The 115343-nt window shown below is 31.5% G+C and carries 105 protein-coding genes, 2 pseudogenes and 1 riboswitch (1 of these 108 running past the window's edge); of the genes and pseudogenes, 69 read left to right on the top strand and 38 right to left on the bottom strand.

Annotated features, from left to right (window positions below; all coding sequences use genetic code 11):
- Window positions 1-658 carry the 3' portion of an osmoprotectant ABC transporter substrate-binding protein gene (locus tag AC1Q7N_RS04180; RefSeq protein WP_002470137.1) on the top strand. The gene continues 287 nt to the left of window position 1, outside the view, so the window shows 658 of its 945 coding nt (coding positions 288-945); its start codon lies beyond the left edge, outside the window; the stop codon is at window positions 656-658.
- Window positions 658-1353 carry an ABC transporter permease gene (locus tag AC1Q7N_RS04175; protein ID WP_002456656.1) on the top strand — a complete coding sequence of 232 codons (696 nt, stop codon included), beginning with the start codon at window positions 658-660 and terminating at the stop codon, window positions 1351-1353. The genes AC1Q7N_RS04180 and AC1Q7N_RS04175 overlap by 1 nt, the downstream gene beginning before the upstream one ends.
- A gap of 181 nt (window positions 1354-1534) precedes the next feature.
- Here the strand turns inward: AC1Q7N_RS04175 and lrgB are convergent, their stop codons facing one another.
- The 4 genes from lrgB to AC1Q7N_RS04155 all read right to left on the bottom strand — a co-directional run bounded on the left by lrgB (window position 1535) and on the right by AC1Q7N_RS04155 (window position 5347).
- Window positions 1535-2236 carry an antiholin-like protein LrgB gene (lrgB, locus tag AC1Q7N_RS04170; protein ID WP_002438249.1) on the bottom strand — a complete coding sequence of 234 codons (702 nt, stop codon included), beginning with the start codon at window positions 2234-2236 and terminating at the stop codon, window positions 1535-1537.
- Window positions 2237-2239: 3 nt separating this feature from the next.
- On the bottom strand, window positions 2240-2689 hold the full coding sequence (lrgA, locus tag AC1Q7N_RS04165) for an antiholin-like murein hydrolase modulator LrgA (protein WP_002469559.1): 450 nt from the start codon (window positions 2687-2689) through the stop codon (window positions 2240-2242).
- A 143-nt stretch (window positions 2690-2832) separates the two neighbouring features.
- The gene (locus AC1Q7N_RS04160; RefSeq protein ID WP_002438253.1) at window positions 2833-3591 is read right to left on the bottom strand and encodes a response regulator transcription factor LytR; all 759 of its coding nucleotides are present in this window, start codon (window positions 3589-3591) and stop codon (window positions 2833-2835) included.
- A complete protein-coding gene (locus AC1Q7N_RS04155; protein ID WP_001831559.1) occupies window positions 3572-5347 on the bottom strand; it encodes a sensor histidine kinase in 1776 nt (591 codons plus the stop codon). The genes AC1Q7N_RS04160 and AC1Q7N_RS04155 overlap by 20 nt, the downstream gene beginning before the upstream one ends.
- 424 nt (window positions 5348-5771) lie before the next feature.
- On the opposite strand from AC1Q7N_RS04155, the gene AC1Q7N_RS04150 reads away from it, so the two are divergent.
- On the top strand, window positions 5772-7172 hold the full coding sequence (locus AC1Q7N_RS04150) for an MFS transporter (protein ID WP_145376306.1): 1401 nt from the start codon (window positions 5772-5774) through the stop codon (window positions 7170-7172).
- A 423-nt stretch (window positions 7173-7595) separates the two neighbouring features.
- On the top strand, window positions 7596-8528 hold the full coding sequence (locus AC1Q7N_RS04145) for a 2-dehydropantoate 2-reductase (RefSeq protein WP_001831565.1): 933 nt from the start codon (window positions 7596-7598) through the stop codon (window positions 8526-8528).
- Between the two features lie 122 nt (window positions 8529-8650).
- On the opposite strand, the gene yidC is transcribed toward AC1Q7N_RS04145, so the two are convergent.
- Together yidC and AC1Q7N_RS04135 are read right to left on the bottom strand one after the other, a co-directional pair.
- Window positions 8651-9487, bottom strand: coding sequence for a membrane protein insertase YidC (gene yidC, locus AC1Q7N_RS04140; protein ID WP_001832893.1), 837 nt, complete (start codon window positions 9485-9487; stop codon window positions 8651-8653).
- A 160-nt stretch (window positions 9488-9647) separates the two neighbouring features.
- The gene (locus AC1Q7N_RS04135; protein WP_002494501.1) at window positions 9648-11165 is read right to left on the bottom strand and encodes a serine hydrolase FLP; all 1518 of its coding nucleotides are present in this window, start codon (window positions 11163-11165) and stop codon (window positions 9648-9650) included.
- Between the two features lie 286 nt (window positions 11166-11451).
- On the opposite strand from AC1Q7N_RS04135, the gene AC1Q7N_RS04130 reads away from it, so the two are divergent.
- Window positions 11452-13281, top strand: a complete 1830-nt coding sequence (locus AC1Q7N_RS04130; RefSeq protein WP_002447173.1) for an APC family permease — start codon at window positions 11452-11454, stop codon at window positions 13279-13281.
- A gap of 147 nt (window positions 13282-13428) precedes the next feature.
- Here AC1Q7N_RS04130 and AC1Q7N_RS04125 read toward each other — a convergent pair whose 3' ends face one another.
- A complete protein-coding gene (locus AC1Q7N_RS04125) occupies window positions 13429-14805 on the bottom strand; it encodes an amino acid permease (RefSeq protein ID WP_002468224.1) in 1377 nt (458 codons plus the stop codon).
- Window positions 14806-15122: 317 nt separating this feature from the next.
- Here AC1Q7N_RS04125 and AC1Q7N_RS04120 point away from each other — a divergent pair, with 317 nt between their 5' ends.
- Entirely contained in the window at window positions 15123-15932 is an 810-nt protein-coding gene (locus AC1Q7N_RS04120; protein WP_002494500.1) for a metallophosphoesterase, read from the top strand.
- A gap of 62 nt (window positions 15933-15994) precedes the next feature.
- On the opposite strand, the gene AC1Q7N_RS04115 is transcribed toward AC1Q7N_RS04120, so the two are convergent.
- The 4 genes from AC1Q7N_RS04115 to AC1Q7N_RS04100 form a co-directional block, all read right to left on the bottom strand.
- Window positions 15995-16603, bottom strand: coding sequence for a C39 family peptidase (locus AC1Q7N_RS04115; protein ID WP_079993579.1), 609 nt, complete (start codon window positions 16601-16603; stop codon window positions 15995-15997).
- 306 nt (window positions 16604-16909) lie between these two features.
- The gene (tcaB, locus tag AC1Q7N_RS04110) at window positions 16910-18109 is read right to left on the bottom strand and encodes a putative multidrug effflux MFS transporter TcaB (RefSeq protein WP_010959275.1); all 1200 of its coding nucleotides are present in this window, start codon (window positions 18107-18109) and stop codon (window positions 16910-16912) included.
- Between the two features lie 263 nt (window positions 18110-18372).
- Window positions 18373-19074, bottom strand: coding sequence for a membrane protein (locus AC1Q7N_RS04105; protein WP_001831448.1), 702 nt, complete (start codon window positions 19072-19074; stop codon window positions 18373-18375).
- Between the two features lie 30 nt (window positions 19075-19104).
- Window positions 19105-20256 carry a glycerate kinase gene (locus AC1Q7N_RS04100; protein WP_010959274.1) on the bottom strand — a complete coding sequence of 384 codons (1152 nt, stop codon included), beginning with the start codon at window positions 20254-20256 and terminating at the stop codon, window positions 19105-19107.
- A 283-nt stretch (window positions 20257-20539) separates the two neighbouring features.
- Between AC1Q7N_RS04100 and AC1Q7N_RS04095 the strand changes: the two genes are divergently transcribed.
- From AC1Q7N_RS04095 to AC1Q7N_RS04080, 4 genes are all read left to right on the top strand, one after another.
- Window positions 20540-22012 carry a hypothetical protein gene (locus AC1Q7N_RS04095; protein ID WP_002438276.1) on the top strand — a complete coding sequence of 491 codons (1473 nt, stop codon included), beginning with the start codon at window positions 20540-20542 and terminating at the stop codon, window positions 22010-22012.
- 20 nt (window positions 22013-22032) lie between these two features.
- On the top strand, window positions 22033-22419 hold the full coding sequence (locus tag AC1Q7N_RS04090) for a GtrA family protein (RefSeq protein ID WP_002456051.1): 387 nt from the start codon (window positions 22033-22035) through the stop codon (window positions 22417-22419).
- A 290-nt stretch (window positions 22420-22709) separates the two neighbouring features.
- Complete coding sequence (locus AC1Q7N_RS04085) at window positions 22710-23591, top strand: cation diffusion facilitator family transporter (protein ID WP_002456052.1); 882 nt, start codon at window positions 22710-22712, stop codon at window positions 23589-23591.
- A 241-nt stretch (window positions 23592-23832) separates the two neighbouring features.
- Window positions 23833-24519, top strand: a complete 687-nt coding sequence (locus tag AC1Q7N_RS04080) for a 2,3-diphosphoglycerate-dependent phosphoglycerate mutase (RefSeq protein ID WP_002438282.1) — start codon at window positions 23833-23835, stop codon at window positions 24517-24519.
- A 185-nt stretch (window positions 24520-24704) separates the two neighbouring features.
- Here the strand turns inward: AC1Q7N_RS04080 and AC1Q7N_RS04075 are convergent, their stop codons facing one another.
- The gene (locus AC1Q7N_RS04075) at window positions 24705-24809 is read right to left on the bottom strand and encodes a putative metal homeostasis protein (RefSeq protein WP_002438284.1); all 105 of its coding nucleotides are present in this window, start codon (window positions 24807-24809) and stop codon (window positions 24705-24707) included.
- A gap of 214 nt (window positions 24810-25023) precedes the next feature.
- Here AC1Q7N_RS04075 and AC1Q7N_RS04070 point away from each other — a divergent pair, with 214 nt between their 5' ends.
- Genes AC1Q7N_RS04070 through AC1Q7N_RS04060 form a run of 3 tightly spaced genes read left to right on the top strand, consistent with a single transcriptional unit; the run spans window position 25024 to window position 27240 of the window.
- On the top strand, window positions 25024-25812 hold the full coding sequence (locus AC1Q7N_RS04070; RefSeq protein ID WP_002438286.1) for a transporter substrate-binding domain-containing protein: 789 nt from the start codon (window positions 25024-25026) through the stop codon (window positions 25810-25812).
- Entirely contained in the window at window positions 25793-26512 is a 720-nt protein-coding gene (locus tag AC1Q7N_RS04065) for an amino acid ABC transporter permease (protein WP_001831576.1), read from the top strand. The genes AC1Q7N_RS04070 and AC1Q7N_RS04065 overlap by 20 nt, the downstream gene beginning before the upstream one ends.
- Window positions 26509-27240: an amino acid ABC transporter ATP-binding protein gene (locus AC1Q7N_RS04060; protein ID WP_001831593.1), complete on the top strand. Its 732-nt coding sequence runs from the start codon at window positions 26509-26511 to the stop codon at window positions 27238-27240. Before AC1Q7N_RS04065 ends, AC1Q7N_RS04060 begins: the two co-directional genes overlap by 4 nt.
- A 143-nt stretch (window positions 27241-27383) precedes the next feature.
- Here the strand turns inward: AC1Q7N_RS04060 and AC1Q7N_RS04055 are convergent, their stop codons facing one another.
- Together AC1Q7N_RS04055 and AC1Q7N_RS04050 are read right to left on the bottom strand one after the other, a co-directional pair.
- Complete coding sequence (locus AC1Q7N_RS04055) at window positions 27384-27530, bottom strand: hypothetical protein (protein WP_001831527.1); 147 nt, start codon at window positions 27528-27530, stop codon at window positions 27384-27386.
- 385 nt (window positions 27531-27915) lie between these two features.
- Window positions 27916-29163, bottom strand: coding sequence for an aminoacyltransferase (locus tag AC1Q7N_RS04050; RefSeq protein ID WP_002438293.1), 1248 nt, complete (start codon window positions 29161-29163; stop codon window positions 27916-27918).
- Window positions 29164-29523: 360 nt separating this feature from the next.
- On the opposite strand from AC1Q7N_RS04050, the gene AC1Q7N_RS04045 reads away from it, so the two are divergent.
- The 5 genes from AC1Q7N_RS04045 (at window position 29524) to AC1Q7N_RS04025 (ending at window position 33293) form a co-directional block, all read left to right on the top strand.
- Window positions 29524-29886: a DUF4467 domain-containing protein gene (locus AC1Q7N_RS04045; protein ID WP_001831622.1), complete on the top strand. Its 363-nt coding sequence runs from the start codon at window positions 29524-29526 to the stop codon at window positions 29884-29886.
- Between the two features lie 23 nt (window positions 29887-29909).
- On the top strand, window positions 29910-30506 hold the full coding sequence (locus tag AC1Q7N_RS04040; RefSeq protein ID WP_002438295.1) for a DsbA family protein: 597 nt from the start codon (window positions 29910-29912) through the stop codon (window positions 30504-30506).
- A 281-nt stretch (window positions 30507-30787) separates the two neighbouring features.
- A complete protein-coding gene (locus tag AC1Q7N_RS04035) occupies window positions 30788-31258 on the top strand; it encodes an SRPBCC family protein (protein WP_002438297.1) in 471 nt (156 codons plus the stop codon).
- Window positions 31259-31492: 234 nt separating this feature from the next.
- Window positions 31493-32314 carry a formate/nitrite transporter family protein gene (locus tag AC1Q7N_RS04030; RefSeq protein ID WP_002438299.1) on the top strand — a complete coding sequence of 274 codons (822 nt, stop codon included), beginning with the start codon at window positions 31493-31495 and terminating at the stop codon, window positions 32312-32314.
- Window positions 32315-32756: 442 nt separating this feature from the next.
- Entirely contained in the window at window positions 32757-33293 is a 537-nt protein-coding gene (locus AC1Q7N_RS04025; protein WP_002438301.1) for a GNAT family N-acetyltransferase, read from the top strand.
- 299 nt (window positions 33294-33592) lie between these two features.
- Here AC1Q7N_RS04025 and AC1Q7N_RS04020 read toward each other — a convergent pair whose 3' ends face one another.
- Both AC1Q7N_RS04020 and nikA read right to left on the bottom strand, forming a co-directional pair.
- Entirely contained in the window at window positions 33593-33748 is a 156-nt protein-coding gene (locus tag AC1Q7N_RS04020; RefSeq protein ID WP_001831613.1) for a hypothetical protein, read from the bottom strand.
- 280 nt (window positions 33749-34028) lie between these two features.
- Window positions 34029-35504 (bottom strand): nickel ABC transporter substrate-binding protein, encoded by a 1476-nt coding sequence (gene nikA / locus AC1Q7N_RS04015; RefSeq protein WP_145376300.1) that lies wholly within the window; start codon window positions 35502-35504, stop codon window positions 34029-34031.
- A 249-nt stretch (window positions 35505-35753) separates the two neighbouring features.
- Here nikA and AC1Q7N_RS04010 point away from each other — a divergent pair, with 249 nt between their 5' ends.
- The 12 genes from AC1Q7N_RS04010 to AC1Q7N_RS03955 all read left to right on the top strand — a co-directional run bounded on the left by AC1Q7N_RS04010 (window position 35754) and on the right by AC1Q7N_RS03955 (window position 50823).
- Complete coding sequence (locus tag AC1Q7N_RS04010) at window positions 35754-36473, top strand: sirohydrochlorin chelatase (protein WP_002456056.1); 720 nt, start codon at window positions 35754-35756, stop codon at window positions 36471-36473.
- A gap of 437 nt (window positions 36474-36910) precedes the next feature.
- The gene (nirB, locus tag AC1Q7N_RS04005; protein ID WP_145376298.1) at window positions 36911-39316 is read left to right on the top strand and encodes a nitrite reductase large subunit NirB; all 2406 of its coding nucleotides are present in this window, start codon (window positions 36911-36913) and stop codon (window positions 39314-39316) included.
- Between the two features lie 2 nt (window positions 39317-39318).
- Window positions 39319-39633: a nitrite reductase small subunit NirD gene (nirD, locus tag AC1Q7N_RS04000; RefSeq protein WP_002438311.1), complete on the top strand. Its 315-nt coding sequence runs from the start codon at window positions 39319-39321 to the stop codon at window positions 39631-39633.
- Window positions 39624-40559, top strand: a complete 936-nt coding sequence (gene cobA, locus AC1Q7N_RS03995; protein ID WP_002438313.1) for a uroporphyrinogen-III C-methyltransferase — start codon at window positions 39624-39626, stop codon at window positions 40557-40559. The genes nirD and cobA overlap by 10 nt, the downstream gene beginning before the upstream one ends.
- Window positions 40560-40737: 178 nt before the next feature.
- Window positions 40738-44421, top strand: coding sequence for a nitrate reductase subunit alpha (locus AC1Q7N_RS03990; protein ID WP_145376296.1), 3684 nt, complete (start codon window positions 40738-40740; stop codon window positions 44419-44421).
- Entirely contained in the window at window positions 44411-45964 is a 1554-nt protein-coding gene (narH, locus tag AC1Q7N_RS03985) for a nitrate reductase subunit beta (protein ID WP_002438317.1), read from the top strand. The genes AC1Q7N_RS03990 and narH overlap by 11 nt, the downstream gene beginning before the upstream one ends.
- On the top strand, window positions 45957-46532 hold the full coding sequence (gene narJ, locus AC1Q7N_RS03980) for a nitrate reductase molybdenum cofactor assembly chaperone (RefSeq protein WP_002456058.1): 576 nt from the start codon (window positions 45957-45959) through the stop codon (window positions 46530-46532). Before narH ends, narJ begins: the two co-directional genes overlap by 8 nt.
- On the top strand, window positions 46525-47202 hold the full coding sequence (gene narI, locus AC1Q7N_RS03975; RefSeq protein ID WP_002438321.1) for a respiratory nitrate reductase subunit gamma: 678 nt from the start codon (window positions 46525-46527) through the stop codon (window positions 47200-47202). The genes narJ and narI overlap by 8 nt, the downstream gene beginning before the upstream one ends.
- Window positions 47203-47221: 19 nt before the next feature.
- Entirely contained in the window at window positions 47222-47674 is a 453-nt protein-coding gene (gene nreA / locus AC1Q7N_RS03970; RefSeq protein ID WP_145376294.1) for a nitrate respiration regulation accessory nitrate sensor NreA, read from the top strand.
- 9 nt (window positions 47675-47683) lie between these two features.
- Window positions 47684-48718: a sensor histidine kinase gene (locus tag AC1Q7N_RS03965; RefSeq protein ID WP_002456059.1), complete on the top strand. Its 1035-nt coding sequence runs from the start codon at window positions 47684-47686 to the stop codon at window positions 48716-48718.
- Window positions 48719-48746: 28 nt separating this feature from the next.
- Window positions 48747-49403 (top strand): nitrate respiration regulation response regulator NreC, encoded by a 657-nt coding sequence (nreC, locus tag AC1Q7N_RS03960; RefSeq protein WP_002438326.1) that lies wholly within the window; start codon window positions 48747-48749, stop codon window positions 49401-49403.
- 256 nt (window positions 49404-49659) lie between these two features.
- The gene (locus tag AC1Q7N_RS03955) at window positions 49660-50823 is read left to right on the top strand and encodes a nitrate/nitrite transporter (RefSeq protein ID WP_002468283.1); all 1164 of its coding nucleotides are present in this window, start codon (window positions 49660-49662) and stop codon (window positions 50821-50823) included.
- 703 nt (window positions 50824-51526) lie between these two features.
- Here the strand turns inward: AC1Q7N_RS03955 and AC1Q7N_RS03950 are convergent.
- The gene (locus AC1Q7N_RS03950; protein ID WP_002438330.1) at window positions 51527-51973 is read right to left on the bottom strand and encodes a MarR family winged helix-turn-helix transcriptional regulator; all 447 of its coding nucleotides are present in this window, start codon (window positions 51971-51973) and stop codon (window positions 51527-51529) included.
- A 163-nt stretch (window positions 51974-52136) separates the two neighbouring features.
- Between AC1Q7N_RS03950 and AC1Q7N_RS03945 the strand changes: the two genes are divergently transcribed.
- The 3 genes from AC1Q7N_RS03945 (at window position 52137) to AC1Q7N_RS03935 (ending at window position 54700) form a co-directional block, all read left to right on the top strand.
- A complete protein-coding gene (locus AC1Q7N_RS03945) occupies window positions 52137-52766 on the top strand; it encodes a nitroreductase family protein (RefSeq protein ID WP_002468269.1) in 630 nt (209 codons plus the stop codon).
- Window positions 52767-52889: 123 nt separating this feature from the next.
- A complete protein-coding gene (locus AC1Q7N_RS03940; protein WP_001831482.1) occupies window positions 52890-53255 on the top strand; it encodes a DUF3139 domain-containing protein in 366 nt (121 codons plus the stop codon).
- Window positions 53256-53419: 164 nt separating this feature from the next.
- Entirely contained in the window at window positions 53420-54700 is a 1281-nt protein-coding gene (locus AC1Q7N_RS03935) for a cation:dicarboxylate symporter family transporter (protein ID WP_002468188.1), read from the top strand.
- Window positions 54701-54924: 224 nt separating this feature from the next.
- Here AC1Q7N_RS03935 and AC1Q7N_RS03930 read toward each other — a convergent pair whose 3' ends face one another.
- The 4 genes from AC1Q7N_RS03930 to AC1Q7N_RS03915 all read right to left on the bottom strand — a co-directional run bounded on the left by AC1Q7N_RS03930 (window position 54925) and on the right by AC1Q7N_RS03915 (window position 59606).
- The gene (locus tag AC1Q7N_RS03930) at window positions 54925-55275 is read right to left on the bottom strand and encodes a DUF4889 domain-containing protein (protein ID WP_002468199.1); all 351 of its coding nucleotides are present in this window, start codon (window positions 55273-55275) and stop codon (window positions 54925-54927) included.
- A 190-nt stretch (window positions 55276-55465) separates the two neighbouring features.
- Complete coding sequence (locus AC1Q7N_RS03925) at window positions 55466-55888, bottom strand: pyridoxamine 5'-phosphate oxidase family protein (protein WP_002495111.1); 423 nt, start codon at window positions 55886-55888, stop codon at window positions 55466-55468.
- Between the two features lie 72 nt (window positions 55889-55960).
- Window positions 55961-58066 carry an AraC family transcriptional regulator Rsp gene (gene rsp, locus AC1Q7N_RS03920; protein WP_002502981.1) on the bottom strand — a complete coding sequence of 702 codons (2106 nt, stop codon included), beginning with the start codon at window positions 58064-58066 and terminating at the stop codon, window positions 55961-55963.
- 1162 nt (window positions 58067-59228) lie between these two features.
- On the bottom strand, window positions 59229-59606 hold the full coding sequence (locus AC1Q7N_RS03915; protein WP_001831516.1) for a YbgA family protein: 378 nt from the start codon (window positions 59604-59606) through the stop codon (window positions 59229-59231).
- Window positions 59607-59759: 153 nt separating this feature from the next.
- Between AC1Q7N_RS03915 and AC1Q7N_RS03910 the strand changes: the two genes are divergently transcribed.
- A complete protein-coding gene (locus AC1Q7N_RS03910; protein WP_002456063.1) occupies window positions 59760-61205 on the top strand; it encodes a sucrose-specific PTS transporter subunit IIBC in 1446 nt (481 codons plus the stop codon).
- An 89-nt stretch (window positions 61206-61294) separates the two neighbouring features.
- Here AC1Q7N_RS03910 and AC1Q7N_RS03905 read toward each other — a convergent pair whose 3' ends face one another.
- Window positions 61295-62242: a magnesium transporter CorA family protein gene (locus tag AC1Q7N_RS03905; protein WP_002438349.1), complete on the bottom strand. Its 948-nt coding sequence runs from the start codon at window positions 62240-62242 to the stop codon at window positions 61295-61297.
- Between the two features lie 624 nt (window positions 62243-62866).
- Here AC1Q7N_RS03905 and AC1Q7N_RS03900 point away from each other — a divergent pair.
- From AC1Q7N_RS03900 to AC1Q7N_RS03875, 6 genes and pseudogenes are all read left to right on the top strand, one after another.
- A pseudogene (locus AC1Q7N_RS03900) lies at window positions 62867-63247 on the top strand (copper resistance CopC family protein); the annotation flags it as partial.
- 381 nt (window positions 63248-63628) lie between these two features.
- On the top strand, window positions 63629-64099 hold the full coding sequence (locus tag AC1Q7N_RS03895) for a hypothetical protein (protein ID WP_032603453.1): 471 nt from the start codon (window positions 63629-63631) through the stop codon (window positions 64097-64099).
- 11 nt (window positions 64100-64110) lie between these two features.
- Window positions 64111-64380 carry a DUF1775 domain-containing protein gene (locus AC1Q7N_RS03890; protein WP_002486071.1) on the top strand — a complete coding sequence of 90 codons (270 nt, stop codon included), beginning with the start codon at window positions 64111-64113 and terminating at the stop codon, window positions 64378-64380.
- A gap of 41 nt (window positions 64381-64421) precedes the next feature.
- Window positions 64422-64703: a DUF1775 domain-containing protein gene (locus tag AC1Q7N_RS03885; RefSeq protein ID WP_324294204.1), complete on the top strand. Its 282-nt coding sequence runs from the start codon at window positions 64422-64424 to the stop codon at window positions 64701-64703.
- 213 nt (window positions 64704-64916) lie between these two features.
- Window positions 64917-65333, top strand: a complete 417-nt coding sequence (locus tag AC1Q7N_RS03880) for a DUF2871 domain-containing protein (RefSeq protein ID WP_001831504.1) — start codon at window positions 64917-64919, stop codon at window positions 65331-65333.
- A 68-nt stretch (window positions 65334-65401) separates the two neighbouring features.
- A complete protein-coding gene (locus tag AC1Q7N_RS03875; protein WP_002474432.1) occupies window positions 65402-65803 on the top strand; it encodes a GNAT family N-acetyltransferase in 402 nt (133 codons plus the stop codon).
- A gap of 63 nt (window positions 65804-65866) precedes the next feature.
- Here the strand turns inward: AC1Q7N_RS03875 and AC1Q7N_RS03870 are convergent, their stop codons facing one another.
- The gene (locus AC1Q7N_RS03870) at window positions 65867-66859 is read right to left on the bottom strand and encodes an NADPH:quinone oxidoreductase family protein (RefSeq protein ID WP_002438357.1); all 993 of its coding nucleotides are present in this window, start codon (window positions 66857-66859) and stop codon (window positions 65867-65869) included.
- A gap of 240 nt (window positions 66860-67099) precedes the next feature.
- Here AC1Q7N_RS03870 and AC1Q7N_RS03865 point away from each other — a divergent pair, with 240 nt between their 5' ends.
- The 3 genes from AC1Q7N_RS03865 to AC1Q7N_RS03855 all read left to right on the top strand — a co-directional run bounded on the left by AC1Q7N_RS03865 (window position 67100) and on the right by AC1Q7N_RS03855 (window position 70852).
- Window positions 67100-67639 carry a GNAT family N-acetyltransferase gene (locus AC1Q7N_RS03865; RefSeq protein WP_002495114.1) on the top strand — a complete coding sequence of 180 codons (540 nt, stop codon included), beginning with the start codon at window positions 67100-67102 and terminating at the stop codon, window positions 67637-67639.
- A gap of 271 nt (window positions 67640-67910) precedes the next feature.
- The gene (locus tag AC1Q7N_RS03860; RefSeq protein WP_001831435.1) at window positions 67911-70076 is read left to right on the top strand and encodes a bifunctional glycosyltransferase/CDP-glycerol:glycerophosphate glycerophosphotransferase; all 2166 of its coding nucleotides are present in this window, start codon (window positions 67911-67913) and stop codon (window positions 70074-70076) included.
- Window positions 70077-70204: 128 nt separating this feature from the next.
- Window positions 70205-70852 (top strand): hypothetical protein, encoded by a 648-nt coding sequence (locus tag AC1Q7N_RS03855; RefSeq protein WP_001831614.1) that lies wholly within the window; start codon window positions 70205-70207, stop codon window positions 70850-70852.
- A 131-nt stretch (window positions 70853-70983) separates the two neighbouring features.
- Here AC1Q7N_RS03855 and AC1Q7N_RS03850 read toward each other — a convergent pair whose 3' ends face one another.
- Entirely contained in the window at window positions 70984-72663 is a 1680-nt protein-coding gene (locus AC1Q7N_RS03850; RefSeq protein WP_001831509.1) for a CDP-glycerol glycerophosphotransferase family protein, read from the bottom strand.
- A gap of 349 nt (window positions 72664-73012) precedes the next feature.
- Between AC1Q7N_RS03850 and AC1Q7N_RS03845 the strand changes: the two genes are divergently transcribed.
- Window positions 73013-74614 (top strand): L-lactate permease, encoded by a 1602-nt coding sequence (locus tag AC1Q7N_RS03845; protein ID WP_001831564.1) that lies wholly within the window; start codon window positions 73013-73015, stop codon window positions 74612-74614.
- Between the two features lie 204 nt (window positions 74615-74818).
- Here the strand turns inward: AC1Q7N_RS03845 and AC1Q7N_RS03840 are convergent, their stop codons facing one another.
- Window positions 74819-75964, bottom strand: a complete 1146-nt coding sequence (locus tag AC1Q7N_RS03840; protein WP_001831623.1) for a glycosyltransferase family 4 protein — start codon at window positions 75962-75964, stop codon at window positions 74819-74821.
- 331 nt (window positions 75965-76295) lie between these two features.
- Between AC1Q7N_RS03840 and mqo the strand changes: the two genes are divergently transcribed.
- The gene (mqo, locus tag AC1Q7N_RS03835) at window positions 76296-77774 is read left to right on the top strand and encodes a malate dehydrogenase (quinone) (RefSeq protein WP_049381107.1); all 1479 of its coding nucleotides are present in this window, start codon (window positions 76296-76298) and stop codon (window positions 77772-77774) included.
- Between the two features lie 143 nt (window positions 77775-77917).
- On the opposite strand, the gene AC1Q7N_RS03830 is transcribed toward mqo, so the two are convergent.
- Window positions 77918-79273, bottom strand: coding sequence for a HAMP domain-containing sensor histidine kinase (locus AC1Q7N_RS03830; RefSeq protein ID WP_145376292.1), 1356 nt, complete (start codon window positions 79271-79273; stop codon window positions 77918-77920).
- Window positions 79266-79940, bottom strand: a complete 675-nt coding sequence (locus tag AC1Q7N_RS03825; RefSeq protein ID WP_001831555.1) for a response regulator transcription factor — start codon at window positions 79938-79940, stop codon at window positions 79266-79268. Before AC1Q7N_RS03825 ends, AC1Q7N_RS03830 begins: the two co-directional genes overlap by 8 nt.
- A gap of 131 nt (window positions 79941-80071) precedes the next feature.
- Between AC1Q7N_RS03825 and AC1Q7N_RS03820 the strand changes: the two genes are divergently transcribed.
- Window positions 80072-81124 (top strand): ABC transporter permease, encoded by a 1053-nt coding sequence (locus AC1Q7N_RS03820; RefSeq protein ID WP_145376290.1) that lies wholly within the window; start codon window positions 80072-80074, stop codon window positions 81122-81124.
- Window positions 81124-81792 carry an ABC transporter ATP-binding protein gene (locus AC1Q7N_RS03815; RefSeq protein WP_002456638.1) on the top strand — a complete coding sequence of 223 codons (669 nt, stop codon included), beginning with the start codon at window positions 81124-81126 and terminating at the stop codon, window positions 81790-81792. The genes AC1Q7N_RS03820 and AC1Q7N_RS03815 overlap by 1 nt, the downstream gene beginning before the upstream one ends.
- 280 nt (window positions 81793-82072) lie before the next feature.
- Here the strand turns inward: AC1Q7N_RS03815 and AC1Q7N_RS03810 are convergent, their stop codons facing one another.
- Window positions 82073-83029: a YdcF family protein gene (locus tag AC1Q7N_RS03810; RefSeq protein ID WP_145376288.1), complete on the bottom strand. Its 957-nt coding sequence runs from the start codon at window positions 83027-83029 to the stop codon at window positions 82073-82075.
- A gap of 187 nt (window positions 83030-83216) precedes the next feature.
- On the opposite strand from AC1Q7N_RS03810, the gene tcaR reads away from it, so the two are divergent.
- The 3 genes from tcaR to tcaB (AC1Q7N_RS03795) all read left to right on the top strand — a co-directional run bounded on the left by tcaR (window position 83217) and on the right by tcaB (AC1Q7N_RS03795) (window position 86609).
- Complete coding sequence (gene tcaR / locus AC1Q7N_RS03805) at window positions 83217-83672, top strand: MarR family transcriptional regulator TcaR (RefSeq protein WP_001832914.1); 456 nt, start codon at window positions 83217-83219, stop codon at window positions 83670-83672.
- Between the two features lie 279 nt (window positions 83673-83951).
- Window positions 83952-85340, top strand: coding sequence for a glycopeptide resistance protein TcaA (gene tcaA, locus AC1Q7N_RS03800; RefSeq protein ID WP_002470820.1), 1389 nt, complete (start codon window positions 83952-83954; stop codon window positions 85338-85340).
- A gap of 57 nt (window positions 85341-85397) precedes the next feature.
- Window positions 85398-86609, top strand: a complete 1212-nt coding sequence (tcaB, locus tag AC1Q7N_RS03795) for a putative multidrug effflux MFS transporter TcaB (protein ID WP_001831540.1) — start codon at window positions 85398-85400, stop codon at window positions 86607-86609.
- A gap of 36 nt (window positions 86610-86645) precedes the next feature.
- Here the strand turns inward: tcaB (AC1Q7N_RS03795) and AC1Q7N_RS03790 are convergent, their stop codons facing one another.
- Window positions 86646-87197 (bottom strand): TetR/AcrR family transcriptional regulator, encoded by a 552-nt coding sequence (locus tag AC1Q7N_RS03790; RefSeq protein ID WP_002438383.1) that lies wholly within the window; start codon window positions 87195-87197, stop codon window positions 86646-86648.
- A gap of 140 nt (window positions 87198-87337) precedes the next feature.
- Between AC1Q7N_RS03790 and AC1Q7N_RS03785 the strand changes: the two genes are divergently transcribed.
- Window positions 87338-87985, top strand: coding sequence for an HlyD family secretion protein (locus tag AC1Q7N_RS03785; protein WP_001831502.1), 648 nt, complete (start codon window positions 87338-87340; stop codon window positions 87983-87985).
- A 12-nt stretch (window positions 87986-87997) separates the two neighbouring features.
- Window positions 87998-89974 (top strand): DHA2 family efflux MFS transporter permease subunit, encoded by a 1977-nt coding sequence (locus tag AC1Q7N_RS03780; protein WP_002438388.1) that lies wholly within the window; start codon window positions 87998-88000, stop codon window positions 89972-89974.
- A gap of 180 nt (window positions 89975-90154) precedes the next feature.
- Here the strand turns inward: AC1Q7N_RS03780 and AC1Q7N_RS03775 are convergent, their stop codons facing one another.
- Window positions 90155-90787, bottom strand: a complete 633-nt coding sequence (locus AC1Q7N_RS03775; RefSeq protein WP_001831566.1) for a hypothetical protein — start codon at window positions 90785-90787, stop codon at window positions 90155-90157.
- A 216-nt stretch (window positions 90788-91003) separates the two neighbouring features.
- On the opposite strand from AC1Q7N_RS03775, the gene AC1Q7N_RS03770 reads away from it, so the two are divergent.
- Window positions 91004-91903 carry an alpha/beta hydrolase gene (locus tag AC1Q7N_RS03770; RefSeq protein WP_002438393.1) on the top strand — a complete coding sequence of 300 codons (900 nt, stop codon included), beginning with the start codon at window positions 91004-91006 and terminating at the stop codon, window positions 91901-91903.
- 135 nt (window positions 91904-92038) lie between these two features.
- On the opposite strand, the gene AC1Q7N_RS03765 is transcribed toward AC1Q7N_RS03770, so the two are convergent.
- Both AC1Q7N_RS03765 and AC1Q7N_RS03760 read right to left on the bottom strand, forming a co-directional pair.
- Complete coding sequence (locus AC1Q7N_RS03765; RefSeq protein ID WP_002438395.1) at window positions 92039-92428, bottom strand: hypothetical protein; 390 nt, start codon at window positions 92426-92428, stop codon at window positions 92039-92041.
- Between the two features lie 2 nt (window positions 92429-92430).
- On the bottom strand, window positions 92431-92907 hold the full coding sequence (locus tag AC1Q7N_RS03760; protein WP_047500599.1) for a thioesterase family protein: 477 nt from the start codon (window positions 92905-92907) through the stop codon (window positions 92431-92433).
- A gap of 106 nt (window positions 92908-93013) precedes the next feature.
- Between AC1Q7N_RS03760 and corA the strand changes: the two genes are divergently transcribed.
- Together corA and fni are read left to right on the top strand one after the other, a co-directional pair.
- Window positions 93014-93961 carry a magnesium/cobalt transporter CorA gene (corA, locus tag AC1Q7N_RS03755; protein ID WP_002489322.1) on the top strand — a complete coding sequence of 316 codons (948 nt, stop codon included), beginning with the start codon at window positions 93014-93016 and terminating at the stop codon, window positions 93959-93961.
- 41 nt (window positions 93962-94002) lie between these two features.
- Window positions 94003-95052 (top strand): type 2 isopentenyl-diphosphate Delta-isomerase, encoded by a 1050-nt coding sequence (gene fni, locus AC1Q7N_RS03750; RefSeq protein WP_002495611.1) that lies wholly within the window; start codon window positions 94003-94005, stop codon window positions 95050-95052.
- Between the two features lie 153 nt (window positions 95053-95205).
- On the opposite strand, the gene gltS is transcribed toward fni, so the two are convergent.
- Complete coding sequence (gene gltS / locus AC1Q7N_RS03745) at window positions 95206-96414, bottom strand: sodium/glutamate symporter (protein ID WP_001831403.1); 1209 nt, start codon at window positions 96412-96414, stop codon at window positions 95206-95208.
- Between the two features lie 316 nt (window positions 96415-96730).
- Here gltS and AC1Q7N_RS03740 point away from each other — a divergent pair, with 316 nt between their 5' ends.
- The 3 genes from AC1Q7N_RS03740 to AC1Q7N_RS03730 are packed head-to-tail and all read left to right on the top strand — an operon-like array spanning window position 96731 to window position 98408.
- On the top strand, window positions 96731-97051 hold the full coding sequence (locus AC1Q7N_RS03740) for a PadR family transcriptional regulator (RefSeq protein WP_001831459.1): 321 nt from the start codon (window positions 96731-96733) through the stop codon (window positions 97049-97051).
- Complete coding sequence (locus AC1Q7N_RS03735; protein WP_001831458.1) at window positions 97048-97608, top strand: DUF1700 domain-containing protein; 561 nt, start codon at window positions 97048-97050, stop codon at window positions 97606-97608. Before AC1Q7N_RS03740 ends, AC1Q7N_RS03735 begins: the two co-directional genes overlap by 4 nt.
- A complete protein-coding gene (locus tag AC1Q7N_RS03730) occupies window positions 97605-98408 on the top strand; it encodes a DUF4097 family beta strand repeat-containing protein (RefSeq protein WP_001831626.1) in 804 nt (267 codons plus the stop codon). Before AC1Q7N_RS03735 ends, AC1Q7N_RS03730 begins: the two co-directional genes overlap by 4 nt.
- Window positions 98409-98562: 154 nt before the next feature.
- Here AC1Q7N_RS03730 and AC1Q7N_RS03725 read toward each other — a convergent pair whose 3' ends face one another.
- Complete coding sequence (locus tag AC1Q7N_RS03725; RefSeq protein ID WP_001831508.1) at window positions 98563-99171, bottom strand: DNA-3-methyladenine glycosylase; 609 nt, start codon at window positions 99169-99171, stop codon at window positions 98563-98565.
- Window positions 99172-99376: 205 nt separating this feature from the next.
- On the opposite strand from AC1Q7N_RS03725, the pseudogene AC1Q7N_RS03720 reads away from it, so the two are divergent.
- Window positions 99377-99949, top strand: a pseudogene (locus AC1Q7N_RS03720) (DUF805 domain-containing protein).
- 572 nt (window positions 99950-100521) lie between these two features.
- Here the strand turns inward: AC1Q7N_RS03720 and AC1Q7N_RS03715 are convergent.
- Window positions 100522-102132, bottom strand: coding sequence for a ribulokinase (locus AC1Q7N_RS03715; protein ID WP_145376286.1), 1611 nt, complete (start codon window positions 102130-102132; stop codon window positions 100522-100524).
- Between the two features lie 587 nt (window positions 102133-102719).
- Between AC1Q7N_RS03715 and AC1Q7N_RS03710 the strand changes: the two genes are divergently transcribed.
- Complete coding sequence (locus AC1Q7N_RS03710; RefSeq protein ID WP_001831562.1) at window positions 102720-103730, top strand: aldose epimerase family protein; 1011 nt, start codon at window positions 102720-102722, stop codon at window positions 103728-103730.
- A 72-nt stretch (window positions 103731-103802) separates the two neighbouring features.
- Here the strand turns inward: AC1Q7N_RS03710 and AC1Q7N_RS03705 are convergent, their stop codons facing one another.
- A complete protein-coding gene (locus tag AC1Q7N_RS03705; protein WP_001831436.1) occupies window positions 103803-104483 on the bottom strand; it encodes an MOSC domain-containing protein in 681 nt (226 codons plus the stop codon).
- Between the two features lie 165 nt (window positions 104484-104648).
- On the opposite strand from AC1Q7N_RS03705, the gene AC1Q7N_RS03700 reads away from it, so the two are divergent.
- Window positions 104649-105341: a ribose 5-phosphate isomerase A gene (locus AC1Q7N_RS03700; protein WP_001831586.1), complete on the top strand. Its 693-nt coding sequence runs from the start codon at window positions 104649-104651 to the stop codon at window positions 105339-105341.
- Between the two features lie 238 nt (window positions 105342-105579).
- Here the strand turns inward: AC1Q7N_RS03700 and AC1Q7N_RS03695 are convergent, their stop codons facing one another.
- Window positions 105580-105765 carry a hypothetical protein gene (locus AC1Q7N_RS03695; RefSeq protein WP_002438420.1) on the bottom strand — a complete coding sequence of 62 codons (186 nt, stop codon included), beginning with the start codon at window positions 105763-105765 and terminating at the stop codon, window positions 105580-105582.
- Here AC1Q7N_RS03695 and AC1Q7N_RS03690 point away from each other — a divergent pair.
- Entirely contained in the window at window positions 105743-105922 is a 180-nt protein-coding gene (locus AC1Q7N_RS03690) for a hypothetical protein (protein ID WP_001831484.1), read from the top strand. The genes AC1Q7N_RS03695 and AC1Q7N_RS03690 overlap by 23 nt on opposite strands.
- A 404-nt stretch (window positions 105923-106326) precedes the next feature.
- Here the strand turns inward: AC1Q7N_RS03690 and sdpC are convergent, their stop codons facing one another.
- Complete coding sequence (gene sdpC / locus AC1Q7N_RS03685) at window positions 106327-107475, bottom strand: peptidoglycan release complex CPBP-like subunit SdpC (protein ID WP_001831571.1); 1149 nt, start codon at window positions 107473-107475, stop codon at window positions 106327-106329.
- A 247-nt stretch (window positions 107476-107722) separates the two neighbouring features.
- Between sdpC and hutG the strand changes: the two genes are divergently transcribed.
- The 7 genes from hutG (at window position 107723) to AC1Q7N_RS03650 (ending at window position 115169) form a co-directional block, all read left to right on the top strand.
- The gene (gene hutG, locus AC1Q7N_RS03680; RefSeq protein WP_001831441.1) at window positions 107723-108658 is read left to right on the top strand and encodes a formimidoylglutamase; all 936 of its coding nucleotides are present in this window, start codon (window positions 107723-107725) and stop codon (window positions 108656-108658) included.
- A 469-nt stretch (window positions 108659-109127) separates the two neighbouring features.
- A complete protein-coding gene (locus tag AC1Q7N_RS03675; protein ID WP_002500418.1) occupies window positions 109128-110246 on the top strand; it encodes an amidohydrolase in 1119 nt (372 codons plus the stop codon).
- A 96-nt stretch (window positions 110247-110342) separates the two neighbouring features.
- Window positions 110343-111224, top strand: a complete 882-nt coding sequence (locus AC1Q7N_RS03670; protein WP_002456633.1) for an SDR family oxidoreductase — start codon at window positions 110343-110345, stop codon at window positions 111222-111224.
- A 286-nt stretch (window positions 111225-111510) separates the two neighbouring features.
- The gene (locus AC1Q7N_RS03665) at window positions 111511-112122 is read left to right on the top strand and encodes a flavin reductase family protein (protein ID WP_002456632.1); all 612 of its coding nucleotides are present in this window, start codon (window positions 111511-111513) and stop codon (window positions 112120-112122) included.
- Between the two features lie 43 nt (window positions 112123-112165).
- Entirely contained in the window at window positions 112166-112753 is a 588-nt protein-coding gene (locus AC1Q7N_RS03660; protein WP_492712812.1) for a hypothetical protein, read from the top strand.
- Between the two features lie 75 nt (window positions 112754-112828).
- A riboswitch (SAM riboswitch) is annotated at window positions 112829-112925 on the top strand.
- Between the two features lie 133 nt (window positions 112926-113058).
- Complete coding sequence (locus AC1Q7N_RS03655; protein ID WP_001831611.1) at window positions 113059-114360, top strand: Na+/H+ antiporter NhaC family protein; 1302 nt, start codon at window positions 113059-113061, stop codon at window positions 114358-114360.
- A 296-nt stretch (window positions 114361-114656) separates the two neighbouring features.
- Window positions 114657-115169, top strand: coding sequence for an SRPBCC family protein (locus tag AC1Q7N_RS03650; RefSeq protein WP_001831493.1), 513 nt, complete (start codon window positions 114657-114659; stop codon window positions 115167-115169).
- Window positions 115170-115343 lie beyond the last annotated feature (174 nt).

The following is a 115343-nucleotide window of genomic DNA, read 5'->3' as shown; positions in this document are numbered from 1 at the left end:
AGGTACTGAATTGACGAGTGTATTAGCAGCTAAACCTACTAAAGATCCTGATAAGGCCATGTCTGAAACACAACGCTTATTTAAAAAGAAATATGATGAAAAGTATTATCATTCACTTGGGTTTGCGAATACATACGCATTCATGGTGACAAAAGAAACGGCTAAAAAGTATCACTTAAAAAAAGTATCAGACTTAGAGAAATATAAAGATGAACTACGTCTTGGAATGGATACCCAATGGATGAACCGTGCAGGTGATGGATATCCTGCTTTTGTTAAAGATTATGGATTTAAATTTGATAGTGCGCGTCCAATGCAAATTGGTTTAGTATATGATGCATTAAAAAATAATAAATTAGATGTAGCAGTTGGGTATTCAACAGATGGACGTATTGCAGCTTATGATTTGAAAATATTGGAAGATGATCGCAAATTCTTCCCGCCTTATGACGGTAGTCCACTTGCAAATGAACAATTAATAAAGGATAATCCAGAAATCGATAAGGCACTAAAAAAATTAGAAGGTAAAATCTCAACAGAAGAAATGCAGAAGTTAAATTATGAAGCGGATGGAAAAGGTAAGGAACCTGCAGTGATAGCTGAAGAATATTTAAAGAAACATCATTACTTTGAAGAAAAGAAAGGTGGTCATAAGTAATGAAAGGTAATTTGTTACATTCAATCATCGAATATTACTCACTGAACTGGGCCTTTCTTCTAGAACTGTTCTTCAAACATCTATTAATGTCGGTATATGGTGTGTTGTTTGCATGTATAATTGGAATTCCTATTGGTATTTTCATAGCCAAGTATAAACGTTTATCGTGGCCGGTAATTACAATTGCAAATATTATACAAACTGTTCCAGCAATCGCTATGTTAGCCATACTTATGTTGGCTATGGGATTAGGACCAACAACTGTTGTTGTAACTGTATTCCTATATTCGTTATTACCTATTATTAAAAATACTTATACTGGTATTGTAGAAGTTGATGAAAATATTAAAGACGCTGGTAAAGGTATGGGAATGACGGGGAATCAAATATTAAGAATGATAGAGTTACCATTATCTTTATCTGTTATTATTGGTGGTGTTAGAATTGCACTTGTTGTTGCTATCGGAATAGTAGCGATTGGGTCATTTATCGGTGCTCCAACACTAGGTGATATTATTATTCGTGGTACAAATTCAACAGATGGAACAACATTCATCTTAGCAGGTGCCATACCAATTGCTTTAATAGCAATTATCATAGATATAGGATTACGTTATCTAGAAAAACGTTTAGATCCTACTCGTAAAAACAAAAAAGATTCAATGCAAAAACATCAAGTACAAAAATTACATTAATAGATATCAATAAACTTAATTAATATAAAAAGCATAGACAGTGACTAAAACAGAGATTATTTTAGTCAACAGTTGCTTATACATTAACAATGCCTGGAACATTATTTTGTGTTCCAGGCATTGTTTGTTTAACATATTAAGTTTTCAGGGGTATTTTAGATATATTTATAGTTTTGGGTAATTATAATAAGATTGGAGCAAGTATAGGAACTACTGCTACAACAATAACGCCAACGATGACAACTGCAATACTTCCCATTGATTCTTCAGTCTCACCCAATTCTTTAGCTGCCGCGACACCTAAAGTGTGTCCACTTGTCCCTAGTGCAAGTCCTCTGGCAATAGGGTTAGATATTTTAAATAATTTAACTATTTTAGCACCTAAAGCAGAAATGACAACTGCATTTAAAATAACTGCGAGTGAGGTTAATTCTTTGACACCACCGATACCGTCAGATACAGGTAATGCAATTGCTGTCGTTGCAGCTTGAGGTAGCATAGATGCTATAATTTGATTGCCAAATTGGAATGTTATTGCAACAAGATAAATTAATAACAAGGCAATAATTGTACCAACAGCTATACCACCAAATATTTGTAACCAATATTTTTTTAATACTTCGCGCTTGCGATATAAAGGAATCGCAAAGCATATTGTAGCTGGTTCTAGGAAGAAATTAATAATGTCGCCACCGATTTTATAATTCTCATAACTAATTCCTGTCAATTTCAAAAAAGCAATACCTGCAACCATACTTACGAATAAAGGTGCTAGTAAAAAGAAACCATTCGTTTTTTTATAAAAATAAGTCGCTATGACAAATGGTATTAATGATACTAATATCCCAAAATAAGGTGTATTAATTCCTAAATGTTCAATCATTGCTTACCCTCCTACGTGACTTGTTTCTTCATTTTTCTCTTTAGAAGGGAAAAGTGATTTCGTCACTAATAATTGTGACGCAAAGCCAGTACAAATTAATAATAAAAGTGTTGAAATAATAATAAGTAAAATAATTAAAATAGGGCTTTGCTTAAGGATTGGTAAAGAGTTAATGACTGAAATACCAGCTGGTACGAATAGGAATCCAATATTATTGGTTAATGCAGTTCCCACAGTCTCAACTTGACCTAATTTCACAATGCCTGTACACAATGCGATAAATAATAGTACAAGTCCAATTACTGAAGCTGGCATTGGAATAGGCATAAATGATTCAATAATTTTTGATATAAGTAAAATCACTGCAATCGTTAATGCTTGTTGAAAAATACTGTATTTCATTGACTTCTTGTTATCAACCGTTTTGTTTTTAACGAGATGCGTTTGTTCCAAAATAACCATTCCCCTCTGTTTTCTTCATGGTTACATTATAGAATGAAAGCGGTTACTATAGATGTTTTCATAGCTCACTTACAAATATTTTAGGTTGAGGTGCACCATTTTAAAGGTGAAACTCATAAAGCATGATTTAAATTTTATTGAAGACCGAGTTGTTGTTTAAAAGTCTTCATATAAGAACGACTAACTTGATATTTAAATTCATGTGTTAACGTCAGCTGATACGTATAATTAAACCAATGCTCTATTGTTTGGATATGTTCTTTATTAACGATAGTAGCGCGATGTATTTTAATAAATAGAGAGGAAGGTAGTTTTTTCTCGTAATGATTAAGTGTTTCGGTCGTTTCATAACTTTGTTTTGTTGTATCTATCGTTGTAATCCCATTATTAACAGATAATGCGATAATGTCTGTGAAATTTAAGATGTGAATACGTTCATCCACTTCAATTGGAAGTACATGTGTTTGAGCGCGCTCATCATCACTATAATCAATATATTTAGGTGTGATAGTTTTATCTTTGTTTTTTGGTTTATCTTTAGCCATGTCAACTTTATTTACAGCTTGATTAATACGTTCTTTTTCAAAAGGTTTTAATATATAATCGGTTGCATTTAATTCAAAGGCTTTGACTGCAAATTTCTCGTGAGCGGTTGCAAAGATAATATGTGGTGATCGCTTCATTTTATTAATTTTTTGAGCTAAATCAATACCACTTTCATCCATTAAATTTATATCTAAGAATATTAAGTCAAATGTGTTGTAGAGTAACTTCTCCAATGTTTCTTCTATGTTTTCTGCTTCTTCAATTTCATCTATAGCATCATTAAGATTTAAAAGATATTGTAATTCATTTCTTGCAAGTGGTTCATCATCAACGATTAACGCTTTCATTAAAGTGTTCCTCCTTAGAAGATTTATATGGAATTAAACAACTTACAGTCGTGCCTGATTGAGAAGATTGAATGTTCAGTGCCGATGTTGTTCCAAATAGTCCAGTAAGTCTTTTATTAAGATTGACTAAGGCATTACCAGTACCAGTGGTAGACGTTACTGTCGTATATCCAATAGTATCTAATTGATCAGCTGGTATGCCTTGACCATTATCTTGAACAGATATACTTAAGTAGTCTTGCTTCATGCTAACATCCACATCAATATGATTATTCTTTTTACGATTTTTAAATGCATGTTTAATAGAATTTTCCACTAATATTTGAATTATAAAAGGTGGGATGAGCGCATCTTGACACTGATCATCAATTCGATAGTGTATGTTAAATCTATTTGGATAGCGCGCTTGCTCTAAGGATAAATATGCTGCTACTTGTTGTAATTCCTTTTGTAAAGTAATCGTATTATTACGTGCACCATTAAGATTAGAGCGGAAGAACTGACTGAGTTGAATCAGTAAACGTCGTGCTTTTTCGCTATCAATTCTTACTAGTGCTGATATAGTGTTAATAGCATTAAAAAAGAAATGTGGATTGACTTGTGCTTGTAATGATTTAATTTCAGCGTCTTTCAACAATTGTCCCTGCATTTCAGCTTGACCTAGTTCTAGTTGTGAAGAAAATATATTGGCGAGACCTTTTGCGAGCTGTTGGTCTGAAGTTGAAATAATATTGTTATCTGTGAAATAAAATTTTAAAGTCCCTGCGACTTCATTATGTATATAAAGAGGGACGACAATGGCTCCTTCAAGAGGGCAATTAGGATGGTGACATCCAATTCCTTCTCTCGTATGAGCGACTTTTAATTTTCCAGATTGAATCACTTCTTTAGATAAATCAGTAATTATCTCTTTACGTGCTACGTGATGGTCACTGCCTGCACCAATATGTGTTAAAATATCTTTTTTATTTGTAATAGCGACCGCCGACACTTGCATTAATTTTAAAATAATTTCAGCAGCTTGTTGGGCTGATTTTTCATTAAGTCCAGATCGAAAGTAAGGTAGTGTTTCGTTAGCGAGTTGTAATACATCATGCGTCTGGACTGCACGCATTTGTTCTTCTTGCTTGATGGTCGACAAAATGATGGTTAAAAATATGGCTGTACCTAAACTATTAATGATAATCATCGGTAGTGCTATAAAACTGACTAATGTAATTGCGTGATGTAGGTTATTTGTAAATAATAATATACAGCCCATTTGAATAATTTCAGTTATTGCACCGATAATAGCACCTTTTTTAATGGACGGATATGTATTTTGTTTTATTGTTTGATGACCAAAGTAACCAGATATGATAGCGATAACTATGGATGAAATAAGATAGGTATATGCGTCAGCCCCGCCAATATATAAACGACATAATCCTGAAATAATGCCTACAATTATAGCTACCCACGGTCCACCTATTAGACCAGAAACACCGATTGTTAATACACGGGTATTGGCCATTGAGGCGTCTTTGCTTAAGTGGTAATAAATATCACCAGATACGATATGGCCATTTTCTATTTCAATTCCTGTAAAATTTGAAATCATAGAGAATATACCAAAAATAATGATTAGTTGGAATTTTGAACGCCATTTGTCACGTTCGCTCATCATTGTTTTAAAATGATTAATATTCATGAGTATATATGCGAGTAAAATAATTAATCCCACGCGTTCAAGTAATAAAATAAATAAATTAAGCATAACGTCAATCCTCATTTAATTTTTAATATCATAAAAAGAAATATATTTTTTTATTAAAAATAAAAGCACTTACATTGGCTTGTTTCATATATTTATAGTTTATATTAAAACACGATTAAATCAATTATAGTATGGAAAATTGAAACTAGATAGTGTAGAATATGTTTCTATATTTACAAATTTTCTAAAAATTACAAGAAATTAAAAAAGAAACATATCTAGGATGAATGAATATTAAAATGATAAACGATTTAGTCATATTTTTATTTCAGTTAAAAAATTGTTCTAAATATGATAAAGTTTCTTAATGTAAAAATGATATTAGAAGAAAGCAAATAAAAGATTTGTAAAATAAGAAATAGATATCGTAATTAAATAAGTCTTATTAGAGATTTCTAATTAATTGTGAAGGAGTAAGTGATAGATGAATACATCACAAAAGTTTAGGGGAGATAATCGCTTATTATTAGGGATTATTTTAGGGGTTATTACATTTTGGTTATTTGCACAATCACTTGTAAATCTAGTCGTGCCATTACAATCATCATACAATAGTGATATTGGTACTATTAATATAGCAGTTAGCTTATCGGCACTATTTTCTGGTCTGTTTATTGTAGGTGCAGGAGATATTGCAGATAAAATTGGTAGAGTAAAAGTGACATACATAGGCTTAGCACTTAATATTGTTGGGTCGGTTTTAATCATTATTACGCCATTACCAAGTCTATTGATTATTGGACGTGCTATTCAAGGATTGTCAGCGGCATGTATAATGCCAGCGACACTCGCAATCATTAATGAATATTATATCGGGACAGCACGACAACGTGCATTAAGCTACTGGTCCATCGGTTCATGGGGAGGTAGTGGTGTTTGTACTTTGTTTGGTGGTTTAATGGCAACTAACCTTGGATGGCGCTCAATCTTTATTGTTTCAATTATTCTGACAATATTATCCATGTTTCTCATTAAACATACACCCGAAACAAAAGCAGAGCCTATAGGAGATAAACCGACAGAGACAAAGAAATTTGATGTTGTTGGTTTAATCATCTTAGTGGTTAGTATGTTAAGTATTAATGTGATAATAACTCAAACCTCTCAATTTGGTTTGTTCTCACCATTTATTTTGGGACTTATTGCAATTTTTGTTATATCGTTAATTATATTCGTGATTTACGAAAATAAAATCAAACAACCACTTGTCGATTTTGATATCTTTAAAAACAAAGGTTATACAGGTGCAACGATTTCAAACTTTATGTTGAATGGTGTAGCTGGTGGTACATTGATTGTAGTAAATACTTTTTATCAGCAAAAATTAGATTTTAACTCTCAGGAAACAGGATATATTTCACTTACATACCTAATTGCAGTATTAATTATGATACGTGTGGGTGAAATGATATTACAATCGTTAGGACCTAAAAGACCTTTGTTACTCGGAAGTGCCTTGACCGTCATAGGATTAATATTATTATCTTTGACGTTTTTACCTAATGCTTGGTATATAGCGTCAAGTGTCATTGGTTATTTATTATTTGGTACCGGTTTAGGTGTTTATGCAACACCATCCACGGATACAGCTGTTGCACAAGCACCAGATGATAAAGTAGGCGTCGCATCCGGTGTATATAAGATGGCATCATCCTTAGGAAATGCATTTGGTGTGGCCATCTCAAGTACAGTTTACAGCGTACTTGCAGCCCAACTTAATCTGACTTTAGGTGGTTTTACTGGAGTAATGTTTAATGCGCTTATAGCATTATTAGCATTCCTTTCTATTTTGTTCTTAATACCGAAAAAACAGTCTAATGTATAAGAGTATAGTCAACAACTTTTAATTTCATCTTTAATGTTGAAATGGAAAATATAAATTTATGTCTGGGACATCATCGGTGTCTCAGACATTTTGATATATTGATATAGAGAACTAAGCAAAAATGTAAGTATGAAGAAGTCTATAAATTTTAATTCTTGTTAAAGAGAAAAGAGATAATCAAGTCAATATGAAGTTAGTTCTACTCATATTTTAAAAACGCAACTGAAATAGAATAATAAATTAACAAAGAAACGATTCACTGTGCAAATTGGTAATAAAATGTCGAATGAGCAATGTACGTTTGAGAGATAATACTTATTCTTAATTAACAGAAAATTCTTACAAATTAACCGTATTATATTGACTGGTATGTAGTAAAGTAGTATTTTAAAAACAATATAGAATTGTAAGGAGATGGAATATATGAAAATAGCAATTGCAGGTTCTGGCGCATTAGGTAGTGGATTTGGTGCTAAGTTGTTTCAACATGGTTATGACGTCACTTTAATTGATAATTGGGAACCTCAAGTTACTACAATACAACAGGACGGTCTACATATCGATATTAATGGTGAAGCGCATCATTTCAGGCTACCTATGTATAGACTAACGGAAATTCCTAAAGCAACGTCCTATGATATTGTTTTTCTATTTCCTAAATCTATGCAATTAGAAGAGGTGCTTAGTCATATTCAACCCCATCTTCATGATAATACAATTGTTGTGTGCACTATGAATGGTTTGAAACATGAACGTCTTATACAACAATATGTTTCTATAGATAGAATTGTACGTGGAGTAACAACGTGGACTGCCGGTATTGATCAACCTGGTCACACGCACTTAATGGGGCAAGGTCCTGTTGAAATTGGGTGTCTCGTGCCCGAGGGAAAAGAAAGCGTAGATATCATTGTTAATCTGCTACAAAATGCAGAATTAAAAGGTGTAAAAAGTGAACATTTACATCAATCAATTTGGAAGAAAATATGTGTTAATGGAACAGCTAATTCATTATGTACTATACTTGAATGTAATTTGGCAGCACTGAATAATAGTGATGACGCTAAAAATTTGATATATAAAATTACACAAGAAATTGTTCATGTTGCAACAGTTGATGATGTTCATCTTAATGTTGATGAGATTTTTGATTACTTAATTGCTTTAAATGATAAAGTAGGCCCACACTATCCTTCTATGTACCAAGACTTAATTAAAGATAATCGAACAACTGAAATAGATTATATTAATGGAGCAGTTAGTAAATTAGGGAAAGAGAATCATATTGCTACACCTGTAAATGATTTTGTAACAAATCTTGTACATGCTAAAGAAAATCAACGTGGTGCACAATGATAAAATAATATGAATCGTTTGAGTTATAAGCTCTTTTTAAATTATTAACATGGCATATTTAATAGTGGAGAACGAAAAGCACGCTATAAACAATTTTGCAAGATTGTTTATAGCGTGCTTTTTTATGACTCTTCGGTTAATAACTCACTATTGTCTTTATTTTGCTCTAATTTTTGTTTGAGTTTTTTAGCTTCATGTAGTGCCACTTTCTTATAATGAGAGTGAGCAAAATGCATTTGCACTATTAGAAAAGCAGCGCTTATACTCCAATATAAGCCCAAAGCTGCAGCAGAATGTAGAGACGCATATGTTATGAATATCGGTGAAAATACCATCATAAAGTAATATGTTTTTCTTTGATCTTTTGGATAATGGATTGAGTTTACAAGTGGCTGAACAAAATACATGATTGCTGCGATTATTGTCATAATCAAATCAGGTTGCGTTAAATCAAACCATAAGAAATGTGGGTATTCAGTAATTCCGTGACTCGAAGGGTACTTCAAACTCATATAAAGCCCCATTAATATAGGCATTTGTATAAGAACAGGAAGACACCCTAACATATTTTTTAATGGATTAATTCCATACGATTGATACTTTTTCATAAGCAATTGATTGGCTGCATTACGTTCTTCTTGTGATGTTGCGTGTTTCATTTTATCTCTTATAGCATCCAATTCTGGTTGGACGACTTTTGTTTTTTCGCGCATCATATGCATATTCTTAACTTGTATTAACATGAAAGGTAATAGGATGAAACGAACTATGAGTACAATAGAAATAATAGCAAAGCCATAGTTATCCTGAAAGACTCTGCCAAGAAAATGAAGAAATCCATCCATAGATTTTACAAAAACGTTATAAAATATACCAGTTTGGTTCTCTTCTTTAGAATAATCGCATCCAGCTAGTAAAATGATAAAACCTAATAAAGTGATGAAAAGTCGTTTATGCATAGTGATACTTCCTTTTTGTTAATAATTCTATTAATTTTATGATAAATGATGTTCAAGTTCATCAAAATAGTATAATATTGCATGATTCAAAAATAACAAAGTCATTCTTAGGTGTGTATCGCATGTCTTAAATGTGGCTTTTTAATGCTTAGGTGTTATTTTAATGTTTTTTCCTTTCATCAGAACGGTAAGTTATACTTATTAAAGATAACCAAACCAGTAACATGGTTATGGCTAGATAGACACTTACAACTAAATATTTCGAATGTAAAGGTAACCATGATAAAACAAACCCCCAAGTTGCATCTCCTAATATTATCAAGGGAAGTAGATAAAAAAGAATATTCATTGCTACAAATCCCAACAAAATGATGCTGAACATGATTGAAGTTCGTAAACATTTACGGATGAAGATGTGGCCTTCACGTAATTTTAAGGTTTTACTAAAAACTAAGATACTAAATATGACCATGAATATATCGGCCAATGTGGAAATGATAAGTTGCATATTTTTCGTTTGGTTCACTTTTTCTTCTATAGTTGTGTAATGACGATTATTCATAATTTGAGTATTTAAATGTTCCGCTAAACGAGTCACTTGATTTGAATTTGTATTGGCTAATACGACAATGCCATAAGATTTACGAATATTTAATAAAATTTGTGAAGAGAAATTATCTAAAACGCCGGTATGAAATACGAGATGGTCATCAGTATTTATAAACCATCCCGAACCGTAGCTATCTGCGTTAGGCTCACTATTTAATGAGTTAGATAATACCTGATGTGATTGACGAATTAACTTGGCTTGTGATTTTGAAGTAGGGTGGATCTGTAGTTGGACCCATTTTGCTAAATCACTTGTACTTGACATCATATATGCCGCAGGAGTATCCCCAATGTTAAACTCTGGTTGTGCAACTTTATTTTCATTATCTTCCCATATATAACCTAATGCTTCGTTATTAGATTTGGTATTATTTACTTTAAAAGTGGTATGTTTCATCTTTAAAGGGGCTAAAACATGCTTTTGGATGTATGATGTATAGGATTGATGGGTAACATTTTGAATAATAATACCTAAAATATCATAATTCATATTCGAATATTCAAAAGTTTCTCCAGGTACATGGTTCAGACGTTTTCCTTTTGCAAAATTAACGATATTTTCAATACTATCGTACTGTTTAGAGTAACGATTTTCTTCAGTGATATCTCCAGGTATACCACTAGTTTGAGCTAATAGCTGTTCAATAGTAATATCTCTTTCTTTGTCTTCATACTTCATTTTAAATCCGGGTATAAATGTACTTACTTTGTCATTTAAATTTATTTTTCCTTCTTGAGCTAGTTGTAGAATTGCATAACCTGTAAAAGCTTTAGTATTGGATGCAATTTCAAATTGAGTATGTGGATTTACCTTTGCTTTTTTTTCAATATTGGCATAACCATACCCTTTATTTAAAAAGATTTTATTGTCTTTGATGATCAATATTGCTAGTCCGGGGATATCTCCTTTCTTCATTGCTGTCTCAACCATTTTATCAATATGTTTTTGAGAAGCATGTGTCAATATCGTCTCATTCTTACTATGTGCGATTTCTCGTGTTGTTATTGAAATTATCGATAAAATAGTCATCAAAAAAATGACAACAATGACAAACAGTTTTATCTTCATTGAGCATCCTCTACTTTAAACTTAAAAATTTATTGCCTACGTTATGGCAACAATGAGTGAATTTATTATAACAGTTTTGGTGTATAAAGTTACAGATAACGAATAGATATTGGGTTAACTATATCTTAATCAAGTAGTCTTTTTTTGAGAGAAACAATAAATTCTAAAGTGTAATATAACGCTAATAGAGTAAATGTAATGATTAAAGATCTGTGAAGTAGCTATACAATTTTGATTTATGGGAGTATAGTTTTATCCATCAAAATGAGTTAAAGAGGTAGGAGTCATGTTCATTCAATTTAAAAGACTTTTGATTGGTAGACCTAAAAGAAACAGAGACTTAAAAAACGAGAAAATTTCAAAATTTAAAGGATTAGCTATCCTATCATCCGATGCATTGTCATCAGTTGCATATGGTCCTGAGCAGATATTAATTACATTATCGGTGATAGGAGCTGTGGCATCTTGGTATACGCTGCCTATTGCCGGAGCAGTTTTAATATTATTAACAGCTCTAATTTTATCTTATAGACAAATTATTTATGCTTATCCAAAAGGTGGGGGAGCGTATATTGTTTCTAAAACAAATCTTGGTGAGAAATGGGGATTGCTAGCTGGAGGGTCTTTATTAGTCGACTATATATTAACGGTGGCAGTGAGTATTTCTTCAGGAGCAGATGCTTTTGTTGCTGCATTTCCCCACTTATATCATTTTAAAGTGCTTATTGCATGTTTATTAGTACTCTTTATTTTAATGATGAATTTAAGAGGTTTGACTGAATCAGCAACTGTATTATCATATCCAGTCTACTTATTTATTATAGGTTTAATTGTTTTGATAGTCGTTGGGACATTTCGCGTAGCTACTGGACAAATCGCACCACATATTCATTCCACTGTAGGGAGTACTGTGCCCGGTGTTACGTTATTTTTACTTTTGAAAGCATTTTCATCTGGAGCATCATCACTTACAGGTGTAGAGGCAATATCCAATGCAGTAACAAATTTTAAAAATCCAGCACCTAAGAATGCAGTCAAAACTTTAGTCACTATGGGTACAATTTTAGCAGTGTTATTAGTAGGTATTGTTGTACTCTCATATATATATGGAATTATGCCTCAAACTGAAACGACCGTGCTTTCACAACTTGCGTCCCAAATATTTGGTGAAAATGTAGCGTTTTATTTTATACAAGCTACTACAGTTATGATTTTGGTATTGGCTGCTAATACTGGTTTTACAGCATTTCCTATGCTAGCTGCATCAATGTCTAAAGACAAATATATGCCACGTATGTTTACTGTTCGTGGTGATCGTCTCGGTTATTCAAACTCGATTATTATATTAGGTGTATTAGCCATCATTTTAATTATCCTATTTGAAGGAATGACAGAGAACCTCATTCCATTATATGCAGTAGGTGTTTTTATTCCATTTACACTTGCTCAGTTTGGTATGGTTTTAAAATGGCTTCGAGAACGACCTGAACGATGGGGAATAAAGCTTACTATCAATTTAATTGGTGGTACGATTACGTTTATCGTATTCATGATTTTACTCATTACCAAACTTAATCAAGTATGGCCAATTCTTTTATTTTTACCTTTTGTTGTATTTATTTTTATTAGAATTCATGTACATTATGAGAATATAGCATGTGAATTACGATCTGAAATTGATATACACGATATTCCTGTTGTAGATCGTAATTTAGCTATTGTACCTATTCAAAGTATTACAACTGTAGTTGATAAATCTATTTATTATGCCAAATTATTAGCTAATGATGATGTTATTGCAGTGCATGTGACATTTGGTGATGAAGATGAGCAGGCTTTTATGACTAAATGGAAAAAACATTTTCCTGATGTAAGACTTGTGATTTTACATTCAGAGTACAGAAGTATTATTCGTCCGATTTCACGATTTATAGATAAAATTCGTAAAAAAGCGAATGATAAAAATTATTTAATTACAGTAGTCGTTCCAGAATTTATCCCTAAAAAGGCTTGGCAGCACTTGTTACACAATCAAACGAGTTTACGTTTAAAATTGCATTTAATTTATCAAAAAAACGTTACTCTGTGTACTATTCCATTCAAATTAATGAAATAACAAAAGGACCAAATACACTTGATTAAAGTGAGATTTTGGTCCTTATTATAATGAGTATATTCGCTTTGAGATAATATATATTTTATAAATATTGATTATTAATATTTTAGAGTTATAGCTTATAATTAAGTTTAATCACAATTTACTTTAATGTCGCTGTCTATCGGCTAAAGATTCAGCATTATTCTTGTATTTCTTATAATAAAAGAACAAGAAGATAAACCATAACGGTGAAATAAAAATAGCTACTCTAGTATCTTTGCTAAAGAATAGCAAAATAAAGATAAATATGAAAAAAGATAACACAATATAGGCAATAATTTTTCCGCCCCATAATTTAAATGCACTTGATTGATGTTGTTCAGGATTCTTCTTTACGTATGCGATGTAAGAAACGATAATCATTCCCCATACTACAAGGAATAGGACGGTAGATAGTGTCGTTACATAAATAAATAATTTAATAGCATCTGGGAAAACAAAATTTAATAAAGCTGCGATTAACAATGTTATTGAAGATACTAACATTGAGAGATAAGGTACACCATTAGAATTAGTTTTTGTCAATACTTTAGGACCTAAACCTTGTTTCGCTAAACCAAATAAAATTCTACTATTAGAATATATTCCGCTATTTGTTGCAGATGCTGCTGCTGTTAAAACAACAAAATTAACTATGCCAGCAGCAAAGGGAACACCAATTAGTGTGAATAATTTAACAAACGGACTACTATCAGGATCAACTTTAAACCATGGAATGACAGACATGATTACAAGTAAACCACCTATATAAAATAATAAAATTCGTATAGGAACGTTATTTATTGCTTTAGGAATTGTTTTTTCTGGATTTTTTGTTTCGCCAGCTGTGACTCCTATAAGTTCTATACCGATAAATGAATATACAGCAATTTGGAAGGACATTAAAAATCCAGCTGCACCATGTGGAAACATCCCGCCATGATGTATCAAATTACCAAAAGAAGCATGTCCATATTCTGTTTTAAATGATAAAAAAATCAGAACTAAACCTACAATAACCATCGTAATAATTGTAACGACTTTAATTATAGAAAACCAAAATTCAAGTTCTCCAAATAATCTGGCGCCAAGCAAATTAAATGATATAAGTAGGAGTACAATAAATAGTACTGTCAACCAGTGTGGGACTTGTGGATACCAATAAGCAAAATATTGTCCCATCGCAGTGAGGTCCGACATGCTAGAGACAATCCAACAAACCCAATAGGTCCACCCAATTACAAATCCACCAAATGGACCAAGGTATTCATTTGCAATATCTACGAATGAATTAAATTTAGAGTTACTTAATAATAATTCACCAAGAGCTCTCATAAAAGCAAATAACACTATACCTATCAACATGTAAGTAAAGAGTAATGAAGGTCCGGTTAGAGAAATTGTTTGTCCTGAACCTAAAAATAAACCAGTTCCTATAGCGCCACCTATAGCAATTAATTGAATATGCCTATTATTCAACTCTCTTTGTAGTTGTTTTGCCATCAACTTCCTCCTTAGGGATACGAATATGAAAGCGTTTACTTAAAATTTATCTTATCCAACATATTTTAAAAAAGCAAGAATTTTCAGAAATATAAGTGGATATATGTATTAATATGGTATCTTACATTAATAGTTATAACCTTGTAATAAAAAATTATGAAATACGATAAATGTAAACTTTATATTAAAAATTATGCTTAATTATAGACATTATTTTACAAATAGCAAGTATAATGATAAATAATCACATGAATTAACTTTCATTTATCTCTGTGTAATAATGTAAGTTATTATAAAGAGAAATGAGGATTGAGAAGATGAAAATAGGTACTATTTCTGACCTACACATTGACCGTCATCCACACTTAAATCCTGAAATATATTTAGAAAAGCTTTGTCAGGTGATTAAACAAAGGTCTATTGAGTTACTTATCATAGCAGGGGATATATCTAATGACTATAGGATAAGTTACGATTTTATTCAAAGCATTCAAGAATTAAGCGGGATACCTACTTATTTTGTTCCGGGAAACCATGATTTATGGTCTGACCAAGCAGATAAAACTTCAACAGAAATACTATCATTCTTTCGCTCAAAAGAGGAATGCTTGATCGGCAATCCAATCATTATTAATGATCAATATGCAATTGTAGGCCATGTCGGTTGGTATGATTATAGCTATGCAGATCATCGTTTTTCTCAGCAAAAAATAGCAAGTGGTAAACATTATGGTGCAACTTGGCAAGATAAAGTAAGAACAGATTGGTCATTATCAGACCCGCAACTATCCCTTTTAGCTGCTCAAGAGGTGGAAAAAGACATTAACAATGTAAGCCCACGTCAAATTATTTTAGTTACGCACGTTGTAACACATCCTCAATTCGTAGTACCAACGTCTCATCGTATTTTTGACTTTTTTAATGCATTTATTGGTACTCATGATTTTGATACTATTTATAGAAATTACCCTATTCGATTTAGTATAATGGGGCATGTTCATTTTAGAAAAAAACTTGTTGAAAATAACATATTATATATATGTCCGTGCTTAGGATATCAAAGACAATGGATGACAGATGATATAGCATATGAAATAAATCATGCTTTAGTCGATTTTGATATTTAGTATCAACTTATTTAATAAAGCCTCTAGAAACTGAATTTAAACAGTCTCTAGAGGCTTTATTATTAATTATCGATATATATGCATTTTTTTCCTGGGGCATTATAACTATTTTCCAAAGTGTGCTTTTTAATTTTAATGATTTGTTTAGAGTTAGGAATAATAGATGGGAAAATAACAAATTTTGATAAACGACTCCATAACGGATCAATATAATAATAATAGTCATCATCATACCCTATCAATAAAGTAACGTGAATATTTGAGACTAGTTTTGTTGGTTGATTGTCGAAATGAAATACACGTCGAAGCGGTTTAGAACCCAAACTAGTATGATAAATGATCGCCGGCTGACCTTTGTCGATAAATTTTTCAAGTTGATTTAATGATGTACCTGTACCATCTACAATTCGAGAATCATATTGTTTAAGAAATGGCGCAAAAGCATCAGGAAATATTGTTTGATGATGGCCAAATTTAACTAACAAAGGATGACCAACATAGCCTTTGTAGGGATTGGTTGGATGTTTAGGCCAATGACTCATAATTTGTGTTGCTTTAATATCGTAATGATTAAATTGTAATAGCATCGCTGCGGACACTCCCTCACACCCCATTACAAAAGGGATAGGGAATAGCTGACTTATAGGCTTTACTGGTAAAATTATCTTCATAATATGTATCCTCTAATAACTTTGATAAATTATATTATATAACGTGCGATTTATTTAGTATACAAAATTGATTTAGACAAACTTGAAATGAGCGTTTTCATCAGATATTCAGAGTAGAAAGGGAAGAATTAGTATTAAAATTGTCAAGGGAATGAAAATTGAAGTGAAAATAGGAGTGCTCATTTAAACATTACAAAATGTAAATTTAGAATCATAAGTCTATGGGTCCTATTAAAATAGAAAATAGGAGTGGAACTTAATTATACTACATTGTCAGTTCACTCCTATATTTTGGTTTACGAATAACTATGTGTTTTTCATAAATAATTTGAAATAAATAATTTGTAGTGCAATAAGTAAAACAGCTGTCGCACTAATAATAATTAGATACGGGGACATATCATGTTGACCGTTCAAACCAACTAGGGGAGAAATGAGGCCTCCTAAAATAAATTGGAATAGGCCAAGTAAACTTGAAGCATTGCCACTTCCACCTGTGCGTTCAGCCATTGCCATAGAAAAACAAAGTGGTGCTATAGAAGTGACTGGACATATATTAATAAAAAAGCCAATAAGTAAAACATACAATGGAAGATGTAATGTTAAAGTAAATATTAAAATTACAACACCTGACATTTGAATGATTGTTAAATATATGAGCATCGCATATCGGCTTACCTTTTCTACTATAATAGCGGTTATCTGACTGACGACTATCAAACCCACTCCATTAATAGCAAACATTGCACTGTATTGAAGTGGTGTCATATGATACATCTTTTGTGAAATAAAAGGTGCGGCTGACGAATAACTGAATAACATGACATAAGTTAATCCTTGCAATAACATCGGAATAACGAAGGTGGGTTTTGTTAATAACAGACCAAAATCTTTAAATATTGCTTTAAAATTTAACTGAGATTGTTCTTGATGGAGCCCAACTGGCATCTTTAATAAGATGCCTAAGATGACTATTAAGGTAATGATTGTTAAAAATATAAAAATCATTCTCCAACTTGCAATAGATAAAGCGAGGCCACCTAACAGTGGAGCAATGATGGTGATTATACCGTTTATGACCATAAGAGAAGTTAAAAATTTTGCTAATTCGTCTCCGTCATAGTTATCTCCAATAGAAGCTTTGGCTATGACGATTGCACCACCTCCTGCTAAACCTTGAATTAAACGGATAATTAAAAATATTGTTAAATGAACTGTAAAAACTGATAATAATGAGGCTATTAAATATCCAATCAATAAAATGAGTGCCATTTTTTTACGACCTAATACATCTGATAGTGGCCCGAACACAAATTGACCAATAGCTAAACCTATCATAGCAAAGGATAATGTAAGTTGTATTTCTGAAATTGATGAACCAAACGCATGCTGAACTTTAGGTAAAGATGGTCCGTACATATCAATAGTCAAAGGACCAAATGCAGTCATAACGCCAAGTATAACGATTAATATTTTAGATAAGTGTTTGGAACTTGTAGTCATCATCATTATTCTCCTAGAAAAGTTATAGCATCTATTATATACGTTTTACATAAAAAAGTAATCAGCTTACACAAATAAAAAAAGAAGAGTATTATCAAATAGGCATTGATAGTTTTGTCAACGTAATGTTGATCAATGAAAAAATGGTAAATATGTATATACGTCATTCAATCACCGACTGTCTTTGATAAAAAAGAACCCGAGACAAGCATTTATGTCTCAGATTCTTAAGGGTTTGTAGATATTTAGTTTGAAGTCTCATGCCTTTAGTTTCCTGAATTTGATCCATTCAAGATATTTTCTAGTTTAGCTTTAATACTATCAAATTTTGTATTGATGTCTTCAAGCATGTTGTTAACTTTACTTTGATTTTCGTTATTAAGTTGAGCGTTATTTGCATTTTTCAGTTTGTCGATTTGGTTTTGATAAAATTTTGTGAATTTAGAATCCGCATTAGTTTCTTCATTTTGTTTTAATTGATCAATTTGATTTTGTAGTTTATCAATTTGGGATTGGGTGTCCTTTTTATTTTTTATATCGCTTTTGGCTGAATCAACTTGTCGATTAATGTCGTCGTTTTGATTTTCAACTTCCTTTTTATAGTTTTGTGAAACGTTAGGGTCATTACTTACTTTATCATTATTATGATTGATAATTGCACGCGTGATAAAGATAGCTACAATAATGAGTAAAATAACTATGATTGCAATCAGCCATTTTTTAGTTTTGCTTGATTTTTCATTTTCTTCTTCCAATTGCTGCTCACGTCGATAGTCTCTTCCATTGTAATAACGTTCAGGATGATTTTCATACTCTCTATCATTTTCACTTTGTGTTGCACGATTTGAATTTGCTCTCTGTTGGGACTCTTGATGTTGTCGATACATATCTTCTTCTGAACGTTTACGATGATTTTGATATTGGTCATCATATTTGTATGAATCTCTATATTTATCTGTTCTTTTCATATTGTCACCTCATTTAATAATTACGCTCAATCAGTTTTCAATTTTTACTTGTAAAAGTCGTGCGATATTTGTTGTTGTATGTTTAACATGAAGTGCGCCTTCTTTCAAAGCTTCGTCAAGGTGGCATGGACGTTCCATGATACTAAACACGCTATCGATACCGTGGTGATAAATTGCTTCGTAATCTTTTCCTAAACTACCACAAATAGCAATGACGGGTATATCATATGATTTTGCAACTTTAGCTATGCCAATGGGTGTTTTGCCATAGATTGTTTGTTTATCCATTTTACCTTCGCCAGTAACAACTAAATTCGCATCTTTTATTCTTTGTTTAAATTGAGTCTCTTCAAGAACTACATCAATTCCAGGACGTAATTCAGCGTTTAGAAACGCAATTAACGCTGTTCCCATGCCTCCTGCAGCACCAGCGCCCGGGATATCTTTTACATTCATATTTAATTCTCTTTCAATTTTATCATGATAGTGACGTAATGCGGAATCCAACTTTGGTATCATCTTTTGCTGAGCGCCTTTTTGTGGACCATAAACTATAGTTGCTCCATTGTCTCCTAATAATGGATTAGTTACATCACAGGCTACTTTAATATTCACATCTTTCAATCGTGGGTTTATACGAGTAATATCAATGTATTCTATTTGAGATAGGGCTAAACCTCCATCGCGAATCTCTTGATTGTTTTTATCTTTAAAAGAGACACCTAAAGCCTTTAACATTCCTACACCACCATCATTCGTGGCACTTCCACCTATTCCTAAAATAATTTTATTAACATCGTGATTAAGTGCATCATTAATGAGTTGGCCGGTACCGTACGAAGTTGTAATAGATGGATCTCTTTCATCTTTACTCAATAATGCTAGTCCTGAAGCAGCTGCCATTTCAATGATAGCTGTTTGGTGTTCGTTGCTTCTCTCATAACTAGCCATGATATTTCTATTAAGTGGATCTTTTACTTCTACGCAATAAGAGGTAGCATTTAAGGCTTCTTTCAATACTTCGGTTGTTCCCTCGCCACCATCAGCCATAGGAATAATGTCATATATAGTACTGGAATCGAACACCTCTTGGAATCCATCTTTAATAGCTAAAGCAGCTTCCTTTGCCGACATACTTTCTTTAAAAGAATCAGGTGCAATGATAACTTTATATGGTGACATTTATATCACTTCCTAAACAATTGGTTTATATTTATTCTATCCAAAAATGAAATTAAACTAAAGAAATCTTGATAATTAAAATGGAAATCATACGTGAATTGTATAATAATAAGAATATAAAATTGACGATGAGCAATATGTATATATTAATATGATTAAAGCTTCAATAAATGTCTATATATTTTCAGTAGATAATTGAATGAATCACATAAAAAGAGAATAAACATGATAATCGTTTAAATGTTAGTTTTGAATTACATCATGAAGAACAGAGAGGTCAACAATGAATTACTTAAAACAATATGAATCATTTTTTTGGTTAATAGGAATTTTTATCTTTTATCTTATAATGGCAATTCTAACACCATTATCAACTACGGATTGGCATGCATATAAAGTTAATCTAAGTCAATATTTGACTCAAGAAAATGGTCGTTATTTAGGACATTTATTTGAATGGGTTGCCGTACATAATATCATAATAAGAGCTTTAATATATGCGATAACTTCGTTTTTAGTTATCTATTTAGTTGCTTATATGGTTCAATTACATACGAATCGTTTTTATTTTATTTTGAGTTTTGTGTTAATGGTTACTGTACCTAATACAATTTATAGCGAAACTTACGGGTGGTTTACTGGATTTTTTAGTTATATACCTGCTACAGTCCTATCACTTTTTATTCTTTTTACTGTAGTTAAAATGATTGAGTCGCACGATACAGTTTCTGAAATGCAATTATGGGTATTTTTATTAGTAAGTTTGTTTGGACAATTCTTCTTGGAGAATCTTTCCATCGCTAATAGCTTAATTATTTTAATAGGAATGGTAGTCTATTTCTTTGTTAAAAAAAGACTCAGTTATTTCTTAATTGTAGGATTTATGCTTAGTTGTATAGGTAACATTATAATGTTTTTAAACTTCAATTATTTTTTAATTAAGGATGGATTAAATACGCATTATTCAATTTCCGATAGTCATGGAATGATACATAAAGCAGGTGTGACGTTATTTAAGCTTGTACCAGAATATATGTTTATTAATCAAATGATTATTCTTACCGTGATATCAATAGTAAGTATAGTTTTACTTAAGCAAAATAAAAGCCTGAAGCATATGAGAGTTTATATTAAAATACCACTACTCTTAGGTTTAATTACTTTACCTGTTTATAAGATCTTCGTTTACAATCAATTTCATTTTGAATTATATAAAGCTTCATTTTCTATAGCCGTTTTGAATACAACGATTTGCTTCATTTACATGATAAGTGTGATATACGTTGTGTTTAAAATGATACAGCAAAGATACATAAGAATGATTGTGATGGGGAGTTTTATAGCTATGGCTTCATCTGTTTTGCCACTTTTATTTGTGACGCCTATAAGTTATAGAAATTTTTATTTTATTTATACTTTATGGATCGTGATATTACTTTGTTTAATTCAGCAATGTGATGTGCTATTTAAACAACTTGAACATATAATTAAAATATTTGCGATTATCATCAGCATCATTATGATGATTGGATTTACTTTTATACATATTAGTAGTGTGCACAGAATAGACTTCATTAAAGAACAAATAACACAACATCATCGCCATCAGAAAATAACATTGGAAAGATTACCATTTGAGCGATATACTCATATGACTACACCAAAGTCGAAGGAACAACTTCAAGATTTCAAACACTATTATGATTTGCCCAAAGACATCACATTTAAAGTAGTCCCATATGGTACAAAACAATAACTGTTCAAAGGGGAAATATTATGAAGTTAACCCGAATACATTATGAGATTATAAAGTTTATCATAGTTGGTGGAATTAATACCTTTAACTACTATATAACATACTTATTTTTGTTAAAGGTGTTACATGTGAATTATATGGTTAGTCACATTGCTGGATTTATTGTAAGTTTTATTATTTCATATTATTTAAATTGTTATTTTGTATATAAAGTAAAACCTACAATAGAAAAGTTTTTAAGATTTCCTATCACTCAGATAGTTAATATGGGAATGCAAACGTTATTATTATATATATTCGTAAAGTGGTTGAATATCGCTTCGGAAATTGCACCTTTTGCGGGTCTAATCATTACAATCCCAGTGACATTCATACTTTCTAAGTGGTTACTTAGAGATAAAGTTTAACGTAATCATAAGCACTATTTTTTCCTTTGAGATGAATTGAATTTCTTTTTCAAATATCTACCAATTCGTATTTAGAAAAATTTAATGTATATAAGTCTTTACATATTCATATATGTACAAGGCTTATTTTTAAATGAATAAATAATGAAGTGAAGGAAAGTATTTTTTTAGGGATATCTAATGAAATAATTAGATGGGGAATATAAAAAATGTAGAAATAAAAAAACGTTGTCATTGTGGAACTGATAATTCATACTAATATTAGCAAAAAATAAAGGTGGTAAGTGAAGGTGACTCAAAATGAAAATTTGAAGTTAGCGCAACGAGGTGCATTTCTTAGTTTAGTCATCTATATTATACTTTCTATTGCGAAATATATGACTGGATATGTTTATGATTCGGCGGCAGTTAGAGCGGATGCTTTAAATAACATGACAGACATTTTAGTTTCAGTAGCAGTTATTGTCGGACTTAAAATCTCTATTAAACCTGCTGATCAAAACCACCCATATGGGCACTTAAAATCTGAAAATATTTCCACATTGCTAGTATCATTCATTATCATGTTTGTGGGAATACAAGTTATTATAGAAAACTTTCCGAGATTGTTTACACATGATTCACATATTCCTAACTTTATTACTATTATTATAAGTATGATCAGTGGACTTGTGATGTTATGTGTCTTTGCTATTAATTATCGATTATCTAAAAGAACGAAAAGTAGCTCATTAAAATCAGCAGCTAAAGATAATTTATCTGATAGTTTAGTCAGTATTGGCACTGCCATTGGTCTAATGTTCACACAAATTGGATTTCCAATTATCGATATTATATTGGCAAATATTTTAGGTTTATTAATCGTGTATACAGGTTTTGGAATTTTTAAAGAGTCGATTTTTACTCTAAGTGATGGTTTCAATGAACAAGATTTAGAAGAATACAGATTAGACATATTAGAAGTTGAAGATGTAATTGATGTTAATAATATTAAAGGTAGATATCATGGAAGTAGTATCTTTATTGATGTGACCATTGTAGTAGATCCTTATCTTTCACTTTATGAAGCACATCAGATTTGTGATAAAGTTGAAATTCATTTGCATAATAAAGGAATTTCGTCTGTATATGTACATCCAGAACCCTATACTACAAAAGACGAAGTAAAATAAAATATACAAGAAGTCAATAATTACCTGACCATAAGGTAGTGGTTGACTTTTTTATTTTAAACCAGAATCATTACTGGGAAATTAAGAATTATAGTTCTATAATAAAAATAAGGAGAGAAAAAAAGAAACAATTTATTACTTGTACTATTTTAATGGAATTACTACATTGACTGATATTTAAATGGATTTGTAGTTAATTCATTGTAACTACATTTAGATTATAGAAAGGAAGTTTTGATTTATGCCAAAATTAATACTATGTCGGCACGGACAAAGTGAATGGAATGCGAAAAATTTATTTACAGGTTGGGCCGATGTCAAACTATCAAAACAAGGAATTGAAGAGGCGCAATCAGCAGGTAAAAAAATTTACGGCAATCAAATTGAAATTGATATTGCGTTTACCTCTTTACTCACTAGAGCTTTAGAAACAACACAATATATTTTAGCAGGTTCTGACCAACAGTGGATTCCTGTTTATAAAAGTTGGCGTTTAAATGAACGACATTATGGTGGTTTACAAGGTTTAAATAAAGATGATGCGAGAAAAAAATGGGGGGAAGATCAGGTGCATCAATGGAGACGCTCATATGATGTACGTCCGCCTAGAGAAAGTGAAGAACAACGAGAAGCATATTTAAAAAATCGTCGTTATCAACATATTGATCACCGTATGATGCCTTATTGTGAAAGTTTGAAAGATACATTAGAACGAGTTGTTCCGTTCTGGACTGATCATATTTCACAACACCTATTAGATGATAAAACTGTACTTGTTTCGGCCCACGGAAATTCCATTCGCGCATTAATTAAGTATTTGGAAGGTTTATCAGAAGAAGATATCGTCGGATATGAAATTAAAACGGGTGCACCGCTAGTATATGAACTCACAGATGATTTAGTTGTTAAGGATAAATATTATTTATAACAAGATGTATATAGTTTAAAATATTTTCATATCATAATAAATAAACCATTCAATGGTCAGTATTGATTTCATTGAATGGCTTGTTTTTTGTGTGAAGTGATATTTAAAACAATTAAATTATAGATAAATTTATGAAACCTAGGTTATTGAGCGAATTAAATTAAAATAATTGACGAATGTTACATTTATTTCGAACGTTGATGCTGTTTTATTATTTTTAAAGCACGTTTTCGTGTTTTGATATTAGGACTATTGAGGTTGCGTCTTGCTGTTTGTAAATTCTGTTTCATTTTATCTTCCTCCTTGTATAACACTATTATGAAAGAAATTAAGTTATTTGTAAATAGTAATTATTACGATTTGTAAATCGTTTAAAATAATAGTTAATAGAGTTTGAACTTTCTGAACACTTATTAGCAAGTAACTCTTTATTGACTATTATGTAATAACGGGATAAAATATTTTTATTCCGATTAGAATAATAAGAATAAGGGGTTTGATTAAATGAAAAGACTTTTACTTTGCATTGTTGCACTTGTTTTTGTTTTAGCAGCCTGTGGCAACAATTCATCTAACAATAAAGATAATCAATCAAGCAGTAAAGACAAGGATACGTTAAGAGTTGGTACTGAAGGTACATATGCGCCCTTTACTTACCATAATAAAAATGATCAATTAACAGGTTATGATATTGATGTGATTAAAGCAGTTGCAAAAGAAGAAAATCTTAAACTTAAGTTTAATGAAACGTCATGGGATTCAATGTTTGCAGGATTAGATGCTGGTCGTTTTGATGTTATTGCAAATCAAGTGGGTGTGAATAAAGATAGAGAGAAAAAATATAAATTCTCTGAACCTTACACATATTCAAGTGCTGTACTTGTTGTTCGTGAAAATGAAAAAGATATTACATCATTCAATGATGTAAAAGGTAAAAAGTTAGCACAAACGTTTACGTCTAATTATGGTCAATTGGCTAAAGATAAGGGTGCGGACGTTACTAAGGTAGATGGATTTAATCAATCAATGGACTTACTATTATCTAAACGTGTAGATGGTACATTTAACGACAGTTTATCTTACTTAGATTACAGAAAACAAAAGCCTAATGCTAAAATTAAAGCAATCAAAGGACATGCAGAGCAAAATAAATCAGCATTTGCATTCTCTAAGAAGGTTGATGAAAAAACGATTGAGAAATTTAATAAAGGCCTAGAAAAAATTAGAGATAATGGTGAATTAGCTAAAATTGGTAAGAAATGGTTTGGTCAAGATGTTTCTAAACCTGAATAATGAACAACAACATGCATTAGATGCAGCCAAACAAGCATTTGGTCCAATGTTAGAGGGATTGGTGAAATACTCAATCCCTATTACTTTGGTCACTTTCATTCTAGGTTTAATCATTGCATTGTTTACTGCACTTATGCGTATATCAACCAGTAAATTGCTTAGAGGTATTGCGCGTGTCTATGTATCAATTATTCGTGGTACACCTATGATTGTACAGTTATTTATTATTTTTTACGGTATACCGGAGCTTGGAAGATTGGTAACTAACAATGCTGATAATCAATGGACACTTGCACCTGTTATTGCTGCAGTCATTGGTTTATCTTTAAATGTTGGTGCTTATGCTTCTGAAATTATACGAGGAGGTATATTGTCTATTCCTAAAGGACAAACAGAAGCGGCTTATTCTATAGGTATGAACTATAGACAAACTGTGCAACGTATTATCTTACCACAAGCTATTCGTGTATCTATACCAGCACTAGGAAACACATTTTTAAGTTTAATTAAAGATACATCATTACTTGGATTTATTCTTGTTGCAGAAATGTTTAGAAAGGCACAAGAAGTTGCTTCGACAACGTATGAGTATCTAACTATTTATTTGTTAGTAGCTTTAATGTATTGGGTCGTATGTTTTGTCATCTCAATTATCCAAGGATGGTATGAATCACGCATTGAAAGAGGGTATCGCTCATGATTGAATTGTCTCATATCCATAAGTCTTTTAATGAAACTGAAGTGATTAAAGGTATTGATTTGAAAGTTAATCAAGGTGAAGTTGTGACACTAATTGGACGTTCAGGTTCAGGTAAAACGACTTTACTTAGAATGATTAATGCTTTAGAGATACCTACTGAAGGTACAGTGTATGTCAATGGCATGACATATAATGCTAAAGATAAGAAATCTCAAATTAAAGTAAGACAACAATCAGGAATGGTTTTTCAAAATTATAATTTATTTCCACATAAATCTGCATTAGAAAACGTTATGGAAGGTCTTATAACAGTTAAAAAGATGAATAAAGCAACGGCTAATGAAGAAGCAATGAATTTATTGGCTAAGGTTGGATTGGTACATGTTAAAGATCAACGGCCACATGCTTTATCAGGTGGGCAACAACAACGTGTCGCAATTGCACGTGCATTAGCCATGAATCCTAAAGTGATGTTATTTGATGAGCCAACATCTGCACTTGATCCTGAATTGGTCAATGATGTATTAAAAGTCATTAAAGAATTGGCTGACGAAGGTATGACAATGGTCATTGTGACTCACGAGATGCGTTTTGCCAAAGAAGTTTCCAATCAAATTGCTTTTATTCATGAGGGCGTCATTGCAGAACAAGGTACGCCTGAAGATATATTTAATCACCCCAAAACAGAAGAGCTTCAGCGATTTTTAAATGTGATTAATGAAAAATAGAATAGTAATATTATAGAAATGGAGAGGCTGGGACAAAAAGGTCCAAGATAAGTAAATAAAGACAATTTCTATTGAAATAATATAGAAATTGTCTTTTTTATAATTTTTTTGATTATTTTCAGTTCGTTGAGCTGTTACTTTTCTTATATTAAGCCACGGGGATGTCTGAATTCATCGAATTCAGTATCGGGAATTGTTTCTACAATATCATTTACATGTCGTGAAATATTATTTGTGGGGATATGAATTGAAGGTAGAGTATGTTGAATCATGTTATAATCTTTATACATAAGGCACCTCGTTAATTTAGTTTATTGCTATTTATTAAATTTTACGGAAGGGCCTTATTTTCAAAGTATTTTAATGTAAAATTACATATGAATACAAAGTATTTTGGCGAGACTCTTGAGGGAACAGGACAAGCTGAAGACTATAGGCTGAATCTGTCCCCTAAGAAAGCGAGCCAACAATACGTAGTATTGTAAATAAAGAAGCCAGTAAATGAATTTATGAAAACTCATTTACTGGCTATTTCACTAGGAATTATGTCCCAGCCTCTCCTTTAAGTGTATAGAAAGTCAATGACTTAAACTCATGTGCATTAATATTTAGTTTTTTATCTATGTTGAAGGAATCGAATTGATTAGAATTCGATTCCTATTTGCTAATGAATAATTATCTACGACTTTCTAATTCTTGTTTTACTTTATAAAATAGTGGTTTAATTGGTTTGATAAAATCACCAATATATTCATAAATTTTAGCGTTAAATCCTTCTTTAAATTTTTGAACGCCAGCATCTTCAGCATTTTCACTAAAGTCTCCGGTAACACCGTAGAAATTATATCTATCGATATTATGTTCTTTTGCAAATTGAATCATATCCCATTGTAATCGATATGCTCCCATATAAGCATTATATTTAGGGTTAGAGCCACTTGATAAGTAATACACTTCGTGATCATTATATATATATAATGCTGCAGCAAGATGAAGAACTTGACCTTCTTCTGCTATTTTCTCTTTAGTTTGTCTGATTTTACGCGCATTACTATCGAATTGTTGTTTGACTTGTGTATGTTTCGTTTTATTTTTCTTAGAATTTGGATTTTCTTCTAATGTTTTTTCAACATCTTTTAGTTGTTGATTAAGGTTTTGATGTTTAGTTTGCAACGTATCTAAATAATCTTGTAAATCGATGTAAGCAAGTTTTAACATAGCATGATCTTCATAAGTTTTTTGCATCTCAACAAAGTAAGGCTCTTCACGGAATTTAAAGCCATGTTTTTCTTCAGCCATTTTGAATAATTCAAAAAATGTATTTGTTTCTTCAATGGGTAATGTTTTAACTTTAACACCCATTTCATAAGTCTTTTTAATATTTCGACGTGTTTGGTAATCCATTTCTTTTAATAATTGATCTTCAGATTTATCTTTAAGGTTAAGTACTGATAACCAGCGGATTTGACTCATTGTATCATAACCTACAGTGTATCCTTGGTGTTTGTAACCTAATTCTTCCATTGTTTTAATCAATGCGCGATTATCAAAGGATTCAATGATTTCTCCATTAGGTTGACGTAAATTTTCTAATACATAAGGGTCAACGAGTACATATAAACAATTGTGTTTTTTTAAATAAGCAGTAAGTGATTTAAAAAAGAAGCGAACTAAAACTAAATTGTTAAAGTCCATGACTGGTCCTCTATGTGTGTAAAAATACTTAAAGAATTTTAAAGAACGTGCCTCTGTTAATAAGCACGCAGCAATGACATCTTCTTGATCATCTTTAACTCCCACTAAATGTACGTCACCTTTTGTTTTCGATCTATTATTATAATGTATACTGGATTGTGTATAATGCGAGAAATTTTCTGAAGTAAATTGCTCGAATTCTTCAGAAGTTAAATTTACAAATTTCATTATATTTCTTCACCTCTAAGTCAATTTCCATGTTTTATCGTCATGATATATATTACCAAACCCTAAACATCCTTACACATCATAACATAAAAAATTGTGTCATACTTTCGTATGAGGCCGTTTTATTTAAAAGAGAATAGATTTAAAAAGTAAGAGGTATAAAAAATTAAGTTAATGAAGATCGTACCTCTAAAGAGAATGTGATAAAATTTAAGTTGAAAGAATTGCTTAGATTAAATAACATGCTAATTGTAAACGTAGAGCTAAAGAAATATTGACATCGTTTGATATGTTAAGTGTAAAAAGAGATTAACTTGAAGTTCTATGACATAGATATAGATAGAGTGAGTAGGAGTGAGTATGTTGAAGAAGTTATTAGTCGGGGTTAGTGTACTAACTTTATTATTAGCAGGTTGCATGAGTCACGAGTACGCAGACAAAATAGATAAAGCGGTTAAACTACAAGAGAAAAAGCAACAAAAAATTGCTAAAAACGATTCAGGTGATGAAGTTAAACATTTTGATAAAAAAGATGCCAATATTTATGTGTTTGACAAAGGAAAATATGTTGTATTGGAGTATAAACCACTTAGTGATGATGCTGAAGCGCGTTACTATACTTATGAATTTAAAGATAAAAAAGCATATTATAATAAAGACTTTAATGCAAAAGCATACTACCAATCTCATGAGCCTGACTATAAAGAAGAGAATATGTATTAATCGTTTTAGGAAAAGGAGAAACGATGAAAAAATTAATCGGATTATTGATGATTTTATGTATGGTTTTGCTATACAGTTGCTCAGGTCCAATGGACTCTCCAAAGCATTCTAATAATAGCAAACCTGTAGTGGTAATATACGGTGATTATAAGTGCCCTTATTGTAAAAAAACAGAAGATCGCGTGATGCCAAAGCTTAAGAAGAAGTATATTGATACAAACAAAATTAAATATCAATATGTGAATTTGGCATTCTTAGGAAAAGATTCAATTGTAGGTTCAAGAGCGCAGCATGCGGTAAATCATTATGCTCCCAAGAAGTCACTTGAATTTCAGAAATTAATGTTTAATCAACAAAAAGATGAACATAAGCAATGGATTACAACACGTCTTGTTGATAAGCAAATTGATAAATTAAGTATCAGTGATGACAAAAAGAAAAAAATAAAGACTGATTATAAAACTAAAGGTTCCATCTCGTGGAAAAAAGCCAAGGAAGATCAACAAATTGCGAAGAAAAATCACATCAAGCAAACACCTACAGCGTTTGTTAATGATAACAAGGTTGAAGATCCATATGACTTTTCTAGCTACGAGATGTTGCTAGAAAACGAAAAGTGAAAGTATCTGTAATAGTAGTTAATATATATAAATCTTTATTTATTTAAAATGCCTGAGACTAATCATTGTCTCGGGTGTTTTTTAATTTTGACAGTCACTTGCTAATTCAAAAATGGGTGTGTATTAACCATATTTAATTTGTTTTTAGCAACGAGAACTATAAATTAAGCGTGATGTTTTCCTGAAATTTCTTCGATATTTTAGAATTAATGAAATTATCTTAAGCGTATTATTTTTGTTAATATTGAGGCAATCGATTCTTTAAAATGTGAGGTACATATATGACGATAGAAAAAAAGAAAAATAAGATTATTTTTACTAGAACTTTTAGTGCACCAATTAATAAGGTATTTGATGCTTATACAAAGCGGGAACTATTTGAACAATGGTTTCATCCTCAAGACGCATCTGTCACAGTTTATGATTTTAATGCTACGAAAGGAGGAAACGCTTTTTATGCTATTCAAGCTCCTCAGATGACAAGTTATACTATTGCTGAATATCTGCAAGTGGATGCACCATATTATATAGAGTATTTAGACTATTTTGCTACGTCAAAAGGGGAAAAAGACACAAGTATGCCTGGTATGCATATCACTTTGAATTTTGAAGAAGTAAAAGGAAAGACTACTGTAACATCGACATCGACTTTTCCAACTGAAAGTGCCGCTCAGCAAGCGATAGACATGGGTGTAGAAACAGGTATGAATTCAACACTTAATCAGTTAGAGAAATTACTAAATCAAAAGTGATATAAACCTCGATCGTATACCTAACCAAAGAAACGTGAAAAAATTTGAGTAAATCATTACACTTTGATGAAATGTCATAAAGTTTTCAGTTATATTGTTTAAATATTGAAAATGCTAGGTATATAAACTTTTTTGAAAATTTCTATATCCTATAAATAAAATTTAATATACACATATGTCATTCTTACTTATATAATAAGTGTGAAAATATTAATGTGGATAGGATGAGAAGACATGTTCAAGAACAACAAAAGTATTGAAGATACTTATGCAACAAAACCTATTATTCAGAATATCGTTGGTCAGGCACAAATCAAACAAGTGATGGCGAAACAAACACCCATGAGATATACGTTGAAAGCTATCATGGCTGGTTTTCTATTATCAATAGTTACAGTTTTTATGTTAGCAATTAAAACACAATTCGCTTCAACGCATAATGACGGGTTAATCAATTTGATGGGAGCTATTGCGTTTAGTTTAGGTCTCGTATTAGTTGTGTTAACCAATTCTGAATTATTAACTAGTAATTTTATGTATCTGACTGTTGGTTGGTATTATAAAGCAATTAGTGTAAGTAAAATGATATGGATTTTTATTTTCTGTTTTATAGGTAATATCTTAGGTGGATTTATTTTATTTTTCCTCATGAAATATGCACATGTTATGACGCCAGAAATGACAGATAGTTTAACAGCATTAGTACATAAAAAAACAGTAGAATCGACTTGGTTAAATATTTTGATTAAAGGTATATTTTGTAATTTCTTTATTAATATCGGTATTTTTATTTCAATGCAGTTTAAAGAGGGACTAGCCAAAGCATTCTTTATAGCTTGTGGAGTGATTGTCTTTGTATTTATGGGTTACGAACACGTTGTTTTTAACGCTGGATTATATGCAGGTATGATGTTCTTTAATATGGATGGATTATCTTGGTTGGGTGTGCTAAAAAATATTGTTTTTGCATTCCTTGGAAACTATATCGGTGGAGGTATCTTTATTGGATTAGTGTATGCATATTTGAACGGTAAACGTGACAGCCTCCAACCATAGAGAACTATTAAGTAATTGAGATTTAATCACTAGTCTTTATCATATTGACATCTTCATGTGCTAGAAATGGATGTCTTGCTTCATGTTGAAAGTGTTTAAATTACAAAGTATTATTGCATCATTGAAATGATATATAGATTAAAGAGATGAAATCATGAAATAGAGAAGATGAGTGGGGCTTTAGTCCTGTAGTTACGTTGCCTTACTTCAAACTCGAAATCCATTTTAGAATTTAAAAAATAAAGTTAGTATATTTAGAATTCTGTCTTATGCTTCTATACGTTAATAAAACCTGGGATATTTACAGATATCCTAGGTTTTGTTTATCAGTAATAGAATCTTGACACTTTATAAAAATGATAATAAACATTTATTGACGAGCACTTATAAAAAATTTAATCTATAGTTCATGTGGATGTTCAGTACTTAAGGAGTGAAAAATATGTCGAATATTAATATTAGAGTGGCACATGAACAAGATGCTGAAGAATTACATAGCATCATGCAAATTGCTTTTACACCTTTAAGAGAACTAGGTATTGATTGGCCATCAGTTCACGCTGATCTTGAAATGGTAAAGGATAATTTAAGACAAAATACTACATTTGTACTTGAAAATGAAAAAGAAATTATTTCAACGATTACGGTTTGCTATGCATGGAGTAGTGTAAAACCCATTTCAGGTTATCCGTTCGTTTGGTGGTTTGCAACACGACCAACTTATGATGGACAAGGGTATGGGAGTCAACTTTTAAAATATGTAGAGGAGACATTTTTACGCGATACTTTAAAAGCTGCTGCGGTAACCTTAGGAACATCAGCACGTTTGCACCCTTGGTTATTAAACATTTACGAAAAGCGGGGTTATGAAATATACGCTAAACATGAAAATGATGATGGTGATTTAGGAGTCATAATGCGTAAAATTTTAATACCAGAACAATTTAATGATGACATTTTGGGCCGACCGCCATTTTAGAAATATTTTTGTGTTCTAGAATGATAATTTAGTGAGATAGAATTCTTAGTCCTTAATGACCCCAATTCTATAATTTGTAAAATATTTGATAACAATCTATATTTTGAATTCTATACTAGAGTTCAAAAATGAATAATTACATTTTTATTTCAGTCATTGACTGAGCATACTGTAAGAAAGAGGCTGGGACAAAAAGGTCCAAGATAAGTAAATAAAGACAATTTCTATTGAAATAATATAGAAATTGTCTTTTTTATAATTTTTTTGATGATTTTCAGCTCGTTGAGCTGTTACTTTTCTTATATTAAGCCACGAGGATGTCTGAACTCATCGAATTCAGTATAGTGAATTGTTTCTGCAATATCATTTACATGTCGTGAAATATCATTTGTGGAGATAAGAACTGAAGTTTCCATTAGTAGAGTATGTTGAGTCATGTTATAGTCTTTATACATAAGGCACCTCGTTAATTTTGTTTATTGGTATTTATTAAATTTTACGGAAAGGCCTTATTTTCAAAGTATTTTAATGTAAAATGACATATAAACACAAAGTATTTTGGCGAGACTCTTGAGGGAACAGGACAAGTTGAAGACTACAGGCTGAAGCTGTCCCCTAAGAAAGCGAGCCAACAATACGTAGTATTGTAAATAAAGAAGCCAGTAAATGAATTTATAAAAACTCATTTACTGGCTATTTTGTTAGGAATTATGTCCCAGCTTCCCGTATCAATTATTATTCTTTTTTACTTAATTTATAATCAATTAAATAGATAGATTCTGGTGTAACATTAAAATGTCTTACTTTATTATTCACACCATCTATTTGAGAGTTGTATGTGATATAGCTGTTAGGAATATCTTTTTTAGATTCATTTAGTATTTCATTAGTCACTTGACCACGTTGCTTGTCACCGAAAGTAGTATTTAATTCTTTAATTAACTGAGTGACTTTAGTATTACTATAATTACCTTTATTTAATGCTCCATCAGGTAAGTATGCAGTGTTAAAGAAATAACCTGTATCACCACGTGGCACACTTAAATAACTATACATTGAAACATCCCAACTCTGTTTGTTTTTGAGATATCCTTCGATATCATCTACATTGCGTAATTGTATATCAATATTTGCCTTTTTAGCTTCAGATTGTATCACCTGTCCAATTTTAGGCAATTCTGGTCTGCCATCGTATGTGACCATGTTTAATTTAAGAGGATGCGATTTGGAATAACCTTCTTGAGCTAAAAGTTCTTTTGCACGCTTGATGTCTTGTGATTGAATTTCCTCTTTTTCTAATGATTTTAATCGATGGTTAAAAGGACCTGATGCTGGCTCAGCATAATTTTTAGAAACATTTTTAGCAATGTCTTTTCGATTAATAATCATATCTAGTGCTTCTCTTACTTTTTTATTAACTTTTTTACTATCATGATTGTATAACATTAAATGCGTTCTAAAGCCTGATGTACTTTGAATGTTTGCTTTGTTAGATTTTTTTACATCATCAACGCGTTCAATTGGAACATCAGTAGTCAAATCTGATTTGCCTGATAATAAGTGATCAACACGAGTATTACCATCTTCATGATAAGTGACATTAATTCTTTTTAATTTTGGCGTACCTTGCCAGTAGTCTTTGAATTGTTTTAGTACGATTTTTTGCGAACGTTTATACTGATCAATTTTATAAGGACCCGTACCAACAGGTTGATCAGTTACTTTGTTTTTAGCTTTTGTGTCGTAAATAGCAGCAAATGGGCTTGCGAGTTCAGACATTAATTCTGGATAAGGTTCTTTAGTAGTGATTGTGACTTTTTGTCCATGAGCATTGATTGATTTAATAGGAAGTGATCCTTTTAACAAATCACTTTTTTTCATTCCTTCTTCGAGACTGCGTTTTACAGCTTCGCCTGTTAAATGATGACCGTTTTGAAATTTAATATTATCTTTTAAAGTGAGTTCTAGTTGATTGTCAGATACTTGATGATAATTTTTGACTAATAAAGGTTTTACTTTACCATTCTTCGACATTTTAAAAAGCGATTCCAAGGCACCTGTTTTAACTGGGATATCAGTTTCGTAAGGTGCAATTGATTTAGTTTTCAAAGGTATTTCAACATTGAGGGTGTCTTTGTCTGTACTTGATGTGCCCCCACAGCTCGCTAAAACAAAAGATATCATGACAATAAGAGTAATCAATTTTTTCATAAATGAAATCCTCTCTAAATATGAATTATTTGAGATATTTAAAAATGTAATTATGTAGTAAATATAAATACATTTGGCATGATTATATTTGTAAACTCTCAACGAATTTTATTATATAACTTATAATTAAAAAAATAAAATTTTTGACAACTATGTTAGCATATTTATTTAAGATGCTACATTATACATTAGTACACAAATGTGATTTAATTATTCGTAATAATGATAATACAAAAGGGTGGGATAATTATGATAGGTAATATTCTAGTCGCTCACGGCATGAGAAAAGGAAATCAGAATGAAGCTTTAGAAGAATTTATCGGAACTTTATTAAAAGATGAGCAATATTATTATGAGTTAGCATTTTTAGAAAGTGAAACACAAAATCTTGAAATCATAATGGAGAAGATGATTAAGCAAGGAATTACAAAATTTCGTATTGTACCTTTACTCATTTTTAGTGCAATGCATTATATCAGTGATATTCCACAAATACTTAAAGAGATGAAAGCTCGATATCCACAAATTGATAGTAAAATGAGTGCGCCTCTTGGTACACATCCATATATGAAAACATTAGTAGAAAATAGAATTGCTGATGAAAAAGTCAGTGAAGGTTCAACCAAAGCAACTATAGTAATTGCCCATGGAAATGGAAGTGGACGTTTTACGAAAGCACATGATGAATTAAAAGCATTTGTTAAAACGCTTGATAGTCATCATCCTGTTTATGCAAGAGCTTTATATGGGACATTAGCATTTAAAAATGATTTAGATAAAATCTCAGAGCAATATGACGAGTTAGTCATTGTCCCATTATTTTTATTTGATGGTAGATTGGTGAATAAAGTAAAACGTCTTTTAGGTGAAATGACATTGCATAGTCAATTACACATTACGCCATCGATTAACTTTGATCCAATTTTAAGATTAATTATTAGAGAAAGACTTGAAGCGTTAGATATTTAATATATTTCAATTATTTTAAACGAATTTACAAAAAATAAATGATATGATTCGTTAAGGTTGGGGAATGTAACACAATTCATTGTTACATTCCCCTTAATATTTGATGATATTATTTCTATAATGAATGCAGCTCATTATAAAATAGTTTGTGGTTTAAAATGACAGCGTAAAGTGTAATTTCAATTGCAACATATATTATAAAATAGTTAATAATATATTTTAATTTTGGCCTCAATTTCATCCTAGAAAACCATATCCATGCCATTAGGGAAATCCCCGATTTTAATTTTAAATGTGAATTACATCACAAAAAACTGAAGTTTTGTTATAAGATGAACTTGAAAAGAGAAATACAAAATGATTAAATTTCTGACCTTTTATAAAGTTACATTGTGTTTTGTATTAAAAATTTATATTGATAAAAGGGGCATTAAAGTATGGCAAAACAAAAACTTGTAATGATTGGTAATGGTATGGCAGGTTTAAGAACGATAGAAGAGATTTTAGAACGTTCACAATCACAATTTGATATTACTATTATTGGGAAAGAACCTTATCCGAACTATAACAGAATTATGTTATCCAATATTTTACAGAAGAAAATGACCGTCGAAGATACAATTATGAATCCTTATGATTGGTATCAAGAGAATAATATTGAACTTATAAATAATGATCCAGTGGAAAAAGTTGATAAAGAAAACAAAATAGTTACTACTTCTAAAGGTATTGAAGTAGAGTATGACATTTGTATTTTCGCTACTGGATCAAAAGCTTTTGTATTACCTATACCAGGTTCAAATCTTCCTAGTGTCATTGGATGGCGAACAATTGATGATACAAATAAAATGATTGAAATTGCCCAAACGAAAAAACGCGCAGTTGTCATTGGTGGAGGTCTTCTAGGCTTAGAGTGTGCCAGAGGACTTCTAGATCAAGGAATGGAAGTGACAGTTCTTCATTTAGCTGATTGGCTCATGGAAATGCAATTGGATCGTAAAGCCGGAGAAATGCTTAAAGCGGATTTAGAAAAGCAAGGTATGAAGATTGAACTTCAAGCAAATTCTAAAGAAATCATTGGTGATAAAGATGTTGAAGCTATTAAATTAGCTGACGGTCGGGTGATTGAAACAGATTTAGTAGTTATGGCTGTTGGTATCAGACCTTATACTGAAGTTGCTAAAGATAGTGGATTAGATGTCAATAGAGGTATTGTTGTAAATGATTATATGCAAACATCTGATTCTCATATTTATGCAGTCGGTGAATGTGCCGAACATGATGGGAAAGTTTATGGATTGGTGGCGCCACTTTATGAACAAGGCAAAGTGCTAGCAGATTATTTAACTGGTAAAGAAACAAAAGGTTATAAAGGATCTACTACTTTCACTTCACTTAAAGTATCTGGTTGTGATTTATATAGTGCAGGGCAAATTGTTGAAGATGAAGATGTCCATGGTGTGGAAATTTTTAATAGTGTCGACAATATCTACAAAAAAGTGTATTTAAGTCAGGATCAAGTCGTTGGTGCTGTCTTGTATGGTGATACTGATGATGGATCACGATTTTATAATATGATGAAAAAACATGAAACGCTTGAAGATTATACACTTGTTTCTTTATTGCATAAAGGTGATGAAGATGCGGGGACATCTATTGCTGATATGTCTGATGATGAAACGATTTGTGGATGTAATGGTGTTGATAAAGGAACAATCGTCAATGCTATTACAAGTAAAGGTTTAACGTCTGTAGATGAAGTGACTAAAGCAACAAAAGCAGGTAATTCATGTGGTAAGTGTAAAGGTCAAATCGGTGAGTTATTACAATATACATTAGGTGACGACTTTATTGCTGCAAAACCAACAGGTATTTGTCCATGTACTGATTTAACAAGAGACCAAATTGTAACTCAAATCAGGGCTAAAAATCTCAAATCATCAAAAGAAGTACGACACGTTCTTGATTTCAAAGATAAAGATGGTTGTCCTAAATGTCGACCTGCAATTAATTATTATTTAAATATGGTTTATCCTTTTGAACATCGAGACGAAAAAGATTCTCGCTTCGCTAATGAAAGATATCATGCAAATATACAAAATGATGGTACTTTCTCAGTGATTCCTCAAATGCGCGGTGGTGTTACAGATGCTGACCAACTCATTCGATTAGGAGAAGTTGCTAAAAAGTATAACGTACCACTTGTTAAAGTAACAGGTTCGCAACGTGTAGGTTTATATGGATTGAAGAAAGAAGAATTACCACAAGTTTGGAAAGATTTAGGAATGCGTTCTGCTTCTGCTTATGGTAAAAAGACGCGTTCTGTTAAAAGTTGCGTTGGTAAAGAGTTTTGTCGTTTTGGTACACAATACACAACTCGACTAGGAATAAGACTTGAAAAAACATTTGAATATATTGATACACCTCATAAATTTAAAATGGGAGTATCAGGTTGTCCGAGAAGTTGTGTAGAGTCTGGTGTTAAAGATTTTGGCGTCATATCTGTTGAAAATGGCTACCAAATATTTATCGGAGGTAATGGTGGTACTGATGTTACTGTAGGTAAATTGTTAACGACAGTTGAAACCGAAGATGAAGTGATTCAATTATGTGGTGCCCTCATGCAGTATTACAGAGAAACAGGTGTTTACGCTGAAAGAACAGCACCATGGTTAGAACGTATGGGCTTTGAAAATGTCAAGAATGTCTTATTAAATCAAGAAAAGCAAAAAGAACTGTATTTAAGAATTATGGAAGCCAAAAAAGCTGTTGAGAATGAACCATGGGAAACTATTGTTGAAAATAAAGAAGCACAAAAAATCTTTGAAGTTGAGAAGGTGTAAGAATGAAAGCTAAAGAAAAGATTAAAGTTACAACAATGAATGAAATGATTCCTCAAATAGGCAAAAAAGTAGTTGTAAACGAAAAAGAAATAGGTATTTTTCTCACAGATAATGGTGATTTATATGCCATTGGAAATATATGTCCACATAAAGAAGGACCGTTGTCTGAAGGGACTGTAAGTGGTGATTATGTTTACTGTCCGTTACACGATCAAAAAATAGCTTTAAAAACTGGAGAAGTACAACAACCTGATACAGGATGTGTAGAGACATACGAAGTAGAAGTTATTGATGGAGATATTTACTTATGTCTATAACTTATCCTGGCACAGTATATCTAATCGGTGCAGGACCAGGCAATCCAAACTTATTAACTAAAAAAGCTGAACGGTTAATTAGATCAGCTGACGTGATTTTATTTGATCGTCTCGTAAATCCTTTCATCTTACAGTATGCTTCTTCTCAAACAAAAGTGATCAATGTGGGAAAGAAACCTTATTGTAAACACATTCAACAAGAGGAGATTAATCAAAAAATTGTTGAAGCAGCTAATCAATATCAATGTGTGGTGAGACTAAAGGGAGGAGATCCTGCGATTTTTGGTAGAATTACAGAAGAAGTACAAACATTAGAAAATCATCATATTCATTACGAGATTGTCCCTGGTGTGACATCAGCAAGTGCTGCCGTAGCAACTATGAATATGGGATTAACGATGCGTTCTATCGCACCGAGTGTGACTTTCTCAACTGGTCATTTTAAAGATTCGGTTAATCACGATACGGATATTAGGAACTTGATTAATGGAGGCACTTTAGCTATTTATATGGGTGTGAAAAGATTAGGTCAAATTATTAAACAAATTGAATCATATACGAATGAAGACTACCCCATTGCAATAGTGTTTAATGCTTCCTGCTACAATGAAAAGATTGTTATAGGTCATTTAAGTACGATTGAAGAACAATTGGTTTCTCAACAACTAGAAGGTCATCCAGGCATATGCATTTTAGGTAATATACTTGATGACATTAATCGTACGTTATTGAATAATAATAAGAATGACAAGGGAAATCTATATTTAATCAAGGGAGATAAAGAACGTGCAATTGCAAAGGCTGAAACTTTATATGATGAAGGAATCCAATGTCTGATTGATTTTGACCATAGCTACCACATTTCTCAACAAAACGTGTATAACGAAATGATTAAACACAAGAGTATTAAAACAATATATGTATAAACATTTGGGTCTACAAGTTCATTATGAATTTGTAGGCCTTATTTTTTAGGGAATCTCTAACATCAATTAGGACATTCCCTAATATAATGGCTTTGTGAAAAAATGTACAATAAAGATAAGACACAATACCTATGCATTGAGAAAGGATATAACCTTGTATGGTGGGAGGATTAATAAAATGGGAAAATTTGGATTGAATTTCTTTAAACCGACAGAAAAGTTTAATGGAAATTGGTCGGTATTAGAGCATAAAAGTCGAGAATGGGAAAAGATGTATAGAGAAAGATGGAGCCACGACAAAGTTGTGAGAACGACGCATGGTGTTAACTGTACTGGATCATGTTCATGGAAAGTATTTGTCAAAAATGGCGTAATTACATGGGAAAATCAACAAATTGATTATCCAAGTTGTGGACCTGATATGCCAGAATTTGAGCCAAGAGGTTGTCCGAGAGGTGCATCATTTTCTTGGTATGAGTATAGTCCGTTAAGAGTTAAATATCCTTATATTAGAGGTAAATTATTAGATTTATGGACCGAAGCGCTTGAAGAACAAAAAGGAAACCGAATTGCGGCATGGGCATCCATCGTAGAAAATGAAAAAAAAGCCAAACAATATAAAGAAGCAAGAGGTAAAGGTGGACACGTCAGAGCAAATTGGAAAGATGCCACAGATATCATTGCAGCTCAAATTTTATACACCATAAAAAAAGATGGACCGGATCGTATTGCTGGATTTACTCCTATTCCTGCTATGTCGATGATTAGTTATGCTTCAGGAGCAAGATTTATTAATTTGTTAGGTGGAGAAATGTTAAGTTTTTACGATTGGTATGCTGATTTACCACCTGCATCTCCACAAATTTGGGGTGAGCAAACAGACGTGCCAGAAACCAGTGATTGGTACAACGCCTCATACATAATGATGTGGGGATCAAACGTTCCATTAACACGTACACCTGACGCACATTTTATGACTGAAGTTAGATATAAAGGGGCGAAAGTTATTTCAGTAGCACCTGATTATGCTGAGAATGTTAAGTTCGCCGATCATTGGCTTGCACCACATCCGGGGACAGATGCAGCGGTTGCACAAGCAATGACACATGTTATTTTACAGGAATATTATGAAAATCAACCGAATGATATGTTTATTAACTATGCTAAGCAATATTCTGATATGCCGTTTGTCATTATGTTAGATGAAGATGAGAATGGCTATAAAGCAGGTAGATTCTTGCGTGCTTCTGATTTAGGGATGTCAGGTGAAAATAATGAATGGAAGCCAGTTATTCAAGACAAATTGAGCCAACAATTACTTGTTCCTAATGGCACAATGGGGCAACGCTGGGAAGAAGGGAAAAAATGGAATTTGAAACTTGAAACAGAGGATGGTACACCAATTGATCCAATGTTATCAATGGTTGAAAGTGACTATCATGTTGAAACGATTCAATTTCCATATTTTGATAGCAGTGGTGATGGTATCTTTGAGAGACCTATTGCAACGAGAACTATTCAGTTAGCTAACGGAGAAGAAGTTAAAATTGCTACGGTTTATGATTTAATGACGAGTCAATATGGTGTTCAACGTTTTGAACACGAACTAGAAGCTACATCTTATGATGACGCATCTTCTAAATATACTCCCGCTTGGCAAGAACAAATTACAGGTATCAAAAAAGAATTAGTGACGAAAGTGGCAAAAGAATTTGCACAAAATGCTATTGATACTGGTGGACGCTCAATGATTATTATGGGGGCTGGTATCAACCATTGGTTTAACTCCGATACTATTTATCGTTCAATTCTTAACTTAGTACTATTGTGTGGTTGTCAAGGCGTTAACGGTGGTGGTTGGGCACACTATGTAGGACAAGAAAAATGTCGACCAATTGAAGGATGGAATACTATTGCATTCGCTAAAGATTGGCAAGGTCCTCCACGTTTACAAAATGGTACAAGTTGGTTCTATTTCGCTACAGATCAATGGAAGTATGAAGAATCAAATGTAGATAAATTAAAATCACCATTAGCTGAAAATATTAAGCATCAACATCCAGCTGATTACAATGTAACAGCTGCTCGTATGGGCTGGTTGCCTTCATATCCACAGTTTAATAAAAACAGTCTATTATTTGGTGAAGAGGCTAAAGATGAAGGTGATGATTCAAATGAAGCCATCTTACAAAAAGCGATTGAATCAGTTAAAAATAAAGATACACAATTTGCGATAGAAGATCCAGATTTAAGAAAAAACCATCCTAAAACATTATTTGTATGGAGATCTAATTTAATTTCTAGTTCAGCTAAAGGACAAGAATACTTTATGAAGCACTTGTTAGGTGCGCGCTCTGGTTTAATGGCAGAGCCAAATGAAGATGATAAACCAGAGGAAATTAAATGGCGCGAGGATACAGAAGGGAAACTTGATTTATTAGTATCACTTGATTTCAGAATGACTGCGACGCCATTATATTCAGATATCGTTTTACCTGCTGCAACTTGGTATGAAAAACATGATTTATCTTCTACAGACATGCATCCATTTATTCATCCATTTAACCCAGCGATTGACCCATTATGGGAATCGCGTTCGGACTGGGATATTTATAAAACTCTAAGTAAAGCTGTTTCAGAAATGGCGAAAGATTATCTTCCAGGTAAATTTAAAGATGTCGTAACTACACCATTAGGACATGATTCAAAACAAGAAATTTCAACTGAATACGGTATTGTAAAAGATTGGTCTAAAGGAGAAATTGAAGGTGTGCCAGGTAAAACAATGCCTAATTTTTCTATCGTAGAGCGAGACTATACACAAATTTACGATAAATTCGTTACTGTTGGTCCAAAACTAGAAAAAGGGAAAATAGGTGCTCATGGTGTGAGTTATAGCGTTAGTGAAGAGTACGAAGAACTTAAAAGTATAGTTGGAACTTGGAATGATGATAATACTATTTCAGTTAAAAATGATAGACCGAGAATAGATACAGCGAGAAAAGTAGCAGATGTCATTTTGAATATATCCTCTGCTACAAACGGCAAATTATCACAAAAGTCATATGAAGATTTAGAAAATCAAACAGGTATGGAACTTAAAGATATTTCTAAAGAACGTGCTTCTGAAAAGATATCATTCTTAAACATTACTTCTCAACCAAGAGAAGTGATTCCAACTGCAGTATTCCCTGGCTCTAATAAAGATGGAAGACGCTACTCACCGTTTACAACTAATGTTGAACGTTTAGTGCCATTTAGAACACTAACTGGACGTCAAAGTTATTATATAGATCATGAGGTATTCCAACAGTTTGGCGAAAGTTTACCGGTATATAAACCTACTTTACCTCCAATGGTATTTGGTGCTCGTGATAAAAAAGTTAAAGGTGGACAAGATACATTAGTGCTTCGATACCTTACACCTCATGGAAAATGGAATATTCATTCAACTTATCAAGATAATGAACGCATGTTGACGTTGTTTAGAGGTGGACCAGTTGTATGGATTTCAAATGAAGACGCAGCTGACCATGGTATTAATGATAACGACTGGTTAGAAGTATACAACAGAAACGGAGTTGTTACTGCCAGAGCTGTAACATCTCATCGTATGCCTAGAGGCACAATGTTTATGTATCATGCACAAGATAAACATATAGAGACACCTGGTTCTGAAATTACTGATACTCGTGGAGGTTCTCATAATGCACCTACTCGTATTCACTTGAAACCTACTCAATTAGTAGGAGGATATGCACAAATTAGTTATCACTTTAACTATTATGGACCAATTGGAAATCAAAGAGATGAGTATGTAGCTGTTAGAAAAATGAAGGAGGTCAATTGGCTTGAAGATTAAAGCGCAAGTTGCAATGGTATTGAATCTAGACAAATGTATTGGTTGTCATACTTGCAGTGTGACATGTAAAAACACATGGACAAATCGACCTGGTGCAGAATATATGTGGTTTAATAACGTAGAAACAAAACCGGGTGTAGGATATCCAAAAAGATGGGAAGACCAAGGACAATATAAAGGTGGTTGGGTGCTAAATAAAAAAGGAAAGCTTGAATTAAAATCTGGTAACAGATGGTCAAAAATTGCTTTAGGTAAAATCTTCTATAATCCAGACATGCCACTCATTCAAGATTATTATGAACCGTGGACATATAACTATGAACACTTAACCAATGCTAAACAAGGACAGCACTCTCCCGTGGCGACAGCTCACTCTTTAATTTCAGGTGATAGATTGAATCTTAAATGGGGGCCAAACTGGGAAGATGATTTAGCTGGAGGTCACATTACAGGACCAGAGGATCCAAATATTCAGAAAATAGAAGAAGATATTAAATTCCAATTCGATGAGACATTTATGATGTATTTACCAAGACTATGTGAACACTGTTTAAATCCAAGTTGCGTAGCATCTTGTCCATCAGGAGCTATGTATAAACGAGATGAGGATGGTATCGTACTCGTCGATCAAGAAGCCTGTCGAGGTTGGAGATACTGTATGACTGGATGTCCGTATAAAAAAGTATATTTTAACTGGAAAACGAATAAAGCTGAAAAATGTACATTTTGTTTCCCACGAATCGAAGCTGGTATGCCAACTGTTTGTTCCGAAACTTGTACAGGACGTATGAGATATTTAGGTGTTTTATTATATGACGCAGATCGCGTTCAAGAAGCGGCTTCAGCTAAAGATGAAAAAGACTTATACGAAAAACAATTAGACCTATTCCTTGATCCATTTGATGAGGAAGTCATTGCACAAGCTGAAAAAGATGGAATAAATCAAGAATGGATTACAGCAGCTCAAAACTCACCAGTGTATAAATTGGCAATAGAATATAAAATGGCCTTTCCATTGCATCCTGAATTTAGAACTATGCCGATGGTGTGGTATTGTCCACCTTTAAGTCCTATTATGAGTTATTTCGAAGGTGAAAATGCAGGTCAAAATCCAGATATGATTTTCCCAGCTATTGAGGAAATGCGTTTACCTATTCAATACTTAGCAAATTTATTAACTGCTGGCGACACAAAACCTGTTAAAGAGGGCTTACAAAAAATGGCGATGATGAGAAGTTATATGCGTTCTCAAATAACAAACCAACCTTTCGATACTTCTAAATTAGAACGATTAGGACTTACTGAAAGACAGATGACTGAAATGTATCGCTTACTAGGTATTGCTAAATATGAAGATCGTTTTGTTGTGCCTTCTTCCCATAAAGAAACATATTTAGATACTTATAAAGCGCAAGGAAGTCAAGGTTACGGTGGAGAGTACTTTGGCTCTAATTGTGAAGGTTGTGGTGTTGCAGTTCAATCAGGTAAAACTGGACAAGAAATTTATAATGAAAATTTCTATGGAGGGATCTTCCGTGATTAACCTTGAACAATTAAGTCTATACCAAGATAGCTTAGGCTATCTTGGTCAACAAATGAATTTTCCAGAAAAAATGACATTTCATCCAAAAATATTTGAAGAAACTATTTCTAAGTCTCACCCCGGCTACGAAGATTTGCTTGCATATAGAGAAGTCATGATGAATTATACTTTGTCAGAAATTAAAGCTATCTATACAGATACATTTGATTTTAGTAAAAAACACCCACTCTATATGACATTTAATAAATTTGACACGCAAAAGGAACGGGGTCAAATGCTAGCTAAATTAAAGGTTTTATACGAAATGTTTGGACTAAAAATGGTTGATAATGAATTATCTGATTTTCTCCCATTGATGCTACAGTTTTTGCAAGTTGCTGATTTTAAAAATGATAGTCGAGCACAGGAAAACCTTCAACTTGTCATTATGATTATTGAAGATGGTACGTATGAAATGGCAAATACCCTAGCTGAAAACAATAATCCCTATGCATATGTTGTCAGTGCATTAAGAAAAACGTTAAAAGCGTGTATCGTGCCTTTGAAAGAGGTGGAAAATCATGCTTAATCAATTTGTATGGGTTATTTATCCATATTTATGTTTAGCAATATTTGTTATTGGACATATCGCAAGATATAAATATGATCAATTTTCATGGACAGCAAAGTCGAGTGAAATGATTGAAAAGAAACGATTAAAATGGGGAAGTTTACTTTTTCATTTAGGTATTATTCCGGTATTCTTTGGTCATGTTGTGGGATTATTGATTCCCGCTAATTGGTTAGAGGCGATAGGAGTAAATAATCATATCTATCATATAGGTGCAGTTTATATAGGTAGTGTTTTTGGTATAATAACATTAATAGGAATGTTGTTGCTAACTTTAAGACGACTATCCATCAAAAACGTTAGACGATTAAGTTCATTTTCAGATATATTTGTGAATATCGTTTTGTTGATTATTTTAATAATGGGTTGTTATTCTACGCTTGTAACCAATGCGATTCAACCTGAATTTGATTATCGTCAAACCATTGCGATATGGTTTAGACATTTATTCATGTTTTCTCCAAATGCTGACTTAATGTTAAACGTGCCTTGGTCGTTTAAACTGCACATATTATTAGGGTTTACAGTGTTTGCGTGTTGGCCATTTACTCGTTTAGTACATGTTTGGAGTGTACCACTGTCATATATGAACAGAAGATATATTGTTTATCGCAAAAACAAAATTTAATTTATTATGAGGTGAAAGTGTGGAACCAGAATCTTTAAAACATAATCAACATTTACAAATGAATTTAGATAAGTTGAGAGCACAAGAGGGTTATGATTTTGGTGGTATCGCTTTATATGATTATCATCAAACTTCATCACCAATTAAATGGCAATATGTTTCAGGTAACACAAATGATAGATATAAACTTATCATTTTGAGAAAGGGTAGAGGGCTTGCTGGAATGGTGATGAAAACCGGTAAGCGTATGGTTATTGCTGATGTAGATACAGCTTTATCTCCAGAAGAGAAAGTTAAATTTCCAATCATTCTTAGTGAGTCATTGACAGCTGTAGTTGCAGTCCCTTTATGGTTAGAAAATTCAATGTATGGCGTTTTATTATTAGGTCAAAGAAATCATCAGCCGTTACCTCAGTCATTGGACCAACTTAATATTGAAAAACAAATCGGTATTTTTACAGAAATAAACTAGGTGGTAAATATGTTGGAGCAAACTGATTTAAGTTTAGAGCAATTACTTAAGAATTATTATGAAACCACGAACGAGAAAATTGTATTTGTTAATAGACAAGGCAAAATTATTGCTATGAATGACGCAGCAAAAGATATTTTAACTGAGGAAGATAATTATAATGCTATGACAAATGCGATTTGTCATCGATGCGAAGGATACTCTAATGAATATGATGTACAATCGTGTAAAGATTGTTTTTTAGAGACAACGCAATTACAACATTCCAATTTCCAAGTATTTATGAAGACAAAAGATAATGAAATTAAGCCTTTTACAGCTATGTATCAAAATATTGATGAACAAAGAGGTATTAGTGCATTTACCTTACAGAATGTGGCGCCTCAGATTGAAAGGCAAGAAAAAATGTATCAACAAAAAATGTTACATCGTTCAATTCAAGCACAAGAAAATGAACGAAAGCGTATTTCTAGAGAATTACATGATAGTGTAATACAGGATATGCTCAATATAGATGTTGAACTAAGGCTTTTGAAGTATAAGCACAGGGATAAGGTGTTAGCTGAAACATCTCAACGTATAGAAGGCTTATTATCACAGCTTATTGATGATATTAGAAATATGTCTGTTGAATTAAGACCTTCTTCTCTCGACGATTTAGGCATTGAAGCAGCTTTTAAATCATATTTTAAACAGTTTGAAGAAAATTATGGTATGCATATTAAATATGATTCGAACATTAAAGGCATGCGTTTTGATAATGAAATTGAAACAGTTGTGTATCGTGTAGTTCAAGAGGGTGTATTTAATGCTCTAAAATATGCTGAGGTTAATGAAATTGAGGTAAGTACGCATAGTGATGGCAAGCAGCTTGTAGCAGAGGTTGTGGATCGAGGTAAAGGGTTTAGTTTAGATCATCACCCTAAAGGCTCTGGACTTGGATTGTACGGAATGAGAGAACGTGCAGAATTAGTTAACGGTCATGTTAATATAGAGACACATATTAATAGAGGTACTATAATTACATTAGATATACCGATTTAAGTTGATGATGTAAGTTGGGGGAATTGAAGTGAAAATAGTTATAGCGGATGACCATGCAGTTGTTAGGACAGGATTTTCAATGATATTAAATTATCAAGAAGATATGGAAGTTGTTGCAACTGCAGCTGACGGGGTTGAAGCTTATCAAAAAGTGTTAGAACATCGACCAGATGTTTTAATTTTAGATTTGAGCATGCCGCCAGGAGAGTCAGGCTTAATCGCAACCAGTAAAATTTCTGAAAGTTTTCCTGATACTAAAATTTTAATACTTACGATGTTTGATGACGAAGAATATTTATTTCATGTGTTAAAAAGTGGTGCTAAAGGATACATTTTAAAAAATTCACCTGATGAGCAATTAATATTGGCCGTACGTACAGTATATCAAGGTGAAACTTATGTTGATATGAAATTGACGACGTCTTTAGTCAATGAGTTTGTCAATCAATCACAAACGGATGAAGTGTCATCATCTTCAGATCCATTTAAAATTTTATCGAAACGAGAGTTAGAAATATTACCTCTTATAGCAAAAGGCTATGGCAATAAAGATATTGCAGAAAAGTTGTTTGTATCGGTGAAAACGGTAGAGGCACATAAAACGCATATTATGACGAAACTAAATTTAAAGAGTAAACCTGAATTAGTTGAATATGCCTTAAAGAAAAAATTATTAGAATTTTAAATGTATATCATGATTGATTATTAGGGCTTACTTAGTCTATGACTAAGTAGTCCTTTTTTTGTACCTTTATATAGGGAAAAATAAAAGTAAAATCAGGGTATGTCCTTATGTTCATATTTTCACAAACATATTAAAATGAATTTGTGATTGGTACTTTGTTTATAATTTTGTTTTATATTATTAATTTTGACCTCTTATTAAGCTCTCACAAAGTACCAATACACCTTATAATTAAATCAGATGAAGGTGAATTAAAATGAACATGAAAAAGGGTGTTTCTCAGCTTACGTTACAGACATTGAGTTTGGTCGCAGGCTTTATGGCATGGAGTATCATTTCTCCATTAATGCCATTTATTTCACAAGATGTTGATATTTCTCCAGGACAAATATCTGTCATTTTAGCTATTCCTGTTATTTTAGGTTCTGTACTACGTGTACCATTTGGGTACTTAACTAACATTGTAGGAGCGAAATGGGTGTTTTTCTGGAGTTTTATTGTACTATTATTTCCAATTTTTCTTTTAGGTCAAGCTCAATCACCCGGTATGCTAATGTTATCAGGATTCTTTCTAGGAATTGGTGGCGCAATTTTTTCAGTAGGTGTTACTTCAGTACCTAAATACTTTTCAAAAGACAAAGTTGGTTTAGCAAATGGTATATATGGTGTAGGTAATATTGGTACTGCAGTTTCATCATTTTGTGCCCCAGTGTTAGCAGGTGCAATTGGCTGGCAAAATACAGTTCGTAGTTATTTAATTATTCTAAGTATATTTGCAATTTTAATGTTTTTTTTAGGAGATAAAAATGAGCCGAAAGTGAAGATTCCTTTGATGGCTCAAGTCAAAGACCTATCTAAGAATTATAAGTTGTATTATTTAAGTTTGTGGTATTTTATTACTTTTGGAGCTTTTGTGGCTTTTGGGATCTTTTTACCGAACTTTCTAGTTGATCATTTTAGTATTGATAAAGTGGATGCAGGTATTCGTTCAGGTATATTTATAGCACTAGCGACGTTCCTGAGACCGGTTGGTGGTGTTATAGGTGATAAATTTAATGCAGTACAAGCGCTTATCATTGACTTCGTGATAATGATTATTGGTGCGCTTATATTAAGCTTATCTAGTCATATTGTTCTGTTTACGATAGGCTGTTTAGCAATTAGTATCTGTGCAGGTATAGGTAATGGTTTAATATTTAAATTAGTACCTTCATACTTTTCTAAAGAAGCAGGTTCAGCGAATGGTATTGTATCCATGATGGGAGGACTAGGCGGTTTCTTCCCACCACTAGTGATTACTTTTGTAACGAGTATCACTGGTTCAAGTCATCTCGCTTTCTTCTTCTTAGCTATATTTGGTGTAATTGCTCTTATTACAATGATTCATTTAAATAAAAAAGAAAAAGCTGTTCGTATATAAATAAAAATTGTGTCCTAAGGTGAGCATTAAAGTGTGTTCAAATTAGGGCACATTTTTGTTTAATATCAAAATAAAATATTCAAAAAATTTTGCTATTTTTCGTTTCATTAGAATGAAATAACTAACAGTCAGTTTTCATACACATACTGAACCAAAGACTATCAATGCATTAGGAAACAATCATCTTTTCAAGACAGTGACAGTCGATAGATCATTTTAAAAAATACGTATATCTTAATGTTTTAACATAATTCCATGTTGTCATATATGTGAATAACTGATTTTACAATCACACCCTCTACTTTCATTAAAATAGCTATACAATTGCTTCTTTCAACCTCCATTATATGAAGGGAAACAAACAACACACATCTTGATAGTCTATTTAAATACCACCTTAATTCACATTTTTAGATGTTAAAATGGATAATTATTAAAATATCTATAATCATTCATTAATGGTCTTTACAATGCTTGTAATTAATAGAGTATAGATAAAGTGATGTAACTTGCAAAAAAGAGGTATTTAGATAAGTTTAGTAGGAATTAGGTGCAAAAAAATATACTGACTGTACGAGAGAATAAGACAAAAGCTTACTTTAGACATACTATTACTATTAAATTGTATCGCTATTGCTAAAGTTGAAAGTTTTGTTGTATTTGTATTTAAAAAGTTTACTTTTGTCTCTAGTCTCTATAAGTATCACTTTTCCACTGTTTTATCAAAATTTTTCGTTACAAAATTTTGCAAGTCTTCAACTAAATTTTGGGTTTCTTCTTGAGTAATATTAAATTCATTAAAAACACTTTGTGAAATATCAGATAGAACATTTTGAATATCCTTGCCACGTTCTGTTAAAGAAATTTGAAGGTTCCGTTCATCTTGTTCTTCACGAGTTCGAATGACATAATTCTTTTTCTCTAATTTTTTTAATAATGGTGTCAGCGTGCCAGAATCCAAGAAGACTCTTTCGCCTAGTTTTTTAATGTTAAGTTTCTCATCATCTTCTATCGCCATTAATACAATATAACCTGTGTATGTAAGACCATACTCTTTTAGGTAATCTGTATATTTTTTGATGATTTCTTTAGAGGAAACATAAAATAAAAAACATAATTGTTTGCTCAAATAACTATTCTCTACATACATTTAATCACTCCTTGTTAAGGTAACAATATTATGAAGCGTATCACTTGTCAAGTATTGATTTCATCACTATAATTCGAATTGTTTTAAATTAAATTTATCAAATATTTGAATGAGTTTAATTTGATAATAAAACAATTTTTTTAAAAATGGAGGAGTGCAAAAATTGACACTTATAAATGATTTTAACGAAGTGCTTAACAGTAGAAAATCAGTAAAGGTATTTGATGAGAATTATAAAATTCCTCGAGAAGAAATGGATGAAATCATTACTAAAGCAACTAAAGCACCATCATCGGTTAATATGCAACCATGGAGAATTGCTGTTGTAGAAAGTGATGAAATGAAAGAAAAAGTTAAAGAATCATTTGGATTCAATTCCAGACAGTTAACAACATCCTCAGCTATGTTAATTATTTTTGGAGATTTACAAAACTACGAAAAAGCTGAACAGATTTATGGCGATGCTGTAGAACAACAATTGATGACAGAAGATATCAAAGCACAACTGTTAGATTGGATATTACCTTATTATAAAAACTTATCTAGAGAAGGCATGAAAGATATTGTGAATATAGATAGTAGTTTAATGGCAATGCAATTAATGCTTACAGCGAAAGCTCATGGATACGATACAAACCCTATTGGCGGCTTCGATAAAGAAAATATTGCGGATATTATCGGTTATGATTCTGACAGATATGTGCCAGTTTTAGCGATTGCTATAGGTAAAAAAGCACAAGATGCACACGATTCAGTGAGACTTCCAATTGATGATGTAAGGGAATTTTTATAAAACTTCTCAAAATTTTCACATTTACAAACGAACATTTTGTTACAATTTAAATAAATCTTTCTTTTCTATACGAATTAATCGTTTATAATTGTGTGTGATAAGATAAAAGGAGTTTCTATAATAATGAGTAAGAAACAGGTTATTTTTAGGGTAATCATTATTTTGATTATCTCTCTAATATTAGCAATTGCATTTTTCTTTGGACTCAAAGCTTATCAAGGTCATAAAAATCTTGAACTGATTGATAGCTATATGAGCGACCATCATCTTAATGATAAAGTGAAAAAAGACAAAACATCATATAGCACTAAAAAGGGGCTATACTATAAAGAAGTCGTTTTCAAAGATGAACCTAACGTGACATATGTGATTCAACCTATCAGTACTTCAAAAGGAATATTCATTGAAGGTTTTGATAGCGAAACGAAGAAAAGTATTAAAAAAGCAAAACATAGTGATTTTGATCAAAAATATAAACCTTCTAAATAAAGGATTAACACACAGTTTTATTTAAACATAGAACTGTGTGTTTTTAGTGTTGTTTTTAATAGGAAGAAATGCAGCATGCATGTATTTTTAATAAAAAAATTATATAGCTATTTTGATATTATCTGATATAATTAAGTGATGTCAGATGAAGGGGAGTTTGCATAATGGCTCTATTCAAGAAAAAAATAAGTCTACCAACGCAAGTAATTATTGCTTTGGTACTCGGTGTCATCGCTGGTCTATTACTATATGGACAAGATGATGTTGCAAATTATATTAAGCCATTTGGTGATGTGTTCTTAAATTTAATTAAGATGATCATCATTCCGATTGTATTTTGTTCATTAGCCTTATCTATTTCAAATTTAGGGGATTCTAAAAAGGTAGGAAGCTATGGATGGAAAGCAATCCTTTATTTTGAGATTATTACAACTATCGCTATAGGTTTAGGTCTTATCATTGGTAATCTATTCAAACCAGGTTCAGGTCTAGATCCAGATAAATTACCTAAAGGCGATATTACTAAATATCAATCATCTGCACATTCAGCAGAACAAGCGACTACTTATGGTAATCATCTTATAGATACATTAGTTCATATTGTGCCAACGAATTTATTTGAATCTATGGCAAAAGGTGAGTTATTACCGATTATCTTTTTCGCAGTATTTTTTGGATTAGGATTAGCTGCGATAGGAGAAAAAGCAGAACCCGTTAAAGGATTCTTAAATGGTACTTTAGAAGCTGTATTTTGGATGATCAATAAAATTTTAAAATTAGCTCCAATTGGAGTATTTGCATTTATCTGTACGACAGTAATGACTTTTGGTGCTTCTGCATTAATTCCATTATTTAAATTATTAGTTGTTGTAGTATTTGCTATGGTTTTCTTTGTTATTGTAGTATTAGGAATTGTTGCAAGAATGGTTGGAATAAGTATTTTTTCAATCATGAAGATACTTAAAAGTGAATTGTTACTTGCCTTTTCTACTTCAAGTTCAGAAGCAGTATTGCCGATTATGATGAAGAAAATGGAACGCTTTGGTTCGCCAAAAGATGTTACTTCATTTGTTATTCCTATCGGTTATTCATTTAATTTAGATGGCTCAGCTTTATATCAATCTATAGCTGCTTTATTTGTTGCTCAAATGTATGATATACATTTATCATTAACTGAACAACTTGTATTAATGGCCACACTTATGATTGCTTCAAAGGGTATGGCTGGGGTGCCAGGCGTATCTATTGTAGTTTTATTAACAACATTAACTTCTATGAACATAACAGCACAAGGTCTTGCTTTAATTATTGGTGTTGATCGTTTATTAGATATGGTTCGTACATGTGTTAATGTTATTGGTAATGCACTATCAACAGTTGTTATTGCTAAGTGGGAAAACGTCTATGATAAAGAGAAAGGTCAAAACTACTTAAATTCAATTTAAAAAATTTATATATCTGACATTTTAGAGCCACTTACAATCTATGATTGTTAGTGGCTCTTATGCATTTTTGAAAAAATGCAAACAGAAGCAAAACAATCTATGATAGTAAGTGGCTCTTATGCATTTTTGAAAAAATGTAAATTTAAAAAGCACAAAAATGATTTTTTAGTTTAAAATCATCTTTGTGCTAAATTGTTCTAATTTAAATGCAAGTTTTAATACTTCTACATTCCGTGTTTCATATTACCCATATCATGGATTTTTGACATTAAACCATGAGGTACGTCATCGTGATCAACTTTCTTAACTTTAGTAATTTTTCCAGTTTTTTCATCTTTAAAGAGCATCACAAAATCTTCTTTTTTAACTGATACATTAGCATCTTTAGGTAATTCTACGTTTTTTTCAATTTTTTCATTTTTAGTATTTATCATTTTATCAATGGTCGTGCTATCTTTCATAATACCGTAGTATGAATCTTTCTTACCACCCACGAGCATCATGATTACTAGTACAATACAAACGATAACCATAATTGTGATAAGACCTATGCCTAATCCTTTTTTATTTTTCATTATTGAAAACTCCTTTATCTATATTAATTCATTTATACATAATTTTAAGTCATTTTGCAATTATATATTGTAGTATAAAGAAAATAAAGTTTATAAAATAGAGCTTGATGATATGAATGACAATAAATAGACAATAAATAACCGCATCATAATCTAAAATGATTATAATACGGTAAATTTTGATATTATTTTATAACTCAATTGTAGCTGGCGTATCTAGTTCATCATCATTCATTAATTTAATTGAACGAGGTATAACTTTGAGTACACATAATTCAGGATCTTCTTTTGAATTGAAAAATGTTTTGTCTTGAGTTTCCCATAACCAATCAATAACTTTTTGATTTTTGACAACTTCTATAGTGGCATCTATTTCAACAAAGCTTTTGTTTGTTGTTTCGTTATAGCCTAATAAAATGTGAGCATCAGGATTATTTTCTATTTCTTCGACTTTTAGTGAATTGATATTCGTTTTTGTATATAAGTTTAAGTCATCGTTGTAAAAGACCATATATCTGCTATTAGGTTTATTATGATGTGCTGTTGATAGGACACCAATTTTTGAAGAATTTAATACTTTTTCTATTGCTTTTGTCACTTGTTGTTTATTCAAAATTATCATCTCCTTATTATTGTATATATCCTTATCACACATAATTTAAACGAAACAACCTTATGATGATTTTTAAGAAGGTTTAAAACAAATATATTTGACTTCATCGTGTTTTAAGGTGACTTGGAAAGGAAGATGATGGTCATGTTGTATAGCTAATTCTGTTTTTGGTTGATTTGATTTATCAAGTTCATCAAGAATACTACGTTCAATATAAAATTGTTGTTTAGTTTGTGGTAGAAGGTTTTGAATTGCGCCATGCTCATGGTTTAACGTTTTAATAATAATTAATGAGTTGGTTGATAATGTATTTTTAAAAACGTAGCGCTGTTGACTATCAGATAGATAACGATCATTTATTTTATTAAATAATAAAAAGTGATAGTTACCATCTTTGCGACTCATTAAAAAATTGTTAGCTATCTCTAAAGGTTCATTTAAAAATGGTTCGATTAATTTATAGAGGTGCATGAGAGGTAGGGGACTACCATAACGATTAAATAAGGCAATAAAAGGACTCTCATCTTCTATCAGTTGATAACTTACACCACCCCCGTAACGCATTAATGCGACTAAATGACAAACAAGGTCAGATAATTGAAGTGGATAAGTACCATTGTTTGTATATTTAAAACACTTTAAAGATAAATTATTGTAAACAAATTTAGTTGAAGGTATACCGGAATCTAATATAAATTGTTTATAATTTTCAAAGTGTGTGGACGAATGTAAGTACGATTTACGTTTGGTAATTAATGAGTTTTTGGTTTCTAGATTTTCAATGTCTATAAAATAGTAATCGAAATTTAATCGCTTCATCATATCATAAGTTCGATCAATAGAAAAATTTTGGTGTAGTAATCCTTCAACAGTTATACTATAACGGATAGCTTTATTTTTATTTTTAATTTTTAAATGGCATAAATGTATATCGTTCACTGACATATTCTTAGTTTCAAAGACTAACATAAATTTAACCATTTTTTTGTTCATTTTATAATCTTGGTGGCTATTAAGAAATAATAAAATTATTTCTTTGATAGATTCAAATTCATTTGTAGATGTTAATCTCATGGCTAAACCTATATTTTTTTCAAATAATTTTTCAAAGCATCGATTTAATAAATTAAAGTTCACCTCTCGCGTCGAAATATCAGTGATATCATTGATAAAAATTACAGCTTGTGGCAGGGAGGTAAGATCAATGTTGTAATATTCATTAAAAACAAATTGAAATAATTCGTTGAAATTTTGAAAACGTATAAACGCTTTAGAGTTTTTAGTCTGATCTTGAGGATAAAATTCATTGATATCTCTTTCAGTCGTTTCAGTAGCCAAATGATCACAAAACTCAAATTGATTAATTAAATCAATATATTGTGAAAAGTCAGTATCACTAAAACTTATCGAAGGTAAGGAGTCTAACTTAGAGATAATCGTTCGGTATTGTTTTGGGCTACAACCTAAATAATTTTTAAATTGATTTGTAAAATTGGTATGACTACTAAATCCAGATTGTTCTGAAATAGCGTTAATTGAGTCCTCAGATGAAAGTAGCCTTTTTATAGAGTCAATCACTTTTAAGCTTGTAAAATAATCTTTAAAATTCATATTAAGATATCTTGCAAATAGGTTAGAACAATAAGATTCAGATATATTACAATGTTGAGCTACTTCTCGTAGTGAAAGTGACTGTGATACTTTTGAATGAATAAATGTTAATCCTTCAGTAAACACTGAATGATTAACTGCAATTTGAGGAATATATTTTTTCTTATATCGAATGACTGCTTCTTTTAGTAGCGTTTGTATTATTTTAGAGATGGATTGCTCATCTTGATTTTCTCCTTTTATTAAATGTTGAATAGCTTGTAAAATAATTGTTTTAACAAAACTGCTTGATTGTAATAAATGTCTGTCAAAATAACATTTAAAAAATTTATTATCTTTACTATAAAAATAAATAACTGGAATAGAGAGTAATACGAGATTTGAAGCACTATTAATAAAATAGATGTCAGATTGATTAATGATAGCTATATGATTACCTAAATCTTTTGTTTCACCATTAATAGTGATTTTTAAGTCATTTGTAAGTGAAAACATCAGAATAATTCTATTAATATTGCGTTCAGGGGGAGAATGATATTCTTTATATATATTTAAAAAACATGTCATTGTATATTACATTAGCTCCTTGAATGAATTGAATAACTAAATTTAAATGTGACCGTGTATATCTATTTCGCTCAATTATTTAGTTGTTTTGATAGAATAATAAATGTAATTATAAGCGATTGATAAAGAAATAGTAATAGTAAAAAATAAAATTTTTCTTGGCTAAATACAGAAAATTGTTAGAAATTATAAGTTTCGCACAATATAAAAGTTGATTTAGGAATATAGGGTCATTATTTTGGAAAATTTAGATAGAGTCAAAAAGAGAATTTTACTACATAATTAATGTTAGATTTCGTTTCCTTTTAAAAATCTAAAAGAGCAATTTAGAGGTTTAGGAGAAGTTCGAATGAATTATAAAACGAAGTCACTGTAACTAAATGCACGCTGCTCATTTCAACGTTAATTGAAAGAACAATAAAAGAGATATCGATCATAACAAGACTCAACATGTTTGATGTGTCATTATTCAGCACTTATTATCAATTGAGCAAAAATGTTTCATACCTATGTAATCTCTTAAAACTTTTCCAATTACATCAATGAATTCAACAGCAAGAAAACACAAGCACTATGATCCGAAAATAACTCCATTAAAATTCTATTTTTTGATTATTAATTTTTAAATTAAGATGAATAAACATTAGCATATGGGTAGTTTTGATGAAAGTTAAACATTTTATTTCAACATCAAGAATCAACATCTATGCACGTTTTAAATGTACCATAAGTTTATGTTCAATATTGAAGTAGCAACAATTAGAATTTTGAATTAAAATGACTCTCCCCCAAAGTAACATTTAATTTAAATTTTAAGCATTGTCATGGTGCTCGCCGTAAAGTTTTAGATTTCATTAAGTATTCATATCGCTTTTAATTCTTTTCAACAAATAGTTTAAAGACTCTCAATCATACTTATAAACTATAAATGTGAGTGGTTTGATGAGTAGAATTTTCATATAGATGTCATCATCTATAGGCGTACATTTTCGCAAGATTTTCTGTATAAAGGATATGTACAGATTTTAAACTGCCTGCAAAGTATCAAACCACTGTGCCGGCAGTTTTTTATTTTAAAACCAAAATTGACATATAAATAAAGATCTGTTTTACGTATTCGTGCTTGCCTGACGAAATATAATTGTTAAATGATTTTGTCACTTCATTTTGTAATATTGAGTATGGTACTTTGTTGTAAGTACTCGACAGCATATTTATCTGCTAAATTTTTTAAAAAAGACAACAGCTCAAAATAGTCAATTTGATTTTCAATATACAACGCTTTTAATTCTCGGCTATGTTGTTTTTCATATTGTGTACATTGTTTTTTGAAATACCCCCACATATGTTCAAAAGCATTGATAACTGAGCCTTTTGTAGGTGTAATGGTTAAAGCGTGCGTTATATGTTCTTTCACTTCACCCAATGTGGTAGGCGATTTTAATAACGTTCTTATCGAATGATATGCATTCTGATCATGAAATAGCACACGATATTTTTCTTCACGCCACAATTTTTCTATTTTTCCGCGTTCTTTCAACTAAATCCCCTCCAAAGTGATATTGATTTAACTGCAGATGTTAAAGCTAGTTTAATATTTTTTAAGAAAAATGAATAGGAGTATTGTGTAAATGATTGGAACCGGTTACAATATAATTAAGTGATTGGAATCGGTTCTAAAAGGAGGATGAATATGAGTTATAAAAAATCTGCTGAAGAAATACTTAAAGCAATTGGCGGTGAAGAAAATTTAGATGCAATGGCACATTGTGCAACTCGATTACGTTTAGTATTGAACGATGAGAGTAAAGTAGATGAAGATACCTTGTCTAATATGGACGTCGTCAAAGGAACATTCTCTACAGGTGGTCAATACCAAATTATTATAGGTTCAGGGACAGTAAATAAAGTATTTAATGAATTAGAAAAAATAACTGGAAAAGAAGCATCTACGACTTCAGAAGTTAAAGATAAATCATCTAAGCATATGAATCCATTCCAAAAATTTGTGAAAATGTTATCTGATATATTTGTTCCTATTATTCCGGCTATTGTAGCTGGTGGTTTGTTAATGGGATTAAATAATATTTTCACAGCTAAAGATTTGTTCTATGATGGTAAATCTATCATAGATGTACATAGTCAATTTTCTGGCTTGGCTGATATGATTAATATATTTGCAAATGCACCTTTTACATTATTACCAATACTTATTGGTTTTAGTGCAGCTAAGCGATTTGGTGGTAATCCTTATTTAGGTGCAGCTCTAGGTATGATACTTGTTCATCCTGGATTGATGAGTGCATATGATTTTCCAAAAGCTTTAGAAGAAGGAAAAGCTATTCCACACTGGGATGTCTTTGGGCTACATATTAATGAAGTTGGTTATCAGGGACAAGTATTACCTATGCTCGTAGCAACATATATTTTAGCTACGATTGAAAAATGGTTACGTAAAGTTATTCCAACTGTGTTAGATAATTTATTGACGCCATTATTATCAATTTTTATTACAGCATTTATAACATTTTTATTTGTAGGGCCTGTCACTCGTCAATTAGGTTATTGGTTATCTGATGGATTGACTTGGTTATATGAATTTGGTGGAGCTATTGGTGGACTTATATTTGGTTTATTATATGCGCCAATCGTCATTACAGGAATGCACCATAGCTTTATTGCAGTTGAAACGACATTAATTGCTGATGCGACTAAAACAGGTGGTTCATTTATCTTCCCAATCGCAACGATGTCAAATATTGCACAAGGTGGTGCAGCTTTAGCTGCATTCTTTATCATTAAGCAAAATAAAAAATTAAAAGGTGTTGCTTCCGCGGCGGGTATTTCAGCTTTACTAGGAATTACAGAACCAGCAATGTTTGGTGTCAATCTTAAATTGAGATATCCATTTATAGGTGCTGTTGCAGGATCAGGTATAGGTGCGGCTTATATTTCATTCTTCAAAGTAAAAGCGATAGCGCTTGGTACAGCTGGATTACCTGGATTTATATCTATAAATCCTACACACGCTGGTTGGTTACATTACTTAATAGGAATGCTAATTGCATTTGTTGTTTCAGTTGTCGTCACTTTAGTACTTTCTCGAAGAAAAACAAATAAGACAGCTGTTGAATCATAGTAGAGACTTAAAATTTTGACACAATTTTAAACATATAATAATACCCTTAGTTAGATTGAGTGCTAATCTATAACTAAGGGTATTTGTTGTTATAATTTTTGTTTTTTCCATAAAAAGATACTAACGATAGCTACTAGAATAAGTGAAATTCCCACAACAATAATCCAAGACACGTAACTATGATCATCAATTGGTAAGGGTACATTCATACCAAAGAAACTAAAGACGAGTGTAGGAAGGGTCAAAAGAACCGTAAACAACGTTAATGTTTTCATGATGTTATTCATATCATTAGATAATAATGAAGCATACGAAGAAGTGATACTCTCAAGTATTCGTTGATGTAATTCAGTCGTTTCAATAGCTTGGTTGTTTTCTATCACCAAGTCTTCAAGTAGCTCTTCATCCTCTTCAAAACGTTTGATTGCAGGAAGACGAAAGAGTTTTTTAATAATTGTGTCGTTACCTTTTAGTGCAGCTAAGAAGTATACTAAACTTTTTTCTACTTCCATTAGTTTAAAAAGCTGCTTGTTAGTAATGTTATTTTTGAGTTCTCTTTCAATACGAATCCTAGATTTATTAAGCAATCTTAAATTTCTATTGTAGTGATTTGCTATTGTTGTTAGTATTTCAAGTGCAAATCGACTGTGAAATTTCAAGTTAATATCTTCTTGTTTAGCAAAGTTTTCTAAAAATTCATTTTCAGCATCGCAAACAGTCATAACGATACCATTTCCAATAATAATGCCTAATGGGATGGTCACAAACGACAATACACGTCGATTGGTAGAATTGACGATAGGTAAGTCAATAATAATTAGCGAGTATCCCGTATCTTCGTCATATTCAATACGTGCACTCTCTTCAGAGTCTAACGGATCTCGAATAAAATCCTCAGGTATATTGTAAAATTCCATCAAACCTTCAATTTCTTCTCTATCTGGTTCTACTACATTTATCCATGAAGCACTATGATTGATTTCAGTTTCAATAATTTGTGAAGGATGATGAAGTGCGTGTTTATAAGCTGTAATCATAATTAATAGTTCCTTTCAGCGTCCACTAGAATAAGGATGATACTAAAGTTAATTAAATAAATTTTAAACTTCTAAATTTGTGGCATCAAGCTTCTTAAACTTCGGACATAATTTTTAAATATCATACTCTCTTGGCCTAAATATGATATATAAAGTTGAATCACATTCCTATTGTATAGTTAGGTATAAGAAAAAGTAGATGAATTTTGCTATATTATCAATCCAGCTACTAATAACTTTAGATTGTACATTAATCATTAAATATATAATTTATCTTTAAGGCATATGTAGATTACTTAAGATTTAATAGTATGGTTAATTATAATAAACTTTATACAACTTATTCAATCTTCGAAATTTTGTTGGTCACTTAGTAAGGTGATTCTAAAATGAATAAACTTTATTTTATATTACAAATTGTCATTTTGCTACATACTTAATTGATTTATTAACTTTATGATTTATATATACTTGTATTTAGTTTACTAGATAAAATTTCTATTTTTATATTTGTGTCTAATTCGAAAAAATTAGAATAGTTATTGTTAAGATGAGTGATAATGTCTAATATGAAAAACGGAGCAAAATTTTTATATGAAAGGAGGGGTGTCGGTGTTAAAAATAATGTCTAAACATAGTGCTACGTTAGTTATTATGTTTTTAATAACTTTATTGCCTATTTTTCAATAGCAAGCTTCTGCACATGCGACTTTAGAAAAATCAACACCACAACAGCAAGGGGTTATTAAAGACAAACCAGAAGCAATCAAGTTAGAGTTTAATGAACCTGTGAACACCAAATACTCGAGTGTGACCTTATTTGATGATAAAGGTAAAAAGATTAAAGAACTTAAACCAATAACAACTGGATGGTCTCAGACAGTTGTATTTTCATCTGAGCAAATTGTTAATGGCACGAATACTATTGAATGGCATACGGTATCTGCGGATGGACATGAAGTCGGAGATACGTTTGAATTTTCAGTTGGAAAAGTGACGGCTAAAGATGTAGATATATCTTCACCTTTTTATGAACAGTCTAAATTTTGGTTTGGATTATTAAGATATGTTACTGAAGGTGCAACCTTTCTACTTATTGGCTTGTTTTGGTTAAATGGTATTGCTAAGAAACGAGGATTAAGACAAATTAATGTGTTACCCAAGCAATCAGGAATTGCATGGATTATGGCTATGTCAGTACTCGTGAGTCTTGTGGTTTATATGATGACACTCACATCTGATATATTAGAAGATATTCTATCATTTAAATTAGAAGTGATAATGCAATTTCCGTATATATTAAGCTCTATTTCACTAATCATTTTGTTTATACTTTTCATTTTAAAGGATATGGAAAAAATATGATACTGGCTCATTTCAATAATTATGATTGCTGTGATAAGTATGTCTGGACACGTGTGGTCACAACAAGTGCCATTATGGTCAATCATCATAAGAACAATTCATCTTATAGGGCTAACATTATGGTTAGGTTCACTCGTTTATCTCATTTGTTATGCTATTAAAGTGAAAATTGATCAGTTGACGAGTGTAAGACGTATGCTTTTAAAAGTTAATATCATTGCTGTGATTATGCTCGTTTTTACAGGGATTTTAATGGCTATTGATGAAACGAATATTTTAACACTTAGGAATAATGTGAGCGCTTGGTCTATTTATCTTGTCATAAAAATCGCAGGAACTATTACTATGATGCTATTAGGTTTCTATCAAACGATGCATGCTTTGAGACAACGACAACAGGTCCATCGTTTTGCACTGATGACTGAATTGTTAATTGGTATGATATTAATTTTTGCAGGTATCATGATGAGTCAAATAAATATACCTAGTTGAGGAGCGAAATGATGTTGCGCAAATTACTGTTGTTAACTTTTATAGTATTTTTGGGGATCGGATTTTTTAAGTATGCTGATGCACATGTCACACTTAATCCTAATGAAAGTGAACCTGAATCATATGATAAGTATGATGTAAGGGTGCCTGTTGAGCAAAATGATTATACAGTGAAAGTAGAATTAGATGTGCCGAAGGGATTAAACGTTGAGAGTGTTAAACCTGTTGAAGGTTTTAAACATCATTTTTTAAAGATAAAAAAGGGAACATTACTAAAATAACATGGACTGCTACAGATAAAGGTATTGGTCCCCATGAGTTTATTGAATTTCCTATTGTAGTGGCTAATCCTAAAAAGGAAAGCACATTCAAATGGAACACTACTCAAACTTATGATAATGGAGATGTTGTTAAGTGGACTGGGAAGGAAGAAAGTGCGCACCCTGCACCAACTACAACTGTAAAAAAAGGAGCAAATCCAAATGACACTCATTCTGACTCAAGTCAAGGTGATTCAATCGCTTTATGGATAGTTGCTATCGTGGCAATTGTGATTTCGTTGATTGCTCTTTTTAAACAAGCGTATCCAAAAAAATTTAATTGAATCGTTTTGAATATGAATAGTATTTTCTGATGTAAAGGTTCTACGTCTTTAGATAATAATTCAATATACATTTCTATTAATTTACAAAAACAAATAAGAGTGAGGCTAAGAATTTACCTAAATTTCTGGCTAGCGTTTTATTTTATAGTCGTGATTTTGTCACTTTAATAAAAATGAATATGTTTTATAATATAATCTTAAGGAGGATTTTTTATGCGTAGATTATTATACTCTTTTTTATTTTATATGGTCATAGGTTTATTAAGTGGCTTTTACTACAGAGAATTAACTAAAGCGCATGACTTTGTGGGTGACACGCAATTGTCTTTAGTGCATACACATACACTTATCTTAGGCATGTTTATGTTTTTACTCTTATTACCACTTGAAAAAGTATTTAAATTAAGTAGTTATTACTTATTTAATTGGTTCTTTTTCGTGTATCATTTAGGTGTGTTAATCACGATTTCAATGATGACAGTTAAAGGTACATTCCAAGTTATTGGTAAAAAATTTTCACCCGAAATGTTTGCGGGATTTGCAGGCATAGGTCATACAGGTATGCTTGCAGGTTTACTGTTACTGTTTTTCTTATTAAGACAGGCTATTCTTACAGAACCCAAAAAATAAAGTCGAAATACTAAAAAATGTTTGGTAGAGTGGATTTAGATTTTCAATAACTAGACAGGTGATAGATAATGACTAAGATTCACTTTGAAGCACCCAGTCCCGAAGATTACTGTAATTTAAGAGCTAATGCTGGAATGAGTAGTAAATCGATTGAAGCGGCAATAAAGGGGCTTCCTCATGCATGTTTTAATGTGACCCTTTATGAGAATGATATGTTGATTGGTATGGGGCGAGTGATTGGGGATGGTGGTACAGTTTTCCAAATCGTCGATATTGCTGTGAAAGATATATATCAAGGTTTGGGTCATGGAATGACAATTATGCATGAAATAATGAAGTATATTGAGAGTGTTGCTGAAGAAGGTACATATGTGAGCTTGATAGCAGATTATCCGGCAGATCAATTATACGAGAAGTTTGGGTTTAAAAGTACTGAGCCTTATTCAAAAGGTATGTATATCAAATATTAAATATTAAAGTAAAAACGTCATGAAATGCATTTGCTTTTGCATCCAATGACGTTTTTTAGTTATTTAAACATTGAAATCAATGACAATACGTCCAGTATTATTATGATTGATGACTTGATCGATTGCTTTTGGGATTTCATCGAATGAAATAACATGTTTGATGTCATGTAATTGTTGTGGTTTTAAGTCTTTTGCAAGTCTTCTCCAAACACGTTTTCTTAGTTTAATTGGAGTAAATACTGAATCGATACCAATTATACTTGCTCCTCTTAAAATGAAAGGAAAGACGGTTGTTTCAAAATTGTTACCACCAGTCATGCCAATTAATGCAACACTTCCGTTGTTATCCAATCGTTTGACGATGTACGGTAAGTTTTCACCACCAACTGGATCAATGGCTGCCTGCCATGTTCTCTTCTCTAATGGTTTACTATTATCTTCTGGTAAACGGCCAATTACTTCTTTAGCACCAAGCTTTTTAAGTTTTTCTTCGGCGTCATCTCTACCCGTACTTGCAATAACATCATACCCTAAGTTATTTAACATGAGTAATGAAATCGTTCCGACGCCTCCAGTGGCACCTCGTACAAGCACTTCTTTACCTTCAATAGACATACCTGATTTTTCAAGTTGTTCTATAGCTAAACCTGCTGTATAGCCAGCAGTACCGTAAATCATAGCTTCTTCCAATGTTAAATCTTCAGGTAATTCAATCACCCATTCTGATTTAACACGTGCGTATTCACTGAAGCCTCCGTAATGACTTACACCTAAATCATAGCTTGTTACGATGACTTTATCTCCAACCTCAAAGCCTGGAGCATTTGTTTCCTCAATGGTACCTGCTAAATCTATACCAGGGACCATCGGATATTGTTTTACTATTTTGTTATGGTCCTGAGTGGCTAGTGCGTCTTTATAATTTATGCCAGAATAATGTACTTTTATTAAAACGTCACCCTCAGGTAAGTCATCTTTAGTTAGTTCTTTATAACTATTTGAAACAATACCGTTGTCATCTTGATCGACTACAAAAGCTTTGAATTTTTCTACCATATTTCTACACTCCTCTAATGATGAATTGAATCAATATTAAATTTTAAAGATATTATTTAATGATTCGCTTGATATCACCCTGTTTTTATTTTTAATATAAGGAAACTGCTTTTCTAACAAACTTTATATCATTCATTGTATAATTTAATTTGAAAATTTAAAACTTATTAATAGCAAAAATGTCAATGTACACATCTAATTCACAAAATTAACTTTTTAAGGTTTTAGAGGGGGATTTAAATGGGGGAAAGGATAAGAAGTGTTCAAATAACTGAGGTAGAGCAACTACAACTAATTGCTAAAAGAACATTTTTTACAACGTTTAGAGAATCTTATAGTGATGAGGACTTCAAGCAATTTTTTAATGATGCATATAATATAGATTTGTTGAGAAAAGAATTGGAACAAAGTAATTCTTTTCATTATTTTTATGAAGTTGATCAAAATATAGTAGGTTTCTTGAAATTGAACATTAATGATGCTCAGACTGAAAACAAAGGTCATGCATATTTGGAAATACAACGCATTTACTTTGATGAAGCATTTCAAGGGAGTGGAAGAGGACAATTATTTATCAATCTAGCTATTGATCAAGCTATCAAATTTGGGAAATCGAAAATATGGCTTGGTGTTTGGGAGCATAATCCTAAAGCGCTTAGCTTTTATAAAAACAGAGGATTTAGAGTTACAGGGTCGCATCAATTTTATACTGGAAGTGTAGTAGATAATGATTTGATTATGGAGTTGGATCTTACAACAAACTATAAACAAAGTTTATAGTTCAATCATAAAATATAAATGAGCTAGGGTTATGTTTAATATTGTTCGCATTTAGCATTAATATTAGATATAATTGTAGCGTTGAATTTTAGTACAATATCTATGTAATTGTATTCAAAGTGAAGTCATCGAAATTAAAAATGCAATCAATATATACAGATTAGGTTTATATTTTTAATAGGTAATGATAGTTATTATAGTGACATTCAAACATACAACCTAAATTTTATAAGATGTTGTCGATTTAATATAAAGAGAAAGGACGTATAGTATGAATAAACTGACAATTATTGTCACGTATTATAATGCGGAGGAATACATCACAGGTTGCTTAGAGAGTATTAAGCAACAACGTACACAAGATTTTAATTTGATTATTGTGAATGATGGGTCGACAGACCAAAGTAAAAAATTAATGGATGAAGCTATTAAAGACTATGATAAAAACATTCGATTTATCGATTTAGATGAAAATAGTGGTCATGCACATGCGCGTAATATTGCATTAGAAGAAGTAGAAACACCTTACTTTATGTTTTTAGATGCAGATGATGAATTAGCTTCTTATGCAATCACGTTTTACTTAGAAAAGTTTAATAATACTGATGGTTTAATTGCTCCAATACATTCTTTTACTACACAACGTCCGCAATTTGTTGATTTAGATCGAGTAAGGGTTGAATACTTTAATGCCAAAGAGAATATTAATTCATTTTTAAGAAAACAGTCAGCTTGTAACATTATTTTTAGAACAGCTATTGTCAGGGCGCATCATATTCGATTTAATGAAAATTTAAATACATATGTGGATTGGTCATTTGTTCTTGAATATATGAAGTATGTAAATAAGTTTGTACGTATTTTTAACTTCCCATTTTATTTCCGTGGGGAAGTCTATGATCCATTTGAAACACTTACATTAAGTGAACAAAATTTTGATATTTTATTTAAAGATTACGTCAACAGCTTTTATGATGCCATTAAACGAGCAACAAATCCAAAAGTTAGAGAATTTATTGTCACTAAAATGGGAAATAAAATTGCTAATGAATTTGAACCAACTCGATATGATATTAATGAACGCTATCAAACACATAAGGATACGCTTGTTGAATTATCGAAATTTTTACATGTACATTTAGTTAAAAACCAAAAGCTAATAAATAAAATTGAAACAATTTTGTTAATGAATAATGAAACTGATAAAGCTTTTAAAGTTAATCAATTTAGAAAAACGTTGCGACATGTTAAAAATATTGTTCTAAGAAGAAAAAATAAAGAACGTTCATTGTATGATTTAACAGATAAAGAAGATAATGTTAAACCGAAAACGATTGTCTTTGAATCGTTCGGTGGTAAGAATTACAGTGATAGTCCAAAGTATATTTATGAATATATGCAAAAGTATTATCCTAATTATCGCTATATATGGTCATTTAAGAATCCCGATAAAAATGTCGTACCGGGTAGTGCTGAAAAGGTTAAGCGTAATTCAGCAGAGTATTATCAAGCATACTCGGAAGCAAGTCATTGGGTATCAAATGCGCGTACACCACTTTATTTAAATAAAAAAGAAAATCAAACGTACATTCAAACTTGGCACGGTACACCATTAAAACGTTTAGCGAATGATATGAAAGTGGTACGTATGCCGGGTACTACGACACCAAAGTATAAGCGTAATTTTAATCGTGAAACATCACGTTGGGATTATTTAATTTCGCCAAATAGATATTCAACTGAAATATTTAGAAGTGCTTTTTGGATGGATGAAGAAAGAATATTAGAGATAGGTTATCCAAGAAATGATGTATTAGTTAATAGAGCCAATGATCAAGAGTATTTAGATGAAATTAGAACTCACTTAAATTTACCTAGTGATAAAAAGGTTATTATGTATGCTCCGACATGGAGAGACGATGAATTTGTGAGTAAAGGAAAATATTTGTTTGAATTAAAAATTGATTTAGACAACCTTTATAAAGAACTCGGAGATGATTATGTGATTTTATTACGCATGCATTATCTCATTTCTAACGCACTTGATTTATCTGGTTATGAAAATTTTGCAATTGATGTTTCAAACTATAATGACGTCTCTGAATTATTTTTAATAAGTGATTGTTTAATTACAGACTATTCATCAGTAATGTTTGATTATGGTATTTTAAAACGCCCTCAATTTTTCTTTGCATATGATATAGACAAATATGATAAGGGATTACGAGGATTCTATATGAATTATATGGAAGATTTACCAGGACCTATTTATACAGAACCATATGGCCTAGCTAAAGAACTAAAGAATTTAGATAAAGTGCAACAGCAATATCAAGAAAAAATAGATGCATTTTATGATAGATTTTGCTCTGTAGATAATGGTAAGGCATCTCAATATATTGGGGATTTAATTCATAAGGATATCAAGGAACAATGATAAATTTCATACTTAATTAATAATTATAGGGTATAATATTAATGAGCAATTAATATTATGCCCTTTTTAATATTTTAATTGAAATTCAATTCAACATGATAAAGAGACAAAGTAGGAGGCGGTTTCAAATGAAAAAAGTATTAGCAAGTGCAACGATTTTATCATTAATGTTAGTAGGTTGTTCCAATGGTGGAAATGATGAATCAAGTCATAAAGATGATAGTTCTAAAACAGAACAAAAGGATAAATCATCATCTCAACATGACTCAAAAAAAGATTCGAAACGTAATGATACAAATAATAAGCAAGACAATCAGGAAAATAACACTAATAAAGAACAAACAAATAATCAAAATCCAAATGATGGAGAACAACGAACAAGCGAAAGACCAACAACAAATTCAAACGGAAATTCATCGGATAATCAAAATAAACAACAGCAATCAGTACAAGATAACCAGAATAAATATGTAGCACCATACCAAAGTGAAAATGCGACACGTGTTGCTCGATATCTTTCTCCATTTGAGGGCGACCGCAGTCAAGCTTTGCAACAATTACCAAATTTTGAAACTGCACTTTCCATTGCTAAAAACGAAGCTAATATGTATGGAAGCGAAAATAAATCATATAATGATTATTCAATAGAACAAACAGAAGATGGATTTAGATATGTGTTTAGCTTTAAAGATCCATCAAAAAGTAATACTTACTCAATTGTAACGCTTAATCGACAAGGTCAACCTACTGTTGTAGATCCTAACTTCCAACCTTAATTGTAAGTATAGTGAAATTCAACAAGAATGAGTCATACTAAGCTAACAATAAAAAGCGAGCAAAATCATTTCTGTATTGCATAATGACTTTGCTCACTTTTATTTTGAAAATCATCAATAAGATGAAGCACTTATTTCAATTGATTTGAAATAAGTTTACTAATATATTCAAATGACTGATTATTTTTATTTGTATATTTATTGTTTAATTGTGGGATGCTATCAGTAATTAAATCATTTATTAATAGTTCAGCATCGGTATACCAAATAGGTTTTAAGGTGTCCATTACGTCTTGATAGACGCCACGTTCTTCGACATATTGAGAGTGATTGGGTGTGTATAAGCAACCTTTTTTATCTACGGTTAAAGCATCAAAAATAATTGATGAGTAGTCTGTTAAAACAACATCTGAAATAATAATTAAGTCTTGCGTTTCAATATTATTAGGCGGATTTATTACGCCTTCAGGAACCAAGTCATTTTTACTCTCGACGTGTCCTTTATAGATTACATTATAATGTTTTAATAACTGTTCATTAATAGGAAATATATCATCATCAGATGAATTTGTTTTCCATGTTGGGGCATATAATAATACTCGCTTAGTAGGATCTATATTTATCTCACTAAATATACGTTTATGTAAACCTACATCATTGATACGATTTAATAAATAATTATTTCTAGGATATCCTACAGGTAATATATCAATTTTTTGACTAGGAAACGCTGATTCAAAGTATGTTTTTGATTCTTCTGAATCTACAATTAAATAATCTTGTTGTGTCCATTTATTATATTTTCGAGCTCGGTAGTTATATATATTTAAATTTTGGTGTGGCTCTTTACTATCTAAAAATAGTTTTTTAATAGGTGTCCCATGCCATAATTGAATGATTTTACCATTAGGGTGAATGTCGTCAGGAATATAGCTTTCCGTAATGACAAAAGTAGCTGTTTCAATCAAATTCTTCACATTTTCATCGTTAGTTGAAATAAAATGTGGTCCTGTTCTCTCATCTGTTATAAAGTAAGACTCTATCATAGGATTGTGTTTAACAAAGTAATTAAATAAATACTTAGAGTTTCCTCGATAGCCGAAATCAAATCCTAGAAAAACGACGTGGTTCTTAAGTTTTGATGAATCCTTTTTATAAATATAGCTAATCTCTTTGTGTTTTTTAACTGAATAATTCTTAATAGGAGTCACTAACCATCTTGGAGCTTTAAATTTAGTACTAAGTAGTACTGAATCATAATATCTAATACTATCGTGATCGTTAAATGGTACACGCGTAAATGGGATTCTTTGTTTATGTGCATAAGCGATGGTGTTTAAGAAGAATTTATCTCTATAAGTTAAATCATTACGGTCAAATGAGCGCCAAAATCCCTTGCTCGTTTTTAATGGTCCTTTAAAGTCTAATACGACATGACCTTCAACTGCGATATGCCCTTTAAGAATTGTTAATAATGCTAAATCAAAGATATTTTCAACTTCAAATTTATCAATAAGTTCTAATGTTGAATTAATTTCATAAATAACATTTGGATATAAATTAATATTTTTAACCCAGTCCTCAAAATCAACAAAGTCCAACCCGAAGTATTTACAATCGTTTAAATAATAATTGTTAATTGTATAGTCAACTATAAATGAAGTCTTAGGTAAAGTGATAGCTTTAATCATGGACTGATGAATTTGAATTTCATTTGAATAGGGGATGACATGCGTATAGCCGTCGCTAAGTGCACGTTCCATTTGCTCTTTTAATTTGTCCATATTTGAAATATTTATTTGCTTTATCATAAATCTTCCTTCAATCTCTTAACGATATTTGTTAGCTTTTATTTTATCATGGTGCATAATATAATTCATGTAAACATAACATAAAAATTAATATATATGTTTTTAACCTGAGAAATTAAAGCGCTTAACTACTATAAATATTAAGGTTTATTAATTGTTAACACCCCTTTACATTCATGTCACACCATTGTAAATTATATAAGAAAATGTTATATTTTTCTTGTGAAAATGGTCACGATATGCTTGTGGGGATCGTACTGATTTAATAGGTATTTATCACATATTAATAAGGGGACAGTATGCGTCTACCTAGTCTTCATGACTAAAGATTTAATGAGGAGAGTTCAATATGTTAGTAGAATCTTTTAATCCATTTGGTAATTTACTATTATCATCTTTAATTGCGGCAATCCCTATCATTTTATTTTTACTGTGTCTTACAGTATTTAAAATGAAAGGAATTTATGCTGCTATCACAACCCTTGTGGTTACATTATTAATTGCAATTCCATTCTTTAAATTACCAGTAGGAATTGCCTCTGGAGCAGTTGTTGAAGGTTTCTTCCAAGGTATCTTCCCAATCGGATATATTGTTATTATGGCAGTATTATTATATAAGATTACTTTGAAATCGGGGCAATTCGCAACTATTCAAGACAGTATTACAAGTATTTCACAAGACCAAAGAATTCAGCTTCTTTTAATTGGTTTTTCATTTAATGCATTCTTAGAAGGCGCTGCAGGATTTGGTGTTCCAATTGCAATTTGTGCACTTTTATTAGCGCAACTTGGCTTTAGACCATTACAAGCAGCTATGTTATGTTTAGTAGCTAACGCTGCATCTGGTGCATTCGGTGCAATTGGTATTCCGGTTGGTGTTGTAGATACACTTAACTTACCTGGTCATGTAGAAGCGATGGGAGTTTCACAAACATCAACATTAACTTTAGCAATTATTAACTTCTTTATTCCTTTCTTACTTATCTTTATCGTAGATGGTTTCAAAGGAATTAAAGAAACTTTACCTTCAATTCTTGTTGTTTCTGTCACTTATACAGTTTTACAAGGATTACTTACAGTGTTTAATGGTCCAGAATTAGCTGATATCATTCCATCACTTGCTTCTATGTTAGCATTAGCTTTATTCTCTAAGAAATTCCAACCTAAGAATATCTTTAGAGTTCAAAAAGATGTTAAACCAGAAGCACCGAAAAAACTTAAAGGTAAAGAAGTCTTATTTGCTTGGAGTCCATTCATTATCTTAACTGTCATTGTTATGATTTGGAGTGCACCTTCATTTAAAGCATTATTTGCACCAAAAGGTAAATTATCTGCTTTAGTTGCTAACTTTGACTTACCTGGTACTTTCAGTAATATTTCACACAAACCAATTACTTTATCATTAAACTTAATTGGTCAAACAGGTACAGCAATCCTAATTACAATTATTATTACTGTTTTAATGGCTAAAAAAGTTAACTTTGGTGATGCTGGTCGTTTATTTGTTGAAGCATTTAAAGAATTATGGTTACCAATCATAACAATTTGTTTCATCTTAGCAATTTCAAAAATCACAACATATGGTGGTTTAAGTAATGCTATGGGACAAGGCATCTCAAAAGCAGGAAGCGTATTCCCAATATTATCACCAATCCTTGGTTGGATCGGCGTATTTATGACTGGTTCAGTTGTTAATAACAACTCTTTATTCGCGCCAATTCAAGCTTCTGTAGCACAACAAATTGGTACAAGTGGTTCACTACTTGTAGCTTCAAATACAGCAGGTGGGGTTGCGGCGAAACTTATTTCTCCACAATCTATTGCCATTGCAACAGCAGCTGTTAAAGAAGTAGGTAAAGAATCTGAACTACTTAAAATGACATTACGTTATAGTATTGGATTACTTGTATTTATCTGTATCTGGACATTTATCTTGTCATTCATTCTGTAAATCAAAATTTATTGAAATGTATTTTTCATATACAAAGCCTGAAATGAAGCTATAAAGTCATTCATTTCGGGCTTTCAATATTTTGCTTTTGGATGTCGAGAGTTTAGGTAATCTTTTAAAATGATGTAATTGTTATATAAATTCTCATTTGAAAAATAGGAGTGAGACAGTTCGTTTTAAATGAACTAAGTCTCACTCCTATTTTTATTTAAACATAGACATAAATAATTGATATATATGATCCGGACTAAATTGTTTCAACGTATCTTTACTATTTTCAATGATGTGATCTAACTCATTATAATGTTGTGTTGTTAAATCGATACGTTTTGCAAGTTCAGACACATTTTCATAGTTTACTAAATAACCATTATCTCCGTTGTTAATGATTGAATCTGGCCCTACATTGCCTTCAAAACTTATTACTATATTATCTTGCACCATTGCCTCTAAAATAATCATTCCGAAACCTTCATTGCGTGAAGGTACAACAACGATTTTACTTTGTGCAAGTTTATTATTTAATTCTTGCGTTGGCTCATATATTTTAATCAAATCATTTAAATGATATTGATTAATAAAGTCAACAAGTGATGTTTTCTTACTACCAGAACCATAGATGTGAACGTCATAATTCAATTGACGCAAGTCTTCTTGTATTAAACGAATACTCTCTAATAATAAATCATACCCTTTTTCATATTCTAAACGTCCGGCGCTAATAATACGATTTTTCTTTGGAGCAGCAATTCTTTTTTCGGTAACCATATTAGGTATAACGTATACAGGAGTTTTAAGTTGTGATTGATATTTTTGCTGGTCTGCGACAGTTAACGTTGTAATCTTATTGATATTACGGTACGCAGCAATAATTTCCTTTTGATACTGATCAGGGTGAGCATCAAAATTCATATGTTCCATTGCGATGGTCACTATTTCAGCTTTAGCATATTTAGAAATGAGAATATTAAAGCTAGCTCTTGTTCCAACGAGTACATCAGTTTTAGTATGCCTGATTGCTTTAATCATTTTTTTCTCTACATAACTCGAAAACTGACTTTTACCTGGCTCAAATTGAGAAATCACTTTTGTATTTAAAAAGGGGGTATACTTTTTGATACGATTTGCCGTAATAGCTCTAGTATTTTTAAGCTTTAAGCGATAGTCCACTACGACTTTAACTTTTATTGCTGAATGTAATTCAAAATATGGAGAGTCTGCGCCTCTAAAAACTGAAATAATTGTTACAGGGTGTCCTTTTTCTGCCAGTGTATTTGCAAGTTGTGTCACCGACTTTACCGTTCCGCCCATTGCATAAATATTATGCATAAAAAATGTGAACGACTTCATTGCGTAAAACACCTCATTGTTTTCTATGATATTTAAGTCATTATAACATTAGTTCGTATATAAGGGGTAACATGTAAACAATTGTAATTTGAATTGTGTAATGAAGCTATTCTCATAATGTTGACTTTTATTCTTTTGTGTAACACAATTTATATATATAATTAAATTAGTTCAATTAATGGTTATGATAAGGAAGAAATGAGCACTTCCTTAAAAGACGCTTAGATTTTTTTGCAATATAGAGAAAGCGCTTTAATGTTATTAAAGACATCGACATCTATGAGTGTCAATCGTTCCATTTATTTAATAAAAAAGGGGGACTGTGTTTGTTATGAATACTCAACATAGCAAAACAGATGTCATCTTAATAGGTGGCGGAATTATGAGCGCAACATTAGGAACTTTACTAAAAGAATTAACACCAGAAAAAGATATCCAATTGTTCGAAAGATTGAGTCAACCTGGCGAAGAAAGTTCAAATGTTTGGAATAATGCGGGAACAGGTCATTCAGCATTGTGTGAATTGAACTATACGAAAGAAGGTAAAGATGGTTCAGTAGATATTACTAAAGCAATTCATATCAACGAGCAATTTCAATTATCTAAACAGTTTTGGGCTTATTTAATACGTGAAGGTCATATTGAAAGTCCAGATAAATTTATTCAATCAGTGCCACATATGAGCTTTGTTAAAGGGGAAGAAAATGTTGAATTTTTAAAAAGTCGAGTGGCGAGTTTACAGAAAAATGTATTATTTGAAAAAATGAAAATTTCTCAAGATCCAGAAAAAATTAACTCATGGGTTCCTTTAATGATGGAAGGACGCCAATCAGATGAAGCAATTGCCATCACGTATGACGAGACAGGTACAGATGTTAACTTTGGTGCTTTGACTAAAAAGTTAATAGCTAATTTACAACAAAAAAATGTTGGCATTAATTATAAACATGAAGTTTTAGATATAAAAAAATTAAATAATGGTAACTGGCAAGTTGTGGTTAAAGATTTAAATACATCAAATGTAATGAATTATGAATCTAAGTTCGTCTTCATCGGAGCTGGTGGTGCAAGTTTACCTTTATTACAAAAAACAAAGATTAAGGAATCTAAACACATTGGTGGTTTCCCAGTAAGTGGCTTATTTTTACGATGTAAAAATCCAGATGTCATACATAGACATCATGCAAAAGTCTACGGTAAAGCCGAGGTTGGTGCACCTCCAATGTCAGTTCCACATTTAGATACACGATTTGTTAATGGTGAAAAATCATTACTATTTGGACCTTTTGCAGGGTTTTCGCCAAAATTCTTAAAAAACGGTTCATATTTAGATTTAGTTAAATCTGTGAAACCCAATAATATGATTACAATGTTAAGTGCTGGCGTAAAAGAATTTAATTTGACGAAATATTTAGTTTCTCAATTAATGCTTTCAAATGAAGAACGGATCAATGATTTGCGTGTATTCTTACCAGAAGCGAAAGATGAAGATTGGGAAGTAATTACTGCAGGTCAACGTGTTCAAGTAATTAAAGATACAGATAAGTCTAAAGGTCAATTACAATTTGGTACGGAAGTAATAACATCAGAAGATGGTTCACTTGCTGCATTATTAGGTGCTTCACCTGGTGCTTCGACTGCTGTTGATATCATGTTTGAAGTCTTGCAACGTTGTTACAAATCAGAGTTTAAGTCATGGGAACCAAAAATTAAAGAAATGGTCCCATCATTTGGTTTAAAATTGTCAGAGCATGAAGATATGTACCATTCAATAAACGAAGAAGTAAAAAAATACTTGAATGTAAAGTAGTATTTAAAAAACCACCATTAAATGATTAAAAATAAGTTATCATGTAATGGTGGTTTTATATGTGGTGTATAGTTTATTTAATGAAATGTTTTAAATTCATCATATTTTGTTATGAATCCAATTGATAGTTTAAAGAATACATACTAAATAAATAGTTTTACAATAAATTGTGTTTTATCATCTGAAGTGAGAGTAATGCTACCATGATGAAGATGAATGATTGATTGGGTAATGGCTAGACCTAGACCATTACTACTAGATTCGTCACTCAGTTTATAAAAACGATCGAAGATATGTTTCGCATCTTCTTCTGCAATCGATCCATCATTTTCAATATTAAATATAATCAAGTGATTTGTACTAGTTAGAGTGATATTAATCATGCTATTTTGAGGAGCATATTTCATTGCATTAATGATGAGGTTATTGAAAGCTTGATGTAATAGTCTTTCATTTCCTCGGAAATACAAATCTTCTAATTCAGTAAACATAACTAAATCTTTTTCATCAGTTCGAAATTGTTCATGTCTAATAATATCCTTTATTAAAGTATTTAAATGAACATTATCGTTAAAAATAAGGTGGGAAGCATTATCTAATTCAGATAAAAGTAGCAATTCCTTAGTTAGTTCACTTACTTGATTAGTGATTTCAAACATTTCATTGATACATAGTTGTTTCTCTTCTTCATTTTGCGTCAATTCAAGTTGAGTAAGCAATCGTTGTAAATGTGTAAGCGGTGTTTTAACTTCATGAGATACATTTTGGACAAAATGTTGTCTCATTTGATCTACTTGTCCTAAATTTTGACGCATTGTATTGAAACGTGATTGCAGTGTTCCGATTTCATCGTGACGTGTTTGTTTGATAGGCGTACTGAAATCACCTTTCATAATTCGAGTTGTTGCATTTTTTAATGCGGTCACTGGTTTAATAATAGAATATGTTGATGCAATGACTAGTGAAATTGAAATAATAAGTAAAAGTGTTATCAACACAGCTAAGAAAATTCTAAATTCGCTAAAAGTTTCCCCGATATCTGGGCGCATAAAAACTGCTAATGCCCCATCATCTGTTTTAAATTGAATACCTACTGTATTATCCGTTTCATTATCGAAGAACCCTGTTACAAAAAATGCATAAGGTTTATTTTTAATACCATGATAATCTTCACCGTTGAGCACTTTTTTGATTGCAGACTGACTTATAGTATTTTTACGAAAAGTTTCCCCATAAAAATGTTTGGTTCCATGTTCGTTGACAGTCATAATTTGATAATTCATTTGACCTAAATGTTTCAAATACGTATCTAGAGGTTTAGGTTTTTGTGTTCTTTCATATTCACGAGCTTCTTTGAGTGTGCGCATAATTTTTGCATCATTAGAAGCTTTCAAATGAAAGTGATAATAAATATTCGTAAAAAGAAAACTCATTAATGCACTAAACAAAATGACTGTAATTGCATATATAGCAATTCTCGAATATAATGTTTTAAACATTTTGGTCCACCCTATATCCTTGACCTCTTACAGTTTGAATTGATACTGATGATTTCAATTTAGATAAACGTTGACGTAATCTTTTAATATGAACATCAACAGTACGATCATCTCCTTCATAATCGAAGCCCCAAATTTTTTCAATAATATCATCTCGAGTGAAAATATGTTTAGGATTAGAGGCTAATAAAAATAACAACTGAAATTCTTTGTTTGGAAGATTCATCGTTTTTGAACCCACAGTAATTTCCATGTAAGACTGATTTAATATTAAGTTGCCAAGTTGTAACTCGTTATCAGCATTAATTTGATATCGTCTTAAGACAGCTTTAATTCTAAATAATAATTCTTTAACCTCAAAAGGTTTAGTGACATAATCGTCAGTCCCACTTAGAAATGCACGTTCTTTATCACTTAATGCATCTCTAGCTGTTAACATTATGACAGGAATATGATAATCATCTTTCAAAGTCTGACAAAGCTCAAAACCATCCATTCCACTCATCATAATATCTACTATCGCAATATCAACATTTTTATTTTCAAGAAAATCTAGTGATGCTTCTCCACTTGTGAAAGTATGTGTTTGAATACTTTCTCTTTCTAAATGACTTGAAACATATTGCAATAACTTTTTATCATCGTCTACGATTAAGCAATTAATCATATGTTTACGCTCCTATACTTTTTAATGATTATACTACGTTAAAACAAATTATGAACAAAATCACACTTGTTCATATTGAGTTCATATTTTCCTCTTAAACTTAACATATAAAGAAATGGGAGAGGATATCAATGAATCTAGCTTGGAAAGAGATTAAATTTTATAAGTTCAGATTTATATTAATCATGTTCATTATTTTTCTAATGGCGATTATGGTTTTATTTATCAGTGGACTTGCTCAAGGCCTAGCACGAGAAAATATATCAATATTTGATCAAATTAAAGGTAATCAATTTGTTGTTCAAAAAATGAAAGAACCACAATTAGAAAAATCTATTCTATCACAAAGTAAACAAGACAATATTTCAAAAATTATTGATGAAAAACCTTTTAAAATGGCAGGTAAAACTTTCAAAATCAATGGAAACGAAGAAAACGTGATGGCTATAAATAGCGTGAAAAATCATCAGCCAAATTTGAAATCTGGTCATTATCCTAAAAATGGAAATCAGATAGCAATAAATGAAAAACTAACTGCAGAAGGTCTTTATTTAGACGATAAAGTTAAAGTCAAAGGTGACGATACAACTTATAAAGTTGTAGGTATATTAAAAAACACGATGTATTCTCATAGTAACATTGTTATGATGGACCAATCCAAAATAGAACAAAGTAGTAATGTCGCAACATTTTATGTTACGAACCAATTATCTAAATCGGATAAAAATAAAATAAATCACATCAAAGGCGTTCAAACAGCAACTACAGACAATATAACAAGTAATATCGCAAGTTATAAAGCAGAGCAAACACCATTGGATATGATGATTATTAGTTTATATATTATAACTGCAATTGTATTGAGTGCATTCTTTTATGTAATGACGATACAAAAGACATCTGAAATCGGTATTTTAAAAGCAATTGGTATAACTACAAAGCATTTATTGACATCGTTGATTTTACAAATTTCAATGATTACATTTATAGGTGTAGCTATAGCAGAAGTAGTCATTTTTCTCATCAGTCAAATTTTACCAGTTTCAATGCCATTCCATATAGATATGCATAATATAATCATTGTACTTGTCGTATTTATGATAGTTGGATTAATCGGTACATCATTATCATTTATTAAGTTAATTAAAATTGATCCTATTGAAGCTATTGGAGGTGGCCAATAATGGGTCTAGTTGTTAAAGACATAAGTAAAACATTTGGTGAAAAAAGCTCAAAAACAGAAGTGTTAAAAGACATTAACTTTGAAGTGAAAGATGGAGAATTCATCATTTTAAATGGCGCTTCAGGTTCAGGAAAAACAACCTTATTAACTATTTTAGGTGGTTTATTATCTCAAACATCAGGTGATGTAGTATACGAGGGGAAATCCTTATTTGAACGACATACTAATAAAGCGCACTTAAGACTAAATGATATTGGTTTTATCTTTCAAGCCTCTCATTTAGTTCCATACTTAAAAGTTTTAGACCAACTTACCTTAATAGGTAAAGAAGCTGGAATGTCTAGCAAAGAAGCTCAAGCAAGAGCTAAAGAATTATTAAAAAAAATTGGATTAGAAGAGCAACTTAATAGCTACCCACATATGCTTTCAGGTGGACAACAACAACGTGTAGCGATTATGAGAGCACTTATGAATCATCCGAAAATTGTTTTAGCAGATGAACCCACAGCAAGTCTTGATGCTAGTCGTGCTCAAGAGGTTGTTGAAATGATCAGAAAACAAATAAAAGCTAACCAAATGATAGGTATCATGATTACTCATGATGAAAGCTTGTTCAAATACGCTGATCGTATTGTTCAATTGTACGATGGTAAAATAAAAAACAGTTAAAAGGGAAGTAGGATAGAATAGATAGAACAAATGATATTTCACTCTAGAACCCCAACTTGCCTTGTCCGAGGAATTTCGTACTGAAATTCTCTGTGTTGGGGCCCCGAACCCCAACTTGCTTTGTCCGAGGAATTTCGTACTGAAATTCTCTGTGTTGGGGCCTCGAACCCCAACTATGGAATTGTTGTATATCACATTTAATTTACTATAATTTAAAGAAGCTTGCGACATGTTTGTGTCGCAAGCTTCTTTAAATATATTCAATTTTGCTAAGAGGGATTTATATGGTTTGTAGTATTGCAAGCCAAAACAACATAGCGAAATAAATAGTAAGTATTGTTTTATATTGATACATTAAACCCAAAAAGTCTATAATCATAGATTGTGCCAAAAAGTGGTATGGTGTACGACTTCCAATGCCATCGAAAGAAAGATGAGTTTTTTTAGCAAATTTAAGCGCTCTTAAAACATGAAATTGACTTGTTACACACAACATATGACTTGAAGTAGGCATCATCGAATGAATGATAGATTTAGAGTATAAGAAATTGGTTCGTGTATTCGTGGATTGATTCTCCATAAATATATGGTTTTCCGGAACGTTGTGAGCTATAAGGTATCTTTTCATCGCAAGTGCTTCTGAAATTGGTTCGTCAGGACCTTGGCCACCACTTACAATGATGATAGGTTTAGTCCGTTGTGAATGATAAACAGATAAAGCTTTATCAAGTCTTGCAGCAAGAAGCGTAGTCACTTCTTCAGAGAAAATTCCAGCTCCAAGCACCATAATTAACTTTACGTGTTTATAATATTGATGATTTTCAAAAGCTGTAGACCAAGATAAGTATCCGATAAATGAATAAATTGTACTAAATGCAATGGTAGCGGCCCATAAAGCTAAGCTATTAATGATAATTAGGGGAATAGTACTTATATATAAACAACTCACAGCAAATAGCCCCACAGTATAAAAATGATGACTAAGTTGTAAAATAAAAAAACGTCCTGTTTGCAACTTGAAAATATAACGATGTTTAATCAACAACAGTATCATTGCTACAATTACAATGATAAACATATCATATGGTATTGATACAGTTACCATATGATAAGTCATCATAACAAAACCAATGATGTTATATAAGATGAAACTAAATAAATTAAGAGTAAACGATTGCTTCGTATATAATAAAACAATAAGTAATAATTCGATTAGAAAACATAAAAAAAGTAACATTGTTTTGATACCTCAGTAGTTATATTACTTATAAATTTAGCTTATGAAATTATAATTAGCAATGTTTATGAATATGGTAATTTTAATACATATTTATGGTTTAAATTTTAAGGTATTATTGCTATGATTTAAAAGGATTAAACATAATTTTTTTATATAAATCGTTTAGATTAATTAGGAGATAAAAATGGTAAGAAGAATAGAAGATCACATCTCATTTTTAGAAAAATTTATTAATGATGTTAATACATTAACGGCAAAGTTACTTAAAGACTTGCAAACTGAGTATGGCATATCAGCTGAGCAATCTCATGTGTTAAATATGCTTAGTATAGAGGCGTTAACTGTGGGGCAAATTACAGAGAAACAAGGTGTTAATAAAGCTGCTGTTAGTCGAAGAGTCAAAAAGTTGCTCAATGCTGAATTAGTTAAATTAGAAAAACCTGATTCCAATACTGACCAACGTCTTAAAATAATTAAATTATCTAATAAAGGAAAAAAATATATTAAAGAGAGAAAAGCGATTATGAGCCATATTGCTAGTGATATGACGAGTGACTTTGACAGTAAGGAAATTGAAAAAGTTAGACAGGTTTTAGAAATTATCGACTATCGTATACAATCTTATACTTCTAAACTTTGATAGAATCAGTGAAAGAGTCTATACAGTTAGAGACGAATAGGAATATAATAATATGAGTGAGAAAATAAAAAAATGAGACTAAATCTGTATGTTTTTGATTAGCGTTTATTTATATAATTTAGATAAGTCTGTAACTTTCTTTTAATGGAATTACAATGAAAACTACATGTAATGGAAATTGTATTTTATTATTGCTAAATGTAAAATATATCGAGTAGGTAATGTGTTTATGAAATGTAAATATAATCATAATGTAGTGAGATGAGTAGAGGTGATAAAATGAGTCAATGCCCAAATTGTGGTCATCAAGTGAAAGATGATACATCGCAATGTCCAAACTGTGGGCAACTATTAACTAAGAAGAAAAAAAGAAAGATTAAAGACCAATCATCTCAATCGAGTAATGAGAATTCTACCAATATACGTCTTCGTAAAATTGTGCCGATAGGTATTAGTGTATTTATCTTAATACTTATTATCGTGTTATTTTTCCTTTTAAGAAATTATAATTCGCCTAATGCACAAGCTAAGATATTAGTTAATGCTGTAGATAATAATGATTCACAAAAAGTTGCTACATTATTGAGTACTAAAAATAAAAAAGTAGACGATGTTGAAGCGCAACAATATATTAATTATGTAAAAAAAGAAGTAGGTATTAAGAAGTATATTCGAGATATCAATAATACTGTAGATAAATTGAATAAAAGTAATTCAAGCGTGGCATCTTATATACAAACGAAAAGTGGACAAGATGTACTTAAGATAAGTAAAAATGGTACAAAGTATTTAATTTTTGATAATATGAGTTTCACAGCTCCGACTAAAAAGCCAATTATTAAACCTAAAGTAGAAACTAAATATGAATTTAGAACAAGTGGTAAAAAGAAAACTGTCATTGCTGAAGCAAATAAAAATACACCTTTGGGTGAATTTATTCCTGGTACATATCATTTACCAGCTAAGAAAATTACAGAAAACGGTACATTCAATGGGCATTTAAATTTTGACTTTAGAGAAAGCCACTCTGAAACCGTAGATGTAGCTGAAGATTATGATCAATCATTTATCAATATCAAATTTAAGGGTGCGAATAAATTAAGTGATAAATCAGAAAAAGTTCAAATCAATGACCGTACATTCACTTATTCTCATTCTAAAGAATTTGGTCCTTATCCAAAAACAAAAGATATAACGATTTCTGCAACTGGTAAGGCAAAAGGTAAGACGTTTAGTTCTGAGACGAAAACAATTAGTGCAGACGATTTGAAAGATAATACGAAAGTTACATTGGAATTTGATAGTGATAAAATAAATAGCTATGTTGAGAAGAAAGAAAAAGAAGAAAATAGTTTGAAAAATAAATTAACTGAATTTTTTACTGGTTATGCAACGGCTATGAATTCAGCATTTAATATGAATGATTTTAACTTTATATCGAGTTATTTTAAAAAGAATTCGTCTATATACACATCAATGAAAAGTAATTTCCAAAATCGAACGAACGTGACTATGATATCTCCGCAAGTGTTAAGTGTTCATCGAAACGGACATACTGTAAGAACAACTATTCAACATATCGATCATATTGGTAATTATATAAATAAAGATTATGAATTAGAAATAGATAATGATGATAGTAATATGCAGTTGGTTAAAGAATTATAAAAATAGACTGGATTTTATCAAACATTCAAAATATTTTATTAAAAGGGAGGAGTAAGCTTGAAAAGGGTGTATCAGTCAGAAAATCAATCATTACTTTTTATTGTTATTTTAGGTTCATTAACAGCATTTGGTCCATTGGCTATTGATATGTTTTTACCTGGACTACCTAATATTAGTCATGATTTTGATATTTCTGCATCTACAACTCAGCTTACTATCTCCTTTTTTATGATTGGATTAGCGTTAGGAAATTTTTTGGCTGGCCCCATATCTGATATTACTGGTAGAAAAAAACCATTAATTTTCTCACTGATTATTTTTACTATTGCGAGTTTAGGTATTATATTCGTCACAAATATATGGATTATGATTATTTTACGATTTATTCAAGGATTAACTGGTGGTGCAGGTGCAGTCATCTCAAGAGCCATTGCTAGTGATATGTACTCAGGTAATGCGCTAACTAAATTTTTATCATTATTAATGCTTGTCAATGGCATTGCGCCAATTATCGCACCTGCGCTTGGCGGTATCATTTTAAATTATGGGCCATGGCGAATTGTATTTGTAATACTAACAATGTTTGGGATTGTCATGTTAATAGGAACTTTATTTAAAGTTCCTGAGTCGCTTGAAAAGAGCCTAAGGGAAAGTAGTAACATAGGTACGATGCTAATTAATTTCAAAGAACTTTTTAAAACACCCCGTTTTGTATTACCCATGTTGATACAAGGGGTGTCATTTGTATTACTATTTACTTATATTTCTGCATCTCCTTTTATAGTTCAAACAATTTATGGTTTAACGCCATTAAACTTCAGTATTATGTTTGCTTTTATAGGCGTTACACTCATTATTTCAAGCCAATTAACCGGAAAACTTGTTGACTATATAGATAGATTACTGTTGCTGAGAATCATGTCTACTATACAAGTTATTGGTGTTATAATCGTATCACTAACTTTACTCAACCATTGGACTTTTTGGATACTTTCTTGTGGCTTTGTGATTTTAGTGGCACCAGTTACAGGGATTGCAACGTTAGGATTTTCGATAGCAATGGATGAGAGTAAAGGGGCCAAAGGTAGTTCTTCAAGTTTGTTGGGATTGTTTCAAACTTTACTTGGTGGCGTCATCTCTCCACTTGTTGGTATTAAGGGAGACAGTAATGCGATACCTTATATAATCGTTATCGTTATTACAGCAATAATTCTTATGGTTTTACAGTTGATTAATGTGAAGATATTTAAAAAAGCTAAAATTCATTGATAAAATTGAGTGATTTTTCAATGAGTTTTAGCTTTTTTATCGTTGTAATTTAATTGTATTAGCTAAAAGAACTTGAGCGACCTCTTGAGGAGATTCGATGCATCCATTACGTAACCAATCGATAAATACACCTGCTTGACCACCGACTGAATAAATGATAAACATACGTTTATTATTTATTGAGGTTTCATATCTATTCATGACTTTTTCATAACATGTTTTAGTGGCGTTAATGTAATCTAATGCAATATCTTTATTAGGATATGTTACAAGTGTTGCTCTGTAGAACGCTTCTTTACGTTTAATATATTTGGCTATCAATAAGAAAAATTTATATAATTTTTTTTGATCTGTTTTGATATGATGAAAATCGTTATAGAAAGATTGTAGTAAAGATATATATTTGTTTAAATGATAATTTTGGATCTTATCTAGTAATTGATATTTATCTTGAAAATGATCATAAAAAGTAGAGCGATTCACGCCACTATATGCACATATCATTTTAATGGTTATTTCATCAAAAGGATAGTATTCTAAAAGTTCGATTAAACTTTTTATTATTTTATATTTCGCACGTTGTTTCATATATTCACCTAAATCAAAAAGAAAATTTAAATAAATAAACTCTAAACCAACACAATTATTAAAAATGTTGGTGTATTTTTTATTTACACATCTCTATAATAGATAAAGTGAATTTTAAAAGCAAATAGGAGGGTATATTCATGAAAAAAATGATATTAATCAATGTGATTACTATCATTGTCCTAGTTGTTATTGGTGTGTTAGGCTTTTGGTTCTGGCATAACACAACAAGTTATGTGACAACTGACAATGCAAAAGTTGATGGAGATCAAATAAAAATCTCAAGTCCTGCATCTGGACAAATTAAATCTCTTAATGTTAAGCAAGGAGACAAACTTGATAAAGGTGATAAAGTAGCAGAAGTTTTAGCACAAGGCCAAGATGGGCAATCAAAAGATATGAACATCAAAATGCCACAAAAAGGTACTATTGTTAAAACAGATGGTATCGAAGGTTCTATGACTCAAGCAGGGAACCCAATTGCATATGCATATAATTTAGATGATCTATATATAACTGCTAATGTAGATGAAAAAGATATTTCTGACGTAGAAAAAGGCAACGACGTTGATGTAGATATCGACGGTCAAAAAGCATCAATCAAAGGTAAGGTTGAAGAAGTAGGCCAAGCGACTGCAGCTAGCTTTTCATTGATGCCATCATCAAATAGCGACGGTAACTATACGAAAGTTTCTCAGGTAGTACCCGTAAAAATCTCTTTAGATTCTAATCCATCTAAAAATGTTGTCCCAGGTATGAACGCTGAAGTTAAAATTCATAAAAATTAAGGGGGTCATTTTATGACAGCGACCTTCATTATTATATATATTGTAGTAGCGCTCATACTCATTGGTTTTATTAATTTCTTTTTAATTAAGCGTAAAAGAAAAAATAAAGACAAAAGAGTGGAACAACGTTCGACAATAGATTCTAAGAGAGAAAGCAATCAATCTAAATTTAAAGCAAGCGATTTAGAACAAACAACTAAGTCAAATACTGACCCAACGCAATCAAACGATATTGAAGATGAAAAACGAAAAAATCACTTTGACTCAGAAATAGATAATGCATCTCAATCTATCAATACAGATAGTAAAGAGGATAGAAACGCGTTAAGTCATAAGAACCAAGAGGAAGATGACGCATCGAACGATGTGTTGAACCCTATCGATCCAAATTCTACTGAAGGTAGAGTTAATGAAAGAATTAAAAATCAAGAGTCTAACTTTATTTTTGGTAAAGGCATAACTAGAGGTAAAATTTTAGCGGCAATGTTATTTGGTATGTTTATCGCGATTCTAAACCAAACTCTATTAAATGTGGCATTGCCTAAAATAAATACAGAGTTTAATATTTCTGCCTCAACTGGTCAATGGTTAATGACTGGTTTTATGTTAGTGAATGGTATATTAATACCTATTAGTGCCTTTTTATTTAATAAATATTCTTATAGAAAATTATTTATTATAGGTTTAGCACTATTTACATTAGGTTCCTTAGTTTGTGCAATCTCATTTAATTTCCCAATTATGATGAGTGGACGTGTATTACAAGCCATAGGCGCAGGTATATTGATGCCGTTAGGTTCTAACGTTATTGTTACCATTTTCCCACCTGAAAAACGCGGTGTGGCAATGGGGACAATGGGTATTGCAATGATATTAGCACCTGCAATCGGTCCAACACTTTCAGGTTACATTGTGCAAAATTATGATTGGAATGTAATGTTTTACGGTATGTTCTTTATAGGTATTATTGCTATCGTAATTGGTCTATTTTGGTTTAAGTTGTATCAAAGTACAACAAATCCGAAAGCAGATATTCCTGGAATTATTTATAGTACGATTGGATTCGGTTCCTTATTATATGGTTTCTCAGAAGCTGGTAATAAAGGATGGGGCTCAACTGAGATTGTAACAATGTTTATTGTTGGTACGGTTTTCATTATTTTCTTTATTTTAAGAGAACTAAGAATGAAAGCGCCAATGTTGAGCTTGGAAGTATTAAAATATCCAACTTATACACTTACAACTGTTATCAATATGATTGTGATGATGAGTTTATACGGAGGAATGATTTTACTTCCATTATATTTACAAAATCTTAGAGGATTTTCAGCATTAGACTCTGGATTATTACTATTGCCAGGTGCATTAGTCATGGGAGCATTAGGTCCGGTGGCAGGTAAATTGTTAGATACAATAGGTATTAAACCATTAGCAATATTTGGTATTGGCATTATGACATATGCGACATGGGAATTAAGTAAATTAAACATGGATACAACATATCTCCATATTATGTGGATATATATTGTGCGTTCATTTGGTATGGCATTTGTAATGATGCCGATTATGACTGCAGGTATGAACGCTTTACCACCACGCTTAATTTCTCATGGTAATGCGTTTGTTAATACAATGAGACAATTAGCTGGTTCAATTGGTACAGCTATTTTGGTTACGGTCATGACGACACAACAAACAAATCATCTTTCTGCTTTTAGTGAAGAGTTAGATAAAACGAATCCTGTCATTCAAGACCATATGCGTGAACTTGCCCAACAGTATGGTGGTGAGTCAGCAGCAATGAAATTATTACTCGAACATGTCAATAAACTTGCATCTGTAGAAGGTGTAAATGATGCATTTATTGTTGCTACAATTATTAGTGCGATTGCACTGATATTAAGCTTGTTCTTACAGGGCAAGAAAAAGGCTCAATTATCAGCTGAAAAAGCAAATGCTGAAGATTATCCTTCGCAACAAGATAAATAATTAAGAGATGTAATAACCACCTACGACGTTAAGAGCGTCTAGGTGGTTATTTTTATAAAAAAAGACAAACTCTATATTATTTCAATAGAATTTGTCTTTTTCACTTATCCAGAAACTTTATGTCTCGGAATCATAAACAAAAGAGATGATTCTCGTATTAAAAGAACATTAAAATCATCTTTATTTAATACGTGGTAAACGATTACGGAAAAACAAACTTACAATCAATAACGCAATACTACATCCAATGAGTATCAGTGCATTGTGAATCGCATCTGCTTCAGTTAATACTTGTTCTGGTGATACTGTTAAATAATATTGTTTTAGAGATTCGGAAATTTTCTGAGCAATTGTATGTATGATATAACTGAAATACAATGTAATGACTAGCATAATAGCTAAAAGTAATATATTGACTACTTTGAGTGCTGTGCGATTAAAAATAATTGTAATTACGGTTATAAACAAACTAATCAGACATAGGACAAAGAAAATATTAAATATAATGATGAGATTATCGACAGACTGTTGTAATTGATCAATATTACCTAAATTCAAATTACCGATTTGCGTAACTGTATCTTGAAAATTTCTTAATTGATGGAAATTTATAGTTTCATTTACAAATGAAATTTTAAATATAGGTTGTTTAAGCATACTATAGCCAGTAATAGCAGTTAATACTAAAACGAAAACTTGAATAATGAGACTTACCCATGAGCGTTTCTTTTTACCATATCTTTTTCCACGATGGATCTCTTGATGTTCAAATTGAGAGTTGAATTGTCTTTGGTTTTGTAATGTTTCAGACATTTAAATGCCTCCTTTAGATGCAAATTTACTAAGTTTATCTTTTTAATTTTATGTCTGTTATAATTGGGTTTAATCTAGTATCCTAAGTATTGATTAAAAAATATTTCTTTAAAATGACATACTTATCATTATATCTTTTTTAGCAAAGGTATATAGATATTTAAACAAATTATTTCTTAAATTTAAAATTTTAAATAGAGGTAGGTTGATTGATTAATGAAAAATAGAATGATGAATCGCGTGGTTAATAAATATATACTTCACAATAGATCGATATTTTTTAGTAATGATGATGAAGTTAAACATTTTTTAGAAAAGAGAAGTATCGAAAATAGTAAAAAACATCAGCAACCTGCGACACTTAATGTAAAGTCAAATTTAGATAAACTTACTCTTAATGATATGCAAGTGTTTAGATTTAATTTTAGACATGAGAAAAATCAAAAGATACTCTATCTGCATGGTGGATATAATACTTTGCAACCTTCTCCATTTCATTGGAGACTTTTAGATAAACTAACTTTAAATACATTGCATGAGGTCGTTTTACCTATCTATCCAAAGTCACCAGATTATCACTACTTAGAAACGTTCAAAGCGATTCGTGACGTTTATAATCAATTAGTTGAAGAAGTTGGTGCGAACAACATTGTTATGATGGGGGATGGTTCTGGTGGAGGACTAGCATTAAGTTTTGTTCAATCACTTATCAATGATAATCAAGAAGTGCCTAGAAAGTTATTTTTACTTTCACCGCTTTTAGATGCCACTTTGACTAATCCTAATATTACGAAAACGTTGGAAGAAAATGATATCTTAGTTAGTCGATTTGGTGTTCATCAACTCATGAAATCTTGGACGAATGATTTACCTTTATCAGACGCGCGTATATCACCATTATACGGTACTCTAAAAGGGTTGCCACCTATATATATGTATGGAGGTGGCAGAGAAATATTAAGCCCAGACATGCATGCATTTACTCATGCTCTAGAGGAATGTGGGAACGATGTTGAGTTTAAAGAGTATCCTAAAATGGTGCATGATTTTCCTATCTATCCCATACGCCAATCTCACAAGGTGTTAAAACACATCACTAAATCAATCTTAGAGTAAGAATTGAATAGATTTTTAACTGTATTTTAAAAGTGATGTGAATGTTGTTCTAAAAGGAAGGATGAAGTCAATTACCAATGCTATGCTTATCAGCTAGTGATGTATGAGATAATCATTTTATTTAAACAATAGTATTTATTCAAGTAATGTTTTTATTTTGCTGGTGATATCATATTTACCTTTATTTACATAATAAGTTGATAAAAATGATTCGAATTCCTTTGACTGATTTATTTGGTGAATAATATCTTCTTGTAAAGAGAATTGTTTATGTTGAATTTGTTTTTGATAGTCTTGGCAGTTATCTAGTAAGACATTCTCATGGCAAGTGTCGATGAGTAATAGAAAGTGATCAATCGCTTCTTTTTGGCCTAGAATATAGCTCATTTTCATGGCACGCTTCATCAACTGAGGTGCTGGGCCGTTCATAAACAAATATTGTTGTTCATTTAATTCTGACAATTCGTATTTTACAGTGTCTTTTAAATTCATGAGCTCTATTACTAATTTTTCTTTTATAGACATTATTATTCTCCTTTATATGGTATTCCAATTGAGTGGCCTAATTGTGGTGGCCATTCAATTTTTTCTTGCTTATGAGCATAATCTTGTATAGCATTCAGATAATGTTTTGGAAATGGTGCAGCACGACGTTGTGTCCTATCTATTCCTAACATCATGACCTCATTGGTTGCAACAACTTCTTGATTATCAATTAACATTCTCAGAAAGAAATGAGTTCGTTTGTCATCGTAATTATAAAGGAATAACTCTATATTGAATTCTTGACCAAGTGTTAATTCATGTAAAAAAGTAGTATGTGTTTCAACAGTAAAAACTGTATATTGTAGACGGTCTCTCTCTGGCCATGATAAACCATGAACCTCATTGAATTTATTAATGACTTCGCTAAAAATAATATTATAATATGCGTCATGCATATGATTATTATCATCTATAGCTTCTTCTGTCACAGTTCGGGTTACGGTAAATGTTTTGTTCATTTATTTAACCTCCTTAGTTATAACACTATACTAACCGAAAAAAGCACATACATGTAACATAATTCATGATAAAATGTAATTTATAAAGTATGAGGGGGTAAGAAAGATGACGGTGACCGTTAGATTTCAATCTTTATCGCAACCTCTTACATTAGTTTCAAATGTGAAAGAGATTCCTAAAGATGCAACGATTATATGGTATGATTTTGAAAATGCCACTGATGAAGAAAATGAGTATTTAAAAAATCATTTTGATTTCAATTACTTAGAAATAGATGATGCTATCAATGGTGACCCACGAGTTAAATATAAAGAATATGACGCGTATCAATATATGATATTTCATAGTATTATTAATGATGATTACTCACCAATCTCACTAAGTGTATTTTTAGAAGGTAATGTTTTAGTGACATACCATCACAAACATTTTCCATCATTAAAGCGTGTTGCTCAACACAATGCAGAAAATCATGATAGTGAATTAGATTGTGCAGACATCGTCATTCATATTCTGGATTGTATGGTGGATAAATATTTTAACTTTGTTTATGGTATTGAAGATAAAGTGTATAATTTTGAAGCTAAGCATGTCGATGACCGCTATAGTAAGAGCGTTATGGAAAATGTCTTTCAATTACGTTCGGATTTAATTAAAATCAAACGCGTATTATTTCCGATGCAAGAAGTTGTAGATACAATGAAACAAGAAGGAAATATAATTAAAGATGCCAAACATAGAATGTATATTCAACATATTGATGATCATCTTATTAAACAAAGAAGTGTTATTCGGACTTCTCAAGAAATGACGAATGAGATTCGTGAAAATTATGAATCATTCACCTCATTTAGGATGAATAGTATAATGCAGATACTTACGCTTGTATCTGTTATATTCTCACCACTCACTTTTATTGCTGGTGTATATGGAATGAACTTTGAATTTATGCCTGAGTTGAAATGGCATTATGCTTATTTCGTGTGCTTAACTCTAATGCTAATTATAACAATAATATTAATCATATTCTTTAAAAAGAAAAAATGGTTTTAAAACTATATATATAAATAATTTAACAAAGGTAGGGTGTTTTAATGAGTGACTCACAAAGAGAACAGAGGAAAAATGAACATGTAGAAATCGCAATGTCACAGAAAGATGCGCTGGTTTCAGATTTTGATAAAGTGAGATTTGTTCATCATTCCATCCCCAGTATTGATGTTAGTCAGGTCGATATGACAAGTCATACTACGAAATTCGATTTGGCATATCCAATCTATATAAATGCAATGACTGGTGGAAGTGATTGGACAAAAAAAATTAATGAAAAATTAGCAATTGTTGCTAGAGAAACTGGAATTGCAATGGCGGTGGGATCAACACATGCAGCTTTGCGCAATCCTAATATGATTGAAACATTTAGCATTGTGCGTAAAACAAATCCCAAAGGAACAATTTTCAGCAATGTGGGTGCCGATGTACCAGTGGATAAAGCTCTACAAGCGGTTGAATTATTAGATGCTCAAGCGCTACAAATTCATGTGAACTCACCTCAAGAATTAGTCATGCCTGAAGGGAATCGTGAATTTGCTTCATGGATGTCAAATATTGAATCTATTGTTAAACGCGTTGATGTTCCAGTTATTATTAAAGAAGTTGGTTTCGGAATGAGTAAAGAAACATTACAAGCGTTATATGATATTGGTGTTAACTATGTTGATGTCAGTGGGCGCGGTGGAACTAATTTCGTTGATATTGAAAATGAAAGACGTTCGAATAAAGATATGAATTATTTATCTCAGTGGGGACAATCTACCGTAGAATCCTTACTTGAGAGTACTGAATTTCAAGATCGATTAAATATTTTTGCTAGCGGTGGCTTACGTACGCCACTCGATGCTGTAAAATGTTTAGCATTAGGTGCAAAAGCAATAGGGATGTCTCGACCGTTTTTAAATCAAGTAGAACAATCAGGTATCACAAATACCGTGGACTATGTAGAGTCTTTTATTCAACATATGAAAAAAATTATGACGATGTTAGATGCGCCGAACATTGAGCGTTTACGACAAGCAGATATCGTAATGAGCCCGGAGTTAATATCATGGATCAATCAACGTGGCCTTCATTTAAATAGAAAATAAAAAATGAGATAGTATATTGTAATAATTTCGACATACAAATAAAACGATAATTCCCAAGTGAGATTTATAGGAATTATCGTTTTTTATTGTTATGCCGAAATATAATGGGTTTTTATTATAAAGCTTGTACTTATAATAAAAAAGGTTAATTATTTAACTGAAAAGTTGAATAAAACTCATAACAATAATTACACCGATTAAGTCGATGAGGAAAGCACCAACAATAGGAACTACTAAATATGCTTTAGGGGAGTTGCCAAACTTTTTAGTGATAACATCTAAATTAGCCATCGCATTTGGTGTTGCTCCCAGACCATGACCAATAAATCCTCCTACCATAACAGCAGCGTCATAATCTTTACCGAGTCCTTTAAATAATATGAAAATCGAGAATAGTACCATAAATACGACTTGTACAAGAACAATTATGATTAGTGGGATAGCTAAAGAATATATTTGAGTTAATTGAATACTCATTAAAGCTAATGATAAAAAGATGCCTAATGAAATATCACCTATTTGTTCGCTCATTTTTAAATCAACGATATCCCAACCAATAAAGTCTGTAGCATTTCTAATAATTACTGCTACAAACATTGAACCAACATACATTGGAATATTAACTCCGGTTAAATCGGTAAAAGTATTGCCAATATATGTTCCTAATGCCATGCAAAATACGAGTATAGAAAATTGTATAAAAAAGACTTGAATAGGTTTATATTTTGTATGTAATGATTGATTGTATTCAACGACACCATAATTTTTAAATGAATCGTCACGATGCTCTGGCTTAAGATCATAGCGTTTTATTAAATATTTAACGATGGGACCGCCAATGAGTCCACCGAATACAAGGCCTAGTGTAGCGGCTGCTAAAGCAGCTGCAACTGCAGAATCTACACCCATATCTTGTAAGGTTTTACCATAAGCTGCAGCATTACCGTGACCACCTTCCATTGACATTGAACCTGCTGTAAGACCTAATAAAGGTTTAATGTTTAAGAGTTTAGCGAGTGATACACCAATAATATTCTGACAAATAGCCATGATTCCACAAAAAGTGAAATAAATCAACATGACTTTTCCGCCAATTTTGAATAGTTTTAATGATGCGCCAAGTCCAATTGTAGTAAAGAAAGCGAGCATAAAGAAATTCTGAATGAACGCCGAATCAAGTTTTATTTTAACGATATTAAATGAATCTAATATAGCCACTAATATTGCAAATAAAAGACCACCAATGACAGGTGCTGGAATACAGATTCGCCTTAAAATAGAAACATGGTTGATTATTGTTTGACCAATTAAATATAAAACACATGCCAAACATAATGTGGTAATTGCATCAAATTCTATCATTTAAAAGCCCCCTTTGTATGAAACCCTTTATAACTAGTTATATTAAAGTAAATCAATGTAAACCTTATAAAGTCCCATAATACACATTATACATACACAAATGAAATAAATCCAGTTTACCAAATAATGATATAAGTATATTAAAAATATTGATTTTTATAATTTGTCAATAAAAGATGGTGTAATTTGAATAAAGACGTGTGTATTAATAAATTAAACTCAGTACCTTGCAATGTATAGTAGTGGATGCTATAGTTAATTTGAATCACTACTGTGTATAGTTTAATACTGTTTATACGACTGAGGAGGTAGATATATGAATGTACAGTTTAAGAAAGGTGCTTTAGAATTAATTGTTCTGCTAATTATTAAAAAAGAAGATCAGTATGGTTATTCACTTGTACAAAATATCTCCAGATATATGACCATAGCTGAAGGTACAGTTTATCCTCTGCTAAGGCGTTTGGTTAAAAGTGGGGAACTGAGTACGTATTATCAACCTTCAACTGAAGGTCCGTCTCGAAAGTATTATCAATTAACTCAACAGGGGGCTGCGAGAGTTAATCAATTAGAGGAGGATTGGAAATTGTTTACGGAAGCTGTAGAACATTTCATTGAGGAGAGTGAGAATGAATGAATAAAAATGATTATTTAAAAGAACTTAAAAAGCATTTGAAACATATGAATAAAGAAGAAAAAGAAGATATTTTGAATGAATACGATACGCATTTTTATAGCGGACAGCAAGAGGGAAAGTCTGAATCAGACGTGTGTAAAGAATTAGGTAATCCAAAATTAATAGGTAAGGAACTTACAGCTACTTCCAGTGTAGAAAATGCACATCAAAAAGTGTCGTTAATGAATATTTCATCCGCAATTGTAGCAGTAATGGGGCTAAGTTTGCTTAACTTTTTTATTGTTATAATACCAGCTTTTTTATGCATTTTGCTCGTATTAACCTTCATCATTTTTACTCTAGCTTCACTAGCTGCACCATTGATGTTGCTCATTAAAGGAATTATGGATGGTTTTCATTCCATTATCTTATATGACGCATTTATGACTGGTTTAATGTTTGGTGTTGGACTCGTACTTGCAGTGGTGACTTACTATCTCATTAAGTGGCTATTTGATGTGACTATGAAATATCTAAAATGGAATATCTCTATTGTCAAAGGAAGTGTACAATCATGAAAAAAATTGCAGCGATAATATTTTTAATAGGCTTGTCACTAATTATTATTTGTAGCGTGGGAGTTTATGCACAAAATAAAAAATTGAGTAAAGACAATCAATATAATAATCAAACAACAAATTTAATGAAAAACTATGATGATAATACTGTGAAAAGTATTTACGTTGATGGAAAAGTAAGTGATATAACTGTGAAAAAAGGTAAACATTTTTCGGTTAAGTCCAAAGGGAATGACAAAAATTTAAACGTAACTAGCAAGGTGAACAATCAACGTTGGGTAATTACAGAGCGTCAAACAAGTCCACATATTAATTTTAGAATACAAGGTAAAGTTAGTAATCACATTACGATTACAGTACCTAAATATATTAAAAACATAGATATTAAAACTAATGCCGGGGATTTAAATATTGTTGGAGTAAATAGTGGCACAGGAAGATTTGATGCTGAATCTGGAGACATTAAAGTTCAAAAAGGACGATATAAAAAGGTGACACTTCATAATGAGGATGGGGATATTCATACGAAAGATATTCATTTTAATCAAGCTAATATTCAAAATGACAATGGGGATATTCAAATGAAACAATTAGACCCTGATATTCCTTTACGTATTAAAAATGAAGAAGGGGATATAAACTTGAATTATAAAAAAGAACTTCATCACACCCAAATCATCACTCGTAATGAAGAAGGGGAAACAGACATCGATCATCGTGTGTTATATAATAGTAAAGTTGAAAATGGAAATAATAAAGTGAAATTAATCAATGAAAATGGAGATATTAAAGTAAAATAAAGGTATTTTTCTAACATTAGCTTAAAATTGAGGAAAGAAGTATTTTCAATAAATAATGAATGGTGTATTTTAATATGCACTTTTTTGCAGATTTTAATTTGAATAAATTTAGAGAAAGGAAGTAGGACTCATGATAATATCCTGCTCCCTTTTTTTATTTCCATGTATCGTCGGGATTTTGAAAATCTGATTTGCGCATTCTAGAGACATATGGATTGCCTTTAACAGTGAAACGTAGTGGTTTATTTGTCCATTCTCCTTTATTAGGAATACCGATACGACCACTTTCTATAATAGTTTTTGGATATTTGCGATGATTGGTATCTATAGATAATTTGCAGTCATTTAAGGTTGAGCCATCAATTGATCGTGGAATATTGAAAGCTTTAGTCCACTTTCCTGGACCATTAGTGAGCTCGTATCCAGATTTTCCACGATTGACGTTCATAGCGCCGATACCTTCATCTGGTTCAATAGCACGAATAAGTACACCTTCTGGTATGCCCTCAGTCCGTGTAACAAAATTGATTAATAAGTGCGTATGCATCACATGTGCATATATCGTGCCACCTTTTTTATATAAAGAAGTCACTTTTGGTGTTATTTTGCCACCAAAACCATGTGCAGCTTTATCTTGTATACCTAAATAAGCTTCAGTTTCTACAATATATCCAGTATATGTTTGATAGTCATCTTGGTAAATAATTTTAACACCTAATAAAGCTTTTGCAGTTTGGGTTGTCTGCTGATTTATAAAGTCCAAATATATCACCTCTCTTTTTTATTAAAAGTATTTACTAAAAAATGTAAAATGTAATATTATGTTTCATATTACTATTTTTATTTAAAATACGTTTTGTTATACTTTTAATATGAGTTTTAATAGAAATAAACTCTTATTAATGTAACAAATAATGTGTTGATTTAAAACACTTGTTTTAATGACAAAATGAAAAGGAGTATATCTAATGAGAGAAAAAGTTAGATTTACACAAGCTTTTAAATTATTTTGGACTAACTATTTTAATTTTAAAGGACGCTCACGTAGAAGTGAGTATTGATTTGCCATGTTATGGCATTTAATTTTTATGATTCCTACAATTATTGGTTACTCTTTTGGAATGTTCTGTTTAATATCAAGTGAAACTTTTAAAAGTAAAGGATTTCTCTTGTTGGGGGTAGGAATTTTTATCTTTTCTTTAATTTATATTTTGATTTATAGTTTAGTTACATTAATACCTAATGTTGCGATATTATCAAGAAGATTCCATGATCGCTCAATGACGATGACTCTTCCGATTATTTTTTATGTTTTCACTGTCATTGTATCAGGTTTTAATTATTTACCAAATATAGATAATTCAGCGGTATTAATATTTATGGGAATTATCTGCTTAATCTACTGGATTGGGTCGATATTAATATTAGTATTGACTTGCTTAGATAGTAAAACAGAGTCTAATAAATATGGACCAAGTCCAAAGTACAATCGTAACGAGACAAATTTCCATGGTGATAATGCTAATCCAGTTGATAAATAAAATTTAAACAATAATATAGCCCGAGACAATCATGATTGTCTCGGGTACTTTAATTGTATTGATAGTTTGTGATTGAATTGAAAATGCCCATGCATTATGCGTGAGCGTTATCAAGTTTAGTTATTATCCTTGTATGGCTTTATATGTATTTCAGCTCTTTTGTTGTCCTCCCTCTGATAACAAAATCTCAAGTTAAGATTTAATTATCAAGTTTACTTATTTTAGTGATACCTAGTTTGTTCTTCATGCTATATGATGATAGAAAAATACATGTTTATAGCAAACCGGAATTTATTAAACGTCATCAAGTCAATAAAAACCAATGAATTTAAGCTTAATATTAATTTCGCAATATCTATTTGCTGCTTCATATCAAAAAACATAATTGAAATTGTGTATGCTAAAAATTTTATATGTTAGCACCTACGTTAATAATTATCTCAATGATTCATATCACTGTGGAACTTCATATGCAGCGATGTACGATTGTATCAACGCTGACATGTTTATTCATTTCAACTTTAATCACGGTATCGTTGATTCAAATTAAACGTCTTAAAAAGGATAACAACTTAAATCAAATATGATAATTCAGGATATTGACGACCTAATAAATCATGTAGTTCACAATATTTATGGTAGAGTGGTTTATAAGCTTGAACTTTTTGGATTTCAGGTTCTTGTATATAAGCTATAGGTTGCTTCATAGATAATGCCGCCTCTTTTAATGTACTATATGCATTCCCAACATTTGCACCTAACATCGCTGCACCTAATGCTGAAGCATTAGATGAATCTATGACGACAACCCTTTTATTTAAAACATTTGCATAAATTTCAACGAGTAATTTACTCTTTTGTGGGATACCACCAGACGCATACACTGTATGAACAGGAATATGATTATCTTCAAATTGTTTCATAATTAATTTTGTTCCAAATGCTGTAGCTTCAATATATGCTCGATGAATCATTTCATACGGTGTTTGAAGTGTAAGACCAAAGATACTTCCAGTTAGATGACTATTACTAAGTATACTACGATTTCCATTCAACCAATCTAAAACAACAACATGTTGTTCTTCTATTCTAATGTGACTTGCTAATTCCTCTAAATAGTTAAGCACAGGCATATGATGTTCATTTGCTTGATCTACAATATGTTTAGGTGCTTGGTTCTTTGAGTATTCAAACAAATCACCGACAGCTGGTTGACCAGCTTCATAGGCATATAATCCAGGTATAATAGCATTTTTAACTGAGCCAGTTATTGAAGAAATGGGTACTTGTCTTGAATCTAGCATGAGATGACAAGTACTTGTACCAATGACTGCAGTGAATTCTCCAGCTTCTATTGCCCCAACACCTAAGACGCCAGAATGTGCATCTATGATAAAAGGTGAAACCTGGACATCTTGAGAAAGCCCCCATATTTGTTGATAGTCTTTACATAAACGACCTGCACTTTCTCCAATTGATATGATTGGCGCTTCACATTTTTCTTTGACGATTTTAGGTAAATCAGGATCCACGCTATGGAAGAAGTCGTAATTAAATCCAGCTTCATTGTCCCAAAAACCTTTAAAACCAATACCACAATTTGATCGTATATTTGAATTTGTTAGTATACTAGTGATGTAATCTCCAGCTTCCATTATATACCGTGCTCTTCTAAGTATTTCTGGTGCTTCATGTTTAACTTCCAGGATTTTCGGTATCATCCATTCGCTATTTACGCTTGAGCCATAATAATCTAACCAATTTTTATTCTTACTCATCTGAATCATATAGTTTGCCTCATCTTGAGCTCCATGATGTTTCCATAATTTTACGTACGCGTGTGGATTTGTCTTTAAATCTTCATGACGATGAAGCGGTTCAAATTGTTCATCGAGAAAGATAATTGTACTGCTTGTAAAGTCGACTCCAATTCCAACCACATCGTTTTTATTAACTTTACTATATTCTAATACAAATTGAACGCCTTGTTCAAGAATTTGTAAATAGTCGTCAGCATTTTGTAAGAAGTAGTTTTCAGGTAACGGTTTATCATATAATGAGTTCATATAAGTTCCGTTCGCATAGTCTTCCTCATATCTTGATATGATATGTCCGTTGGATGTGTCAGCTAATATCACTCTTCCAGAAGCGGTTCCAAAATCAATTCCTATACTATAACTCATGTGTATGCCTCCTATATATAGCGTAATTGTAATAAATCATATTGTTCTGAGTCGACGATTTGATGTTTAAGTATAGTTTACATGAATGTAAGTGTTTACAAAAATGATAATTATATTTTCGAATCATCTTACATACAATTTATTTACGTTAATTGCCGAAATCTATGGAATATTACAAGAAAAAGTGTAACAATATGTAAGTGAAACACTGCTGATAAAAGTTGAATTTAAAAAGTCTTATATTGCTATTTTCAAGTATAAAGTGTTTGATATGTTTAGCCAAAAAGCTACCCCTTTATGGCAGACATCTTAAAAAATCAGGGGATTGAAAGTAATTTAAGACTTTAAACGTTCTTCTATTTAAAAATTTGTCCAATTAAAAGCAGATGTTCTTATATCATTATTAACTTTTAAATCAATCGCGAGGCTGGCGATTATAAATACAACTTAAATTGATATAAGTAAGTTATTATAAACACTGTTAAATAAGGTGATGAGGGAATTAGGACAGGTGTGGTAGAGGTTTTAGTCATTGAAATATAGTTAGAGGAGCGTTAATTTTACAAGGTTGAAAGGGAGATTATGTAATGATATCTAAAGTTGAACATCAAAGACACGGTTTAGATTTAATTAAAATTGATAATGACGATACGAAAATTGTATTTACAAACTATGGTGCAAGAATTGTTTCTTGGAAATACCATGATAACAATATCGTTTTAGGGAATGTAGTAGAAGCGGATGAATTTTATTTTGAAGAACCTTTTAATTTTGGTGCTACGATAGGTCGCTATGCGGGTAGAATTGAAAATGCATCATTTAAATTAGATGATGATACTTTTCAATTAGAATCAAATGATGGTCAACATCATTTGCATGGGGGCAGTCATGGATTAAATAGACGTATTTTTGATTATGAAATAGTTGATGATATTGGACAAGTAAAGATTATATTCACAACAACGATTAAAGAAGAAGAGGACAATTATCCTGGAGATATGATGGTAAAGGTTATTCACACTTATGATGCCAATCATCGATGGTCCGTACAATATGAGGCAAAATCAACAAAAAAAACAGTATTTAATCCTTCAAATCATGTTTATTTTAATTTGAATCGTGATAACAATGTTGTCTATAACCACTGTATAAATAGTTCAGCATTAAAAATGTATATGTTAAATAATAAACATATTGTTAAAGAGGGGCAATCTCTTGATTTACATCGATTATTGGATACAAATAAAGTCTATTTAAAAGATATTTTTGAAAGTGACAATGAAACTTTGCAACAACAAATTAATCATTATAATGGCATTGATCATCCTTTCGAATTTGGTGGAAATGAGCTTACCATTGATAATTCTGAATTTGAACTTAATATTAAGACTGATATGCCTCATTTTGTAATGTTTACGTTTAATGATCCACAAGTTTGGAACAATGATTTTAATATTTATAAGGCGCATTCTGGATTTTCCATCGAAACTCAATATATGCCTAATGATATAAATATGTACGGCGCCAAAGCTCAGTCTATTTTAGAGGCAGATACATTATTTACATCTAAAACAAGTTTTCAAATTCATGAAAAGTAGTATTGATGATTATCATCATTCATTGCAATACATATGAGAGTCTGAGCTTAAAAGTTTCAGACTCTTTTTAAACTATTTATCGTCAGATTTAATGAATTTTCTATTTTCGGCACGCGTTTTCATTTTCTGTAGTTTTTTCTTTCGATCAGGTGAAAGATAAGGATTTCGAAGTGCATGATAGATTAATCTTAAATTATTTCGCTCATTATAGAATAGATGATTTAAGTCTTTCACAGATAGACGTGTGTTTGATTCTGCCTTTTTAATGAGTTTTAAATTATCACTCTGATGTACATATCCTTCTTTTATAACTCTAAAATAAAATCCAGTTTTACCAGATTGCGACATTTTTTGAACTAAATTAGGTATTGCATATTTAGCTTGAATTTTCCAACAAGGTTCTCGTATATCTGATACTTCTATGATTGTATCGCCTAGTTGATACTGATTACCAAAATAAACATCTGCTTCATCTAGATGTTCAACTGTCAAATTCTCTCCAAACATTGCAAATTCAGGTAATTGATCTAAGTCATCTTTAAATAATTGATAATTAGATTTACTAAAACAACATATCGCTTTATGTATACCACCATGGTTATGATAGGCTTGTTCATCGTCCACGAACCCAAGTCGATTGAGCCACATTTGACCTTTAAAAGGAATTTTGTTTAACGCTGATTGCATTGGTTTATAGTTTCCATAAGACAATGTTTCTATTTTGCCAATAGATATGGCATTCACTTTAATCATGTATATCACGACCTTTTAATTTATAAGTTATTATCAAGTGTTGATATAAATAGTTTAACAATAAAATGAAATGATTAATATGAAATAAAAAATGAGGTATGTTAAAAATTTGAATCTCATGTAGAATATAATTAGATACTTTTATGAAGAGGAGAGCAACGACACATGAAAGATGCAAAAGAGCTAAAATTGATGACCTTAGAAGATGTACTTAGTCAAATTGAAAATGGTATGACAATCGGAATAGGAACAGGGAGCACAATTGAATTATTAATTCCCCAAATTGCTGAATTAATTCAGCAAAAGAATTATACAATTACCGGCGTCTGTACTTCTAATAAAACAGCATTTTTAGCTAAAGAATTAGCTATGAATATAGTTGATGTAAATGATGTTGAGAAAATCGACTTAGCAATAGATGGCGCTGATGAAGTAGACAGTGCGCTTAACCTTATTAAAGGCGGTGGTGGAGCCTTATTTAGGGAAAAGGTCATAGATGAAATGGCTGACCGATTTGTCGTTGTTGTAGATGAAAGTAAACTCGTCAACTATTTAGGAGAAACATTTGCATTACCAGTTGAAGTCGATAAATTTAATTGGTACCAAGTTGCCAAAAAAATTGAGCGTACTTATGATATTCATGTAAGCAGAAGAGTTAATGAAGATGTACCGTTTATAACCGACAATGGTAATTACATATTAGATTGTTCATTGCAAAATAGAATTCCTGCTTATGAGCTACACGAATTTTTAATTCATTTAACTGGCGTTCTTGAAACAGGATATTTCCTCGATATTGCCGATCAAGTAATAGTAGGAACACAAGAAGGCGTAAAAATATTAAATAAAGAAACTTAGCAATTATATTAAGCTAAAATATTAAACTGAGATAAAGCATTTGTGTGTTTAAGTGATTAAGTTACACAAACAATACATATTAGAGTTGTAAAGACATGAATGACATACAATCTTATCATATTCATTGAGTCCTCCAATTTGTAATAAAGTTAGTTCAATAACTGATTTGTGCTGAACTCCGAAAATGTAAGATTGTATGTTAATTTTTGTTTTCTGTGTTATTGATTGAGGCAAGCATTTATATTTTGTTTAAATTCAATTTTGTTATAAACGTTAATATCAATTTATCTAATTGATGTAAGACATTAACTAATTTTTTAAGCAAAAGTTTACTTAGTGTTTTAGTAATAATTTTTGAAAAAATAGCTAGGTCTTTAGCTGGGGTAAAAGGAGGTTTTATTTTGAAAGTTGTTTTATATTTCATTTACTTTTTCGTTGCGTTTTTTGTTGTAGATTCTTTAATTAGTTTGGTATTTCCAATTGAATTTGATGTGTATACAAATTTAATTACTGCATTCATTTTTGCAGTTTTTATGACACCACTATTATTTGTATTAAAACAAGACAAAAACAAAAAATAAAATAAACATGTATAATGGAAAAATTGATAGATATTGAGAAGAATATTTAAACGTAAAAATGTTATGGTGTTTGAATATTACGATTAATAAAGTAATATGGAAAAATTAATATCCTGTTAATGCAAACCCTAATAAGTAAATTAAGATTTTAAATGCAAAAGCAGTTATCATCTCAATAGTTCTAATGAAACGCAATAAATTATTTTTAATCAATATAGCGAATTTATATTGATTATTATTTAAATTGATAGATATGAAAAAGCCAGTCCAATGATTAAGGTGTCGAACGTAATCACTGGACTGGCTTATTTATACATTTTAATACTAAAAATAAAGAGTAATACTAAAATCAAACTTTTAGAATGCGAATCATTAACACAGGATTTATTTTAAAGTATCAATTATTAATGTGATTTATCTGTGTCGGCTTTATGATCTTCAACTTCGTGAATTTCATCTTTAACATCGTTGACAACAGATGAGTGTCTATCTTCGGTATAAGTTGAATGATCTTTAATGTTATCATTGTGAGTTGTATCCGTTTCTTTATTAACTGAAGAGGCGTCTTCTTTATAATTAGAAGTAGTAAGTGCATCGTCACTCTTATTAGGTTTCTTTGATTGATGTTTGTCATTATCAATATCTTGTTGCTTTGTTTCATCTTTAGATGATACATCATGATTTGAAGTTGAAGAGGCGTCTTCTTGACTTGGTTCTTCATCTTGAATATGAGATAAATAATTATTAGGATCAACTTCGTCTAAACTTTGTTTCGTCGTTTTATAAACAATAGCACGAATGATTAGACTAATAATAATAAATGAAACACCCACAATTGTTGTAGAAAGTGCGATGACTTTCATTGAGAAAAGGTCGCCTGTTTCTTCACTAAATAAAAAGACGAGAGCAAAAGTCATGGATGCGTGAAAAGCAGTTGCAATATAAATTGTACGACCATTAGTAGCTCTAATTAATTCACCAATAATCATTGAAAACATGAATGTATATAAGAAATGGTATCCGGCGTATTCTACACCATATGTCGTGTTAGCTGTAAATACTGAATAAATAAGACCAACGACAATACTCGCAAAAAATGTGTTCATTCTTGTTTCAAGAATATTTTGTAAGTAAGAACGGAAACCAAACTCCACTACAAAAGCCATTAAAATATGACCAATTAATATAGTTAATAATGATACTGATAAATCTGAAGTTTGTAATAGGATGAAACTATCAGCATAAGTATTAAAGCTAAACAAGCCAATCATTAAAATGATAAGTGGTAGAATGAGTGCTAAAAGTAGACGCTCAATCACTTTTAAACTGATAGAAAATTTCAATCCTGCTAATTGTTCTTTTCTGTGCTTAAATACTAATATGCACACAATTGCAGCTATGAAAGGAGCTAAATCTTTAATACTAAAGACAAAACGTTTCACTCCGATAGTCGCTTGAAAATCTCTGAGTATCACGGACAATGCCATTGTGATAACGAAAAATACAAAGACCATCATAGCCCATTGGAACCCAGAAAATCTAGAGTTTTTCATTGTATGTAACCTCCATTAGGTAACAAGCTTAAATTGATTTATTTACAATTATACATCTTACAAGCATATGTTTAAATTGTCTATTTTAATTATAATCAAAATGTAATAGTCTTGAATCATTTTGTTAGCTAATCGTAAATAATTTTATCATTATATGGGTATGTTAAAAGAGCAAGCATTGATTAAGAAAAAGTCAATAGTTATACTTTAATTAACTTAACTGATAAAAAATCAAGGGGGATATATCATGTATCAACTTGCACAATCTAATCTATGGACAGGTCGTTTAGATAGTGAAACTGATCCTACACAATTTAGACACTTCCAAACTGTTAAATTCGGTGATTTAAGTCAATTAGATTTTTCGGATGAACACAAAGGCGTGGGCTTATTAGGATATGCAATTGATAAAGGAGTAGAATTAAACAAAGGACGTGTAGGTGCAAAAGAAGGTCCCAATGCCATTAAGCGAGCTTTTGCTGGATTGCCAGATTTGAATCAATGTGAAGAGATTATAGATTATGGTAATGTAGAACACAATCATGAGTTGCTAATAGATACACAGCGCGAATTCGCAGATCTTGCTGCTAAGTCTATCAAACGACATAAACAAACATTTTTACTTGGTGGCGGTCATGATATAGCATATGCACAATATTTAGCTACTCGTAAAGTTTATCCTGAGTCGTCAATAGGTGTGATTAATATAGATGCGCACTTTGACACACGCGATGAGGGTTATTCAACCTCTGGTACTAGTTTTAGACAGATTCTAGAAGAAGATGATAATGCAGATTATTTAGTGTTAGGTATATCTCAAGGTGGTAATACACAAGCTTTATTTAATTATGCTAAAGAAAAAGATATTCAATTTGTATATGCAGATGAATTACTACATCAGGTATCTCCCCCCATTAAAGATATGATAGAACGTTTTATCCATAATCATGATACGGTTATGTTCACAATTTGCATGGATGTAGTAGATAGTGCATTTGCACCAGGAGTCAGTGCACCAGCTGTCCTAGGAATATATCCACATACAGTTTTCGAACTTGCTAAACGGGTCATTCCAAGTGAAAAAGTAAAATCTATAAGTATAGCTGAAATGAATCCGACGTATGATTCAGATCAAAGAACTGCTAAATTAGTTGCTAATTTAGTACATCATTGTTTAATTTAAAGTTAGAAGTCGTCATGTAAAAATTTAATAATTTTAGATATATTTAGTTTCAAAATGCCTGTGATATTCGTTGATGTCTCGGGCATTTTAACATGTTGACAGTTTATGACTGAATGAGAAATAGCGTGTTAATCACTAATTAAAATGTCACACTTGTTGTCGTAATCGTACTAACCATTTATTGTGAAGATTGTTCATTTTAATATGAAAGAGAATTTTTAATGCATTTTTATCATATATTCCGATAAGCTAGGCAGTAATTAATGATAAATGTGACTGTTTAAAAATGTTTTCGCTTTTTTAAATAATTTTAATAAACTAGCTCTCAAAAATGTTGAATATTTAGAATTTTCCGATAAAATGTTAAGATACTCTTAATAAAATTGACAATTAAGTTAATTAAAAGAATGATAAATCACTAGTTAAGTATATGAATAAATTTGAAGTGTGAGAAAGGGCTGAGCGATATATGACAAATTATTCTACTTATGTAGATTGGAGAAGAACGTTTCATCAATATCCTGAACTTTCAGATGAAGAATATGAAACTACAGAAAAGTTACGAAAAATACTCAAAAGTTATGGTATACGTATACTGGAGGTACCTTTAAAAACAGGTTTAGTAGCAGAAATTGGGCAAGGAGAGGAAATGATAGCAGTAAGAACAGATATTGATGCTTTGCCTATAGAAGAACAAGTGAAGCATGAATTTACATCAAAGTATCAAGGTGCAATGCATGCATGTGGTCATGATATTCATATGGCAAGTATATTAGCTACTGGTATTCAACTAAAAGAGATTGAAGATGAATTAAATGGACGCGTTCGATTAATATTTCAACCTGCTGAAGAATTAGGGCATGGTGCATTTGAAATCATAAATACTGGAGTACTTAAAGGAGCTAAAGCAGTACTTGGTTTTCATAATTATCCCACTTTAAAAGTTGGTGAATTTGCTATTAAATCGGGTGCAATTACCTCTGCTGTCGATCGTTTTGAGTTTAATATTAAAGGTAAAGGTGCGCATGCTGCAAAACCTGAACAAGGAAACGATCCAGTCATCGTCGTAGGACAACTTATCAATAGTTTACAAACTATTGTGAGTCGAAATTTATCAGCTTTTGATAGTGCAGTTGTAACAATCGGTGAAATTTCTTGTGGTAACACATGGAATGTTATAGCTGACAAAGCTTATATACAGGGCACTGTTCGTTCATTCGATGAGGATATACGTCATTATATTGAAAATAGGATGAAAAATATTGCTGATGGTTTAAGTCGTGTTTTTAATGTGGATATTGATTTAACTTATTCAAGACTACCTGGTGCAGTAGTAAATGATGCACATCTAACACAAGAAGCAATCGAGGTCGCTAAAAATGTTGGCTATCATGTATCAATGCTCGATGAACCGGTTACTATTGGAGAGGATTTTTCAGGTTATACAGAAGAATACCCCGGTGTTTTCGCATTTATTGGCTCCGACAGTAAATATGATTTACATCATCCTAAATATCATCCAGATGAGCGTATTTTGGAAAAAGTTCCTCAATATTTCGTTCAGCTCGTTCAACGTTTATTGACATAATTTTATAAATTGAAGTGATTTCAGATTTTCTATGATTAAACGTACATGATAACTGGGTATACAGAAAGCATTAAATGAATTAGGAGATGATTTGAAATGTCAGCTCAAGATCCGCGCAATAAATTTAAAACTGATAATTATGAAAAACAAGAACAAGAAGTTCCAGGTATACAAGCTAAAATGTCACCACAACCAGATTGTGGGGAAGATTCTTATCATGGCCACCATCGATTAGATGGCTTTAAAATACTAGTGACTGGTGGCGATTCAGCAATTGGACGTGCGGCAGCAATTGCTTATGCTAAAGAAGGTGCAGATGTAGCGATTAATTATTTACCAAGTGAACAACAAGATGCCGATGATGTAAAACAGATTATTGAAAATGTTGGGCAAAAAGCTATCTTAATTCCTGGTGATATTAGAGATGAACAATTCAACTATGACATGGTTGAAAAGGCTTATCAGCAATTAGGTGGTTTAGACAATGTAACGTTGGTTGCTGGTCATCAACTTTATCAAGATGAATTATCGGAGTTTAAAACTCAAGATTTTACCGAAACGTTTGAAACGAATGTCTATCCGGTATTTTGGACAGTCCAAAAAGCGCTTGAGTATTTACAACCAGGAGGCTCGATTACAACAACATCTTCAGTTCAAGGTTATAATCCTAGTCCAATTCTTCATGATTATGCTGCAACGAAAGCTGCAATTATATCTTTAACAAAGAGTTTTTCAGCCGAACTTGGCCCTAAAGGTATTCGTGTTAACTGTGTTGCACCTGGACCGTTTTGGTCACCACTTCAAATTGTCGGTGGACAACCACAAAGCGCTATACCTACTTTTGGACAAAACACACCGTTAGGACGTGCCGGCCAGCCAGTTGAATGTGCTGGGACATATGTGTTATTAGCCTCTGATGATGCAAGTTATATTACCGGTCAAGTATATGGTGTGACTGGTGGGACTCAAATAGATTAACTTAACTATAGCATGTTGATTAGTATATATTTTTCGAAGTGAAAGCACGACGAAGGTGCTAAACATCATACAAACCTATACAGTTTAATATAAGATTTGTTTATGATAATAAGCGCCTAGGACAAATATCAATGTCCTAGGCTTTCTTATCTTATAGGCTAACAGTGATTCAATTGAATATACGATCTTCTTTAACTTTTTATTTATAATTATGTCTGCAAAGGGACAACAATAGTTAAATAGTAAATTTTATATTTTTAATAAAAATTGATTGGATTGATTGATAGTGAAAAAAATAAAAGCTGAAACACTTTCAGATATGCAAAATTATAAATTACTTAGTGGAAGTATTATACCTAGGCCGATAGCATTTGTAACTACTCAAAATTTAAAAGGGGATATCAACGCAGCCCCGTTTAGTTTTTTTAATGTAGTTAATCATACACCACCTATGATTGCAATTGCTGTTCAACGTACAAAGGGAAATAGAAAAGACACCTCAATAAATATAGAACAATCAGGTGAGTTTGTAGTGCATATTACTGATGAGGCTATTGTTAATGATGTGAATGAAACTGCTGCCCCGTTAGAATATGGTGTTAATGAACTTAAAAGAACCTCTCTAAGTATGATTGATTCAGATTTAATTAAAGTTCCAGCAATCAAAGAAGCAAAAGTAAGGTTTGAGTGTAAGCTTCATCAAATAGTACAATTGGGCAACAAAGATAACGGGAGTGATTTGATAATTGGTGAAATTGTCGTGTACCATATCGATGAAGAAGTTTATTTTGAAGATAGTAAAATTGATGCAAATCAATTAAATCCGGTAGCTAGGTTAGCTGGAAATGATTACTCTTTGTTAGGTCAAACATTTACGGTTAATCGGCCTACCTCATAAAAATAAAAATACATATGTAAATCTCATTTTAAGGGTGTCATTGATGAAAGCATATCTATATAAATTCATGCCATTGCTCATTTTCGTCATAGGACTGATTATCTTTTACGTTTTTAATGATTATCCCACATTGATACATGTCATAGTGATTATTGCTTTTATAACGAATGGATTGAAAAATGTATATTTTGTTAATAATAATATTAGAAATCATATGATATGGGTGAGCCCTAAACTCGATCGTATCCTTGGTATGATTTCGGGCATACTATATTTTGGTATTTACGTGGTTGGCTTTATAAAGCAACAGCCTTTATGGATAGTGATACTTATTCTAGTATCAACAGTGGGTACTGTGGTTTTATTAGAAACAAAATTACATATTACATCACTTCAATTAGAGGAGACGTTATCATCTGAACGGATAAAACGTAAAGTAATATCAAGACATAAAGCACAACGTCTTAAGTGTATATTTTTTACTGTGATTGTTGTAGTAATCATTTCAATGCTCATATCATTATATTTAAAGTTGATGGTTATTTTTGGACTTGCAGTAACGATTTTTATCTTAGCATCAATAAGTGTGGCTATTTTCGAAAAATACTTTACTATTATTGAAAATATGTAAACTATTATTAAAATATTTAAAATAATAAGTGTTGACGTTATTGCAAATATCTTGTAACGTTAAACACAATTCAATAACTTATCAAGAGAAGTGGAGGGACTGGCCCAAAGAAGCTTCGGCAACATTGTATCATGTGCCAATTCCAGTAACCGAGAAGGTTAGAAGATAAGGTTAAACACGACGTTAACTGAGACTGGGGCATGATTACGTGTCCTGGTTTTTTATTTTTGAGTTATTGATTAAATAGATAGGAATTTTTTAGTATAAAATCTATCAATCCATTATACGGGAAAGTAGGTTAGATTATGAAAGAGATGAAGAATGGCAATGCTTGGGCATTAATTCCTTTATTGTTATTTGTCTTACTATTTCTAGGTGTTGGTATTATTTCTGGTGATTTTACCACTATGCCATTAAATGTTGCTATTACAATTACTGTTATTGTTGCCTTACTTATGAACCGCAAGGAAACTTTTGCAAAAAAAGTAGAGGTATTTACAAAAGGTGCAGGTCACTCTAATATCATTTTGATGATGCTTATTTTTATCCTTGCTGGAGCTTTTTCGACGACTGCTGAAAAAATGGGAGGCGTGTCATCTACAGTTAATTTAGGCTTATCACTTATTCCTCAAAATCTAATAATTGTTGGGCTATTTATTATTTGTATGTTTGTATCAATTTCAATGGGGACTTCTGTTGGCACAGTTGCAGCTATTGCACCAGTAGGTTTTGGATTTGCACAAGCAACAGATGTACCAGCTGCATTAGCCATGGCAACAGTTGTTGGGGGAGCGATGTTTGGTGATAATCTATCTATGATTTCTGATACCACTATTGCAGCAGTAAGAACACAAAAAACAAAAATGAGTGATAAATTTAAAGTCAATTTTAAAATTGTACTACCAGGTGCGATTATTACAATCATCATTTTATTCTTTTTAACAAATGGTATTTCTATAGATCATACTAAAAACTATGATTATAATTTAATTAAAGTCATACCATACTTATTAGTTTTGATTCTTGCGTTAGTTGGTATTAATGTAATTATTGTATTAATAGGAGGTACTGTATTAGCCGGTATAATTGGACTGATTGATGGTTCTTTTGGTTGGAATGGCCTTTTAAATGCTATTTCTAAAGGTATTATCGGAATGGAAGATATTGCTATGATTGCATTGCTTATAGGTGGTCTAGTAGGAATTATCCAACATAATGGTGGTATTGATTGGTTGCTTAATTTTGTAAGGTCAAAAGTAAAATCAAAGCGTGGTGCAGAACTAGGTATAGCGAGTTTAGTGAGTGCAGCTGACATTTCAACAGCAAATAATACAATTTCTATTATTATGGCTGGACCATTAGCTAAAAATATTGCTGATGAATATGATGTCGATCCAAGGAAATCAGCAAGTATATTAGATATCTTTGGTGGGTGTTTTCAAGGATTATTACCATACAGTCCACAAGTGATTTCAGCAGCAGGTGTAGCCGGAATTTCCCCATTCCTAATGTTACAATATAGTATTTATCCAATATTATTAGGTGTTTGTGGATTAGTAGCAATTATTTTAAGAGTACCTCGTTTAAATCAATCGTCAAAGAAATAAAATATGCCCCATAGTATATATTGACTGTCAACAATCTTATGATTGTTGACAGTTTTATAATGACTCTTTGATACACACCATCTGTATTTTATTTTTAAGTTGAGTATCAAACAATTTAGAATAACAGTAAAATATTGATAAAGACAAGACTATACACTCAATCTTGAATTTAAAAAGTTAAAAATCACTAAAATTATAAGTTTTATTTAATATAATTTAATTTTATAGAGCTCAAAGTTTGTGACCTAGCTCAAATACGTTAAAATAGTATTAAGAGTGAAAGTAGGTGAAATGAAATGGCAAAATATAATGTGGAAAATGAATATGTAGAAATCGACATTGAGAGATTACTCAAATATACACCAGAGGTCGTTTATGAGGCATGGACAAAAACAGATATCTTAAAAAAATGGTTTATGACCACTCAACGCACGAATAAATCATTTGATGCAGATATTCAAGAGGGAGGAAAGTATCGCATCATTGATAGTAGAAACGGTAAACAAAACATCATTGAAGGTACATATGAAGAGTTAGTTTTAGATGAATATATCAAGATGACGATTGGAATGCCAGGACTAAGTGAGGAAGAGGATGTCATTGAAGTAGAGTTCTTTGAAAGAGAGAATGGCGGAACTCAAATGTTCTTTTACTATCGCTCTTTTGTTGAAAAGGAAAGACGTTTAACAACATTAGAATATAAGCAAAAGAAAAAAGAATATCATGATTCAACAGCACATGGATTTGAATTGATGATTGATCAAATGCAAAATGTGATAGATGAAATTGAGGAACAGCGTCATAACTAAACTGAAAAGAGGCTGGGACATAATTCCCTAGCATAATAGCCAGTAAATGAGTTTTCATAAATTCATTTACTGGCATCTTTATTTACAATACTTCGTTTTGTTGGCTCGCTTTCTTAGGGGACAGCTTCAGCCTGTAGTCTTCAGCTTGTCCTGTTCCCTCAAGAGTCTCGCCAA

The sequence above is a fragment of the Staphylococcus sp. GW823-FHT05F06 genome, assembly GCF_058795495.1.
Note: the sequence above shows the minus strand (reverse complement) of the source record. Positions and strands in the feature narration are given on the sequence as shown.

Excerpts from the sequence above, each read along its gene's own strand:
- AC1Q7N_RS04175 (WP_002456656.1), top strand. The coding sequence starts at position 658 with ATGAAAGGTAATTTGTTACATTCAATCATCGAATATTACTCACTGAAC.
- lrgB (WP_002438249.1), bottom strand. The coding sequence starts at position 2,236 with ATGATTGAACATTTAGGAATTAATACACCTTATTTTGGGATATTAGTA.
- AC1Q7N_RS04160 (WP_002438253.1), bottom strand. The coding sequence starts at position 3,591 with ATGAAAGCGTTAATCGTTGATGATGAACCACTTGCAAGAAATGAATTA.
- AC1Q7N_RS04155 (WP_001831559.1), bottom strand. The coding sequence starts at position 5,347 with ATGCTTAATTTATTTATTTTATTACTTGAACGCGTGGGATTAATTATT.
- AC1Q7N_RS04150 (WP_145376306.1), top strand. The coding sequence starts at position 5,772 with ATGAATACATCACAAAAGTTTAGGGGAGATAATCGCTTATTATTAGGG.
- AC1Q7N_RS04145 (WP_001831565.1), top strand. The coding sequence starts at position 7,596 with ATGAAAATAGCAATTGCAGGTTCTGGCGCATTAGGTAGTGGATTTGGT.
- yidC (WP_001832893.1), bottom strand. The coding sequence starts at position 9,487 with ATGCATAAACGACTTTTCATCACTTTATTAGGTTTTATCATTTTACTA.
- AC1Q7N_RS04135 (WP_002494501.1), bottom strand. The coding sequence starts at position 11,165 with ATGAAGATAAAACTGTTTGTCATTGTTGTCATTTTTTTGATGACTATT.
- AC1Q7N_RS04130 (WP_002447173.1), top strand. The coding sequence starts at position 11,452 with ATGTTCATTCAATTTAAAAGACTTTTGATTGGTAGACCTAAAAGAAAC.
- AC1Q7N_RS04125 (WP_002468224.1), bottom strand. The coding sequence starts at position 14,805 with ATGGCAAAACAACTACAAAGAGAGTTGAATAATAGGCATATTCAATTA.
- AC1Q7N_RS04120 (WP_002494500.1), top strand. The coding sequence starts at position 15,123 with ATGAAAATAGGTACTATTTCTGACCTACACATTGACCGTCATCCACAC.
- AC1Q7N_RS04115 (WP_079993579.1), bottom strand. The coding sequence starts at position 16,603 with ATGAAGATAATTTTACCAGTAAAGCCTATAAGTCAGCTATTCCCTATC.
- tcaB (WP_010959275.1), bottom strand. The coding sequence starts at position 18,109 with ATGATGACTACAAGTTCCAAACACTTATCTAAAATATTAATCGTTATA.
- AC1Q7N_RS04105 (WP_001831448.1), bottom strand. The coding sequence starts at position 19,074 with ATGAAAAGAACAGATAAATATAGAGATTCATACAAATATGATGACCAA.
- AC1Q7N_RS04100 (WP_010959274.1), bottom strand. The coding sequence starts at position 20,256 with ATGTCACCATATAAAGTTATCATTGCACCTGATTCTTTTAAAGAAAGT.
- AC1Q7N_RS04095 (WP_002438276.1), top strand. The coding sequence starts at position 20,540 with ATGAATTACTTAAAACAATATGAATCATTTTTTTGGTTAATAGGAATT.
- AC1Q7N_RS04090 (WP_002456051.1), top strand. The coding sequence starts at position 22,033 with ATGAAGTTAACCCGAATACATTATGAGATTATAAAGTTTATCATAGTT.
- AC1Q7N_RS04080 (WP_002438282.1), top strand. The coding sequence starts at position 23,833 with ATGCCAAAATTAATACTATGTCGGCACGGACAAAGTGAATGGAATGCG.
- AC1Q7N_RS04075 (WP_002438284.1), bottom strand. The coding sequence starts at position 24,809 with ATGAAACAGAATTTACAAACAGCAAGACGCAACCTCAATAGTCCTAAT.
- AC1Q7N_RS04070 (WP_002438286.1), top strand. The coding sequence starts at position 25,024 with ATGAAAAGACTTTTACTTTGCATTGTTGCACTTGTTTTTGTTTTAGCA.
- AC1Q7N_RS04065 (WP_001831576.1), top strand. The coding sequence starts at position 25,793 with ATGTTTCTAAACCTGAATAATGAACAACAACATGCATTAGATGCAGCC.
- AC1Q7N_RS04060 (WP_001831593.1), top strand. The coding sequence starts at position 26,509 with ATGATTGAATTGTCTCATATCCATAAGTCTTTTAATGAAACTGAAGTG.
- AC1Q7N_RS04055 (WP_001831527.1), bottom strand. The coding sequence starts at position 27,530 with ATGTATAAAGATTATAACATGATTCAACATACTCTACCTTCAATTCAT.
- AC1Q7N_RS04050 (WP_002438293.1), bottom strand. The coding sequence starts at position 29,163 with ATGAAATTTGTAAATTTAACTTCTGAAGAATTCGAGCAATTTACTTCA.
- AC1Q7N_RS04045 (WP_001831622.1), top strand. The coding sequence starts at position 29,524 with ATGTTGAAGAAGTTATTAGTCGGGGTTAGTGTACTAACTTTATTATTA.
- AC1Q7N_RS04040 (WP_002438295.1), top strand. The coding sequence starts at position 29,910 with ATGAAAAAATTAATCGGATTATTGATGATTTTATGTATGGTTTTGCTA.
- AC1Q7N_RS04035 (WP_002438297.1), top strand. The coding sequence starts at position 30,788 with ATGACGATAGAAAAAAAGAAAAATAAGATTATTTTTACTAGAACTTTT.
- AC1Q7N_RS04030 (WP_002438299.1), top strand. The coding sequence starts at position 31,493 with ATGTTCAAGAACAACAAAAGTATTGAAGATACTTATGCAACAAAACCT.
- AC1Q7N_RS04025 (WP_002438301.1), top strand. The coding sequence starts at position 32,757 with ATGTCGAATATTAATATTAGAGTGGCACATGAACAAGATGCTGAAGAA.
- AC1Q7N_RS04020 (WP_001831613.1), bottom strand. The coding sequence starts at position 33,748 with ATGTATAAAGACTATAACATGACTCAACATACTCTACTAATGGAAACT.
- nikA (WP_145376300.1), bottom strand. The coding sequence starts at position 35,504 with ATGAAAAAATTGATTACTCTTATTGTCATGATATCTTTTGTTTTAGCG.
- AC1Q7N_RS04010 (WP_002456056.1), top strand. The coding sequence starts at position 35,754 with ATGATAGGTAATATTCTAGTCGCTCACGGCATGAGAAAAGGAAATCAG.
- nirB (WP_145376298.1), top strand. The coding sequence starts at position 36,911 with ATGGCAAAACAAAAACTTGTAATGATTGGTAATGGTATGGCAGGTTTA.
- nirD (WP_002438311.1), top strand. The coding sequence starts at position 39,319 with ATGAAAGCTAAAGAAAAGATTAAAGTTACAACAATGAATGAAATGATT.
- cobA (WP_002438313.1), top strand. The coding sequence starts at position 39,624 with ATGTCTATAACTTATCCTGGCACAGTATATCTAATCGGTGCAGGACCA.
- AC1Q7N_RS03990 (WP_145376296.1), top strand. The coding sequence starts at position 40,738 with ATGGGAAAATTTGGATTGAATTTCTTTAAACCGACAGAAAAGTTTAAT.
- narI (WP_002438321.1), top strand. The coding sequence starts at position 46,525 with ATGCTTAATCAATTTGTATGGGTTATTTATCCATATTTATGTTTAGCA.
- AC1Q7N_RS03965 (WP_002456059.1), top strand. The coding sequence starts at position 47,684 with ATGTTGGAGCAAACTGATTTAAGTTTAGAGCAATTACTTAAGAATTAT.
- AC1Q7N_RS03955 (WP_002468283.1), top strand. The coding sequence starts at position 49,660 with ATGAACATGAAAAAGGGTGTTTCTCAGCTTACGTTACAGACATTGAGT.
- AC1Q7N_RS03950 (WP_002438330.1), bottom strand. The coding sequence starts at position 51,973 with ATGTATGTAGAGAATAGTTATTTGAGCAAACAATTATGTTTTTTATTT.
- AC1Q7N_RS03940 (WP_001831482.1), top strand. The coding sequence starts at position 52,890 with ATGAGTAAGAAACAGGTTATTTTTAGGGTAATCATTATTTTGATTATC.
- AC1Q7N_RS03935 (WP_002468188.1), top strand. The coding sequence starts at position 53,420 with ATGGCTCTATTCAAGAAAAAAATAAGTCTACCAACGCAAGTAATTATT.
- AC1Q7N_RS03930 (WP_002468199.1), bottom strand. The coding sequence starts at position 55,275 with ATGAAAAATAAAAAAGGATTAGGCATAGGTCTTATCACAATTATGGTT.
- rsp (WP_002502981.1), bottom strand. The coding sequence starts at position 58,066 with ATGACATGTTTTTTAAATATATATAAAGAATATCATTCTCCCCCTGAA.
- AC1Q7N_RS03910 (WP_002456063.1), top strand. The coding sequence starts at position 59,760 with ATGAGTTATAAAAAATCTGCTGAAGAAATACTTAAAGCAATTGGCGGT.
- AC1Q7N_RS03905 (WP_002438349.1), bottom strand. The coding sequence starts at position 62,242 with ATGATTACAGCTTATAAACACGCACTTCATCATCCTTCACAAATTATT.
- AC1Q7N_RS03895 (WP_032603453.1), top strand. The coding sequence starts at position 63,629 with ATGATTGCTGTGATAAGTATGTCTGGACACGTGTGGTCACAACAAGTG.
- AC1Q7N_RS03890 (WP_002486071.1), top strand. The coding sequence starts at position 64,111 with ATGTTGCGCAAATTACTGTTGTTAACTTTTATAGTATTTTTGGGGATC.
- AC1Q7N_RS03880 (WP_001831504.1), top strand. The coding sequence starts at position 64,917 with ATGCGTAGATTATTATACTCTTTTTTATTTTATATGGTCATAGGTTTA.
- AC1Q7N_RS03875 (WP_002474432.1), top strand. The coding sequence starts at position 65,402 with ATGACTAAGATTCACTTTGAAGCACCCAGTCCCGAAGATTACTGTAAT.
- AC1Q7N_RS03870 (WP_002438357.1), bottom strand. The coding sequence starts at position 66,859 with ATGGTAGAAAAATTCAAAGCTTTTGTAGTCGATCAAGATGACAACGGT.
- AC1Q7N_RS03865 (WP_002495114.1), top strand. The coding sequence starts at position 67,100 with ATGGGGGAAAGGATAAGAAGTGTTCAAATAACTGAGGTAGAGCAACTA.
- AC1Q7N_RS03860 (WP_001831435.1), top strand. The coding sequence starts at position 67,911 with ATGAATAAACTGACAATTATTGTCACGTATTATAATGCGGAGGAATAC.
- AC1Q7N_RS03855 (WP_001831614.1), top strand. The coding sequence starts at position 70,205 with ATGAAAAAAGTATTAGCAAGTGCAACGATTTTATCATTAATGTTAGTA.
- AC1Q7N_RS03850 (WP_001831509.1), bottom strand. The coding sequence starts at position 72,663 with ATGATAAAGCAAATAAATATTTCAAATATGGACAAATTAAAAGAGCAA.
- AC1Q7N_RS03845 (WP_001831564.1), top strand. The coding sequence starts at position 73,013 with ATGTTAGTAGAATCTTTTAATCCATTTGGTAATTTACTATTATCATCT.
- AC1Q7N_RS03840 (WP_001831623.1), bottom strand. The coding sequence starts at position 75,964 with ATGAAGTCGTTCACATTTTTTATGCATAATATTTATGCAATGGGCGGA.
- mqo (WP_049381107.1), top strand. The coding sequence starts at position 76,296 with ATGAATACTCAACATAGCAAAACAGATGTCATCTTAATAGGTGGCGGA.
- AC1Q7N_RS03830 (WP_145376292.1), bottom strand. The coding sequence starts at position 79,273 with ATGTTTAAAACATTATATTCGAGAATTGCTATATATGCAATTACAGTC.
- AC1Q7N_RS03825 (WP_001831555.1), bottom strand. The coding sequence starts at position 79,940 with ATGATTAATTGCTTAATCGTAGACGATGATAAAAAGTTATTGCAATAT.
- AC1Q7N_RS03820 (WP_145376290.1), top strand. The coding sequence starts at position 80,072 with ATGAATCTAGCTTGGAAAGAGATTAAATTTTATAAGTTCAGATTTATA.
- AC1Q7N_RS03815 (WP_002456638.1), top strand. The coding sequence starts at position 81,124 with ATGGGTCTAGTTGTTAAAGACATAAGTAAAACATTTGGTGAAAAAAGC.
- AC1Q7N_RS03810 (WP_145376288.1), bottom strand. The coding sequence starts at position 83,029 with ATGTTACTTTTTTTATGTTTTCTAATCGAATTATTACTTATTGTTTTA.
- tcaR (WP_001832914.1), top strand. The coding sequence starts at position 83,217 with ATGGTAAGAAGAATAGAAGATCACATCTCATTTTTAGAAAAATTTATT.
- tcaA (WP_002470820.1), top strand. The coding sequence starts at position 83,952 with ATGAGTCAATGCCCAAATTGTGGTCATCAAGTGAAAGATGATACATCG.
- AC1Q7N_RS03790 (WP_002438383.1), bottom strand. The coding sequence starts at position 87,197 with ATGAAACAACGTGCGAAATATAAAATAATAAAAAGTTTAATCGAACTT.
- AC1Q7N_RS03785 (WP_001831502.1), top strand. The coding sequence starts at position 87,338 with ATGAAAAAAATGATATTAATCAATGTGATTACTATCATTGTCCTAGTT.
- AC1Q7N_RS03780 (WP_002438388.1), top strand. The coding sequence starts at position 87,998 with ATGACAGCGACCTTCATTATTATATATATTGTAGTAGCGCTCATACTC.
- AC1Q7N_RS03775 (WP_001831566.1), bottom strand. The coding sequence starts at position 90,787 with ATGTCTGAAACATTACAAAACCAAAGACAATTCAACTCTCAATTTGAA.
- AC1Q7N_RS03770 (WP_002438393.1), top strand. The coding sequence starts at position 91,004 with ATGAAAAATAGAATGATGAATCGCGTGGTTAATAAATATATACTTCAC.
- AC1Q7N_RS03765 (WP_002438395.1), bottom strand. The coding sequence starts at position 92,428 with ATGTCTATAAAAGAAAAATTAGTAATAGAGCTCATGAATTTAAAAGAC.
- AC1Q7N_RS03760 (WP_047500599.1), bottom strand. The coding sequence starts at position 92,907 with ATGAACAAAACATTTACCGTAACCCGAACTGTGACAGAAGAAGCTATA.
- corA (WP_002489322.1), top strand. The coding sequence starts at position 93,014 with ATGACGGTGACCGTTAGATTTCAATCTTTATCGCAACCTCTTACATTA.
- fni (WP_002495611.1), top strand. The coding sequence starts at position 94,003 with ATGAGTGACTCACAAAGAGAACAGAGGAAAAATGAACATGTAGAAATC.
- gltS (WP_001831403.1), bottom strand. The coding sequence starts at position 96,414 with ATGATAGAATTTGATGCAATTACCACATTATGTTTGGCATGTGTTTTA.
- AC1Q7N_RS03740 (WP_001831459.1), top strand. The coding sequence starts at position 96,731 with ATGAATGTACAGTTTAAGAAAGGTGCTTTAGAATTAATTGTTCTGCTA.
- AC1Q7N_RS03735 (WP_001831458.1), top strand. The coding sequence starts at position 97,048 with ATGAATAAAAATGATTATTTAAAAGAACTTAAAAAGCATTTGAAACAT.
- AC1Q7N_RS03730 (WP_001831626.1), top strand. The coding sequence starts at position 97,605 with ATGAAAAAAATTGCAGCGATAATATTTTTAATAGGCTTGTCACTAATT.
- AC1Q7N_RS03715 (WP_145376286.1), bottom strand. The coding sequence starts at position 102,132 with ATGAGTTATAGTATAGGAATTGATTTTGGAACCGCTTCTGGAAGAGTG.
- AC1Q7N_RS03710 (WP_001831562.1), top strand. The coding sequence starts at position 102,720 with ATGATATCTAAAGTTGAACATCAAAGACACGGTTTAGATTTAATTAAA.
- AC1Q7N_RS03705 (WP_001831436.1), bottom strand. The coding sequence starts at position 104,483 with ATGATTAAAGTGAATGCCATATCTATTGGCAAAATAGAAACATTGTCT.
- AC1Q7N_RS03700 (WP_001831586.1), top strand. The coding sequence starts at position 104,649 with ATGAAAGATGCAAAAGAGCTAAAATTGATGACCTTAGAAGATGTACTT.
- AC1Q7N_RS03695 (WP_002438420.1), bottom strand. The coding sequence starts at position 105,765 with ATGAAATATAAAACAACTTTCAAAATAAAACCTCCTTTTACCCCAGCT.
- sdpC (WP_001831571.1), bottom strand. The coding sequence starts at position 107,475 with ATGAAAAACTCTAGATTTTCTGGGTTCCAATGGGCTATGATGGTCTTT.
- hutG (WP_001831441.1), top strand. The coding sequence starts at position 107,723 with ATGTATCAACTTGCACAATCTAATCTATGGACAGGTCGTTTAGATAGT.
- AC1Q7N_RS03675 (WP_002500418.1), top strand. The coding sequence starts at position 109,128 with ATGACAAATTATTCTACTTATGTAGATTGGAGAAGAACGTTTCATCAA.
- AC1Q7N_RS03670 (WP_002456633.1), top strand. The coding sequence starts at position 110,343 with ATGTCAGCTCAAGATCCGCGCAATAAATTTAAAACTGATAATTATGAA.
- AC1Q7N_RS03660 (WP_492712812.1), top strand. The coding sequence starts at position 112,166 with ATGAAAGCATATCTATATAAATTCATGCCATTGCTCATTTTCGTCATA.
- AC1Q7N_RS03655 (WP_001831611.1), top strand. The coding sequence starts at position 113,059 with ATGAAAGAGATGAAGAATGGCAATGCTTGGGCATTAATTCCTTTATTG.
- AC1Q7N_RS03650 (WP_001831493.1), top strand. The coding sequence starts at position 114,657 with ATGGCAAAATATAATGTGGAAAATGAATATGTAGAAATCGACATTGAG.